The organism is Bradyrhizobium sp. 137, from assembly GCF_023074095.1.
Classification (GTDB): Bacteria; Pseudomonadota; Alphaproteobacteria; order Rhizobiales; family Xanthobacteraceae; genus Bradyrhizobium.
In genome coordinates this window covers 57,672-173,014 of sequence record NZ_JADPKU010000127.1, presented here as the reverse complement: position 1 = coordinate 173,014, position 115,343 = coordinate 57,672, and the positions used below count along the sequence as shown (strand labels likewise).

The window sequence follows — 115,343 nt, the reverse complement described above, 5'->3', positions numbered from 1 at the left end:
ATTCTCGGCGCCGCCGTGATCTCCGGCGTGCTGCTCGCGCTCGCGGTGCACATGCTGGGCGCGCGCTACGGGCTCGACCTCGGCGGTCTCTGGCGCGCCGACACGCATGAGTTCATCCCGGCCGGCGCGGCGATCGCCTGGTGGCTGATCGCCACCGTCGGCTTTTCCGGCGGCTATTTCACGGCATCATTGATGCAGAGCGCCGTCTCCGGCCAGATCCCGCAACGGATGCGCCAATTCCTGATCGCAGTCGGCGTGCTACTGCTCGCGGGCGCGGGCCAGGCGGCCTCGGCACCGAGCCCGATCCCAACGGTCTCGGGCGTCCTGGCCGGGCTCGCTGCGCTGTGCCTCGGCGCTGTGATGGCATTTTGCGGCGCGCATTTTGCGGTGCGCCGCGGCTAGGCCATCACGCCGACGCGAGTAGCCGCGGCCGGTCCAGCATGATCGCGATATCGGAAGCAGGCCGCGGCTTGCTGAACAAATAGCCTTGCGCCTGGGTACAGCCTTCACGCCGGAGCAGCTCGAGCTGCGCGTCGTTCTCGACGCCTTCCGCCGTGGTGACGATACCGAGGCTGCGGCCGAGGCCGGTCACAGCGCGGATGATCGCCATGGAATCCTCGCGCGTCGCCAGCTCCGATACGAACGAGCGATCGATCTTGATCTTGTCGAACGGGAAGCTGCGCAAATAGCTCAGCGACGAATAACCGGTGCCGAAATCGTCGAGCGAGATCCGCACGCCCATCGCGCGCAGCTCGTGCAGGGTCGTCAGCGTCGCCTCGCTGTTCTGGAGCAGCACCGATTCGGTGATCTCGAGCTCGAGGCGGCGCGCATCAAGTCCCGAGATGGCCAGCGCCTCGGTCACCGATGCGATCAGGTTCGGGCTCTTGAACTGCACCGGCGACAGGTTGACGGCGACGTCGACATCGTCGGGCCAGGTCGCCGCGTCGGTGCAGGCGGAGCGCAGCACGAACTCGCCGAGCTGAACGATGAGCCCGGTCTCCTCGGCCAGCGGTATGAAGCTGATCGGTGCGATCAGCCCGCGCTGCGGGTGGTTCCAGCGCAGCAGCGCCTCGAAGGCGACGACGCGGCCGCTCGCGACGTCACGGATCGGCTGATAATACGCTACGAACTCGTCACGTTGCAGCGCCGCGCGCAGATCCATTTCCAGGAGGCGCCGCGCCTGCGCGCGCGCATCCATGCCGGTCTCGAAGAAGCGATAGGTGCCGCGGCCGTCCGCCTTGGCGCGGTAGAGCGCGAGGTCTGCGTTCTTCAGGAGCTCGTCCGGATGGCTGCCATCCTGCGGCGACAGCGAGATGCCGATCGAGACGCCGATCACGATCTGATGGTCGTCGATCTCGTAAGGCGCCGAGATCACCTCGACCAGGCGCCCGGCAAGCGATCTCGCAGCGGTTTCCTCGGAACGTCCGATCTGGACCACCGCAAACTCGTCGCCGCCGAGCCGCGCCACGGTGTCGTGCTCGCCGACGGTGGACTTCAGCCTGCGGCCGACTTCCTTTAGCAGCGCATCGCCGATGGGGTGGCCGAGCGAGTCGTTGATGTCCTTGAAGTGATCGAGATCAAGACAAAGCACCGCGAGCTGGTCGCCCGACGTGGTCCGGCGCAGCCCATGCTCGAGTTGTTCGTGGAACAGCACGCGGTTCGGCAGGCTGGTCAGCGCATCATGGCGCGCCATGTGCGAGATCTTGGCCTGCGCCTCCAGCCATTCGGTGATGTCCTCGAAAGTGGCGACCCAGCCGCCGCCCTGCATCGGCTGGTTGACCACCCGGATGGAGCGGCCGAACCGGTTGACGACGTCGGTCGTGGTGCGTCCCTCCCGCGCGTCGGCGACGAGGCGGGCGAAGAATTGATCCGCGTCGCCCTGCCACTGGCCGTTCGCCTGCTCTTCCCTAAGCACGTCGACCAAAAGGCGGCCGGTGAGCAGGATGTCGGTGCGACGGAGCATCGCGGCATAGCGCTCGTTGAACAGGATGATCTTGCCGTTCGCGTCAAACATGCACAGTCCTTGCGACATGTTCTCGAGGGCGCTGTCCAGCACGATCTGCTGGCGCCCCAGTTCGCCCTTGGCGCGGCGGTCGAGCAGCGCGGCCACGAGCGCAATCGCGATGATCGCGACCGCAGCGCTGGCGGTGAGGAAGGACAGCGAGGCCGGCGGGATGGAGAGCCCGCTGATCGCGCGGGTCGGGTCCGGCGTCAGCAGCACCGCTCCCATCGCGGTGAAATGATGCGCGACGATGGCAAGCGTCAGCAGCGCAGTCGCGCTCAGCGTATGGGAGAGGTCGTCGCGCCGCGCGGCGATGAACAATGCGAAGGCCGCAAAGACGATTCCGAACAGCACCGAGGCGGCAACCGTGCTTCCGATCCAGGCCACCCGCGCCGGAATCTCCAGCGCCGCCATGCCGGTGTAGTGCATCGCCGCAACACCAGAGCCGACAATCGCGCCGCCGAGGGCGATCCACACCTGGCGCGAGGACGATACCGCGATGCTCAGCCCCACGAAGGTCACGGAGATCGCAAGGATCAAGGAGAGGAGCGTTACCGGGATGTTGTAGGCGCCGGCACCGCCCGGCCCGTAGGCGAGCATCGCGATGAAATGCGTCGCCCAGATGCCGCATCCGCTGACGGCGGCATCCAGAGCGATCCAGACCAGACGCCCGGGCCCCTGCGTCGCGCGTGCGCGTTGAAACAGGCTGATTGCCGCCGCGCTGGCGAGCAGACACACCGCAGCGCCAAGCGCGACCAGTCGCCAATCGTGCTCGTCGGTGAGACAGAAGAGAACTTGATACATCGCCGGCCCCTATCGACCGGCACTTGAGCCGACAGAGATGGACGATTGGTAACTGGCTACAAACCTGCTCCGGGAATGGTGAATGGGAGATGTGTGCGTTCGCTCAATTGTTCATCCTCGCGCCGGCGCACCGACGCCGATGACGGCGGCGGCAATCAGCAAGACCGCCGCCGAGATGACCAGCGACAGATGCAGCCCTGTCATGAACGCACGGTCAGACGCCACCAGCGAACCGAACAGAGCAACGCCGAGCACACTGCCGGTCTGCCGCGTCGCGTTCAGGACGCCGGCCGCGATGCCGGAACGCGCCTTCTCGACGCTGCCGAGCAGCGTTGACGTCAGCGGCGGCACCAGTAGGCCGAGCCCTCCGCTGATCGCGATCGTCTGCGCGCAGATCGCCCAGTAGCTGGTCCCGGCTTCGATCCAGAGCAGGCCGAGACAGCCGATTGCCGAGATGCAGGCGCCGAGGATGATGGTCGGGCACGAGCCGATGCGCTCGGCCAGGCGCGGCGCCAGCAGATTGACCGGCAGAACCGCCGCCATCATCGGCACGAAGGCAAGCCCGGTCCACCATGCCGACAGCCCGTTGATCCTCTGGAAATACAGGCTGAGCACGAAGATCAGGCCGTAGATCGCGATGTTCACCAGCAGTCCCACGAGCGAGGTCAGCGTGAACAGCCGCTGGCCGAACAATGACAGCGGCAGCATCGGCTGCGCCGCCCGGCTCTCACGCCAGACAAAGAGCACGGCGAGAATGGCGGCGCCGACAAAGGCTGCGATCACGGCCGGATGGTCCCAGCCGAGCGCCCCGCCTTCGATGATTGCTCCGGCAAGCGCGCCCAGCGCACCGATCGCAGCCAGCTGGCCAGGCAGATCGATCTCGCGCGAGCGCGCGCGCGTGGTCTCGCTGGCATAGCGCCAGCTCAGCCACAGGCCCGCGAGCCCGATCGGCAGATTGACCAGGAAGATCGCGCGCCAGCTGACCAGCGTGATCAACGCGCCGCCGACAAAGGGGCCGGCGGTGAGTGCAAGGCTTGCTCCGGCGGCCCAGACCGCGACGGCGCGGCCGCGCTCGCGGTCGTCCGCATAGGCATGATTGAGCAGGGCAAGAGAATTCGGCACCAGGATCGCCGCCGCCAGGCCCTGAACTAGCCGTGCTGCGATCAGCACGACCGCATTGGGCGACAGCGCACAGGCGAGCGAGGCCGCGGTGAAGATGGCGAACCCCGCCATGAAGACGCGCTTGGCGCCGATCCGGTCACCCAGCGCACCGGCCGTGAGGATGAAGGCTGCAAACGCGATGGTGTAGGCGCTGACCACCCATTGCAGCTCGGCGACCCCGCCGCCGAGCGCCCTGCCCATTGCATCGAGCGCGGTGTTGACGATGGTGACGTCGAGCTGCACCACGCCATAGCCGAGGCTCATGGCGGCAAGCGTGAGGGAGGTTGCAAGATGCGAGCGGGCCCGCGGCGCAGCACTCGCCTTGTCTAAGGTTCGGTGTTTGATGGTGCTTGCTCGCATGCTGCCACCTCGCTTGCAGCCCCATGCGAAATATACCCCTCCGGCGGGCCGTCATGTTTCGACAATGGTCGAATAATGGATGTGGCTGCGCCCGGCCGCCACCCATAAAGTGCATCGCCCGTCTTGTGCGCAGTGGCGCACTGGGATGCGCCGGAAATAAGACGCCGCGCGACCATCGCGCGGCGTCGTCGTCTTGGCTCCGTCTTGCCTCAGCTCGCCGCGCGCAGATTCACCTTGCTCTCGGCGAGCGTCGTCAGCTTCTTGTCGGTCGCCTTCTCCTCCTCAAGCGTCTTGGCAAGCACCGCCGCGCAATCATTGCGGCCGAGCTGCTTGGCCCAGGCGATCAGGCTGCCGTAGCGGGCGATCTCGTAATGCTCAGCGGCTTGGGCCGCATTGATCAGCGCCGCGTCGAGCACGGCCTTGTCGGCAACTTCGCCCGCCGTCTCGTCGGCTTCCTCGATGATGCCGTCGATCGCCGGGCAGTCGATCGCCTTCACGGCGACGCCGTGCATCTTCAACACTTCCTCGAGACGCGCCACGTGCTGCTTGGTTTCTTCAAGGTGCGTCAAAAAGCCCTGTTTCAGCTGCGGGTCGGTGGCCTTGCTGGCCATTTTCGGCAGCGCCTTGGTGAGCTGCTGCTCGGCGTAATAGATATCCTGGAGCTGGTGCACGAACAGGTCGTTCATGGTTTTGATGTCTTTTGTGAACAGTCCCATCGTTCCGGTCCTCTCGGTTCGGGAACACGACGGCATGGGCCTGCACGAAAGGCCGCCTGTTCCGCCATGTCCGGTTGCTGATGGGGCCTAACGAGCACGCGGCACCGACGTTCCAAGACACCCTTCGCTTGCGCTGGAACAATGCCGACGGCGCCAGGATTTGAAACCATCCTCCTTAAACACGAATGCGCTTTCCGAACCGCACGTCGCGACTCATATGCTTAACGCGCGTCGGATGTGAACCACATATGACAAAAGTGGCTGGTCCAACGCAGAACCTATTGTTGTCAAGGGCTGCACAAGCCGCTGTTTTTGCCTTAAATGAGCTGGATCATGCCAAGCGATCGACGCCTGCCCTTTGGCCGTCATCGTACCCGCACTGGCCAATGCCTGGCCGGATCGGTCTTGCCCCCCGCCGGGAGGATGAATGCACGGACTGCTGCCCGCGCTGAAACGCGGCTTCAATAGATGGATTGGCTGGCGACGGCTCGGCATTGCCGCGAGCGTCTTCATCATTGCCTTCGCAATCACCACGCTGGTGCGGACCCTCAAGGGCATCGATACCGGAGTTATCTTGACGGCGTTGACCGAGATTCCTCGCGGGAATATCGGTCTGGCGGCGATCTGCGTCTTCTTCGCGTTCTGCACGCTGACATTCTACGACTTTTTCGCACTGCGAACGATCGGCAAGAAGCACGTGCCTTATCGCATCGCGGCGCTCTCCAGCTTCACGTCCTATTCGATCGGCCACAACATCGGCGCTACCGTCTTCACCGGCGGAGCGATCCGCTTCCGGATATATTCGGATTATGGGCTGAACGCGATCGACGTCGCCAAAATCTGCTTCCTGTCCGGCCTGACCTTCTGGCTCGGTAACATCTTCGTGCTCTCGATCGGCATGGCCATCCATCCGGGTGCGGCGTCGTCGATGGATCAGCTGCCGTCGTCGATCAACCGGTTGATCGCGCTCGGCGGCCTCGCCTCGATCGGCGCTTATCTGGTCTGGCTCTGCATGGGTGAGAAACGGCGCGAGCTCGGCCAGAAGGGCTGGAAGGTGGTGCTGCCCTCGGCGCCCCTGACGCTGGTGCAGATCCTGATCGGCGTGATCGATCTCGGCTTCTGCGCCACGGCGATGTACCTGCTGATGCCGGCCAATCCACCGATCGACTTCATGTCGCTCGCCGTTGTGTTCATCCTGGCAACGCTGCTCGGCTTTGCCAGCCATGCGCCGGGCTCGATCGGCGTATTCGATGCCGCCATGCTGGTGGCGCTTCCCGAATTCGGCCGCGAGGAGCTTCTGGCGACGCTGCTGGTGTTCCGCATCCTCTATTTCGTGATCCCGTTCGGCCTCGCCATCTCCATCATGGGCACGCGCGAGCTCTGGATGAACGTGGTCGCGCCGTGGCAGGAGCGGCGGCGGCTGGCGGAGGCCTGCACCCAGGCCAACCTGCCCAAGCAGGTGGCCGCGATGGAGCGCGAGCGTGCGCTGCGGCAGGCCGGCAAGCGGTAGGCCACTCAGACATAGGTTGCGGGCGGGGCAGCTATCCCCTCTTATTTCCGCCTCAACTTTGCCGTTGAACACGCGGGCCATGATCCCTCCCTCCTTTCGCACCTTCTCCGCAGGCGCCCTCCTGCTTGCCGGGATTCTGACCGCTTTGCCGCTCGAGCGCGCTGCCGCTCAGGACGCCGGCGCCATGCAGATCAGCTGGGAGGTGCGCAACCGCTTCCGCCTGTTCCGCGAAGAGCGCGATTTCCTGCTCCATGTCGAGAATGCGCGCAACCGCAGCATCCTGGCCGCCGAGCAGTCGCTGGAGCTCCAGAGCGAGGGCCGCGGCTGGGCCCGCAACATGGTCAACCGGCTCTGCATCGACCTCCAGGGCCGGGTCAACCAGCCCTGCACCCGCGACAACGTCAAGGAGAACTACATCACCCCGATCGATCATCCCGTCACTGTGCGCCTCCTCGGCGCAGTGCCGGTCGGCGCCACCTGCGCCTGGTCGTTCGATGACGGCGACGGGCCGCAAGCGTCGACCTTCGATTGCGCCGAGCCGGTCAATTTGCGCGTCCGTTACGGCAAGCAGACGGTCGCGACCGTCGACGTCTCCTCCGGCTCCGATCCGACCCAGCGGGTCCAGGCTGAGATCCAGGTTCGCGACATTTTCGTTGCCGGCCTCGGGGACAGTATCGCCTCCGGCGAAGGCAATCCGGACCGGCCGCTGGCGCTGTCGGACGAAGGTTTCTGCTTCCGCTCCTATCTCGGCACCGCCGGCGCGCAGTACTATCGGCCGAGCCGCGCCGGCTTCAAAGGCGGCCGCGCCTGCGAGGCGCCGGACACGCTCGCCAACTGGCAACGCTACAGTGCGCTCTGGTTCAACGCGCCCTGTCACCGCTCGCTCTACAGCTATCAGGCCCGCACCGCGCTGGCGCTCGCGGTGCGCTACACCCACATCGCCGTGACCTTCCTGCCGCTCGCCTGCACCGGCGCCGGCATCGGCGACGGACTGCTCGGCTCGCAGCGCGCCCGCGAATGCCCGCCCGGCAAGACCGGCGTCTGCAACACCAGCGTGAACGCGCAGGTCGCCGAGCTGCGCGAAGCGCTCACCGCGGCGAAGAAACGCCAGCCCGACCGCACGCTCGATCTCGTGCTGCTCTCGGTGGGCGCCAACGACGTCTATTTTTCCGGCCTCGTCGCCGACGTCATCGTCGACACCGCGACCGAGCGCGCACTGTTCCGCCGCTCCGGCGTGATGGCGAGCGTCGACGATTCCCGCGATGCGCTGGCGCGCGAGCTGCCGCAGAATTTCGTCAAGCTGCGCGAGGCGCTGAAGCCGCTGGTCGGCGGCGACCTCTCACATGTGGTCTATGTCTCCTACGCCAACCCGGCGCTCGCCGACGGCGGCGTGCCCTGCCGCGGCGGCCGTGGCGGCTTCGACATCCATCCATCTTTCAATGCCGATCCGCAGCGCCTCGCCCGGGTCTCCACCTTCGTCGACACCGAATTCCTGCCGCAGCTGAAGGGGCTCGCCACCTGTACCCGCGGCGCGCTCTGCCGCGATACCGAAGCCGACCGCATGACCTTCGTCGATGCGCACCAGGCCGCGTTCGCCGATCACGGCTTCTGCGCCCATTCCGGCAACGATCCCGAATTCGACCGCACCTGCTTTGCCGAGAACGGCCAGAGCTTCAATCCCGACATCGTGACGGCGGCGAGTCAGCCGATGCTGTGCGGTCGCGGCGCCTCGGAATATCGCGCCTACCTGCCCCGTGCCCGCTGGATCCGCGACGCCAACGATAGCTATTTTGCTGCGATGACCTATCCGCAAGGATTGCCGGCCGCGAGCCAGCCGACCGACATCCACGACGCCACCTGGGGCGTGCTCTCCGCCGTCTATGGCGGCGCCGTGCATCCAAGCGCCGAAGGCCACGCCGCGATGGCCGATGCCGCACTGCCTGCCGCGAGCGCCGTGCTCGGGCTGGATGCAGTGCCGCCAAGCGTGACGCGCGGATTTCTGCCGCAGCTACTTCCGAGCGCGCGGCAGTAGGACGACGACGAGCTCTCTCCTCCCTGTCATTGCGGGCGCAGCGAAGCACTCCAGAGTCCCTCCTCGGCAAGATTCTGGATTGCTTCGCGGAGCCTGTCATCGGGCCGCGCTTCGCGCGGACCCGTTGGCTCGCAATGACGAGCTTGGCCCACACTCTCGGTGTCGTCGCCCGCGCGGGCAGGCGATCCAGTACTCCGAGGCGGTTGTGATTGAACCGAGAAGCCGCGGCGTACTGGATTTCCGCCTTCGCGGGGAATGACGGCGGGTTGGCTCGTGTAGTGCGCCGTAGCCAAACTGCGCTCGCGCATTCTCGTCACGTCGCATCGTTCCCCTTGTCTGCCGTTCCATCAATCCAAAAACGGCATCGATCGATACCCCCTTGAACTTGGACACTTTGCCGCGCGCGCCTCTAGGAGTCGCCTTGAGGAAATGTTCGAGTTCTAAGGAGGCGCGTGATGAGCGCAGTGGTGTCCGCAGCGGACGTGAGGCGGTCTCGCGTCAGGCTGTTCATCGTGACCATGTTGTTCCTGGTCACCACCGTCAATTACGCCGACCGCGCCACGCTGTCGATCGCAGGCCCCGCACTCTCCAAGGAGCTGCATCTCGATCCGGTCGCGATGGGCTACATCTTCTCGGCGTTCGGCTGGTCCTATGTGATCGCGCAGGTGCCGGGCGGCTGGTTGCTCGACCGCTACGGCTCGCGCCTCGTCTATGCCTTCAGCATCATCGTCTGGTCGATCTTCACGATGATGCAGGGCTGGGTCGGCTTTTTCAGCACCGGCACCGCGATCGTCGTGCTGTTCGCGTTACGCTTCCTGGTCGGCATCGCCGAAGCGCCCTCCTTCCCGCCAATGCGCGCATCGTCGCGGCCTGGTTTCCGGGCAACGAGCGCGGCACCGCGTCGGCGTTCTTCAATTCGGGGCAGTATTTCGCGACCGTGATCTTCGCGCCGCTGATGGGCTGGATCGCGCACGCCTACGGCTGGCGCTTCGTGTTCTTCGTGATGGGCGCGCTCGGCGTCGTCATGGGCCTCATCTGGATCAAGACCATCTACGGCCCGGAGGAGCATCCTTCGATCAGTGATGCCGAGTTCGACTACATCAAGGAGGGCGGCGCGCTGGTCGATCTCGACGCGTCCAAGGACGATCTGAAGCAGGAGCGCGCGCCTCAATCCGGCTCCGGGTGGGACCACATCCGCCAGTTGCTCTCCAACCGCATGATGCTCGGCGTCTATCTCGGCCAGTATTGCATCAACACGCTGACCTATTTCTTCCTGACCTGGTTTCCGGTCTACCTCGTCAAGGAGCGTGGGCTGTCGATCCTGCAAGCCGGCTTCGTCGCGACGCTCCCGGCGCTGTGCGGCTTCATCGGCGGCGTGCTTGGCGGCATCATCTCCGACGCCATCCTGCGCAAGACGGGCTCGCTGACCCTGGCGCGCAAGATCCCGATTGTCGGCGGCATGCTGCTATCGATGTCGATCATCGCCTGCAATTATGTCGACGGACAGGCGTTCGTGGTCGGCTTCATGGCGCTCGCCTTCTTCGGCAAGGGCATCGGCGCGCTCGGCTGGGCGGTCGTCTCCGACACCTCGCCGAAGGAAGCCAGCGGCGTCTCCGGCGGCCTGTTCAACACGTTCGGCAATCTCTCCTCGATCACCACCCCGATCGTGATCGGCTACATCCTGGCCGCAACCGGTTCGTTCAACGGCGCGCTGGTGTTCGTTGGTCTCAACGCGCTGGTGGCGGCGTTCGCCTATGTTGTGATCGTCGGCAAGATCGAGCGGGTGATGCTCAAACGTTCCTCCTGAGAGCTCCGAGCAATCGGAGCGGACCAGGCAACTCAACGGCGGCTTAATCAGCCGCCGTCTTTGTTTTGGGGGTGATCGATGCTAGAAGTGTCGGGGAAACGCCTTATCCATCTAAGGCATGTATCGATGTTCGACCTCAACCAGCTCCGCTGTTTCGTCACGGTGGCGGAGGAATTGCATTTCGGCCGCGCCGCCGCGCGGCTGAACATGACCCAGCCGCCTTTGTCGCGGCAGATCCAGGTGCTCGAGCACATCATCGATGCGCCGCTTCTGGAGCGTACCAGCCGCTCGGTGCGCCTGACGCCCGCGGGGCGAAGCTTCCTGCCGGAGGCGCGGCGCATCCTCAAGCTTGCGGAAAGCGCCTCGCAGGTCGCCCGCCGCATCGCGCTCGGCAAGACCGGCTCGCTGAAGATCGGCTTCACGGCCGCCGCGGCCTACGGCTTCCTGCCTGAGCTCGTCGCCGCCTGCCGCGCAAAGCTGCCCGAAGTGGATTTCTCGCTGAAGGAGATGGTGTCCGGCGACCAGTTCGAGGCGCTGACCTCGGGCCAGATCGACGCCGGCCTGCTGAGGCCGCCGATCGCGCGTCCAGAGCTCGCCAGCCGCCGCGTCGTCGCGGAGCCCCTGCTCGCCGCGATCCCGAAGAAGCATCCGCTGGCGAACGCCGACAGCGTCACCATCAAGGATTTCGACGACCAGCCCTTCGTGATGTATTCGCCTTACGAGAGCCGCTACTTTCACGACCTGCTGGTGGCGCTGTTCACGCGCGCCGACGTGCTGCCGCGCTATGTCCAGCATCTCAGCCAGATCCATTCGATCCTCGCCATGGTGCGCGCCGGCCTCGGCCTCGCCATCGTGCCGGCGGCGGCGGCGAGTCTGAAGATCTCCGACGTGCGGCTGCGGCCGCTGAAGCTGCGCACCCGCCTTCCGGTCGAGCTCTTCATGGTCTGGCGCCGTGACGACGAGAATCCGTTGCTCTCGGCCCTCGTCAAAATCGCCGGTGAATTGTCCTCCGCGGAGGTGACAGAGGATTGATGCTCAATCTGCATCAGTCGATATAGGCTTTGGCTTGGACGCGCATCGAACGGTCTCCTAAACACCGGCCCATGGACGCGCAGGCTTGCGTCCTTCACAACACGCAAGAAGGGAGCCGCGCCCATGAGCAAGATGACCCCGCCGGAGATGGCCCAGAAGATCGGATCTGGCCTCCTGTCCTTCCCCGTCACGCCGTTCAGGGCTGACTACTCCTTCGACGAGGCGACCTACCGCGCCAACATGGACTGGCTGTGCGGCTATGACGTCGCCGGCCTGTTCGCCGCCGGCGGCACCGGTGAGTTCTTCTCGCTAACGCCGACCGAGGTTCCGCAAATCGTCAAGATCGCCGTCGAGGAGACCAAGGGCCGCGTGCCCGTGCTCGCCGGCACCGGCTACGGCACCGCGATCGCGCGCGAAATCGCCATTGGTGCCGAGAAGGCCGGCGCCGACGGCTTGCTGCTGCTGCCGCCCTATCTCACGCATGCCGAGCAAGAGGGTCTCGCCGCCCATGTCGAGGCAGTCTGCGCCGCCGTGAAGATCGGCGTCATCGTCTACAACCGCGACAACGCCATTCTCCAGCCCGACACGCTGGCTCGCCTTGCCGAGCGCTGCCCGAACCTCGTCGGCTACAAGGACGGCATTGGCGACATCGAGCTGATGACCCGCGTCTACACCAAGCTCGGCGACCGCCTGACCTATATCGGCGGCCTGCCGACCGCGGAGACCTTCGCGCTGCCCTATCTCGACATGGGCGTGACGACCTATTCCTCGGCCGTGTTCAACTTCGTGCCGGAATTCGCCACCAACTTCTACGCGGCCGTGCGCAAGCGCGACCACCAGACGATCCACGCCGGCCTGAAGAACTTCATCCTGCCGCTGATCGCGATCCGCAACCGCAAGAAGGGCTATGCAGTCTCGATCATCAAGGCCGGCATGAAGGTGATCGGCCGCGACTCCGGCCCGGTCCGTCCGCCGCTGACCGATCTCGCCGAGCAGGAGGTGGCGGAACTGACCGCGCTAGTAAAGAATCTGCCCGCCATCCGATCGACACAACAGGCAGCAGAATAACGAACGATAATAGAGAGGAGCGTGCGATGGTCCAGACGGAGATCTCTGGCGCACCGGTCGTCACGGCGATGCAGGTGATCCCGGTCGCGGGCCGCGACAGCATGCTCCTCAATTTAAGCGGCGCACATGCGCCGTTCTTCACCCGCAACATCGTCATCCTCACCGACAATTCCGGTCATACCGGCGTCGGTGAGGTGCCCGGCGGGCAGAAGATCTGGCAAACGCTCCAGGACGCCCGCGATCTCGTGATCGGCAAGACCGTCGGCGCCATGAACAACATCCTCGCCGACGTCCGCACCGCTTTCGCCGACCGCGACGCCGGCGGCCGCGGCAAGCAGACGTTCGACCTGCGCATCATGATCCACGCGGTCACGGCGATCGAATCCGCGCTGCTCGATTTGCTCGGCCAGCATCTGGGCCTGCCCGTCGCGGCGCTGCTCGGCGAGGGCCAGCAGCGCAAGAGCGTCGAGACGCTCGGCTACCTCTTCTTCGTCGGCGACCGGCGCAAATCCCGGCTGCCCTATATGGAAGGCGAGACCGGCAAGGCGGAATGGTTCAACCTCCGTCACCAGGAGGCGATGACGCCGGAGACCGTGGTGCGGCTCGCCGAGGCCACCCACGACCATTACGGCTTCGCCGATTTCAAGCTCAAAGGCGGCGTGCTCCGCGGCGAGCAGGAGATCGAGGCGGTCACCGCCATCGCAAAACGCTTCCCGAACGCGCGCGTCACGCTCGATCCCAACGGCGCCTGGTCGCTAGATCAGGCTGTCCGGCTTTGCAAGGACATGCACGGCATCCTCGCTTACGCCGAGGACCCCTGCGGCGCCGAGGCCGGCTTTTCCGGCCGCGAGATCATGGCCGAGTTCCGCCGCGCCACGGGCTTGCCGACCGCGACCAATATGATCGCGACCGATTGGCGGCAGCTTTCCCATGCGCTGCGTCTCGGCGCGGTGGACATTCCGCTGGCCGATCCCCATTTCTGGACCATGCAAGGCTCGGTGCGCGTCGCCCAGACCTGCCGCGACAATGGTCTGACATGGGGCTCGCACTCCAACAACCATTTCGACATTTCGCTCGCCATGTTCACCCATGTCGGCGCCGCCGCACCCGGCAAGGTCACCGCGATCGACACCCACTGGATCTGGCAGGACGGCCAGGCGCTCACCAAGGAGCCGCTCCAGATCAAGGGCGGCAAGATTGCCGTCCCCGAGAGACCTGGTCTGGGTATCGAAATCGACAGGGCCGCCATCGACGCCGCGCATGACCTCTACAAGCAGCATGGACTTGGCGCCCGGGATGACGCTATTGCCATGCAGGACCTGATCCCCGGCTGGACCTTCGACGACAAGCGTCCCTGCCTCGTTCGCTAAGAAACCCAGGCATGATCCCGGAAAAGTGGGTACCGGTTTTCCGAGAGGGATCATGCCGCTAAATGACTTGGAGGAATACATGACTGCGATCCTGAAGAACTTCATCGGCGGCGAATGGGTCGATGGCTCCGGCGTCACCAGGAATATCAACCCCTCCAACACCAATGACCTCGTCGGCGAATATGCCAAGGCCGACAAGGCGCAGACCGAAAAGGCGATCGCCGCCGCCAAGGCCGCCTTTCCCGCCTGGGCGCGTTCGACCCCGCAGGAGCGCTATGACGCGCTGAACAAGATCTCTCTGGAAATCCTGGCCCGCAAGGAAGAGCTCGGCCGCCTGCTCGCGCGCGAGGAAGGCAAGACGCTGCCGGAAGGCATCGGCGAAGTCGCCCGCGCCGGCCAGATTTTTGCGTTCTTCGCCGGCGAAGCGCTGCGCCTGATCGGCGAGAAGGGCGCCTCCGTGCGTCCCGGCCTCGACGTCGAGCTCACCCGCGAGCCGATGGGCGTCGTCGGCATGATCACGCCCTGGAATTTCCCGATAGCGATCCCCGCCTGGAAGATCGCGCCCGCGCTCTGCTACGGCAACACGGTGGTGTTCAAGCCGGCCGAGCTGGTGCCGGGCTCGGCGCACGCGCTGTCCGAGATCATCACCCGCTCCGGCATTCCCGCGGGCGTGTTCAACCTTGTCGTCGGCTCCGGCTCCGTGGTCGGCCAGACCCTGCTCGAACACCCGGACGTCGCCGCGATTTCCTTCACCGGTTCGGTTCAGACCGGCCGCAAGATCGCGCAGGCCTGCGTGCTGTCGAATCCAATGAAGAAGTTCCAGCTCGAGATGGGCGGCAAGAACCCGCTGGTCGTGCTCGACGATGCCGACCTCAAGACTGCCGTCGAGGTCGCCGTCAACGGCGCCTATTTCTCGACCGGCCAGCGCTGCACCGCTTCCTCCCGTCTGATCGTCACCGAAGGCATCCACGACCGCTTCGTCGCCGCGATGGCCGAGCGCCTGAAGGGCCTGTCGGTGGACGACGCGCTCAAGGCCGGCGTGCATATCGGCCCCGTCGTCGACCAGAGCCAACTCGATCAGGACCTGCGCTACATCAAGATCGGCCAGGACGAGGGCGCCAAGCTTGCGTGGGGCGGCGAGCTGCTCAAGCGCGAGACGCCCGGCCACTACCTCCAGCCGGCGCTGTTCACTGAAGCCAACAACAATATGCGCATCGCGCGCGAGGAAATCTTCGGACCCGTCGCCGCCGTGATCCGCGCCAAGAACTACGAAGAGGCGCTGGCGATCTCCAACGACACCGAGTTCGGCCTCGCTTCGGGCATCTGCACCACCAGCCTGAAATACGCCTCGCACTACAAGCGCAACAGCGAGTCCGGGATGGTGATGGTCAATCTGCCGACCGCCGGCGTCGACTATCACGTGCCGTTCGGCGGGCGGAAGGGCTCGAGCTACGGCGCCCGCGAGCAGGGCTCGTACGCGCGCGAGTTCTACACCACGGTGAAGACGGCTTATACCTTCCCTGGCTGATAGGCCGGGATTGCGTCGCAAGCGTAGGTGCCCACCTCTCCCTGCGGGGAGAGGTGAGCGAAAGCACGGCTTCTCCCGTTCTTTAGGAAAGCGTATGGACCAGTCAGTCGCAGCGAAAGAGCAACCCCGCTACATCAAGCTCAACGAGCGCGACAATGTTGCGATCGTCGTCAATGATTTTGGGCTTCCCGCCGGCTCCCGCTTTGCCTGCGGGCTGACGCTGCGCGCTTTCGTGCCGCAGGGGCACAAGACCGCGCTGGTCGACATCGCACTGGACGCACCGATCATCCGCTACGGCGAGGTGATCGGCTACGCCCTGTCGCCGATCCTGGCCGGCGAATGGGTGGATGAGGCCCGCATTCGCATGCCGGAAGCCCCTGCCCTCGACAAGCTCGAAATTTCGACCGCCGTGCCCGCGCCGTTGCCGCCGCTCGAAGGTTTCACCTTTGAGGGCTTTCGCAATCCCGACGGCTCGGTCGGCACCAAGAACATCCTCGGCATCTCCTCCTCCGTGCAATGCGTCAAGGGCACGATGGAATACGCGGTGAAACGCATCCGCGCCGAGCTGTTGCCGAAGTACCCGAACGTCGACGACGTCGTCCCCCTCACCCACGCCTATGGCTGTGGCGTCGCCATCACCGCGCCCGACGCGGTGGTGCCGATCCGCACGCTGCAGAACATCGCGCTCAATCCGAATTTCGGCGGCGAGATTCTGGTCGTCGGGCTTGGCTGCGAGAAGCTCGCGCCGGAGCGGCTGGTGCCGGAAGGCGTCAGCGATGCGATCGTGCGCATGCAGGACGAGGCCTTCGACGGCTTTGGCGCGATCGTCGATGCGATCATGACCCAGGCCGAGGCACGGCTGAAGGTGCTCAACACCCGCAAGCGCGAGACCTGCCCGGCCTCCGACCTCGTGATCGGCCTGCAATGCGGCGGCAGCGACGCGTTCTCCGGCGTCACCGCCAATCCCGCCGTCGGCTTCGCCGCGGACCTGTTGGTGCGTGCCGGTGCCACCGTGATGTTCTCGGAAGTCACCGAAGTGCGCGACGCCATCCAGCTGCTCACGCGACGCGCCATCAACGAGGACGTCGGCCGCGCGCTGGTGCGCGAGATGGCCTGGTACGATTCTTATCTTGCCCGCGGCGGCGCCGATCGCAGCGCCAACACCACGCCTGGCAACAAGAAGGGCGGCCTTGCCAATATCGTCGAGAAGTCGCTGGGCTCGATCGTCAAGTCCGGGTCGTCCGCCATCACCGGCGTGCTTTCGCCCGGCGAGAAGGCGACTCAGAAAGGCATGCTATTCGCGGCTACCCCCGCCTCCGACTTCATCTGCGGCACGCTCCAGCTCGCCTCCGGCATGACGCTGCAGGTGTTCACCACCGGCCGCGGCACGCCCTACGGCCTTGCGGCCGCCCCCGTCATCAAGGTCGCAACCCGCAGCGAACTCGCGCGGCGCTGGAAGGACCTGATCGACTTCGATGCCGGCCGCATCGCCACCGGCGAGAAAACCATCGAGGAAACCGGCTGGGACCTGTTCCGCCTGATCCTCGATGTCGCCAGCGGCCGGACAAAACCGTGGTCGGATCGTTGGGGCATCCACAACGATCTCACGCTGTTCAATCCGGCGCCGGTGACCTGAAGAAAGCGATCCACGAAACGATCTTGAAACTGAACCCTGAAGCGTTTCGTCTTCCTTTTACCGCCGCTACACATCGAAGACTTACCGCGTTCACGTCATGCTGCCCGGCATGAAGCAGCGCACGCGCGGATGGCCGTCGATATAGTGCTTCCACACCATGGTGCGGCCGATCTTGTTCGGCACGGTGATCACCGCGCCGTCGGGCACCACGACCCATTCGTTGTCGATGCGCACGCGGTAGTGGCCGCGATCGGACTCCCAATCGACGTCGGCGATGACGTAGCCGTCAGCGTCGGTGCAGCATTGTCCGAACTCGCTGTGCAGGCTTTCGAACCACGGTTTTAGCGGCGAGTTGGCGTAGCGCCCGTCGTCGCGCGCCAGCGCCGATGCGGCCAGCAGCGTCATCAGACCCAGCAGCGGGGCCGCACGCGATATTGCAGATCTCATGTCGTCTCCGCGGATCGAAATCATCGCCGCGAGGGACAACGCCCGCCGTCCGCCGTCCGCGGCTCGGCGAAAGGCGTGAAGGACAGCGACTCACCCCCAACAGCTTTGCGGAGGCTATGCAATTCCAGCGCCAGCACGCATTCCGGGGAACTACTGGCGGAGGGCGGAAGGATCGACGCCTTGCGGCGGATACGCACCATCATCGGGCTCGCCGAAGGCGAGACCCGGTGGCGGGCCGACGACGCCAGTGAATGGGAAAGCAGCTGGGATGATACCCAGCGTGAAGCGCCCTTACTGCTTGGGCGCCGGCGCCATCATCGCGCCGCCCTTCTTCGCCGCAGGGGCCGCCGGCTTCGCGGCGGCGGCCTGCGCAGGGAGATATTTTGCCACGATGGCAGGATCGATCTGCGCGATGTTGGCATCCGGCAGCCGCGTCCAGGTCTCGTCCTTGCCGAGCAGCGCGATGCCAAGATAGCCGCGCAGCGTCAGGGTCTGGCCGTCTGGACTGATCTTCATGTTGGCCTTCCAAATCTGGCCGTCGCGCGGATTGAGCACGTTGCCGCCTTCGTACTTCAAGCCTTCGCGCTTCATGTTGCGGACGAAGGAGATGCCGAGCACCGGCGCGTTCTTGCGGTCGTCCGTGCACTTGGAGCAGACCTCGTTCGGATCGTCGCCGGGCCGCGGGAAGGTCTTCGCGATCACGCCTTCGAAGACGCCGTTGCGGTCAATGAAGAGAAACCATCCGACCGTCTTGCCGTCTTCGATCTTCTGCCAGAGCCCCGCCGCCGTAGGCTCGGCGGTCTGTGCCGCAGACGGTGTCACCGCAAGAAGCGACAACGCGAGCGCGAGGAAGGGGAGCAGCCGAGAGCTGGAAAGAAGATTCTGCATTAGATCACCTTGCTATGCCAATCACTTGCTAGCCAGGACTGGATGGCCACAGACTACGGCGATTTCGCGAACGGCTCCAGCACCAGAAATATGGGGCATGGCCTTCCGGCCCCAACCGCTCAGTTGACCCCGAGCTTCTTTTGCAGACTGGAGGACGAGGTCGTGTACTGGAACACCAGCCGCTTCTCCGGATAGACGTAGCGATGGGCTTTTTGCGACATCAGCGCGCCCTCATGGAAGCCGCACAGGATCAGCTTGATCTTGCCGGGATAGGTGTTGATGTCGCCGATTGCGAAGATGCCTGATACGTTGGTCTCGAACGCCGATGTCTCGACCGGCACCAGATTGTTCTCCAGCGCAATGCCCCAGTTCGCGACCGGGCCGAGCTTCATGGTCAGGCCGAAGAAGGGCAGCATGGTGTCGCAGGCAATTTCAGTCATGGTGTTGTCGTTGCCCTTGATGGTGGCACCGGAGAGCTTGCCATCAATGCCGGAGAGCGCCGTGACCTGGCCGAGCCGCAGATCCATCTTGCCCCCTGCGACCAGCGCGCGCATCTGCTCGACGCTGTGGGGCGCGGCGCGAAACTCATCGCGCCGGTGCAGCAGCGTGATGCGCTTGGCAAGTGGATGCAGATTGAGTGTCCAGTCCAGCGCGGAATCGCCGCCGCCGACGATCAGCACGCTCTTGTCACGAAACGTCTCCATCTTGCGCACGGCGTAGTGCACTGAAGTGCCTTCATAGGCCTCGATCCCCGGGACCGGCGGGCGCTTGGGCTGGAACGAGCCGCCGCCGGCCGCGATCACCACCACCTTGCATTCGAACACCTTGCCGGCATCGGTGGTGCAGCGGAATGCAGGATCGCCGATCTTCTCCACGGTCTCGACCATCTCGCCGAGATGGAAGGTCGGATGGAACGGCTTGATCTGCTGCATCAGCGCCTCGGTCAGCCCCTGGCCCGAGACCTGGGGAATGCCGGGAATGTCGTAAATCGGCTTTTCCGGATAGAGCTCGGCGCATTGGCCGCCGACCTTGTCCAGAATGTCGACGAAATGCGCCTTCATGTCGAGAAGGCCAAGCTCGAAGGCGGCGAACAGACCGCACGGGCCGGCGCCAATAATCAGCACATCGGTTTTGATCACGTCGCTCATGTCGTCTCTTTTATCGGTCGTTACCGGTTGGACGGCGTCCCTTGGGCCGAGGGTGACCCTGCCTGTCTAGCCAACGGGGATGGATCAGGGAAGGCATAAAAGCGGGAGCGCCCCGCAGCCGCACCCACTTGCCGGGTCAAACTAACTGGGCTGTAACGAGCAAGGATATGACGGAGATCAATCGGTGAACGCACCAAGCCACCTCGATACGACGCCGCGCCTGGAAGACTACCCATATCGCCTCAGCGACAACGTGCGCTTCGGCGATCTCGATCCCAACCAGCACGTCAACAACGCCGTCTACGCCACCTATTTCGAGACCGGCCGTGTCACGCTGATGAAGCTCCCGGAATATGGGCTGACGCCGCCGGGTCTTGCCTGGATCATGGTGCGGCTCGACATCCATTTCCGCGCCGAGCTGCACTGGCCGAACACCATCGAGCTGGGCCTTGGCGTGGTGAAGCTCGGACGAACGTCGGTGACCTTCGAGCAAGTCGTATTCTCGCAAGGAAAGTGCATCGCGTCGGCGAATTCGGTCGGCGTGATGATCGACGAAGCGTCGCGGCGGCCGACGCCGCTCACAGCGGAAGTGATCGCAAAGCTGAGACCCTGGCACAAGCGCGGCATCGAGGTCGCCGGCGAGGACATAGTTACCTAATCGAGTGGATCAGGCCTGGCGTTCCGGCGTCGCGACGACGAGCCCGTCGAGTTCGTCGGAGACCTTGATCTGGCAGGACAGGCGCGAGTTCGGGCGCACGTCGAAGCCGAAGTCGAGCATGTCCTCTTCCATCGGCGTCGGGTTGCCGACCTTCTCGCGCCAGGCTTCGTCGACATAGACATGGCAGGTCGCGCAGGCACAAGCGCCGCCGCATTCGGCCTCGATGCCCGGAATGCTGTTGCGGATGGCGGCTTCCATCACGGTTGCGCCGTTCTCGATTTCCACCGTGCGGGTTTCGCCCTTGTGGTCGACAAAGTGAATCTTGGCCATGTGTGCTCGTGCTGCCGCGGTGCTTGGAATGAAGGAGGGGTCCCGGCCTGTCCTATAACGGGTCGGTCAGCCCGGCGCCATAGCGTTTTCGGCGCGAGGCGAATCCCGCTTCGCGGGAAGAAAACGCGTCAAAACAAATGAGTAGAACCTGGTTCTGGCAGTCCGCGCCTTAAGGCTTCAGCATCGCCTCGATCGCGGCGCGAGCCTCGGTGACCGCCTCTTTCAAGGCAGCAAGGGCGTGGGGCCGTCCATGGCCGGTCCGGATCGCAGTCTCCAGGCTGCCTGCGGCATCAGCCACGGCAAAGGCGCCAATCCCGCGTGCCGAGCCCTTGAGTTTGTGGGCCAGTGCGCCCGCCTCGGCCGGCAGCGCCGTCATCGCCGCAACTAGGCGGACCGCCTGCTCGGCGAACATCGCCAGCACTTCCCGTTCCAGCTCGGCATCGCCGAGCGTCATGCGGGCGAGGTGATCGAGGTCGAGCGGACTGTCGATGGGTGCAAGCGGGGGCGAGGGCATCCAGTCAATCCGTTGCAGTTCAGGCGTCATGACCCAGGCCCCGGCAGCGCGCGATCGTCCCGCCGGTCCGGCGGTCAAGTTCCTCTCACCCAAGCATGAAAATGGTTAACGAAATGCTTGGGCCGTTTTACGCAATTCCGCCGATTTGTTGACGAGAAGTTGCCGCAATTGGCGAAGTTCGGTGGAGAATTGCATTTGGTGCTAAGGCGTTACGGCGCGATCCTGTTAACGATGATTAACATTGTCTTAATCGCAGGCATTTCATTCGCGACGCTCTGCCAATAGGATGTTGCAGAAATTGGCGGACAAGCCGTCCGGGTGGGGACGGCTCGGAGATCCGCGCAAGCGGCATGATCCGGTCTGTGGGCTTGCGTATCGCGCAGGGCTCGCGGGGGGACGCGTACAAGTAACGAGGGCTCGGACTGAACATGGCGAACACTCCGAAAAAGGCCAAAGACCCCACAGAAGTTGCGCTTTCTGCGATCCAGGAAGCCCTGAACATCAGTGACACCGCTGCGGATACCAGCCGCAACGCGGCGATGCGCAACGAGACGGTGCCTCCGGTGGGGCCGCCCGCGCCTCCGAACTTCGACGAGCCGAGCTTCGAGCCGCGCCCCGCCGCCAACGAACGAGCAACTGCGTTCGACCCGATCGAGGAGCCGCGCACCTCGCGCCGCGCAGCCAATGACGACCGTGAGACCATCGGCCAGTTGCTCCAGGCGCTTCAGAGGGGCCGCCCTGCCCGCAGCGTCTACACCTTCGCCACCATCTTCGCCGGCGTCTGGCTCGCCGCCTGCGCCGCGCTGACATTCGGCTTCCTGCCCTCGATCCAGGCCGCCATGGGCCAGAGCGGTGGCGTGCTCGTCATTGCCGGCCTGATCGCGATGTTCTTCGCGCCGATCATGCTGTTCTACTTCCTGGCGAGCCTCGTTTGGCGCGGCCAGGAAATGCGCATGATCGCGCAGGCGATGGCGCAGGTCGCGATCCGCTTCTCCGAGCCGGAAGGCTCGGCCTCCGATTCCATGGTCACCGTCGGCCAGGCCATCCGCCGTGAGGTCGCAGCGATGGGCGACGGCATCGAGCGCGCCATTGCGCGCGCCGGCGAGCTTGAGACGCTGGTCGCCAACGAGGTCGCGGCGCTCGAGCGGGCCTATTCCGACAACGAGGTGCGCATCCGCGCCCTGCTCCAGGACATCGCGCATCAGCGCGACAACCTGGTCGGCCAGGCCGAGCAGGTCCGCAGCGCCATCTCCGGGGTGCAGATCGACCTGCGCCACGACATCGCACTGATCTCGGACGCGATCGCCTCGCGCGTCGACGAGGTCGCCAAGTCCATCACCGGCGCGCTGGAAGAGCGCGGCGCCCACATCACCCAGGCGCTGAGCAATGCCGGCGACAACATGATCCTGGCGCTCGGTGAGCGCGGCGGCGACCTGCTCGATCGCCTCGAGGAGGCCAGCAACGAGACCACGCGCGCCGTGCTCGACGCCAGCGAGCGGCTGACCACCAGCCTCAACTTCAAGACCGGCCACGTCCACGACGAATTCGTCGATCTCGCCGACCGCGTCCACGAGATGCTGAACGAGCGCATCGACCGTATCACCGGCGAGTTCGAGCAGCGCTCCGCCGCGATCGTCGACGGCATCTCCGCGCGCACCGAGCAGGTGCATGATTCCCTGAAGAATTCGTCGGACTCGCTGCTGCTCGAGCTCGAGCTGCGTTCCAACGACATCTCTGCCAAGATCGACGACGCCGGCAACCGGCTCGCCGGCCAGATCATGACGAGCGGCGACAAGGCGAGCGAGGCGCTGGACGCCACCGTCAACAGCCTGGTCGCCAAGGTCGTCAGCCAGACCGAGACTGCGCACGACTCGCTGTCGCTCCAGATGAGCGCCTTCGACGAGCTCGTCAGGAACCAGGGCACCGAGCTGGTCGAGAAGTTCGCCCGCGACTCCGGCACGCTCGGCGCGCTGATCACGCGCCACATCTCCGAGTTCGACCGCACCGTGAAGACCTTCGGCGGAGAGATCGTCGAGCGCATGGGCCAGCGCACGCAGGACATCGCCGAGACGTTGAAGACCTATGTCGACAATTTCGACACCCGCTTCACGTCTAACGGCGGCCAGATCACGGCCGTGCTTGACCAGCGGCTGGTGCAATTCGAGACCACGGTCGGGGAACGCGTCAGCAACCTCGACGCCTCGCTCGACGGCAAGATCGCCAGCCTCGACGGCACGATCGAAGGCCACATCAGGACCTTCGACCAGCAGCTCGTCGGCCGCGTCGCCGCGCTCGAACAGTCGTTCGACACCCGCGCCAGGTCCATGACCGAAACCATCGACGGACGCATCAATACGCTGGCAACGTCGCTGAGCGAGGGCGCCGCGCAGGCGATCCAGTCAATCGATACCCGCCTCACCTACCTCACGACGTCGCTGACCGGCGGCGCATCGGAGGCCATCGAAACCATTGACGCGCGCCTTAACCACCTCACCACCTCTCTGACCGACGGCGCATCGCAGACCATCCAGTTGATCGACACGAGGCTAACGCATCTCACGACGACGCTGACGGGCGGCGCGTCGCAGGCGCTCGAATCCATCGACTCCCGCCTCACTTACCTGACCTCCGCGGTGACGAACGGCGCCTCGCAGGCCGTGCAGTCGATCGACACGCGCCTCACGCTGCTGACCTCGACCCTCACGGACGGCACCGCGCAGGCGATCGAGGCCGTCGACCGCCGCATCACCGGCGTCACCGAGGTCATCGACGGCCGCACCGCGCATCTGTCCGACACGGTCACGGCGCGCTTCCAGGAGATCCACCACGCCATCGAGACCAAGGTCGGCTCGGTCGCGAGCGACATCGACGTGCGCGTGGCGCAGTTCGAGGACCTGCTCGGCTCGCGCGTCGAGGCGGTCGCCGGCCGCATCGAGAGCAGCGGACGCCAGGCCAGCGAGGACATGATGTCCCGCGCCGAGATGATCTCGACCGCGATCCGCTCGCACGTCGAGGACGCCGAACGCTCGCTCACCAACCTCGTCGTCAACACCAGCGAGACCATCCAGACCGGCGCGCGCACCGCTCAGCAGTCGCTGCTGACGGTCTCCTCCGACGTCAACGCCCAGCTCAAGATGACCTCGTCCGAGGTCGAGCGCGCGCTGACCGCCGTCGGCACCGGTGCTGCGAACTCGATCCTGACCAGCGCCCGCGAGGCGCAGTCGACCCTGGTCGCCGCATCGGGCGATGCCTCCAACCAGATCAAGGGGCTCGCGGCCGACGTCGAACGCACGTTGTCCGCAGCGGGCTCGGCGACCGCGGCCTCGATCCTGGCCGGCGCCCGCGAGGTGCAGACCACGCTCGTCACCGCCTCTTCGGATGCGGCCAACCATGTCAAGACGCTCACCGCCGACGTGCAGCGTTCGCTGTCGCTGGCCGGCACCACCACAGCGGAGTCGATCGTCGCCGGCGCCCGCGATGCGCAGGGCGCGCTGATCGCGGCTTCGACCGAGACCGCCAACCAGATCAAGGCGCTGTCTTCCGATGTGCAGCGCTCGCTCTCGATGGCGGGCACCTCGACCGCCGAGACCATCATGAGCGGCGCCCGCGAGGCCCAGAGCACGCTGGTCACGGCGTCCTCGGATGCGGCGAGCCAGGTCAAGTCGCTCGCGGCCGAAGTGCATCGTTCGCTCTCGCAGGTCGGCCAGTCGACCGCCGAGACGATCACCACCAGCGCCCGCGACGCCCAGAGCACCCTGCTCACGGTCTCGGCCGAGCAGACCAGCCAGGTGCGTTCGCTCGCGGCCGAGATGCAGCGCGCGCTGGCAACCGCCGGCGGCGCCACCATCGAAGCGCTCACCAGCGGTATCCGCGAGGCCCAGGGCACGCTGATCTCCGCCTCGACCGACGCGGCGAGCCAGATCAAGTCGCTGACCACGGATATCGAGCGCACGCTGACCGCGGTCGGCGCCGACACCGCCTCGACGATCCTCAACAGCGCGCGTGAGGCGCAGACCTCGCTGACCTCGACCTCGGCGGATGCCGCGAGCCAGATCCGCACGATCTCGACCGAGATCGAGCGTACACTGAGCGCAGCCGCCGCGAACGCGACCAACGACATCCAGACCAGCGCGCTCAGCGCCCAGAACGCGCTGATATCCGCCTCTAACGAGGCCAGCTCGCGGGTCAAGTCGAGTTCGGCCGACGTCGAGCGCTCGGTGCTCGCCGCCAGCAGCAGCTTCGGCCAGGCCATGACCGGTAAGACCGACGAGATCGTCACCTATGTGCAGCAGCAGGCCGACCGTCTGTCGAACATGATCGACGCCAAGCGCGGCGCCCTGGTCGACGCGATCGGCTCCCAGACCAACCAGCTCACGCTCGACATTGACCGCGTCACCTCCGACGCGCTGAAGTCGATCGAGACGCGCGGCCAGGCATTCTCGCAGACTATGATGGGCAACGGCTCGGAAGTCGCCCGCGCCATCAATACGGCGAGCGAGATCGCCACCGGCGCGGTCGGCAAGTCGCTCAAGGACCTCGAGCAGGCCTCGCGCTCGGCGATCGACCAGTCGCGCCAGGTCTCGATCGCGGCCGTGACCGAGATGCAGGAGACCAGCAAGATCCTACGCACCGACACGGTGGCGCTGTTCGAGCGGCTGCGCGAAGGCAACATCCTGCTTCAGGAGGTGCTGACCGGTGCGCACGACAACCTCAACTCGCTCGAGCGGGCGCTGGTGACGCGCGTCGCCGACTTCGTCTCGGCGATGAACGACGTCACCTCGCGCAACGGCGCCGCGACGCAGAACCTGGAAGACCAGCTCAACGTCTTCAACAGCAAGACCACGAAGGCGCTCCAGGACCTCGGCGAGCTGTCGACCCAATTCGACAAGCATGGCAAGGCGCTTGTCGAGGCCGCGCAGGTCGTCGAGCAGAGTAACAAGAACACCACCGCCTCGCTCGCCGAGCGCAAGCAGGCGCTGGAATCGCTCGTCACCACAATCGACCTGCGTACGGCCGATCTCGACCAGCGCCTGTCGCGCTTCACCGGCCTGCTCGATGAATCGCTGGCCGCAGCCGAAGAGCGTGCCCGCGACATCGCCCGCGTCGTCGCCGAGACCGCCGGCGCAGGCTCTGCCGCAATCACCCGCCAGTTCGAGGCGGTGCGCGCGGCGTCCGAAGAGGAGCACCGCCAGACCATCGAAGCCATGCACGACATCTACCGCCAGACCACCGACGAGGCGGATGCGATGTTCAAGCAGTCGACCGAGCGCTTCAGCAATCTGGTCGCAAGCATGAAGCAGATGGCGCTCGAGATGCACAACGAGCTCGAATCCACCCGTAACGAGCTGCGCCGCGGCGTGCTCGAGATGCCGCAGGAGGCTGCCGAAAGCACCGCGCAAATGCGCAAGGTGATCGTCGACCAGATCGAGGCGCTCGCCGAGCTCAACCGCATCGTAGCCCAGCATGGCCGCGGCCTCGACGTCACCACGACGAGCCGCGGCAGCGTGCAGCGCCAGGAAGAGCCGGCGGTGCTGGCCGCAGTCGCAGGCCGCGCCACCGAGACCCGCATGCGCGACACCGGCAGCGCCTCGACGCTGCCGCCGCCGGATCTCGGCATGCCGGCTGCGCGCCGCACCGAAGCGCCGTCGGTCGCGCCTGCCGGCAACGACCAGGGCCGCGACGGCTGGCTGTCGGACCTGCTCAACCGCGCCGACACGGGTCCTGCCGCCTCGGCCGGCCGTGAGGCTCCCCGCGGCCGCGCGGCACCCGCTCCGCAGCCGCAGGCGCTGCAAGGTGGTGGCAATCCGCTGGAATCGTTGTCGCTCGACATCGGCCGGCTGATGGACCGCAACCTCGCCGCCGAGATGTGGGACCGCTACCAGCGCGGCGAGAACAAGGCCTTCACCAAGCGCCTCTACACGCCCGCCGGCCAGAAGGCCTTCGACGAGGTCGCCCGCAAGTATCGCGCCGACCGCAACTTCAAGGGCACGGTCGACCGCTACATCGCGGAGTTCGAGCGCCTGCTCGACGAAGTCGCCCGCGACGGCCGCGGCCCGCAGGAGCTGCGCAGCCACCTGACCTCGGAGACGGGGCTGGTCTACACGCTGCTGGCCCACGCGGCGGGACGGCTCGGGTGAGCGGCTCGTAGCGTTACCGATTAGCGGATGAAAACGGAGGCCTCACGGCCTCCGTTTTGGTTTTGGGCGGCATCCTCGCTGTCGTGCCCCGGACGCAGCGTAGCGCCCCTTCGGCGGTGCGCTGCAGAGCCGGGGCCAATGTCGCACATCACACCGTGTTGCCTTCTGGGTCCTGGCTCTGCGCAGCAACGCTAAGGGCGTTGCAGCGCGTCCGGGACACGAGACCTGGCGCTCACAATACGATGGTGAGCGACACGCGAACACCTCGCCAACTATCGTCTGCGCTCGCTCGCCGCCGGCTTTGGCGGCTCGGGCGGCGGGGCGGGTTGCGATGAGTTGCTGGCGCCGAACAGGACGCGGGTCGGGTTGCGGTCGAAATTGTTCACGGCGCGACTGATGTCGCCGAGAGTGCGGCGGCCATCGCTCATCAGCGCGCCGGAGCGCTTATCGAAATCCTCGGCCAGTTCGCGGATCGACTTCACCGCCTGGAACAGCTCGCCGCCGTCCTTGCCGCCGGCCAGCGTGTTGAGGCCGAGCATGAGATTGTCGGCCTTGAGCATCACGCCGTCGACCTTGGCCATCACGCCATCGATCTTCTCGGAGTTGCGAGCGAGCGAGTTGGTGAAGGTCTCCAAATTCTTCAGCGAGTTCTTCACCGATTCCTGATTGTCGGCGACGATCTTGTTGATGTTCTGGAGCGTGCCGCGGATCGCCTCGGTGACGTCCTGGAGCTTGTTGGGATCCGCCGTCAGCGTCGGGATGCCGTCCTGGTCGAGCGGCGGCGGGGCCGCGGCCTCGTCGCCGCCCTTGAGCGAGATTGCGGCGACGCCGGTGAGGCCCTGGAATTCGAGCCCGACCAGGGTGTCCTTGCGGATCGGGGCGTTGTTCTCGATCATGGCGAGTGCGACGACCCGCCGCGGGTTGTCCAGCTTCACCGAGACCACCTCACCCACCCGAATTCCGTTGAAATTGACGCTGCCGCCGTTGCGCAACCCCGCCGCGGGGCCCTCGAACACGACGCGCAGGGGGCTGCGCTGCTTGGTGGTGTGCAGCGACTGAAACCACAGCACGAAGCCGAACGCAGCGGCGATCACCGCCAGCGTGAACGACCCGATCAGCACGTAATTTGCGCGCGTTTCCATCAGCTACTCCGGCACCTCAGCCCATCACCGCGCGGGCGCGCTTGCCATGGAAATATTGTCTCAGCCAGGGATGCTGCGAGGCCTGCATGTCGGCGATCGACCCTGCTGCAATGATCTTACCGTTCCCTAAAACGGCGATGCGGTCACATGCTGTGTAAAGGCTATCGAGGTCGTGCGTTACCATGAAAACGGTCAGTCCCAAAGTGCGCTGGAGCGTCCTGACCAGCTCGTCGAAGTCGCCGGCGCCGATCGGATCGAGGCCCGAGGTCGGCTCGTCCAGGAAGACGAGATCCGGATCCAGCGACAGTGCACGGGCGAGTGCCACGCGCTTGATCATGCCGCCGGAGAGCTCGGACGGGAAGCGCTCGGCAACTTCCGGCCTGAGACCGACCATGGCCAGCTTGGCCATGGTGATCTCGTCCATCAGCCGCTGCGACACGCGCAAGTATTCGCGCATCGGAAACTGGATGTTCTGCCGCACCGTGAGCGAGGAGAACAGCGCGCCCTGCTGAAACAGCACGCCCCAGCGCCGCTCGACATTTCGCCGTTGCGACGTGCTGGAAGAATCGAGGTCGACGCCGAACACCTCGATGCAGCCTGCGACCTTCGGCACGAGGCCGATGATGGTGCGCGTCAGCACCGATTTGCCGGCGCCCGAGGGACCGACGAAGCCAAGGATCTCGCCGCGCTTGACGTCGAGGTTGAGGCCATCGAGCACGCGCGTTGCGCCGAACTGCACGGTGACATCGCGGACTCGGATGATGGGGTTCTGGATCTCGCCTGCCATCGTCACATCCCGATCGAGGCGAAGAAGATGGCGAAGATGCCGTCCATGACGATGACGAAGAAGATGCCCTTCACCACCGACGCGGTCGTGTGCTGTCCGAGCGATTCCGCGCTGCCCTGTACGGCGAGCCCTTCGACGCAGGCGACGATGCCGATCACCGCGGCCATCACGGGTGCCTTGACGATACCGACGATGAAATGATCGATCGAGATGGCGTCGCGCAGCCGCAACAAGAAGGCCTCCGGCTGGACACCGCCATAAAGCCAGGCGACGAGCCCGCCGCCATAGAGCGCGGCCATCGCGCCGAGGAAAGCGAGGATCGGCAGCGCAATCACGAGCGCCATCATGCGCGGCAGCACCAGCACCTCGATCGGGTCGAACCCCATGGTGCGCAGCGCGTCGATCTCCTCGCGCATCTTCATCGAGCCGAGCTCGGCGGTGTAGGCGCTGCCCGAGCGGCCGGCGACCATGATCGCGACCAGCAGCACGCCGATCTCGCGCAACACCAGCACGCCGAGCATGTCGACGACGAAGATATCGGCGCCGAACCTCCGGAAATGGAAGATGCCTTGTTGGGCGATGATGCAGCCGATCAGGAAGGTGATCAGCACGATGATCGGCACCGCGCGCCAGCAGACCTGCTCCATGTGGTGCACGGTCGAGGTCAGGCGGAACGAGCGCGGGTGGATCAGGACGCGAAAGCCCGCGGCGAGCACCGCGCCGAGCATGTCGACGAGGCCCGCCATCGTACCGGCAACGCCGGCGACCGCCCGGCCGATCTGCTCCAGCATGCCGATGATGGTGATCGTGCTGCCGTCGACCACGGGCGTCGCCCTGACCCGCCGCACCTCGTCCACCAGGCTCGAATAATTGGCGGAGAGCCCCGCGATCTGGGCCTCGACAGGTCCTTTCGTCAGGCTGCGGCGCAGCCGCTCGATCAGCCAGGCGCCGAACGTGTCGAGCTTGGCGACCTCGGAGACGTCGATGAAAATGCTTTGGGGGCTGCCGGCGAGCTGCTCGGCATCGGCCACCAGCCGCTCCAGGACCGGCGCGAAGCTCGCGGTCCAGGTCCCGGTGGCGCAGAGTGCAAGCGCATTGCCCTTGGCAACCCGTTCCAGCTTCGGATCGCCGCTCAAGATGTCCGCTCCCCTGCCGGGACGGAGGAAAACAGAAGGTTGCGCACGCGCCCTTACCTAGAGAAGGTATCCCCAACTGGCCACTATTAGTTGCTAGAGGTAACCAGCAGGTTCAGATTTCGCCAGAGTTCAAAATGACTTCCAGCAAACTTGTCTCCCTGGCGGCACGAATCGAACGCTTTCCGATTGCCGGCAGCTTTACCATCAGCCGGGGGGCCAAGACCGAGGCCGTGACCGTCGTGGCGGAGGTCAGTCAGGACGGGCTGACCGGCCGCGGCGAGTGCGTGCCCTACCCCCGCTACGGCGAGACTCCGGAGGCGACGCTCGGCGCCATTCAGGCCATGCAGCAGGCCGTGGCGCGCGGGCTGACGCGGCAGGCCCTCCAGGCGGCAATGCCGCCTGGAGCGGCTCGTAACGCGCTAGATTGCGCCCTGATTGACCTCGAGGCCAAGATGGCCGGCCTGCGCGCCTGGAACCTGCTGGGCCGCCCGGAGCCCGGCGAGCGTACGACCGCCTACACCATCTCCCTCGGCACGCCCGAGAGCATGGCCGCGGCAACCGCCAAGGCCGCACACCGGCCGCTGCTCAAGATCAAGCTGGGCGGCGAAGACGATCCGGCGCGGATCGCGGCGGTACGCAAGGCCGCACCCGAATCCGAGCTGATCGTCGACGCCAACGAGGCCTGGAGCGAGGCCAATCTGGAGCACAATCTTGCCGCCTGCGCCGACGTCGGCGTCACGCTCGTGGAGCAGCCGCTGCCCGCTGGCAAGGACGAGGCGCTGGCACGGATCAAGCGTCCGGTCGCGGTCTGCGCCGACGAGAGCGTGCACGACCGCTCGTCGCTCGAGTCCCTCCGTGCGCGCTACGACGCCGTGAACATCAAGCTCGACAAGACCGGCGGCCTCACCGAGGCGCTCGCCATGGCTGATGCCGCGCGGTCGCTCGGCTTCGAGATCATGATCGGCTGCATGGTCGCGACCTCGCTGTCGATGGCGCCTGCGATGCTGGTGACGCCGCAGGCGCGCTTCGTCGATCTCGACGGCCCGCTGCTGCTGGCGCGCGATCGCGATCACGGCCTGCGTTATGACGACAGCCTGGTTTACCCGCCGGGCGCTTCGCTCTGGGGATAAGGCTTGAGCCGGTGCCGCGCCGACCAGATCACCAGCGCACCGGCAGCGGCCATCGCGGCCATGACGTAATACAGGCCGTCGCCGATGCGGGCGTAGATCGCGCCTGACGCGATCGAGGTCGTTGCGCCCAATAGACCGTTGCATGCGGCGTAGTAGCCCTGTCCCCGCGCGATCTGGTGCGGCGGCACGCGCTGCACCAGGAGATTCATGGTGCCGACGATGGTCATGCCGAAGGTGAGACCGTGGCCGAGTTGCACGATCGCGAGCAGCATCAGCGGCGGCTCGTTGGCGGTAACGATCCAGCGCACCACGGCGCTGAGCCCCCCGATCGCCATCATCGTGGACGGATGCAGCGAGAAGCGCGGCGAAAGGGCGAACACGACGATCTCCGCGATCACACCCAGCGTCCACAGGGCCGCGATCGTCAGCCCGCCGAGACCCTGGAGCTGCCAGTTGATGGCCGAGAAGGTGTAATAGGCGACGTGGCTGCCCTGGATCAGCGCCGCCGAGGCGATGATCGCCCAAAAGCCGCCATCGCGCAGCAAGGCCTTGCCGGCATGCGTCTCGGCGGTCCTGCGCCTGACCTCGTCGAGCGGCTGAAGCAGCACGCTGGCGAGAACCGCCACGACGGCCCATGCGACGATGACCCAGATCAGATCACGTGGCGCGATGCTGTCGATCAGATAGCCGCAGGCGAGCGAGCCTGCGGCGAACGCCGCCGAGCCCCACAGCCGCAACGGCCCGTAATCGAGCCCGTAACGCGCGACACCGCGCAGCGCGTAGGCATCGGTCAGCGGCATCGTCGGCGTCCACATCATGCACGTTAGCGCATAGATCAGGAACAGGGCCAGCGGCTGCTGCTGCAAGCCGACCGCGGTAAAGCCGATCGCCGTCGCCAGCACCGACACTATCATGGCGGCGCGAATAGCCTGCCGCTTTTCGGCAAAGGCGGTCACTTGCGGCAGCGTGGTGAAGCGCGTGATCGCCGGCAGCGCGTTGATGAGGCCGATCCAGGCCGCGTCGACGCCGATTGCCTTCAGCCATACCGGGAAGAACGGCAGATGCGTGCCCGAGACCGCGAAGACGGCCGAATAGAACAGGGCGAGGCTCACGGCGAATCGCCGCTTCTTGGCTTCCGCCATGGGGATTTGTGATTCGCCTGCCATCAAACCAATTGCGATTCGGTCGATATCGTGGTGATCGTTACAGTAACGCGCGGTGATTTGCGCGACGAGATTGTCATGGCCAACGAAGCATTCGCCCTTTCGCCCATGTCTGCCCGCGCGGCCGAGCCGAACGAGCAGGATTACGACGCGATCCGCGAAGCCTTCATGGAGACCGCGCGCGGCCGCTGGTTCCTCGGCGAATATGCCAAGCGCAACCGCAATGCCGACACCCGCATGGTGCTCGATGCGGTTGCGAAGATCGAAGAAACCCTTGCGGCACAGCGACAACCCGTCGTCGAGGACCGCCTGCCCGAGGCGCTGGTCGAGATCCGCCGCGCCATCCGCGAGGCCGAGACGATTGCGATCGCGGCGTTCGATCCCGCCGCGATCGAGGCGAGCCTCGCGCCGATCCCGCGCGGGGTGCGTATCATCAAGGAGATCTCCTGGCGCTGGCGCGAGATCGGCGCCGACGGGCGAATCTGCGACCTCATTGATTCGCAGCTCGCCTCAATCGAGGCGGCCTGCGGACAGATTTCGACCATCGACCCCCGCGTCGAGCTCCAGGCTGCCTTCGATCTGCTGAGGGATCGGGTCGAGCAGCTCGACGGCGGCGCTACGCCGCAAGCGGCGCCTTACGAGCCGGCTCCCAGGCAGGAGGCGCCGTCGTCCGCGGCAGACCTGCCGCCTGCCGAAGTCGCACCTGGCGCGATGGCGAGCGAAGCCCCCGTGGCTTCTACGGAGGCGCCGCAGGACATCGCAGCCGCCCCTGAGGTCGAAGCAACAGGCATCACTGAGACGTCTGCCGTTGCCGAGCGGGCCATGGACGCCGCAGTCGCGCCGGAGATCGTCCCCGAAGGCCAGATCGCTGCCGAAAACGCTGCGCTCGACAATGTTGTGCCTGATGATGCCGAGCTTGAAGGCGCCTCGTTTGAAGAACCGACCACTGAACCGGCCGCTTTGAGGAAAGCAACCGACGCGTTCGCGCTCGATGCCGCCGCGGAAGCCGAGGACGAAGCCATCCTCGAGGCCATCGCGCTGGAAATGGCCGCGCCCGACTCCGATTTCGACGAGATCATCGAGCCGGTGGAGAATGAAGCGGTCGCTCCGGAGCCGGCAGCTGCCGAGGTCGCAGCTCCCGTTATGGCGGAGTTGCCGGAGCCGATCCCGCCAGAGCCGGTCGTCGCAGCGGTCGAGGAAGAGCCCGCAGACGCGCCGATCGCGATGGACTCGCTCGCGCGCCTCACCGACGCCATCGCGGAAGCTGCCGCCGAAGTGATGGAGCAGCAGGCCCCGGCGATGGCGGCCACGGCAACATTCGCGGCAGCGCCAACCGCGCCGCTGCCGATGCCCTCGCCCCTGTCCGCGTCCTTGCCGGAGCCCTCGCTCGGCGCCACCATCCTCGCCAGCGGCATCTTGCAGAAGCCTCGCGCGCCGGCGAACGACCCGCTCGCGCCCATCCGCCGCATGACCCAGGCCGAGAAGATCGCGTTCTTCTCGTAAACCTCAGCACCCCACTCCGTGTCCCGGATTAGCAGCAACGCCCTTTGCATTGATACGCAGAACCGGGACCCAGAAGCCACGTTCCCCGCTGCTACATGGGCGCCGACTTCGCGATTTTGTACGATGTCGTCTGCCGATTGCGCGCAAGCGTCGCGTCACGGCCGTACTTGGAACAAGCCGCAATCAACGCGTCCACATCGGTCGACGCGTAGGTAGCTCCGCGACAACCGTTTCGCTGTTGATGCTGTCTCGGCTTGCGAAGTCAGTGCACATCTTGGCGGCAGCGCACTACCATCTCGTGGTGCGAGGAGATTAAGCTTGTGACTATCCAGATCGTGAGTGCGTTTGCGGCGTAGGACAGCAATTCGCAGACACATTCGATAAGTTGATCTGTTCCATGTCGAGCGAAACTGGGATTGCTAAATGCGCAACAGTAAACGAAGCATGTGGAACTCTGGGATTCCGTCTGGCCGTAGGGTTTTACCCATGCGCATTTTGCAATTGCATTGCTGCCCGCGGTGCACTTGCATCGAAATCGTGGAGTTGCGCGGTTGAGCGTTGAGATTGTTGTTGAGAGCGAAGGCGTCTGGAAAATGAATTGGATATCAGTGCGTGTAGAGAAAGCAGACTTAAACAAATGTTGAGATCGCTGTTCGGCGCCGCTTCGAATGGAGGAAGCGGTGCAAGCGTTACCGCGGCTTCGCTGTGGTAATGGCTCCCGGCGGATTTGGTAACCGCCTTCTTGCAACACTTCCGCGATCAGACTTCGATCTGCTGGCGCCCGAGCTGGAGACGGTCGTCCTCGATCACAACGCGGTGCTCTCGCGAGCGGGCGAGCAGGTCGATTACGTCTTCTTTCCTCATGCCGGCGCCATCTCGCTGATGGTCGACATGGCGGATGGCCGGACGGTTGCAACCGCAGTGATCGGGCGTGATGGGGTCGTAGGCAGTCTTTCGGTGCTGGGGCCGTCGCCTTCGGCCATTACCGCCATCGTTCGGGTGGCGGGCACCGCCTCTCGGATTTCCGCGTCGCGATTTCACGCCGCTTTTGCCCGGAGCCCTGCGATCCGCCACGCAATCCAGAGCCACGTTAGAGCGATGCTCATACAGTTTCAGCTCGGCTCGGCCTGCCATGCGCTGCATCCGGTCGAAGCCCGCATGTCGCGTTGGCTGCTTCAGTTGCGCGACTGCGTCGACCAAGACGTCCTTCCGCTCACCCAGCAGGAGCTGTCGCAAATACTCGGTGTCCGACGAACGACGGTGACGCTCTTGATGCGCAATCTGCGCGCGTCCGCTGCAATCATCTCTGATCGAAGAGGCCAGATCGAAATCGACCGGTCCCGACTGGCGGCGGCCGCCTGCGAGTGCCACGACACCATGCGGCGCGAAATCGAGGAGGTGTTCTCGATGGGGATGGGCCGATCACGCGAAACGGCCTTTTCGCGAGATCGGCGAATCCTGACCAGCGAACCCGGCGGCGCAGGGTAAGCTGCTTTCAATTGGGTCGAGACACGCCGCAACCTTGCACGATTGCCCTCCTCCTTCCGGGGAAGTCAGGAGGGCGCTGGTGAACTAAAAGCCAGTTGCCGGAGAGAGAAGGACGGAGCGTCGAACCTGATCACGTTCTCTCGGGTCGATCACTGTCTCCTGCAGATTTGCATTGCGCCTCGATTTTCGCAAGCTCGCGCAGCACCGCCGCCACCTCGCGCAGTTCGTTGCGCGCGGGGCCCGGCTTCAGTCGTCGTGCTTCGTCAAGAAATTCTCTGGCCTGCATCAGGAAGACGGAGCGTGCATTGGTTGTTTGCGCCCGCGCCATCGTGTCCCTCCAGATTACGATCCACGAGCTGTGGGGACGGTCAGGCCGTGTGCCACGGCTGCGGCGCTGCGCGAGCGCTCGGCTCATCCACCCAGCCTTCCTGTGCAAACCAGGCGTGATCGGCCTGACAGATCGGACAATGGGTGCGCCTGAAAAACACAATGCTGCGCAAAAAACTCTCGCGATCGGCCTTGATGCCGGTGGGGATAGCGCGGCCGCTTCGCGGGCATTTGATCATGACCATTCCCATGTGACCTCCCTTTGCACGTCAGCTTGCATTCCGAAACAAAGGCCGGCCCGTCATTGCGCCTCTTATTGGTGCGGCTACTTGGGGGGCATCGCGCACCCGGCCATTATCGGTCGAGCATGTGGGGGCATGTTCGTGGCGAGGCTTGTTCCGACGGGCCGGTTTCCCTCCTGAAGGACTCCTGGACGAGAGCTTTTTAGCTGGGCGGATGCAGGACCTTGGCGAAGTACTTCTTGATCGGCTCGCCGGCTTCTTTCGCAAGCTTCTCCCCAAGCCCCCACAATTCCTTGTTCTGGGCGGACGCGGTGTCGAAGGTCTTGCGCGCTTGCGCAACGGACAAGGTGAAAACATCCGGGACTGACTTGCTACCCAGGGCCTGCGCGAAGAAGTCGATCGCGGACACCGTATTGGCGTTCGACATTTCGATCAGCTTGGCCGCGTAGTCGGTTGCGCCCTTGGCATTGCTCGAATACGTCTCACACAGCGCTTCCGCCATCTCCGCCGACGCGACCTTGATTTTCTCGCAGCCTTGCTGTGCGCTGGCGACCCCCTGCTCGGCGAAACCGCCGATCGCGCTAGGCAACGGGATATTCGGGAACCCGAACAACGGAATTGCGTAACCATTCGTCCCGTTCAGTCCAACTTTCACTTCGCTTTCACTCACGGCACCATCCTCGTTCTCAAGCGGCATCATTTCCCGAGAGGTTGACTTGCCTCATGGGACTGGAGGCGAGGACATGTCCCCGCTTCCGTGTTCGATCAGATTCAAAGGAGCTCTTAACCCCGGCCCTGAGATGCCATCATGCGCGAAGCAAGCGGACGCTGTCGGTTCGATGTGCGACTCTCGGTGAAATTTTTCTCTCAGATGTCAAGACACGCAGTCGTCATATCTACAGGAATTGTGCTGTGCGGTGGGAGCCTCGTCAGGGGTGTGAGGCACTCCGCGCGAGCGCGCTCTGAATCGTTCCTGCGTCGGTGGCGGGGCGCCGCGCCATTTCGGAGTATGCTATCGCCGCCAAAACCGGCCAGCTCTCCGACCCAGTCCAGTTGAAGCACTGTCGCCGTAATGCAAATCGCCGTGGCGAAGGAACTAGCGGCGCGCCATTCTACCCTCGAGCACGCGTCTCGCTACGACGCGACCCAGCCTTGGCGCGAGCCGACCTTGTCGTTATGCGCAGGCCATCGGGGTGCGGCTCTGAGATTCGGGTCCAACTGCTCTCGCCGCCAAAGGCAAGCGGCCATCGACACGCAGCCGACTGTGACCAGTAGTCCATGCGCCGCGCGGAGGGGCTGCGCGCCAAGGAATTGCGGAATGTATAAAGGACATCCCGATGGCAACGGGGACGCCGCTTGCCTTTGGATAGCGACAGGAGCGCCAATGCGCCGTTGCGGTCCCACCTGCATCGGCCCGCGGTGCCCCGGCTCTGCAGCGCACCGCCGAAGGAGCGCTGCGCTGCGTCCGGGGCGCGAGAGCGCCGCGCGAGCAATTACCCGCAATTCCAGATCGGGCCAATCGGCGTTCGCGTCCAGCATGGCCCGAAACTGCCGCCATTGTAGCGGCCGCCGCCGAAGCCGGGGCGGCCGAAATAGTGCCACTCGCCATCCCAACGGTAATACTGAGGTACCGGGTCGATGTACCAGTGGCGCCGGTCTGCGCGCGACAGACGACGCATTGCGTCCTTCTGCTTGTAGAGCGGGATGCTGTTGCTGAGCGGCTGTCGATAGCCCGGCAGGAAGCCGTAGCCTTGCCAGACCGGCTTGGGCCGCTTTTGAATCGACGCAGCCGGCGCGACGGCAGGGAGCAGCGACAGGATGACAGCAACAGATAGACACACAAGGCGAGACATGAATCGACCATAGTCGGTCAGTTGCGCGGAGGCCATTCAAATTCGGGTGCAGAGTTCTGCGCGACGTTGCGCAGAATGATTCCTTAGCTGATCACGCCCTTGCGGATCAGGAAGCAGCCATAAGCTCGGCTGTCGCCCACCTGCACGACGCCGAAGCCCGCCGCCGCCGCGCGATAGAAATGCGTGCGTGAGAGTTTGCCGGGAGCAACGGGGCCGCCGGCCGCGCGTTCGATCTCCGCCAACACGGCGCGCTGCACGTCCGGGACTCGATCGGAATCGTCCACCGGCATCATCACGCGCACCGGATCGGGATCGAAATCGTCGAGCGGATAGAGCGTCATGATTGCGCGGACGGCCGTCTCCATGCGCATGCCAGGCAACTGGATCAGGCGCTGCGACGAGGTCGCCGCGGCAATGCGGGTTGCGGGATGGTTCGCGTCGACGACCACGAGATCGTCGCCGTGGCCCATCGAGGCGAGCAGCCGGAGCAGGTCGGGTGTCAGGATCGGATCGATCGATTTCAGCATGTGACGGACTGTCCTCCCAAGCGATGGCTAACCATAGCAGGTTCCAAACGTGATTCAGATCACGGAGCCTACCATCGTGATCGTGATCACGGACGTCAAACTCGAACGCGGTCAGGCTTCTTCGCAACCAATCTCGCATCGAGATGAGTGCCAAAGGAGCACGCCATGTTCCGCCTAAAGCATTTCCTGATGACTGCGGGTCTTCTGGGAAGCCTGTTCGGCTTCGCCTGCGGACCCGTTTCCGCGCAAGTCGCCCCGGTTGCACCGGCTCCCACTGTGCTGCAAGGCCCGGAGCAGCGGGTCGCGCTGGTGATCGGTAATGCGAACTACCAGAACGCGCCGCACCTTGCGAACCCCGACGATGACGCGCAATCGATGGCGCAGTTCTTGAACTCGGCCGGCTTCGAAGTGGTCGCCGCGACCGACTTGACCCAGAACGACATGCTGCGCGTCGTCCAGGACTTTTCCGCCAAGGTCGCTTCGCGCGGTCCGAACACGGTGGCGATGGTCTACTACGCCGGTCACGGCGTGCAGCTCGCCGGCGAAAACTATCTCGTTCCCGTCGACGCCAAGGTCTCGAGCCCGACCGAGCTCGTCAACAATTCGGTGCGCCTGGTCGACGTGATGTCGACGCTGGAGACGATCCCGAGCCGCATGCGCATCGTCATCCTGGATGCCTGCCGCAACAACCCCTTCCCCCAGATCAACGACGCCGGCCGCGGCCTTGCCATTGTCGATGCGCCGAACGGCTCGATCGTCGGCTACTCGACCGCACCGGGGGCCGAAGCGCTCGACGGCACCAACGGCCACAGCCCCTACACGCAGGCCTTCCTGAACGTCGCGCGCGAGCCCAACGTGCCGATCGAGCAGCTGTTCAAGCGCGTGCGCCTGCAAGTGAACCAGACCACCAGCGGTGCGCAAATCCCATGGGAAAGCTCGTCGCTGACCTCTGATTTCACCTTCTTCGGCGACACCGCCGTTGCCGCCAACCGCGCGCCGGTGAAAGCGCCAGTGGTGCAAATGGCCTCCAACCTGCCGAGCCGCTCGACCCGCCAGGCCTATGACTACGTCGTGTCCGAGGGCCGGCCGGAATATTATCAGGAGTTCATCCAGATGTACCCGCACGACCCGCTTTGCGACCACGTCCGCTGGCTGCTCAACAATCTCCTGATCTCGCAGGCCTGGCACAAGGCTGTGCTCGCGAATTCGCCTGTTGCCTACAAGAGCTTCCATGACAGCTTCAGCAACAGCCCCTATGCGCATGTCGCGCTGAAGCTGCAGGCGCAGCCGAAGGAGATCCCGTTGATGCAGGCGACCAAATTCCTGGCGCCGCAGAACATCGCCCCGACGCTTAAGATCGGCAATCTCGGTCAGCCCAAATACATGCCGCTGATGCAGCAGGACAATGGCGGCGCGCATGTAAACGGCAATTTGCCAGTCGTGCAGAAGCCGCTCGATGGCAACCTGATCGGCAAGCTCGGCAATGGCGGCCACATCGTCAACCTGCCGGCGGGCAACAACCAGCCGAACCAGCAGAACGGCACTTCGTCGCAGACCCCGGGCAAGATCGTCACCCTGCCTGCGCCGACCAACACCATGCCGAATGGCGGCAACGCCAACGGCAAACCCGGCAAGATCGTGAGCATGCCGGTCAATGTCGGCAAGGGCGGCCCGAACGTCGAGGCGAAGCCCGTTCAGAACCAGAACCACCCGATCCGCATCAACAATGGCAACACCGGTATCGTGAAGCTCAACACCAATGCGGCGAACAAGGTGCAGGTCCAGAATAACGTAGCGAACAATCGTCCGCAGCTCAACTCGATGCCGACCCGCATGGTCAACAGCGGCAACAACTTTCGCCAGTCGATGAACCAGGCGCCGAGCATGGGCGGCAACAATCGCCGGAGCTTCATGCACTGATCGCGCGGAGAAGGTGCGCGCCCTCCCCCGCTTGCCGGGGAGGGTTGGGGGAGGGTGCTTCCACAGTCGAGGACCCCCGAGAGGAAAGAGCCCCCACCCGGCGCTTCGCGCCGACCTCCCCCGCAAAGCGGGAGAGGTTGCACCGAGCAAGGGGCGAGCTGAATCCGCCAAGCACAATGCGAAAGGGGTAGAGCGGCAACGCTCTGCCCCTTTCTGGTCATTCCAGATTGTGCCATGAGGCGCAGGCCGCGCTCATGCGCGCCCCGGAATGATGCTAGCTAAGCCACCAGCTCGGCGAACAGATCCGCATCGACATTACCGCCGGAGAGCACGATGACGACGTTCTTGCCGGCGACGTCGAGACGTCCCGCCAGCAGAGCGGCAAGGCCCACGGCGCCGCCCGGCTCCACCACGAGCTTGAGCTCGCGATAGGCAAACGCCACGGCAGCACCGACTTCGGCATCCGACGCGGTGACACCGCGCGCGAGCAGCTTGCTGTTGATCGCAAACGTCATCTCGCCGGGCATCAGGGCCATCAGCGCATCGCAGATGGTGCGGCCTGCCGGCGGATGCGGCTCGCGATGACCCGCGGTCAGCGAAATGCCGTGATCGTCGAACGCCTCCGGCTCCGCGACTACGATTTCGGCCAGCGGATAGCGCGCCTTCACGGCCGTCGCGACGCCCGCGATCAGGCCGCCGCCGGAAGCCGGCGCCACCACGATGTCGGGGGCAAGGCCGAGGCCCGCCATGTCCTCGGCGATCTCGCGGCCGGCGGTGCCCTGCCCCGCAATCACGAAAGGATCGTCATACGGCTTGACCAGCGTCGCACCGCGCTTCTCGGCAATGCCGCGCGAGATCGCCTCGCGGTCGTCGCGGTCGCGATCGTACAGCACGACCTCGGCGCCGTAGGATTTGGTGCGCTCGCGCTTGGACAGCGGCGCATCCGCAGGCATCACGATGGTCGCCTGCATGTCGAGGATCTTCGCCGCGGCCGCCACGCCCTGGGCGTGGTTGCCGGAGGAGAACGCGACGACGCCGCCGGCGCGCTTGTCCTGCGGAATCGAGAATACCTTGTTGAAGGCACCGCGGAACTTGAACGAGCCGGTGCGCTGGAGCATCTCCGGCTTCAGGAAGACCTTCGCGCCGACGCGCTCGTTGAGCACGGGGAAAGACAACAGCGGGGTGCGGATGGCGTAAGGCGCGATCACGCGCGCTGCGGCGTCGATGTCGGCGGGGCCGACCGGGAGGAGCTGTTCGGTCATATCAGACCTTATCGCGGCCTGGGAGCCGCGAGCAAGACACCTCCCCGCGAGGATTTTTGGTCGATTAGGCCACGAAGCGCGGCTGTTCCGCCCCGTTCCGGCAGGGCAGCACCGCGCCCAGTCCCTCGATGCTGGCGACGAAAGCCCGGGCCGAAGCCTCCCAGGTGTAATTGGCGGCGAACGCGACGCAGTCCTGCCTGGAGATGTCGAGCGCGGCGAAGCAGGCGTTGCGCAGATCGTGATCGAGCGCGCCGACCGGCGCATTGCCGATCACGTCGCGGGGCCCCTTCACCGGAAAGGCCGCCACCGGCAAGCCGCTTGCGAGCGCTTCCAGCAGGACCAGGCCGAACGTGTCGGTCTTGCTCGGGAACACGAAGACGTCGGCCGCAGCATAGATTTCCGCCAGCGCCTCGCCGTGCTTCTCGCCGAGGAAGATCGCGTCGGGATAGGCCTCTTCGAGCGAGGCCCGCGCCGGACCGTCACCAACGATCACCTTGGTGCCGGGCAGGTCGAGGTCGAGAAAGGCCTCAAGGTTCTTCTCCACCGCGACCCGGCCGACCGAGAGGAACACCGGCGCCGGCAGACAGAGGTCGATCGCGCGGGGATGGAACAAATGGGTATCGACGCCGCGCGGCCACAGCACGACGTTGTCGAAGCCGCGCTCGGCGAGCTCGCGCGCGAGCGCAGGCGTGGCCGCCATCACGGCGCGACTGGGCGCATGGAAGCGGCGCAGCGCGCGCCAGATCAGCGAGCCCGGCACCGGCACGCGAGCACGGACATATTCTGGAAAGCGGGTATGGAAGCTGGTCGTGAACGGCAGCTTGCGCTGGCGGCAATAGCGGCGGACCATCAGGCCGATCGGCCCCTCCGTCGCGATGTGGATGCTGTCCGGGCGTGCTTCTTCGATCAGCTTTGCAATTCGCGCCGGGCGCGGCATGGCGAGGCGCACGTCGCGATAGCTCGGCATCGCAAAGGTGCGGAACGATTGCGGCGTCAGGAACGTGAACGCGACGCCGAGCCCCTCTGCCGCGTCGGCCAGCTTGGTCAGCGTCCGAACCACACCGTTGACTTGCGGGTGCCAGGCGTCGGTCGCGACCAAGATGCGCATCAGGCAGCTCTTGCCGCGACCTGCGGGACGGTTGCCGGCTTCTGCAAATGATCCGCCCAGGTGATGATCTCGAAACGGCCGTCGTCGTGCTCGACCAGCGCGGTGCAGCTCTCGACCCAGTCGCCGCAATTCATGTAGCGAATGCCGGCCTCGTCGCGGATCACGGCGTAATGGATGTGGCCGCAGATCACGCCGTGCGCGTCGTGACGTCGCGCTTCGGCGGCGAGCGCCTGTTCGAACGCGCCGATATAGTTCACGGCGTTCTTGACCTTCTGTTTGGCCCATTGCGACAGCGACCAATAGGGCACGCCGAACAAGCGGCGGAAGAAGTTGACGAGGCGGTTCATCTGGATCGCGAAATCGTAGGCCTTGTCACCGAGATGAGCGAGCCAGCGCGCGTTCTGCACCACGAGGTCGAAGATGTCGCCGTGAATGACGAGATAGCGCTTGCCGTCGACGCCGGTATGAACGGTGTTCTCGACCACGTCGATGCCGCCGAAATGCGTGCCGTAATAGTTGCGCAGGAACTCGTCGTGATTGCCGGGAATGTAGATGACCTTGGCGCCCTTGCGCGCCTTGCGCAGCAGCTTCTGGACGAGGTCGTTATGGGATTGCGGCCAGTGCCAGCTCGATTTCAGCGCCCAGCCGTCGACGATGTCTCCGACGAGATAGATGGTGTCCGCATCGTGGTAGCGCAGGAAGTCCAGCAGAAGATCGGCTTGAGAACCGCGGGCTCCGAGATGGACGTCGGAGATGAACAACGTGCGAAAGCGCCGCTCCGGGCTCTCGTCACTCACATCGTAACTTCCCATGCGCCAGCCTGTAACAATGTCCCGTGACAGGGGGATGACCGATTGAACTTTTGAGGCACCTTCCGATACGAATCACGCCTTGCCTCGCCTGCCCTGCGAATATCAGTCGCATGCGACAATCAGGCGACATGGCGCGCAGAGCCAGATCAGGTTCGCACTGGAAGCCCGGAGGGCAGGCCGCTCCCTCTCCCGCTTGAGCGAACGGTCGTCAGTAGAACTTGTGGAAATGATGGATCGGCCCGTGGCCGTGGCCGACGCTGAAGCGGTCGGCGGCGCCAATCGCAGCGCTGATCCAGGCCTTGGCGTTGCGGACCGCCTGCTCGAGCGCCTCGCCTCTGGCGAGACCCGCCGCGACGGCCGAGGACAGCGAGCAGCCGGTACCATGGGTGTTCTTGGTGGCAAGGCGGGGCGCCGCGAGCGCGATGACGTTGTCGGCATCCAACAGATAGTCGACGCTCTCCGCGCCCTCGCCGTGTCCGCCCTTGATCAGGACCGCGCGGCAGCCGAGCGCCAGCAGGCGGCGCCCCTGGCTTTCGATCTCGGCCTCGTTGGCCGCGACCGGTGCATCGAGCAGCGCAGCGGCCTCGGGCAGGTTCGGCGTGATCACCGAGGCCAGCGGTATCAGTCTCGTGCGCAACGCCTTGACGGCGTCGGAGGCCAGCAGCCGGTCGCCGGATGTTGCCACCATCACGGGATCGAGCACCACGTGCCGGGGCGCCCAGCGCGACAGCGCGGCCGCGATCGCGTCAATGCTGGCGGCCTGGGCCACCATGCCGATTTTCACAGCGCCGACATCAAGATCGGAAAACACCGCATCGATCTGCGCGGTGACGAACTCGGCCGGCACTGCGTGAATACCCGTGACGCCGCGCGTGTTCTGCGCCGTCAACGCCGTGATGGCGGAGGCGCCATAGACGCCGAGCGCGGCAAAAGTCTTCAGGTCCGCCTGGATGCCGGCGCCCCCGCTCGAATCGGAGCCGGCGATGGTGAGCGCCACGGGCGTCCTCATCGCGGGAGACATCTGCTTGATCCGGACACCGCCATGGCCTGTCCTAGCGCGATCGTGGAACACCAGCAAGCGCGACCAGCTGCAAGCGACGCTGATTCGCGACACCGCCGTGCTCCAGCGAAGCAAGCGGACGCGGCCGCAATCGTTCAGGCTTTGCAAAATGCAACCTCACCCTTCTCTTGGTGTGGTCTTGCCCCTCAGCGTGCTTCGCCGATGCGTGAGACGTCAAGTGGTGGACTGTCCGCCGCCGCCAGTTGAGGGCCGCCCGGACCCGAAAGTCCATTTGGCGCGGGAGCCTTGCGCGAAAATGTCGAGATCAGGACGAGCTCGGGCTCCGGCATGATCATGGCCTTCGGATCGCGCCCAGCTTGAATCCGGGCCGCGCGCATGCGCAAGCGATCGTGCTGACCGAGCCGTATCGCAAGGTCGAGCTCGCGCAGCGGCTCAGGGATGCATTCGCCGCGGCGGCCGTCACCTGCTGAGCGCCGGACCGACATCTGGCGGCAGGCAAGTTCGCTTGCTAAATCCGGCCGATTTTGGCCTATTAGCCGGCTAGATGTGCTTTCGGAGTGACCGCGATGGTTCCCTTTTTCGTCCAGATCAAATGCAAGCTCGGCCAGTCCTATGTGGTCGCCAATGCGCTCGCCGAAGCCGAGATCGCCTCCGAGATCTACTCCACGGCCGGTCAATACGACCTCCTCGTGAAGTTCTACGTCGACAAGGACACAGACATCGGCCATTTCGTCAACGAGAAGGTGCAAGTGCTGCCAGGCATCCAGGACACCCTCACCATCATCACCTTCAAGGCGTTCGGCACCGGCTAACGGGCGTCATCGATGCGGGATGAGTTTGGTTATATCGATGCGAGCCAACGGTTCACCTCTCCCGAAGGGAGAGGTCGGATCGCATCGATAGATGCGATCCGGGTGAGGGGTTACAGTCTGACGAGCTAGCCTTCATCACGCACTAGCTGCCCTGCTTGCGCTTGGGCGGGGTCGGGCCGTCCACCGGCGGCAGCGATTTGACGTAGTCCGCCATGGCCGCGAGATCCGCGTCCGGCAGTTGCGAGGTGTTCTTGATCACGCGCGTCATCGCGCCGCCGACGCTGTCGCCATCGGGCAGTTCGCCAGTCTTGAGGAAATAGGCGATGTCCTTCGCGCTCCACTCGCCAAGGCGCTTCTGGGTGATGTTGGGGACCCAGCCCTCGCCTTCCGGATTGGGCCCGCCGGCAAACCGCTCGCTCGCGATGATGCCGCCAAGCGCGTTGCGCGGGCTGTGGCATTCGGCGCAATGGCCCAAACTGTTCACGAGATAGGCGCCGCGATTCCATGCCGGCGACTTCGCGCCGTCGGCGACGAACGGCTTGCCGTCCAGAAACAAGAATTTCCAGATGCCGACATTGCGCCGGATGTTGAAGGGAAAACTGACGTCATGGTCGCGCACCTTTCCCGCAACAGGCGGTAGCGTTTTCAGATAGGCAAAGAGGTCGAGCACATCCTCACGCTTGGCGTGCCGATAGGACGTATACGGAAACGCCGGAAAATAGTGCTGCCCGGCCGGCGAGACCCCGTGCATCACCGCGTTAACGAAATCGGCGTCGGTCCATTTGCCGACGCCGTCATTGGGATCGGGCGAAATGTTCGGCGCGTGAAACGTTCCGAACGGCGACTTGATCGCGACGCCGCCACCGAGCCTGAGACGATCAGGCTGATTGGGAACGGCATGGCAGGACGCGCAGCCGCCGGCGTTGAACATCACCTCGCCATTGGCAAGATCAGGCGCGTGCGGCGGCGTGGTGCCCGCGGCTGCCACTACGGGCGCGCTGAGCCACCAATAGACGCCACCTGCGGCAAGCGCGGCAAGCAGCGCCACGAGAATTGTTCGTTGCAACATGCACGTCCATTCGTTCTTGCGGCGAACCTACGACCGATCTCCGCGCGGCTCCAGCCACGAAGAATTTAGCCCCGCCCCCGCCGGAGACGGGAATAAACTGAAACGTCGGCTGTTGGAAGTTTAGCAGCCCAAACGGGTTCAGCAGGGAGAATGTCATGAACAAGACCGTCATCGCCATGTCAGTGCTCGCGGCCGCTGCTTTTGCAGGGCCGGCCAGCGCCGAAAAGCTGAAAGCAACGCTCGACGCCAAGTCCGAGGTGCCGGCAACGACCAGCAGCGGCACCGGAACGGCCGATCTGGACTACGATGCGGCCAGCAAGAAATTGTCCTGGACTGTCACCTATTCCGGGCTCTCTGGCCCTGCCACAGCCGCTCATTTTCATGGCCCGGCCGAAGCGGGCAAGAACGCCGGCGTTGCGGTCGCGATCCCGAATGCGACATCGAGCCCGGTCAAAGGCGAAGCGACGCTCACCGAGGCGCAGGCCGCCGATCTGCTCGGCGGCAAGTACTACATCAACATCCACACGGCGGCGAACCCCGGCGGCGAGATCCGCGGCCAAGTGACGAAGTAAGCGCAAACGCTGCGTCGTCGCGGAAGGGCCGGGCGCAGGAGGGGCGCCCGGCCTGTTCGATTCTCGCCACGCTCAAGCCGCGTTCAGTGCCTGCGTGAGATCTGCGATCAGGTCCGACGGATGTTCGATGCCGATCGACAGCCGGATCGTGGAATCGAGGACACCGATTTTCCGGCGGATGTCGGCGGGAACGCCGGAATGGGTCATCGTCGCGGGGAGGCTGGCAAGCGATTCCGTTCCGCCGAGGCTCACCGCGAGCTTGAAGATCTGGAGCGCGTCGAGAAATTTGACCGCCGCGTCCTTGCCGCCGACGATGTCGAACGAGAACGTGGAGCCGGCCCCCGAGCATTGCTGTGCGAACACGCGTCCGGCCGGCGACGTATCCTCGTGGTGACCGAGATAATGGACCTTCGCCACCTTGGCGTGACCGCGCAAAAAGTCGGCCACGAGGCGCGCATTCGCATCGGCCTTCTCCATGCGCAGGCTCAGCGTCTCCAGCGACCGGTTGATCATCCAGCAGGAATGCGGATCGAGCTGGGTACCGATAGCGCCGCGCAGCGCCTTGATGCCCTTCATGATTGCTTTGGAGCCGAGCGCGGCGCCGGCGATCAGGTCGGAATGACCGCCGACATATTTCGTGAGCGAGTACAAGGAAATGTCCGCGCCATGCTCGATCGGCCGCTGAAACACCGGTCCGAGCAGCGTATTGTCGCAGGCGATGATCGGTGTGTGCCCCTGGCTCTTCCCGATCGTCTCGGCGACACGGCGCATCATCGCAATGTCGACCAGCCCGTTGGTCGGGTTGGCGGGAGTTTCGATCAGAATCATCGACACCCGGCCCTTGCGCATGGCCTCCTCCGAGGCCTGGCGGACCGCAGCTTCGTCAACGCCATCGGCGAAGCCGACGGCGCCGATCGACAGACGCGCAAGCGTGTTCGTCAGCAGGGTTTCCGTCCCGCCATAGAGCGGCTGGGAGTGCAGAATGACATCGCCTGGGCGGACGAAGGCAAGGATCGTCGTCGCAATGGCCGCCATGCCGGATGAGAACAGGGCGCAGCTCTCGGTGCGTTCGTAGATCGAGAGCCGGTCCTCGACGATCTCGCTGTTGGGGTGATTGAAGCGCGAATAGACCAGGCCCGCACCCATCCCTTCCGGCGGCTCGCGCCGGCCGGCGACGAAATCGAAGAAGTCCTGGCCGTCATCGGCCGTCTTGAAGACGAAGGTCGAGGTCAGGAACACCGGCGGCTTGATGGCGCCTTCCGATAGTTGCGGATCATAGCCATAGGTCAGCATCAAGGTTTCCGGATGCAGCATATGGTTGCCGATGTGCGTCTTCGACGGGAACGGTTTTGCCATGGCCTGTCTCGCTGTTGCTTCAGTTCCTCGCCGGGCGTTGGAACCCTGATGTCATGAGGCAGTCAGGCGCGAGATGCGCCAGCATGCAACAGCTCACATCAATGCCGCCGCGGCTGGAGCAAAGATAACCGCTCTCACGGCGATCCGTCAGGCCTTGCGGACCGATTTCCCCCTGGGCCGTGCGCCAACGCAAAAAGGCGGCTGCTTGGCAACCGCCTTTCTCGATTTCCCGTACCCCGGATGATGTTGGCGTCAGCCGTTCTTCACGCGGTAGGTCTCGTGGCAGCCGCCGCATTCCTTGCCGATTGCAGGCATCGTCGCCTTAAGCGAGTCGAGATCCTTGATCTTGGCCTTGGCCTCGCCGACGAGCTTGGCAAAGCTCGCGACCCTCGCGTCGAAGCCGGCCTTGTCCTCCCAGACCTTCGGCGAGATGCTGTAGTCGCCGTCGAGCTTCACACCCTTGGCGCTGGCCGGAAACAGGTGCGGCAGCTTCTTGGCGGTATCCTCGAACTGCGCCAGCGCGCTGTTCACCGTAGCCTGATCATAGGGCTTCTCGCCCTTGACCATCGCCGAAATCGCGCCGGCGTTCTTGCCGTTGCCCTTCATGAGGGTTTGAACTTCCTTGGCAGAGTCCTGCTGCGCCCAAACCGCGCCCATACCGAACAGGAACGCGCCCCCGACAACCAACGCTCGCTTCATTCGCAAAGTCCTTTTTCCATGATGCAGGATCGTGCCGACCCTCCTGAGGCCAACACCGGTCGGCAGGGTTCATTCCATCGCGTGAATCACAGGCTATGGCGCCGGTGGTGCTCGTTGATCGCGATCCACACCCGCTCGGCCGTTGCCGGCATGTCGATATGGTCGATCTTGTATTCGCGCCAGAGCGCATCGACGATGGCGTTGACGACGGCCGGACAGGAGCCGATCGCGCCGGCCTCGCCGGCCCCCTTGACGCCCAGCGGGTTGGTCTTGCAGGGGACGTTGTTGGTCTCGAACACGAAGGCCGGCCCGTCCGCCGCGCGCGGCACCGCGTAGTCCATGAAGGTCGCGGTGATGAGCTGGCCGTCGCCCGCGCCATAGACCACCTGCTCCATCAAGGCCTGGCCGATGCCCTGCATGGCGCCGCCATGCACCTGCCCCGCCAAGAGCAGCGGATTGAGTGTCTTGCCGAAATCATCGACGATCACATAGTTGACGATTCTGATGATGCCGGTGGCCGGATCGATCTCGACCTCCGCCAGATGCGTGCCGTTGGGATAGGTGCCGTCCGCGCTGGCGAAGGTCGCGCTGCCGTTCAGCTTCGACGGATCGGCGCCGGGCCGCTTGGCGAGGTCGGCGAAGGAGATCGAGCGGTCGGTGCCGGCGATCCGGATCACGCCGTCGGTAATTTCGAGATCGCCCGCGCTCGCTTCCAGCGCCTGCGCTGCGAACTCCTTCAGCTTCTTGCCCAGCTCGCCAGCAGCACGCTCCACGCAAACGCCGCCGGTGGGTATCGAGGCTGAACCGCCGGTGCCGAGACCTGTCACGATCTCGTCGGTGTCGCCCTGGCGGATGTGCACACGCTCCGGCGGCAGGCCGAACTGTTCGGCGACGATCTGCGCATAGGCCGTCTGATGGCCCTGCCCGCTCGATTGCGTGCCGATCAGGACGGTGACGTCGCCATTGGGATCGAGACGGACATTGGCGGTCTCCTCGCCCATCACGCCACAGATCTCGACATAGCTGGCAAGCCCGATGCCGCGGATCAGCCCTTGCTTCTTGGCCGCCTTGGCGCGCTTTCCGAACTCCTTCCATTCCGCGATCTCCATCGCGCGCTTGAGATGCGCGGCGAAGTCGCCGGAATCGTAGATCTTGCCGGTCGCGGTCTTGTAGGGCAGCGCTTTCGGCGGGATGAAATTCTTGCGGCGGATGGCGTCCGGCGTCATGTCAAGCTTTCGCGCGCAGGCGTCGACGAGACGTTCGATGACATAGGCCGCCTCCGGCCGCCCGGCGCCGCGATAGGCATCGACCGGTACACTGTGGGTGAAGATGGTGCGCACCCGGCAGTGGAAGGCCTGGATGTCGTAGAGGCCAGGCAGCATGCCGGCCCCGCCATGCGGGATGTAGGGCCCGAAGGTCGACAGATACGCGCCCATGTCGCCCATCAGGTCGCAATCCATCGCGAGGAACTTGCCGTCCTCGGCTAGCGCCATCTTCGCGGTGGTGACGTTGTCGCGGCCCTGCGCGTCGCCCATGAAATGCTCGGTGCGGTCGGCCGCCCACTTCACCGCCTTCTTCAGCTGTCGCGCGGCGACTGCCATCAAGGCGTATTCCCGATAGGGAAACAGTTTTGTGCCGAAGCCGCCGCCGACGTCGGGGCAGATCACCCGCATCTTGTCGGTGGGGATATTGAGCACGTTCTGGCAGAGGATGTCGCGCAGGCGATGGCTGCCCTGGCTGCCGACGGTGAGCGTCAGATGGTCGCGCTTGGCGTCGTATTCGCACACGGCCGCGCGCGTCTCCATGAAGCTCGCGACCACGCGCGGATTGACGATGGAGATTTCGGCGACTGCATGCGCCTTGGCGAAGGCGGCTTCGGTCGCTTTCTTGTCGCCGATCGAGACGTCGAACAGCACGTTGCCGGGCTTGTCCGGCCAAACCTGCGGGGCCCCGGGCTTCACGGCGTTCACGACACCGGTCACCGCCGGCAGCGGGCTCCATTTGACCTCGATCGCCTCGATCGCGTCGCGGGCCTGGTCGATGGTCTCGGCGACGACGAAGGCGACGGCATCGCCGACATGGCGCACCTCATCCTTGGCCAGGATCGGGTAAGGCGGGCCGGTGAAGGGATCCGTCTCGAGGTTGAATAGGCAGGGCAGATTGCCGAGATCCGCAACGTCATCTGCGGTCAGGATCAGCGCGACGCCCGGCAAGCCGCGGGCGCGGCTCACGTCGATCGTGTATTTGGCATGCGCGTGCGGCGAGCGCAGCATCAAGCAGCGGAGCGCGGCCTGCGGCGCGTAATCGTCGGTGTAGCGGCCCTTGCCGCGGATGAGTGCGTCATCCTCTTTGCGCAGCACGCTTTGGCCAACGCCGAACTTGATGGGAGCCGCCATTTTCTTTCCCGTTCTCATGGTTGTTTTGCCGGCATATTGCCGTGGAAAAACCGGCAAGGCAAACGGGTTTGGGCATGCAGGGTCCGCCAAACTCGTTCGCCGCCCTCACCTGTCAGAGCGGGATGGGCGCAAAGGTCGCAGCCCGGTCATTTTCCTGCGAAGATCGGTCCGGTTATTGGCATGATAGTTGCCGAACCAACCCCGCGGCGCACTCCTATGAACAAGCAGCCGTGCTGACCGCCGCTTGCTCGCAAATCGCATGTCTGCTTCTGACGCCGGTCAGTCACATCACACCACGGCTCCATAGATGCGTCGTGCTATCTCTCAGCCTATCGATAGCTCGTTGAGATGTGATGTAGTCGATCTCGCCACGCGTCAAGCCGATATCCATCAGCTCCCTATCACTCAGGTTCTGCAATTTGACTCGCGAGCCCTGGCGCCAGCGACGCTCCTGAAACGCACGCCAATATCGCTTGAGCAAGCCCGGGACGATTCGCGTCGATGCGGTCGTCGGTCCAGCAGCATACTGACCCGACAAAGCGTCGTCCGGCGCTGCAATGGACGCGTTGAAGTGCGCTGCCGCCAAAGCCTCGTCCATTGCCTCCTTCGCTAACACGATAGGCAAGTCGAGGCGGAGCGCCGCGCCATCGCGCTCAGTCCCGCATGGAATGTTCGTCAGTTGGGGTGGCATCGGATGCTCCTGCTGTTGAGCCGGCAGGGAGCGTGGCCAAACAAAAAGGCCCCGTCCGATGCCGGCGGGGCCTGGTGGAAATACGTCGTGGTCGATTCCTAGCGCACGACTCCTTCCACGGCCCGGCCGAAGCGGGTCATGTGGTTGAAGGTGACTTTGCGCGACGATTTGATCATGAGGTCCCAATAGCACGACAATCGTGCAAAATCAAGAGATGTGCGGAAGTTGATTGCAGCCTGAGGGCGAGCACAGCTCTAGCCATGCACGTCGGCCGCAGGCCGCGAAAAGCACCGGTCGCCCATGACGGCAGAATCGCCCCAGGCAGCGCCGGGCCTGCGGCATCACCGACGCCCTATGTCCGCTCGATAAGGTCCCAACGATTGCCGTAAAGGTCCTCAAACACCGCGACCATTCCATAAGGCTCACGGCGCGGCTCTTCGAGAAACTTCACGCCTCGCACTCGAAATGCTGCGTAATCGCGATCAAAATCGTCGGTCGCCAGGAACAGCAAGACGCGGCCGCCGCTCTGGTTGCCGATGGCCTGTGCCTGGGCCGGGTTCGCGGCCTTTGCCAGCAGAATGCCGCTCTCGGTGCTGCCAGGCGGCGCGACGACGACCCAGCGCTTCTCTTCGTCGAGACGCGTGTCTTCCCGAAGCTCAAATCCGAGCTTGTCGACAAAGAATGCAATCGCCTCGTTATAGTCTCGTACGACCACCGCGGTAAGGCTCAGATGTAGTCGCATGCAGAGCTACCAATTTGTTTCCACCTACGAACAACTGGTCGGAGCCACTATAGCTGGTTCAATCCTCAGTTGAGAACAGGGCCCTAACCGCGCACCAGCGAGACCAGCCAGCTGCGGCCGAACAGGACCAGGATCGCGAGCGCGTAGACGATGGTGCCGCCGACCGCGAGCAGGAGCAGCATCGCCTCGTCCCGGAAGTGCATCGCGCCCAGCCAAGAGCCGCTGAAGCGCGCAATCAGCCAGAAGGCGGCGGCAAGGATGATCCCGATTAGCAGGAATTTGATGACCGACAATAGCCAGGCGCGGTCCAGCACGAGAAAGCCTCGCCGCACGGCGAAGAACAGCACCAGCAGCAAATTGGTCCAGACACCGACGGCTGTTGCGAGCGCAAGACCAATCTGGGCGAGCGATCCCATCAGGGCAACCTTCAGGGCGACATTGACCGCAATCCCGGTCAGGGAGGCCCGGACCGGCGTTGCCGTATCCTTGCGCGCATAGAAGGTCGCGACCGCGCTGCGGATCAGCACGAAGGGGATCAGGCCGATCGCGTAGGCGGCGAGCGTTGCACCTGCGGTGGCCGCATCGGCCTTCGAGAACGCCCCGCGGGCGAACAGCGCGCGCATGATCGCGTCAGGCACAGTGATGAAGGCTGCGACGAACGGCACTGAGAACAGCAGCGTGAAGTCGAACGCACGGCGTTGCGCCTTCATCGCACCGTCGTGGTCGTTGGCCGTGATCCGCCGCGACATCTCTGGCAACAGCACCGTGCCGATGGCGATGCCGATCACACCGATCGGCAGCTGGTTGAGGCGGTCGGCGTAATAGAGCGCCGACAGCGCGCCTGCGGGCAGGAACGTCGCGATAATGGTATCGGCGAACAGCGCGACTTGTGTGCCCATCGAGCCCAGAGTCGCTGGTCCCAGCGCTTTGAAGAAGCCACGGACGTCCTCATCGAGCCTGAGCGGTGCGAAGCGCGGCAGGCCGCCGTGGCGAGCCAGATCGCCGGCGAGCAGGACATATTGCAGGAAGCCAGAGATCAGCACGCCCCACGCCGCCGCGTGCCCTGCGGTCGGAAACCAGGCGGCGACCGCCAACGTCATCATCATCGAGATGTTGAGAAAGATCGACGCCGCTGCGGCGCTGGCAAAGCGCTGCATCACGTTGAGCATGCCGCCATAGAGCGTCACCAGCGTGATCAGCAGGAGATAGGGAAACGTGACCCGGGTCAGCTCGATCGCGAGCTTGCGCTGCTCGGCATCGTCGGAAAAGCCCGGTGCAAGTATGCTCATGGCTTGCGGCATGAACAGCCAGGCGACGATCAGCAGCACGATTTGCGAAGCCAGCAGCAGCGTGAAAATGCGGTCGGCAAACAGTCGCGCTGCCCCCTCCCCGCATTCGCCGTGAACATGGGCATAAGCCGGCACCCAGGCCGCATTGAAGGCGCCCTCGGCGAAGATCGCGCGGAAATGATTGGGCAGCCGCAGCGCCACGAAGAAGGCGTCGGCCACGGGGCCGGCGCCCAGAATCGCCGCGAGCATGATGTCGCGGGCAAATCCCGTCACCCGCGAGAGCAGCGTGTAACCGCCAACCGTGAAGATGCGTCCGAGCATGCGGACTGTTTTAGAGCATGGCGAGATCAGGTCTAGGTGCAAACCGCAGCGAAGGTGTGCTCCCTCCCCCGCTTGCGGGGGAGGGTTGGGGAGAGGGTGGATCGACGACGAAGACTCCCCCAGAGGAGAGAACCCTCACCCGCGCCTTCGGCGCGACCTCTCCCGCAAGCGGGAGAGGTGAAAAGCTCAGCCCGCCAGCGCACCGCGCACGGCGGCGATGACCCGCTCCTGGTCCGCTTCAGTCAAATAAGCGTGCATCGGCAGGCTGATGACGTCCTGCGACAGGCTCTCGCAGCCGGGCAGGCCGCCTTCTGCAACCGGATAGTGCCTGTAGGCGGTCTGCTGATGCATCGACTTGCCGTAATAGATCGCGGTCGGCACGCCCTGGGCCTTCAGCGCGGCGGCAAAACCGTCGCGGTCGGTGCCTTCAGGCAGGCGGACGGTGTACTGCGCCCAGACCGATGTGCTGCCCGGCGCCAGGCGCGGCACGGTGACGACATTGGACAGGCCACGCGCGTAACGTTCCGCGACCCTGTTGCGGGCGGCGATCTCGTCGTCGAAAATCTTCAGCTTCTCGATCAGGATCGCGGCTTGCATGGTGTCGAGCCGGCCGGTCAGGCCGAGGCGGACGTTGTCGTATTTGTCGACGCCCTGCCCGTGCACGCGGATGCTGCGCAGCGTCGCGGCAAGCTCGTCGTCATCGGTGAAGATCGCGCCGCCGTCGCCGAAACAGCCGAGCGGTTTGGCCGGAAAGAAGCTGGTCGCGGTGGCGAGCGCGAGCGTGCCGAGCTTGCGGCCTTTGTAGCTCGCGCCGAACGCTTGCGCGGCGTCGTCAAGCACGAACAGCCCTTCGGCCCTGGCGATTTCGGCGATGGAATCGTGATCGGCAGGCTGGCCGAACAGATCGACCGGAATGACCGCGACGGGCTTCAGCCCCGCCTTGCGGGCGGTCACGATGCCGCGCTTCAGCGATTCCGGGCTCATGTTGAAGGTCGCCTCGTCCACGTCGACATAAACCGGCGTCGCGCCGGTCCGCGCCACCGGCGACGCTGTCGCGATGAAGGTGAAGGACGGACACAGCACGGCATCGCCGGGCCCGACATTCTTCGCCATCATCACCATCAGGATCGCGTCGGTCCCGCTGGCGCAGCCGATCACGTGCTTGGCGCCGCAATAAGCCGCAAGCTGCTTCTCGAGCTCGAAGACCTCAGGGCCGTTGACGAACTGGCAATGGTCGAGAACCCGCTTCACGGCGGCATCGAGCGAGGCGCCGAGCCGGCGGCGCTGCGCGCCGACATCGATGAAGGGAATGGGATCGGAACGCAGATGCTGGTTCATGGCGCTTTGCTGGTTTCTCGCGAAGTTGAGAGGTCGACATGGATAAAGAATTAGCCGGCGACGCGGCGCGGGGCCTTGCGGGCAGGCGCCGTGGCCGCGGGCCGCGATGGCGTCTCCAGGCACCGCGTCGCGATCTCGAGGCTGGCGACGCCTTCGTCGCCGGTCACCGCCGGCGTCTCGCCGTTAGCCACTGCCTTCAAGAACGCGATCAACTCGGCGCGGAGCGGCTCGTCATGGCCGACCGGCAGATGCCGCATCGAATAGCTGCCGTCAGGCTTGAAGCCGAAGCATTCGGTGACCTGGCGCGTCAACAGATCGCCCATCACGTATTTGCCGCGCGTCGCAACCGTGACGCTGCGCGCCTTGAACGGCGTCAGCCAGTTGGTGTTGATGTGGGCGAGCACGCCGCTCTCGGTGCGGAATTGCAACAGCGCAATGTCCTCGCGCTCAGCGACCGCGCTCGACAGCTGCGGCTGCACCTCAACGATGTCGGACTCGGTGAACCAGCGAATCAAATCGATATCGTGCACGGCAAGGTCGATGACGACGCCGACATTGGACATGCGCGGCGGGAACGGGCCGACGCGGGTAATCGCGATCGACAGGATGTCCTCACCCGCGATCGCCTGCTTGACCGCGGCAACCGCCGGATTGAAGCGCTCGACATGACCGATCATCAGCGTGACGCCGGCCTTTTGCGCGGCGGCGACGATCTCACGGCCCTCTTCGACCGTCGATGCGATCGGCTTCTCGACAAGCACGTGGATGTTCTTGGCGATGCAGGCGAGCGCGATCTCGTGATGCAGATGGGTCGGCGCCGCGATGGTGACGGCATCGGCGCCTTCGGCGAGGAGCTGGTCGAGCGTCTCGAAGCCCGGGCAGCTCGCAAGCTCGGTGGTGCGCGTCCGGTGCACTGGTGAAGGATCGACGATGCCGACCAGGCTGACGCCGGGGAGGCCGCTAAGCACGCGCGCGTGGTTGCTGCCCATCACGCCTGCGCCAATGACGCCGACACGCAGGCCGGCCTTTGCCGGTGCAGACCCTTTGGAACTCATCTGATAGAACCCCGATTCAACCCAAATCCCCGGCGCCGCTTCTAGCACGGGCGCCACATTTGTGGCGAACGCCGCGCTAGCCAGCCGGACACGATTTGATTCAAACAATTACACGTTCCCCGGGTCTTGAGCCGGAGCAGATGCCGCTCTTTCGACCTGGCCGCGTGATTCGGAGCTTGCTGGTTACGACCTTTGATAGTCGTCTTCAATCCGGATGATGTCGTCTTCCCCGAGATAGCTTCCAGTCTGGACCTCGATCAGTTCCAGCATGATTTTACCGGGGTTCTCCATCCGGTGAACGGCGCCCATCGGAATGTAGATCGACTCGTTCTCGTGCACCGCTTTCACGGTATCGTTGACCGTCACCTGTGCCGTGCCCCGCACCACGATCCAGTGCTCGGCACGATGGTGATGCTTCTGCAGCGACAGGCGGCCGCCCGGCTTCACCACGATGCGCTTGACCTGGTGGCGCGCGCCGTTGTCGACCGACTGGTAGCTGCCCCAGGGCCGGTGCACCTTGAGATGCTCCTCGGTGACCTTCGGCGCGACCGCCTTCAGCTTGGCCACCAGACGCTTCAAGCCGTTGGCGTCCTTCTGGCGCGAGACCAGCACCGCGTCCGCAGTCGCGACCACCACGAGATCGTCGACGCCTTCGAGCGCGACCAGCGCGGAATCCGTCGTGACGTTGCAGTTGCGGGAATCTTCGAACACCGCGGTGCCGTGCGCGGCGTTGCCTTGCGCGTCCTTCTCCGACAATTCCCACACCGCGAGCCAGGAGCCGACATCGGACCAGCCGCAGGACACCGGCACGACTGCTGCACGCGAGGTCTTTTCCATCACCGCATAGTCGATAGAGATCGCCTTCGCCGCGCCGAAGGCCTCGGGCTCCAGCGTCACGAAGCCGAGATCGCGGCCGGCATTGGTGACGGCGCTCGTAACCGCCTCGATGCTCGCCGCATCGACCATGCGATATTCGTCGAGCAGCACGCCGGCCGGGAACATGAAGTTGCCGCTGTTCCAGAGATAGCCGGAATTGACGTAGTCCGATGCCTTCACCGCATCCGGCTTCTCGACGAAGCGCGCGACCGCATGCACCTCGCCCGATATCACCTCGCCCGGGTTGATATAGCCGTATTCGGTCGCCGGCCGCTCCGGCTTGACGCCGAACGTGACGATGCGCCCGGCATTCGCTGCCGCAAGGCCTTCGCGGCAGGCGGCGACGAAGGCGGCATTGTCCCGCACCACGTGGTCGGCGGCGAGAGCGAGCACGATTGCCTCGTTAGCGCGTTTCTGCGCGAACACCGCACCCGCAGCGATCGCAGGCCCGGAATCGCGCCGCATCGGCTCGAGGATCACGTCGGCCTCGATCCCGATCTCGGTGAGCTGCTCCAGCACCATGAAGCGATAGGCCGCATTGGTCATGACGATCGGCCGGTCGAACAGCGAAGGATCCGAGACCCGCAGCAGCGTGTCCTGGAAGGTCGAGCGGGCGCCGAACAGCGGCAGGAATTGCTTGGGCCGCACCTCGCGCGAAGCCGGCCACAGCCGCGTGCCGGCACCGCCGCACATGATCAGGGGGATTATGCGTTTGTCCATCGTCATCTCAAACCTTGAAATAGTCCCGATACCAGGTGACAAAGTTACGGACCCCATGCTCGATCGGCGTTGACGGCGCAAAGCCGCTGTCGCGCATCAGATCCTCGACATCCGCGAACGTTTCCAGCACATCTCCCGGCTGCATCGGCAGCAATTCTTTGATCGCCGTCCGGCCCAGCTCCCGCTCCAGAAGACCGACGACGTGCATCAGTTCCTCCGGATGGTGATTGCCGACATTGTAGAGCTTTGACGGCGCATTTGCGGCAGCCGGATCGTCCGCAGGCACGAGATCGATCAGCCTGGATACTACACGCGTCACATCATCAATATAGGTGAAGTCGCGGCGCATCCTGCCATGGTTAAAAAGCCGGATCGGCCTGCCCGCCATAATGGCATCTACAAAGAGAAACATGGCCATGTCGGGCCGTCCCCACGGCCCGTAGATGGTAAAGAAGCGCAGGCCGGTGACCGGCAGCCGGTAGAGATGGCTGTAGGACTGCGCCATCACTTCGTTGGCCTTCTTGGTCGCGGCGTAGAAGCTCACGGGGTGGTCAGTGCGGTCCTGCACGGCGAATGGCATTTTTGTGTTGGCGCCATAAACGGAGGATGACGATGCGTAGACGAGGTGACGACAGCCATTGTTGCGGCAGCCTTCGAGCACGTTGAGAAAGCCCTGCAGATTGGAATCGGCGTAGGCATGCGGCTGCTCGATCGAGTAGCGCACGCCGGCCTGGGCCGCGAGATGCACCACCTTGGCAAATTGATGTCGCGCAAACAGCGCCGCGATCGTGTCACGATCGGCGAGGTCGGCCTCGACGAAGGAGAAACCGGGCTCCTTCTTGAGCAGTGCAAGGCGCGCTCGCTTCAGCGCCGGATCGTAATAGCTGTTGAGGTTGTCGAGCCCGACGACGGACCGGCCTTCGGCCAAGAGCTGGCGGGCAACGTGAAAGCCGATGAAGCCGGCAGCGCCCGTGACCAAAATCGCCTGATCCGTCATTCTGTTCCCCAGGGATCCCTTGCCCACAGAGCCTGTTTAGCCGCCACTTCGTGGAGGTCGCAATAGGCCTGCCGCTCCTCATGCAGGCCTTCAAACGCCGCTGCACAGCGTCTTACATCGGCTATTGCAAGATCGGCGCCAAAACCATACCAAAGCGGCCGAATTCGGCGCCTCGCGTCGGGTTGCCTCCAATCTTCGCAAACCTGTTCATGCGGGCGAGATGCGCCGAATCCTGTTTTCTGCGGCCAAGATCCTGATTTCCGCGGCGCTGCTCTATCTGGCGCTGCGCAAGGTGGACCTGTCCGAACTGTTCTCGCGCTTCACGGTGTCCAGCCTGTTCTGGATCGGCGTGGCGATCGCGGTCGCGTTCCTGCAAATCTTCGTCGGCGTGCTGCGCTGGCGCGAGATCAGCGCCGCGTGCGGCGCGCCGCTCGAGCTCGGCCGTGCCATGCGTTACAACGTGATCGGTGCCTTCTTCAACCAGACCCTGCCGTCGGCGATCGGCGGCGATGCGGTCCGGCTGTGGCTGGTTGCGCGCGCCGGCGCCGGCTGGCGCGCGGCGACCTACTCGATCTTCGTCGATCGCGCGATCGGCTTGATCGCGCTCGCGGTGCTCATCGTCGCGAGCCTGCCCTGGAGTTATACCCTCATCACCGATCCGCACGGGCGCTCGGCGCTGCTGCTCATCGATTTCGCGGCACTGGCGGGCGGCCTCGGCTTCCTGATCTTCGGCGCGTTGAAATGGCGCTGGCTGAAGACCTGGTGGGCGACGCATCACATCCACGCCTGTGCCGTGATCGCCAATCGCGTGATCTTCAGCCGCAGCCGCGGACCGATCATCGCGGTCCTGTCGGTCCTCGTTCACGTGCTCGCCGTCGTCGTCGCCTGGTGCGTCGTGCAGGCGATCGCCGCGCCAATCAGCTTCGGCCAGATATTCCTGCTGGTCCCGCCGGTGATGCTGATCACCATGATGCCGATCTCGATCGCGGGCTGGGGCGTGCGTGAAGCCACCATGAGCCTCGCGTTCGGCTTCGCCGGACTCGCCGCAAACGAAGGTGTCAACGTCTCGCTGCTGTTTGGCGCCGTGTTCTTCATCGTCGGCGCGATCGGCGGGTTGGTCTGGATCCTCAGCGCGGAGAAGGCCGCGCAAGGGTCGGTCCCGATCGGAGTGCCCGAGTGAGCTCGGCCGCAGACGCCCTCGCCGCCGTGCCGTCGCTGCTTGCCGTCGCAATCGCCGCGCTGGTGTCGGCGCTCATCACCTGGAGCAGCCGTCCCCTGCTCCAGCGCTACGCGCTGGCACGGCCGAACGCGCGCTCCTCGCATCGCATTCCGACCCCGCAGGGTGCGGGCATCGCCGTGATCGCGGCGACGCTCATCGTCGCCTCGCTCTTTGCGAGTGTCGCGAACGTCGCGATCCCGCCCGCACTGCTCGGTGCGACGGTCTTGATCGCGCTGGTCGGATTTGCCGACGACATCGTATCGCTGCCGGTGCTGGTGCGGCTGGTGCTGCAGGCCGCGGCCGTCGGCGCCGTGGTGTTCACCGCGCCCGAGACTGCGCGCATCGTTCCGGCGCTGCCGCTTGCGCTGGAGCGCGGCCTCATCCTGCTCGCAGGGGTCTGGTTCGTGAACCTCGTCAACTTCATGGACGGGCTCGATCTGATGACGGCCGCGGAAGTGGTGCCGGTCACCGCGGCGCTGCTGCTGCTGGGATGGCTGGGCGAGCTGCCATGGCCGGCCGCGCTGGTCGCGGCGACGCTGTGCGGCGGCATGCTCGGCTTTGCGCCGTTCAACCGTCCGGTGGCAAGAGTCTTCCTGGGCGATGTCGGCAGCCTGCCGATCGGCCTTTTGCTTGGCTGGTGCCTGCTCGAGCTCGCCTTTCGCGGGCAGACGGCCGCGGCACTGCTGCTGCCGGCCTATTATCTCGCCGATTCCACCATCACGCTGTTTCGACGGATCGCGCGGCGCGAGCCGTTCTGGTCGGCGCACCGTACGCATTTCTACCAGCGCGCCACTGACAACGGTTTCACGGTCCCGCGGGTGATCGGCGAGGTCTTCCTGCTCAACCTCGTGCTCGCCGGGCTCGCCATCCTCACCATCCGTGCCGCCGCGCCGGCGGTCACCACGAGCGCACTTGTGGCCGGCGCGCTCGCGGTCGGATGCGTGCTGCACCGCTTCTCGCGGTCTCAGGGCTCCTGATCCGACACCGCCAGACGCAAGCCCTCCTCGAGGGTGAGCTGCGGCTGCCAGCCGGTTGCGATCGCCTTCGAGATGTCGAGCTCGAGCGAGCCGATCAGGCCGTCATGCATATCCTGACGCCCGGTCACGCGCAGGGCCGCGCTGAGCAGGTTTGGCGGTATGCCGAACAGCCGCGGGCGCTTGCCGGAGGCTCTCGCGAGGCACGCGATGAATTCGGGCGTCGAGACCCTTTCCCTGTCGGCCAGCAGGAAGATCTCGAAATTGCTCGTGGGGTCGGGATGGCCGAGCCGGTGCAGGATGAACGACGACAGGTTTTGCACGCATAGAAAGTTGCGGCGATTGCGGATCGCCGCAAAGGGCAGCGGCAGCCCCAGCCTGACCGCGCGCGCCAGCAGCGGGAAATTGCCCTTGGCGTGTGCGCCGTAGATCAGCGGCGGCCTGATCACCGAGATTTTCATGTCGCTGTCCCGCGCCAGCGTCCTCAAGCCCGCCTCGGCCTCGGCCTTGGACGCGCCGTAGAGGCCACGCGGCGTCGGGACATCGCGCTCGCTGAACGGGGCACGGCCCTCGTTGCTGCGGCCGTGCACCAGAACAGTGCTGATGAAGATGAAATGGCGTACGCCGGCCGTCGCTGCGCAGCGCGCCAAGCGCAGTGTGCCCTCGACATTGACCTTGCGGTAGAGCTCGACCGCGCGCTCGTCGTTCTTGTAATGCACGCGCGCGGCGAGATGGATGACGGCGTCGACGCCTTCAAGCGCGGCCCGCCAGTCGGTTTCGGGGCCGATCGATGCGATCACGACCTCGTCGCCGGCCCCTTCCGGGCTGCGCACCGCGCACCGGACCGACCAGCCCTCACGCGTCAATGCGCGCACGACATGACGGCCGATGAAGCCACTCGCTCCCGTCACCAGCGCGACCGGCTTTATCTCGCTCATCATTGCTCCGACAGAACAGCGTTGCGCAACAATCCGTCGACCGGCACGATCAGGCCGCGGTCGACCCGAATTCGGGAACCGCATCCTTCAGGATGGTCCTGATGGTGGCGCGATCGTCGCGCGCGATCGCCTGCTCCAGCGCCGCAATCCATTTGCGCAGCGTCTGCATCGGCGGCTCGTTCGGCTGCGCCGCCATGATGCCGGCAACGCCGATTTCGCGGGTCGGCTCCTCGGAGGCGAATAGGATCTCGTACAGCCGCTCGCCCGGCCGCATGCCCGTGAACACGATGTCGATGTCGTAGCCGGGCTCAAGGCCCGAGAGGCGGATCATACGCTCAGCGAGATCGACGATCTTCACCGGCTGTCCCATGTTGAGGACGTAGACCGAGACATCGGGCCGCGTCTGTCCGAGTGCGTGCGTTGCCGCCGTGATGACGAGATCGCAGGCTTCCCGGATGGTCATGAAGTAGCGGACCATGTCGGGATGGGTGACGGTGACGGGGCCGCCGGCCTCGATCTGGGCTTTGAACTTCGGCACCACCGAGCCGTTCGAAGCCAGCACATTGCCGAACCGCACCGAGATCAGCCGCATCGGCGGCCTGGCGCCGCCGCTCGCTACTGCGAGATCATGGTCGAGCGCCTGGCAATACATCTCGGCGAAGCGCTTGGTCAGGCCGAGCATCGATACCGGCTCGATCGCCTTGTCCGTCGAGATCATCACCATGGCTTCGGCGCCTGCGGCAAGCGCCGCATCGGCGACGTTGATCGAGCCGAAGATGTTGGTCTTGACTCCCTCGCTCCAATCGCGCTCGAGGATCGGCACGTGCTTGAGGGCCGCGGCGTGAAACACGATGTCGGGCTTGAACTCCGCCATCAGGCGTATGATGCGCTCGCGGTCGCGGATGTCGGCAATCCGCCCTTCGATCGCAGCGCCGGAGCCGTGCGCGGCGAGCGTCTCCGTGACGGCGTAGAGTGCCGGCTCGGAATTCTCCAGAATCAGCACGCGTGCAGCACCGAAGGTGACCACGCGCTCGCATATCTCGGACCCGATCGAGCCGCCGCCGCCGGTGACGATCACCGCCTTGCCCTTGATCAGCGCTTCCAGGCGCGCATAGTCGATCTTCTCGCTCGGCCGCAACAAGAGGTCCTCGACCGCGACCGCCGTGAGCCGTGGCGCCTCGCCGCTCTCCAGCGAGGGCATGCGGCTCACGATCACGCCTAACTTGCGTGCCCGCATCAGGACCGATTCGGGATGGGCTTCCGGCTCGAACGCCGACGACGTCATCACGATGCGGGCGATCGGCTTGTCGCGCTTGGAAAAGTCCCCGATGACGTCCTCGAAATCGTCGATGCCGCCCAGCACCGGCACGTTGCGGATGAGCTGGCCCAGATCGGCGCGCGAGGGCGACAATATGCCGACCGGCCAGATCCGCTTGATCGCCCCGCTCTCGATGCCGCGCAACAGCACCTCGGCATCCGCAGTCCGGCCGATCAGCAGCGTCGGCGCGGCGTCCTCGGTGCGCGCATGACGCCGCACCCGCGTATAGCGGAAGTAGCGGTAGGTCATGCGCAGCGCGCTGAGGAAGCCGATCTCGAGAAACCAGTAGAGGACGATGGTCACCTTGCCGACGAAGAAGCTGCCGCGGACGTTGGGCGCGACGAAGATGTAGTCCAGCACCAGCAGCGCGAGCGTCAGCACGGTTGCAGCGCGGATGATGTTCAGCGCATCCGGCAGCGAGATGAAGCGCCACTTCGTCGTGGTCAGGTTGAAGAGGAAGAACACGACCACGGCCAAGCCGAGGAAGTAGGGTAGGATCTGGAACAGGAGCGGCAGGCGCGCGAAGAAGCCGTCACCGCCCTCGAATCGCAGATAGAAGGCGGCAAAAAGTGCCGCAGTGGTCGCAAGCACGTCGTGCAGCGCGATCAGGAAATTGCGCGAGGTGAGATGCGAAAGACGCGTCATCCGCCGGCCGATGAAACCCAGTTAGGTGCAACCTGACGGCGCTGATAGCCCATCTCGGCAAGACATGCCAGTCAGAGCGTAGCAACCGCGCGCCGGCCGTTCAGGAACCGCAGTCCCCCGCCTTCACCTCCACCTGTCGTGCCCGGATCACCATGCCGCCGGCAACGCCGACGCCGATGACGTACATCCAGCCCTCGTGGAAGTCGAACAGATGGGAGTTGAACAACGAAGTGAAGACGTTCTGCACCACCACCAGCAGCCCGATCCAGTCGGCAAGCCCCTCGCCACGAAACAACAGCAGATGCAGGATCCAGATCGCATAGAGAGCGGCGATGCCGATAGCGCCCCATTGCACGGCGACGTTCAGCGTCTGGTTATGGGGATTGCCGATCACTTCGGCGGATGCCTGGTACTGACCGCGGGGCGTTGCGACCCGCTCGAACAATCCCCGCGTCGAGCCTGTGCCGTGGCCGAAGATCGGCGCCTCCGCGAAGAAGCCGAGCGATTTCCGCCAGAACTCGAGCCGCATGCCCATCGAGGTCGGCTCGCCCCTTTCCACATAGCCGGTGTAATCCCTGGCGAACCTCTCGGCGGTCTGCCGCAAATGCGGCGAAGCCTGCCAAGCCAGAACGGCGCCGGCGAGCAGAACGGCGGCAACGATCGCTATGCTGCGGCCTTTGAGGTGAAGCAGCGCGAACACGCCGAACAGAATCGGAATGGTGACGAGCGCCGTGCGCGACACCACCACGAAGGCCATGTTGACGAAGAAGCTGAGTGCCAGCACAGTGAGCAGCCCGGCCAGCCAGTAACGCTTCTCACGCAGCAGCGTCACGACCGGATAGGCGAGCGCGACCGCGCAGAGCGCGAATTCCTGGCTCTGGTCGATATAGTTCTTGACGAAGATGCCGCGTTCGGGCGGGTCGGTCTTGAGCGCAAGGTTGGGATAGAAGGCGACCAGCCACGACATCACCGACAACAGCGCGCAGGACACCAGGAACGCGACGATCACCCAATGCCCGCGCCGCGAGCGCTCGAAATGGTAGAGCAGGACGGGCAGCACGAGCAGCTTGACGGTTGGGTTGACCGCATATAGGCGCGCGCCCCAGGACGCGTCCGACCACAGCGTCCCCGCCAGCGCGAGAACGACCAGCGCAATCGGCGCAACGCAGATCGGACGCTTCAGCGACTGCAGGAATGCGCGGACGTCGAGAAACGGCACCATGCACAGCAGCATGAGGGCATTGAATATCCCCGCGAGCGACGTCGACCAGGGCAGCGAAGCCGCGGTCAGCACCGCAAAAATGTCCACCGTCTCGCGCCAGGCCGCCGGGCTGCGCAGGCGCCGCAAGAGCATATGGCCCGTCGTCTCGCGGGCGAGCGCCGTCACTTGCTCCCTCCCCGCGCGCGATGCACCAGCGCGGTGGTGCTGAAGCCCTGGAGGATGTCGACCAGCACGACCGTCCCGCCCGTGGCCTCGACGACCTCGTGGCCGACCACCTGCTCGCGGGTATAGTCGCCGCCCTTCACCAGCACAGCCGGCTTGATCTTGGTGATCAGCTCGATCGGCGTGTCCTCCTCGAAGATGACGACGAGATCGACGGCCTCGAGCGCGGCCAGCACCTCGGCACGCGCGCGCTCGTCCTGGACCGGACGATCGGCGCCCTTCAGCCGCCGCACCGACGCGTCGCTGTTGAGACCCACGATCAGGCGGTCACAGGCGGCGCGCGCCGCGGTCAGCACCTTGACGTGGCCGGGGTGGAGGATGTCGAAACAGCCATTGGTGAAGCCGACGCGCTGGCCCTGCCTCGTCCATTCGGCGAGTTGCGCGTCCAGCGCGTCCGGCTCGAGCACGATCTTCACCTCGGCGGCGAGATAGGCGTGGGGCAGGATCTTTCGCCGCAGCTCGGCCGCGCTCACGGTGGCGGTGCCCTGCTTGCCGACGGCGACGGCGGCGGCGGCATTGGCCATGCGCAGCGCCGTGTCCCAGTCCGCGCCCGCTGCGAGCGAGACCGCAAGCGCGGCGGCAACCGTGTCGCCGGCGCCGGAGACGTCGCGCACCTTCACCGGGAACGCCGGAACATGGACCGCCTCGCCGCTGCGCGGCACCAGCGTCATGCCGTGCTCGCCCAACGTGACCAGGATCGCCTCGCAATCGGCGAGCCGCATCACGTCCTCGCCGGCATCAACGATGCTCTGCGTGCTGTCGGCGCGGCTCCGCGTCGCCTCCGAAAACTCCTTGCGGTTGGGCGTGAGCAGCGTGGCGCCACGATAGATCGCCCAGTTCAGGCTCTTGGGGTCGACGATGACGGGCTTGCCGAGCTTTCGCGCGGCGTCGATGGTGTGGCGGATCACGCGTGCGGTCAGCACGCCCTTGGCGTAGTCGGACAGCAGCACGATGTCGGCGCGCGCGATCTGCGGCAGGATCGCCTCGATCAGCTTCGTCTCGGTCGCATCGGAGGCAGGCCCCGCCTGCTCCCAATCCGCACGCAACATATGCGTGGAAAAATGCTCGGAAACGAAGCGGACTTTTCGCGTGGTCGGGCGCGAGACGTCGCTCACCAGAACGCTGTCGATGCCGGCGTACTCCGCCAGCGCCGAGGCAAGCCGCCTGCCCGCATCGTCCTCGCCGATGAGCCCGACGAAGATGCAGCGCGCGCCGAGGGAGGCGACGTTGCGCGCGACGTTGCCGGCGCCGCCGATATGGATCTCGCTGCGCTGTGCCGAGATCACCGGCGCGGGCGCTTCCGGCGAGATTCGCGACACCTCGCCATAGACAAACTCGTCCAGCATGATGTCGCCGATGCACAGCACCGTGCGGCCGCTGATGGCCTGTGCGAGGGCATCGAAATCGAGGATGGGTGTCGGCATGATCTTTGGGCCTCAGGTCCTTGGGGCCTCAGCGGAAGCGGTCGGGCCGGTCGAGGTAATCCCCGACATAGGCCTTGACCGCGTTCTCAAGCGTCGTGAAGCCACCGTTATAGCCGGCGCGGTGGAGACGATCGACCTTGCTCTGGGTGAAGTATTGATAGCTGCCCCGGATCGCCTCGGGCATGTCGATGTATTCGATGTTGGGGCTTTTGCCGAGGGCTGCATAGGCTGCCAGCATCAGGTCCTTGAAACTGCGCGCCTTGCCGGTCCCGACGTTGAAGAGGCCGGAGACCGACGGCGTCGCCAGCAGCCACATGAGGACGCGCACGACGTCGTCGACATAGATGAAATCGCGGCGCTGGTCGCCGTCAGCAATACCTTCGCGATGCGACTTGAACAATTGCACGACGCGGCCCGCTTTCACGTCATCGAAGCGGCGCGCCAGCACGCTGATCATCGAGCCCTTGTGGTATTCGTTGGGGCCGAACACGTTGAAGAATTTCAGGCCCGCCCATTGCGGCGGGAGCCGGTCGCCCCTCGCTACGCGCTCGGCAACAGCGAGGTCGAACAGGTGCTTGCTCCAGCCGTACAGATTCATCGGCCGCAGCTTTTTCAGCGCCGGCAGCGAGAAATCGTCGTCGAAGCCATCCGCGCCATCGCCATAGGTCGCGGCCGATGAGGCATAGATGAACGGCACCGCATTCGCCGTGCACCAGTCCAACAGGCGCATCGAGAGGCGGAAATTGGTCTCGATCACGAGATCGCCGTCGGTCGCGGTGGTCTCGGAAATCGCACCAAGATGGATCATTGCGTCGAGCTTGCGGCCCTTCAGCCAGCCCTCCAGTTCGGCCGGCGGGACGATATCCACAAGCTGCCGCTTGGCGAGGTTGCGCCATTTGCCGTCAGAGCCGAGGAGATCGCAGACCACGACGTCGCTGCGGCCGGCCTGATTCAGCGCGGCGACGACGTTCGATCCGATAAAACCGGCCCCGCCGGTCACCAGCAACATTCCACCTACCTGCCCGATTTTCTGAAGGCCCGGTCCTGCCGTAGCGCATGATCTGCCAAAGTGTAAGCGGTTTTGGCATCGTTCCTCAGCCGGCTTTACCTGTTGGCTGGGAGCGGCTAACCGAGCGCCCATATCAGCTCGCCCGATCGTATTAACAATGAATCAAAATTCGAAACTTGGTGAACATGCAGACCGGGACGACACGCGCCCGATCCTGATCATTCCCTACATGTGGATCGGCGATTTCGTCCGGAATCACACCGTCGTGCGGGTGCTAAATCAGCGATGGCCAAACCGGCCGGTCGATCTCCTGACCACCTCGCTGTGCGCCCCGCTGGTCGATTACATGCCCGGCGTGCGCGCTGGCGTCGTTTGGGACCTGCCGCGCGGCCGGCTCGCAATTGGCCGCCAGCTCAGCCTGGCAAAACGCCTGCGCGAGCGGAACTACGGCACCGCCCTGGTGCTGCCCCGGACCTGGAAGGCGGCCATCGCGCCCGCGCTAGCGGGCATTCCCGAACGGGTCGGCTTCGTCGGCGAGTTCCGGTTCGGCCTGCTCAACCGCTGGCGCTGGGGCGAGAAGAAGCTGCCCCGCTTCATCGACAAGAACGCCGCCCTTGCCCAGCCCGACGGCGCGCCGCTGCCTGCGGAATGGCCGGTGCCGCAATTGCGGGTCCCGGCCGAGGAGATCGCCCGCTGGCGGCAGGCCAATGGCCTCAGCGCCGGCGCAGCCGTAGCGCTGGCGCCCGGCTCCGTCGGGGCGTCCAAACGCTGGACCTACTATCCCGAGGCTGCCCGGTTGCTGGTCGAGCGCGGCCTGGAGGTCTGGGTGGTCGGCGGCCCCGCCGAGAAAGGCCTCGCCCGGGAGATCGTCGCAGCCGGCGGCGCGGGGGTGCGAGACCTCACCGGCAACGACCTGCGCAATGGCGTGCTGGCCATGGCCGCGGCCGGCGTCGCGATTTCCAACGATTCCGGCCTGATGCACATCGCAGCCGCCCTGGGCACGCCCACCATGGGCATCTTCGGGCCAACCGACCCCTATCTCTGGGCCCCACTCAACGGCCTTGCCGCCACCGTGGTCCAGAACAAGAGCGTGCTGTCCTGCCAGCCGTGCCAGAGCACGATCTGCAAGATGAACGACCACCGCTGCATGCGCGACATCGCGGCGAGCGAGGTGGTCGCGATTGCGCAGCGGGTGTTGAGTGAAGCGGAAGCGCGGACGACGACGTGAGGCGATCCGGCCATTGCCGATGATGACATCCTGCCAGTGTTTTGCCCGACAAGTCAAACACGATTCGAAAAATCCGCAAAAGATCGTGCCAGCGGTCAACCCATTGATTTTGCTAGCACCGGCTACGGTGCATGGGGTTGTTTTCGCGCTTTTTGTTTGGCGTCGTGAAAAAAACCGGTTCAGAGCAGCGGCCGATAGATCTCGCCGATCCGCGCCGCCTCCGCATCCAGGCTGAACTTTGCGAGCACCCGCGCCCGCCCGCGCGCGCCCATCGCGGTCGCGGCGTCCACATCTCGCATCAACGGCTCCAGCGCGGCGACCAGCGCATCGACATCGCCCGGCGGCACCAGCACGCCGGTCACGCCATCCTCGACCACGAGTTCGGCCGCGCCGGCGCGTGCGGCGACGAGGGCGCTGCCGGTCGCCATCGCTTCGATCAACGTCAGGCCGAAACCTTCGTTGCGCGAGGTGAAGGCGTAGATCGTCAATCGCTGATACCAGCGCTGCACCGCTTCGATCGGCAATTCGCCGGTCATGACGATGCGCGATTGCAGGCCGGCCGTCTCGATGCGCTGCTTCAGGTCGTTGGCAAAGCGCGTCTGCTCGGGCGTGACCTGGCCGACGATCACAGCGGAGAAATCCGAATGTCGCGGCAGCAGCCGGCACATCGCATCGACGAATACGTCGGTGCCCTTCTGGGCGCGCACGCGGCCGAAGCAGCCGATTGCGTAGCGGCCGGGCAGCGCGGCTTCGGCGAAGGCCGCGGCGCGATCTGTCGGCGGTGCGTAGACGTCGGTGTCGACACCATGCGGGATCACGGTTGCCTTCACTTTCAGGAAGGATGCCGAGATGTCGCTCGTTGCGATGATCGCATCCATGCGCCGGATCAGCCAGCGCGTGATCCAGCTGTGATGCCGCTGCGCCGCCGAAGTGAACACGAGCTTCAGGGGCCAGCCGAGCGCGCGCAACGCGACGCCGGCGATCATCTCGTTGTTGCGCCGCGCATGCCAGATCAGCGGCGCCTTGCGCCGCCATAGCTTCAGAAAATCCGCAGCGCTCAGGCGGCCGATCCCCGCCGGCGCATCGGAGCCGAACCAGGCCGCGCGAAACAGCCTTGCGAGCCGCGGCGCCACCATCCGATTGGTCGCGGTGACCCCGGAATAGCGCCTGTGCAGATTTGGCACGATCACTTCGAGATCGCCGGGGAAATTCGCCACGTCATGCTCCGTTTCGAAAGATCCCTATACGCAACATTAAGCATAGTGACCAGTTCAGCCGCGCCGATACCCCCTCTTCACCACGCGGGCGGTAGTTTTAGGCGTTGATCGAAGACGGGTGAGATCATGACTGTGCTAGTCACCGGCGGCGCCGGCTATATCGGAAGTCACACGGTCCTGGCGCTGGCGGAAGCCGGCGAGGACGTCGTCGTGATCGACGATCTCTCCACGGGTTTCTCCACCTATCTGCCGGAAGGCGTGCCGCTGTTCATCGGCGATGCCGGCGACGAGAACCTGCTCGAAGGCGTGATCGCGCAGCACGACATCGAGAGCATCATCCATTTCGCGGGCTCGGTCGTCGTGCCGGATTCGATGCGCGATCCGCTCGGCTATTATCGCAACAACTTCATGACCGCGCGCAATCTGCTCAACGTCGCGGTCAAGCGCGGCATCAGCCGCTTCATCTTCTCCTCGACCGCCGCCGTCTACGGCGATCCTGACCAGGTGCCGGTGCCCGAGCATGCGCCGACGCGACCGCTGTCGCCTTACGGCTCGTCGAAGCTGATGACCGAAATCATGCTGCATGACGTCGCCGCCGCCTACGGCATGCAATATGTGACCTTGCGCTACTTCAACGTCGCCGGCGCCGATCCGCAGGCGCGCATCGGCCTTGCCACCGCCGGTGCCACGCATCTGCTCAAGATCGCAGTTGAAGCCGCCACCGGCCAGCGCGCCAAGATCGACGTGTTCGGCACGGACTATCCAACCCCGGACGGCAGCTGCATCCGCGATTTCATCCACGTCACCGACCTCTCGCAGGCGCATCGCTCGGCGCTGGCCTATTTGCGCAATGGCGGCGCCTCGACGACGCTCAATTGCGGCTATGGCCGTGGCTATTCGGTGCTGGAGACCATCGACGCGGTGCGGCGGGTTTCGGGCCGCAGCTTCGCCGTGCAATACGCCGCGCGCCGGCCTGGCGACATCATGACCATGGTCGCCGACACCAGCCGCATCCGCGGCCTGCTCGACTGGCACCCACAGTATGATGACCTCGAGACCATCGCCGCGCACGCCCTGGCCTGGGAGGACAAGCTGTTCCGCGAGCGCCATGGCGAGCTCCGCCACGCCGTCTCGGCCTAGAATCAACCCGAGCGCAAGCCCTTAATTGGGCTTGAAAAACTGTAGCCGAGCGGGCACAGAGGCCCATCGATCCCTGACGCACGGGCAGGCTTTGTCCCGCGCCGTCAATGGACACCGGATGGCCCAGTTCCCAAAGAAAATCACTGACGACCCCTATGCAGCAGCGGTGTTGATTCGCCGCCTGGTCTTGGAACAAGGGGTCGTTTACTGGAGGCGCTACCTCGTCGCCTTCGCGCTGATGGCGCTCGCCGCCGGCGCGACCGCAGGCGCGACCTACGTGCTCGGCCAGGTCATCAATCAGGCCTATGTCGACAAGAACATTCCAGGCATCGCGATGTTTTCGGCCATCACGGTGGTGCTGCTGTTCATCAAGGGCGTCGCGACCTACGGCCACATGGTGATCTTGACCAAGATCTCCAACGCCATCCTCGCTACCAACCAGCGTCAGCTCTTCGCCAAGCTGATGCGCGAAAGCGTCGGCTTCTTCTCCGAGCGGCATTCGTCCGAATTTCTGGCGCGGCTGACCGCCGGCGCCAAGTCCATCACCGACGTGCTCAACATGCTGGTCAACGCCGTCGGGCGTGACCTATTGATGCTGCTTGCTATGATCGGCGTGATGGTATGGCAGGACCCGATGATGTCGTTCATCGGCCTCGTCGCGGTGCCACCTGCGATGCTGGTGCTGCGCAACCTGGTCAAGCGCATCAAGGGTCTCGCGCATAACCAGTTCACCGGCACCGCCGATATCATGGAAACCATGCAGGAATCGCTGCAGGGCATCCGCACCGTGAAGGCGTTCACGCTCGAAGACACCATGCAGAAGCGCATCGACGAGAACATCGCGATCGTCGAGCGCAATGCCAACAAGATGGCCCGCGTCGCCAACCGCTCCAATCCGCTGATGGAGATGCTAGGCGGATTCGCCGTTGCCGGCTGCCTGCTCTATGGCGGCTACAGCGTGGTCGCGCTCAATGCGACGCCCGGCGCGTTCTTCTCTTTCATGACGGCATTCCTGATGGCGACCGAGCCGGCCAAGCGGCTGGCGCGGCTCAACATCGACCTGAACAGCCAGTTGGTCGGCGCGCGCATGCTGCTCGAGGTCGTCGACAGTCCGGCGAGCGAGCAGTCCGATGACGACAAGCCGGCGCTGAAGCTGTCAGATGCCCGCATCGAGCTGCGCGACGTGAGCTTCTCCTATCGCTCAGGCGAGAGCGTGCTCAACCGCATGAGCTTCGTCGCCGAGCCGGGCAAGGTCACCGCGCTGGTCGGCCCGTCCGGCGGCGGCAAGTCGACCGTGCTGGCGCTGCTCTTGCGCTTCCACGAGGTGACGCAAGGCGAGATCGTGATCGACGGGCAGTCGATCTCGTCAGTGTCGCGAAAATCACTCCGAGCGCAGACCGCCTATGTCGGCCAGGACGTCTATCTGTTCCGCGACACCATCCGCAGCAATATCGCCTTCGGAAGGCCGGGCGCGAGCGAACAGGAAATCATCGAGGCCGCAAAAGCGGCCTGCGCACATGATTTCATCATGGGTTTCCCGCTCGGCTACGACACGCCCGTCGGCGAGCACGGCACGCAGCTGTCGGGCGGCCAGCGCCAGCGCATCGCGGTGGCGCGCGCGTTGATCAAGAACGCGCCGATCATCCTCTTGGACGAAGCCACCGCCGCGCTCGATTCGGAGTCCGAGCGGCAAGTGCAGGAGGCGATCGAGCATCTCTGCCAGAACCGCACCACCATCGTGATCGCGCACCGCCTGCACACCATCATGCACGCAGACCGCATCCTGGTGGTCGAGGGCGGCGAGATCGTCGAGCACGGCCGGCACGACGATCTGCTGCGCCGCGGCGGGCGCTATGCGTCGTTCTTCCGCCTGCAGCATCACCATTCCGGCGCTCTGGCGCCGATCAGCGCAACCGCATAGAGTTCCTTGTCAACCTCAAGAGCCGCGAGACCCGCTCCATGAACGCCGCCTCCTACGTGATTCCGCTTCCGCCCCAGGCTTCGCTTCCCGTCGTCGGTGAGAGCGGCCGCTATCCGGTGCGCCGCATCTGGTGTGTCGGTCGCAATTATCTCGAGCACATCCGCGAGATGGGCAATGACGAGCGCGCCCCGCCGTTCTTCTTCGCCAAGCACGCCGACATGCTGGTGCCTGATGGCGCCACCATTGCCTATCCGCCCCTGACCAAGGATCTGCATCACGAGGTCGAGCTGGTCGTCGCGATGAAGAGCGGTGGGCTGAACATCCCTGCCGACAAGGCGCTCGACCACGTCTACGGCTACGCAGTCGGCATCGACCTCACCCGCCGCGACCTCCAGATCGCCTCGCGCAAGAAGGAGCGGCCGTGGGAGATCGGCAAGTCGTTCGACGGCTCCGCCCCGTGCTCCGCGATTCAGCCGGCATCGAAGATCGGCCACCCCGCCAAGGGCAAGATCTGGCTCACGGTCAACGGCAAGGAAGCGCAGAAGGGCGACCTCACCGAGTTGATCTGGAACGTGCCCGAAATCATCTGGCAGCTCTCGCAGCAGGTGAAGCTCGCCGCCGGCGACATCATCATGACGGGCACGCCGGCCGGCGTGTCGCAGCTCCAGGTAGGCGACAAGCTCGAATGCGGCGTCGACGGCATCGGCACGTTGAAGGTCGCGATCGGCCAGCCAGAATAGGCTGAGCTCAAATCAAGGAAAACGCAAAGCCCCGGACGTCGCGTCCGGGGCTTTTACGCGCTCAAGTTCGCCGCTCATGCGCGCCGGCCACGTTGATGTCCTTCCCGGTGTAATCGGTCATCATCGCGGTCGCGGCCAGCGTCACGACAGCGCAAATCGCGATGTAGATTGCGATCGCGGTCGCCGAGTGGAACGTGCCGAACAGCCAGGTTGCGATCAGCGGCGCCGGACCGCCGGCGATCACGGAAGCGAGTTGATAGCCGAGCGAGGAGCCGCTGTAGCGCAGGCGTCCGGTAAAGCTCTCGGCGATCAAGGCGGCTTGCGGGCCGTACTGCATGTCATGCGGAATCAGCGACAGGATGATCGCGACGAAGATGATGGTTGGCGATCCGGTGTCGAGCATCGCGAAATAGACGAAGCCGAATATGCCCGTCACGGCAGCGCCGATCATGTACATGTTCTTGCGGCCGATCTGATCGGAGATATGTCCGCACAGCGGAATCGAGACGAACGACAGCACCGAGGCCGAGAGCACCGCGGTCAGCAGGAAGTCGCGCGAGACATGCAAGGTGCCGATGCCATAGGAAAAGACGAAGGCTGTGAAGATGTAGAACGGCGCCTGCTCCGACATGCGCGCAAAGGCGGACAGCAGAATCTCCTTCGGATACTCCCGGATCACGGTCAGCATCGGCGTGCGGTCCACCTGACGTTCGGCCACGAGCTTTGAGAACACCGGCGTTTCGAGGATGCCGAGCCGGATATAAAGGCCGACGCCGACCAGGATGATGCTGAGCGCGAATGGAATGCGCCAGCCCCACGCCAGGAACTGATCGCCCGCCATCTGGCTGAACGCCAGCACGGCGAGATTAGCGAGGAACAGACCGCAGGGCACGCCGAATTGCGGCCATGACGCGATCAATCCTCGGGATCGGTCGCTGCGGGCCCATTCCATCGACATCAGCACCGAGCCGCCCCACTCGCCGCCAACGCCGACGCCCTGAATGAATCGCAGCACGGTCAGGATCACGGCGCCCCAGATGCCGATGCTCGCATAGGTCGGCACCACGGCCACCGCGGCGGTCGCCAGTCCCATCAAGAGCAGCGTCGCGATCAGCGTCGACTTGCGGCCGATGCGGTCGCCATAGTGACCAAAGATTGCCGCGCCGATCGGGCGCGCGATGAAGCCGACTGCGTAGATCGCAAACGCCTCCAGCGTGCCAACCCAGGGGTCGGACTGCGGAAAGAACAGCTTTGCGAAAACCAGACCGGTGACGGTGCTGTAGAGAAAGAAATCATACCATTCGATCGCGGTCCCTACCGTGGACGCGATCACCGCGCGACGAAGCTGGCGCTGATGCTCGGATGGAGTAAGTCGGGTGGCGTCAAGGCCGAGTGTTGCCATGGGAGCGTTTCCTCCGGACAGCCCCCCGGTTGCGTATTTTTCGCCGGTTGTTCCTTGAGGAACAAACGAGATCAGGTTCCAAGGGTTCCGGCCGAGGTGGAACGAGAGTGTAAAACTTTAGTCGGCCAATAAAGCCGCGGCGCACGCTGCCGGATGGCTTGGCGCTACCAAGCCTTCACGGGCCGATTGGCGTGGCTTGCCTGCGGCACACCGCGATTGAGCGACATGTGGGAATGCACGCACAGCCACGTTTTGCCATTCCTGGCAAACACCATCGTGGCCCGGCCGGGGCGTGGAAACGGGCTGCCATCGGGATGATAGCCCGTGCTTGCCCATGGCGCGATCACAGTCGCCATCGTGCCATCGGCGGATGCCAGGATCGAGGTCTGATCGAGCACGAAATGAAAATCGGTCGTCTTGGGCCAGACGTTATTCCATTGCGTCGAGACCCACTGATCAAGACCAGGGATGACGTCGTTATGCGTGCCGAAGGCAAGCACGTCCGGATGGAAGAGCGGCCGCGCCGAAGCGTAATCAACCTCCCGGACATAGCCGGCAAAACTTTCCAGCCAGTGGCGGAAGAACTGCACGATGTCCGTATTCGCGACCGGCAAGGGGCTCATCGCGACGCCCTGATCACCGCAGAGCCGACAGCACGATGAGGCCGAGGATCAGCGCCGTCAGCGAATATTTCAGCGCGTAGTAGACGTTGCGGTTCCATTCCTTGACCTTGCGGCTGGCGAGATGGATCTCGTAGAGCTTGCCGAACACCTTGTTGAGCACGCCGACATTCTCGCCGTCGACGTTCTGGGTCGCCGACGCCTTGACGATGTGGTGGCTGACCCAGCGGTTGATGGCGGTCATGAAGCCGAACTTCATCGGCCGCTCGACGTCGCAGAACAGGATAATGCGGTTGACGTCGGTCGCATTCTCCGCGCTGTGGATGAAGGTCTCGTCGAACATGAAGGCTTCGCCGTCGCGCCAGACGCATTCGACACCGTCGACCAGGATGCGGCACTTGTTCGAGTTCGGCGTGACGAGGCCGAGGTGATAGCGCAGCGAGCCCGCGAACGGATCGCGATGGGCGCCGAGCTTGCCGCCCGGCGGCAGCATCGCGAACATCGCGCCGTGCACGCTCGGGATCGAGTTGAGCAGCTCCACCGTCTTCGGGCAGAGCGTGCGCGCCGACGGCAGGAAATCGTCGTACCATTTCAGGTAGAACCGCTTCCAGCCGCTCTTGAAGAAAGAGTAGAAGCCCCAGTCGTTGTTGTTGGCGGCCGCGCGAATAAAACCTTCGTCGAACAGGCGCACCGCCTCGTCGCGGATGATCTCCCAGTTCTCGCTCAGCAGCTTCAGCTCGGGAAACTGATCGACCGAGATCACCGGCTTGTTGGGTACGGCCGAGCCGACATACATCAACACATTGTAGGGCGCGAGATAGGTCGAGTGGTCGCCGAGCTGGCGCGCGAAGCGCAGCCGCTGCTTGCCGCGGAAGTGGACGTAAATCGTCGAGACGACCAGCACATAAAGGATAACAAGTTGCGGCGCAAAAAGCTGTTTCAGCATATCCCCGTTCCCAGTGACCCAGCCGGCGACGTCATCTATCCCGACTCGACCGGGGCGGCAAGATATTCACCGCTGGGTTGCACTCACACTGGCGCGAGCGGGAGCATGGAACCTGACGGAGACGCAGTCACGCCCGCGATAGCGCCTGGAGCCCTTTGAAGGTCAGGCGTTTGGGGTCGGTGACGCCGGCGAGATAGAGACGGCGGATGAAGGCGATGACGGCGTCGCGGTCGCAATCGGTCAGCGCGACGACGGCGTCGACCGCAATTCTCTGGGCTTCCATTGGGCTCACCTCGGCCTTGCGAGTAACCCCGGCCGAGACAGGCTAGGACTCAATCGGTTAAGCCGGCGTTAACCGTGCGGTCTGCGCCAGGCTCAACCCGGCGGCGATCGCGCCACCGCGCTCACCTCGAAAGGGACACCCGCCGCAGCAGCGGCAGGGTCAGGAATATCGCATCACGCCGTCGTCGATCCGCCCGAAGCGCAGCGAGACGATGTCGAGTGCGTAGTTCTGATACAGCCGCCACGGCCGCTTCGAGCCTTGCTTCGGCATCCTGGCGATCGAGCGCTGCACATAACCCGAACTGAAGTCGAGCGACGGCTGGGCGCTGATCGTGGCATCGTCATTGTGCGGCATGCACTGACGGAAATTGTGCCGGTCCATGTAGTTGATGAGCCGGCAGACATATTCGCAGGTGAGATCGCATTTCAGCGTCCACGACGCGTTAGTGTAACCGAACGCCGAGGCCATGTTCGGCACGTCGGCATACATCATGCCCCTGTAAGTCAGCGTGTTGGCGAAATCGACGGCGCGGCCGTCGACGCTGATCTCGAGCCCGCCGACGACCTGGAGCACCAAGCCAGTCGCCGTCACGATGATGTCGGCTGCAAGTTCGCGGCCGTCCTTCAGGCGGATGCCATCGCGCGTGAAGGTATCGATCTCATTGGTGACGACCGAGGCGCGCTGCTCGCGGATCGCCTTGAACAAGTCGCCGTCCGGCACGAGGCACAGCCGCTGGTCCCAGGGATTGTAGCGCGGCGTGAAATGGGTCGCGACATCGTAGTCGGGCCCCAGCGCGTTTCTGACGCCCTTGAGGATGAGGTCCTTCACTTTCGCCGGCCGGCGCCGGCTGAGCTGGAAGAAAAACGTCCCCCACATCACATTGCGCCAGCGGATCAGGTGATAAGCGAGCCGCGCCGGCAAATTACGACGCAGCTTGTTGGCGAAGGCATCGTGCGCGGGACGCGACACCACATAGGTCGGCGAGCGCTGCAGCATGGTGACCTGCGCCGCCCTCTTGGCGAGCTCCGGCACCAGCGTCACCGCCGTCGCGCCCGAGCCTATCACGACGACGCGCTTGCCCGAATAGTCGATGTCCTCAGTCCATTTCTGCGGATGCACGATGCGGCCCTGAAAATCCGCCGTGCCATTGAACTCCGGGGTGTAGCCCGCTTCGTATTTGTAATAGCCCGAGCACATGAACAGGAAATTGCAGGTGAAGCGCACGAACTTGGTTGCGCCCTCGCCTGTTGTGCGCTCGGCCTCGACGGTCCAGCGCGCCTCCGGCGTCGACCACGATGCGCGCTTGACGCGATGACGGAAGCGGATGTGCTTCTCGATGCCGTTCTCGGCGGCCGTCTCGCGCACATAGTTCAGGATTTGCGGCCCGTCGGCGATCGCCTTGGGATCGGTCCACGGCTTGAACGAATAGCCGAGCGTGAACATGTCGCTGTCGGATCGGATGCCGGGATAGCGGAACAGGTCCCAGGTGCCGCCGATGCAGTCGCGTCCCTCCAGGATGACGTAGCTCTTCGTCGGGCACTTGGTCTGCAAATGATAGCCCGCGCCAATGCCGGACAGGCCGGCACCGACGATCAGCACGTCGAAATGTTCTTTGGCTTCGGCCACGGCGGTTTCTCCCCGTTCAGAGGATGGCAGCGCCGCGGCAAATTGCAACCGTCAGGCCGCAGCAGCGGCCACGCAGGCGGTATCGAAGAACTCGTGGTACTCGACCGCCTTGCCGTCCTTGAAGCGCCAGAAATCGACCTTCGGCGTCTGCGCGACCTTTCCGGTCTTCTTGTTCGTCCATGCGCATTCGCCGCGCGCAACGACGGCATCGCCCTGCGCAACGTATTCGTTCATCGTGTAGTACTGCATGCTCCAGTCAGCAAGCAGGCCGTCGAAATAGCCGCGCAGCTCGGTCCGGTCGTCATAACGCCTGGCGAAAGGTACCGGCTCGGCTCCCCGGGGAATCGAATCGAACTTGATCTGCGGGCCGATGACGTTGTCGAACCAATAGTCGACGCTTTGGCCCTTGCTGTCGTTCCACTGGCGATAGGCTTCCTTCAAGAGCTGAACGTTGGCTTCGCTGGACATCGCATTTCCTCCATATGCATTTTGACAATGAACATCGGAAAAAAGGCCGCCCGCTGCAAAAAGTGGCGGACTTGTTGCGGCTCTACCTGCGAGCGTATCACAGAGGCGACCACAAAAAATAGGCCCCGGATCGCTCCGGGGCCCTGGTGTCGCAATCACGTCAGATCAGTACCGGTAGTGGTCCGACTTGTACGGTCCTTCCGGCTTCACGCCGATGTAGTCGGCCTGGTCCTTGCGCAGCTCGGTGAGCTTGACGCCGATCTTGGCGAGGTGCAGGCGCGCGACCTTCTCGTCGAGCGTCTTGGGCAGCACGTAGACCTTCTTCTCGTACTTGCCGTCCTTGTTGTTGGCGAACAGCTCGATCTGCGCCAGCGTCTGGTTGGTGAACGACGCCGACATCACGAAGGACGGATGGCCCATCGCATTGCCGAGGTTCACGAGGCGGCCCTCCGACAGCAGGATGATGCGGTGCTTGTCGGGGAATTCGATCTCGTCGACCTGCGGCTTGATGTTGGTCCATTTCAGGTTACGCAGCGACGCGATCTGGATCTCGTTGTCGAAGTGGCCGATGTTGCAGACGATGGCGCGATCCTTCATCGCGCGCATATGCTCGATGGTGATGATGTCCTTGTTGCCGGTGGCGGTGACGAAGATGTCGGCGCGGGGCGCGGCGTCTTCCATGGTCACGACCTCGTAGCCTTCCATCGCGGCCTGCAGCGCGCAGATCGGATCGACTTCGGAAACCATCACGCGGCAGCCGGCCTGGCGGAGCGAAGCGGCCGAGCCCTTGCCGACGTCGCCGAAGCCCGCAACCATGGCGACCTTGCCCGACAGCATCACGTCGGTGCCGCGACGGATGCCGTCGACCAGTGATTCACGGCAGCCATACAGGTTGTCGAACTTCGACTTGGTGACGCTGTCGTTGACGTTGATCGCCGGGAACAGCAGCGTGCCCTTGTTGGCCATCTCGTAGAGGCGATGCACGCCCGTCGTCGTCTCTTCCGAGACGCCCTTGATATTCTTGGCGATCTCGCCAAAGTAGCCCTTGGGCTTTTCCTTCAGCAGGCGCTTGACCAGCGCATAGAAGATCTCCTCTTCCTCCGAAGCAGGCTTGTCGAGGAAGGCGGTGTCGCCGTTCTCGGCGCGGACGCCAGCATGCACCAGCATGGTGGCGTCGCCGCCGTCATCGAGGATCATGTTGGGCGTGCCGCCGCCATGCCAGTCGAACAATTTTGCGGTGTAGTCCCAGTACTCGGTCAGCGTCTCGCCCTTGACGGCGAAGACGGGAATGCCGGCGGCCGCGATCGCGGCGGCGGCGTGGTCCTGGGTCGAATAGATGTTGCAGGAGACCCAGCGGATGTCGGCGCCGAGCGCGGCCAGCGTCTCGATCAGCACCGCGGTCTGGATCGTCATGTGCAAGGAGCCTGCGATGCGCGCGCCCTTGAGCGGCTGCTTCGGGCCGTACTCCTCGCGGGTGGCCATCAGGCCGGGCATCTCGGTCTCGGCGAGCGAGATTTCCTTGCGGCCGAAATCGGCCAGCGAAATGTCCTTGACGATGTAATCGGTGAAGCCGGGCTTCGCGTTCATTGCGGGTGTCCTGTTTGTTGAACTCGTCCTTCCGGGTCGCCCAAAGAGGCGGACCCGGCATCTCGATGTGATGGATAAGGTTCCCGGCTTCGCTCGCGTTGCGGGCGCGCCCAGGATGAGGCGTAAAACTAGAGCGCGCGCTTGAGCGGCTCGACGAGGTCGGTCTTCTCCCAGGAGAAGCCGCCCTCATTGTCGGGCGTGCGGCCGAAATGGCCGTAGGCCGAGGTGCGCGCGTAGATCGGGCGGTTGAGGTCGAGATGGCTGCGGATGCCGCGCGGCGTGAGATCCATCGCTTTAGCGACGGCCTTCTCGAGCTGGTCCTCCGACACCTTACCGGTGCCGTGGGTGTCGATGTAGATCGACAGCGGACGTGCCACGCCGATGGCATAGGCGAGCTGCAGCGTGCAGCGGTCGGCAAGACCGGCGGCAACGACGTTCTTGGCGACATAGCGCGCGGCATAGGCCGCGGAGCGGTCGACCTTGGTCGGATCCTTGCCGGAGAACGCGCCGCCGCCATGCGGGGCCGCGCCGCCATAGGTGTCGACGATGATCTTGCGGCCGGTCAGGCCGGAGTCGCCGTCGGGGCCGCCGATGTAGAACTTGCCGGTCGGGTTGATGTGCCAGATCGTCTTCGGCGTGATCCAGTCCTTCGGCAGCGCCTCGCGCACATAGGGCTCGACGATGTCGCGCACCTGCTTGGAGGTGAGATCCTCGACCAGATGCTGGTGCGACACCACGATCTCGCGCACGCCGACCGGCTTGCCGTTCTCGTATTGCACGGTGACCTGGCTCTTGGAATCCGGGCCCAGCACCTTCTCGCGGCCGGAGTGGCGCGCTTCGGAGATGAGGCGGAGGATCTTGTGGGCGTAGAAGATCGGCGCCGGCATCAGGTCGGGCGTCTCGTTGGTGGCGTAGCCGAACATGATGCCCTGGTCGCCCGCGCCTTCTTCCTTGACCTCGCCCGGCTGCAGCGCGTCGACGCCCTGCGCGATGTCGGCCGATTGCGGATGCAAGAGGATCTCGATGTCGCAGGTCTTCCAGTGGAAGCCGTCCTGCTCGTAGCCGATGTCCTTGATCGCGCCGCGGACGACGCTCTCGATCTGCTCGTTTGTCACCGACTTCGGACCGCGGGTCTCGCCGGCGATCACCACCTTGTTGGTGGTGGCCAGCGTCTCGCAGGCGGCGCGAATCTGCCAGGGGTCGATGCCCGCCTTCGGCCCTTCACGATAGAACAGGTCGACAATCTCATCGGAGATCCGGTCGCAGACCTTGTCCGGATGACCCTCGGACACGGACTCACTGGTGAAGAGATAGGACGCGCGCATCAGTAACCCCTTGTTCCGCCATTAGCCGGCGGGCGTTTGCGATGTTTACTTTTGATGATGTCAATCACGCCGACGCGAGATGACGTAGGATTCGTCGAGAAACCAGAGCCCATTGTACTTTCGCAGCACGTCCCTGGCGGCATCCAGAGTGCGGCCGTTTTGAGTCATTTCAGTCAACCGGTCGTCCTCAATCTGAGCGACATACACCGCCGCATTCCACGCTGCAAAGGCCGTCGAGGTGCCGATGGTGCCGGTGACCTCGTTGGGCAGCGCTTCCATATCATACCTGAAGATCGAACGGTTATCCGCGTAGGCATTAAAATTTAAGTCGCGGCCCACCGATCCAAGTTCATACTTAACTGCACGCAGTAGCTCATGACGGCTGACTGAGAAAGGATTTTCTCCAGGCCAGATCGCCTGGATCATTTCCATGCCCGGATCCTGGCCGTGGGAGTGAATTCCGATCAGCCGGCCGCCAGGCCGGAGCGCCCGCGCCAGCGGTGCAATGATCCGCTTGGCCCTGAAATTGACCGAGGACAGGGCCCGGTAGGGCTGAGATGCGATGACGAGGTCGAAATTGGCCTCGGCCTGTCCCGGCCGCGGAATGGTCGAATCCAACAGGAACCTATGGTCCTCGCGATAGAGCACGAGGACGACGGGTCGCTCATAGAGCGGCATAGCCGTGCGCGGGCTAATCGCAGCGCGCCAATTCTGCTCCAAAAACGGCCTCAGCTCCGCGATCTGCTGCTCGAACTCGCCCGATGAAGCGCCGCGGAGCGGCACTTCGTGCCAGACGGTGGCCGCCGCCGCCGCAGGCGATGCCGGCGTGAGCCAGGGCGCCTCGGCGTAGAACATGTTGGTGAAGACGAACACCGACGCCGGATGCTCGAAAATGCGGTCCGGCACCTTCTCCAGCGTCAGGCGCAGGTCCTCGAGGCTGAGCTCCTTGCCCGCGACATAGAACGGCATGTGCGGAAAGCGCTGGTGCGTTGCGCGCAGCACCCGCGCCAGCACCGTGCCGTCGCCGACGCCGGCGTCGAACAGGCGCAGCGCCGGCGGGCGCGGGTGGATGGAGCTTAGCTCCAGGGCAACCCTGTCTGCGATCACCCGCTTCTCGCTGCAGGTGTGGACGAACAGCAGGTATTTCTGGCGGTTCTCGAAGAAACGGAAATTGCCGCGCGGGTCGCGTTTTTCCGGCGGCACCTGAAGTCCCCGCGGCGGCGGCACGCCGCCGGCCATCGATGCGGCCATATAGGCCTGGATCCGCTCCAGCGTGTCGATGGTGATGCGCTTGCCCTCGCGCAGGCGGTGCACCAGCTTCCCATCGTTCACCGCGCGGCGGCCGAAGGTCGATTCCGCCATATCCGCCTTGCGGCAGAACTCGGTGATTTGGCTCAGGATTTCGTCGTTTTTCATCAGTGGGAAAGCGTTGGGCAGACGGGATGGGTCACACGTCCTAGCAAATTCTGCCCACTCATGAAATAGCGGATCGAGCCGCCGCGGTTTGCCGGGTGCACCAGGGCGGAAGCCGTGAACCCCTGCGCCACGCCGGAAAACAAACCAGCGCTTCTCCTCTTACGAGATCATCGCCATGGGCCGCCTGCTCGTCGCGCTCTGCCTGGTCACACGTGCGCCGTGGTCCGCGCCCGCCTTCGGGCAGGCGCGCAATCAGCTCGGTCCACTCTGCACGACCGTGACGACGCCGGCAGACCAGATGGTCGACGCCCGCACCAGGATCATCGCGCTGAAAGTCTTCAGGGGCAAAACTTCTGGCGTGCGGCCGCGTGAACAAGAAGGGCGACTACGCCAAGTTCGTCGCCGACGCCACGGAAGCGATCGGCTCCAGCCGGCCAGGCGATCTACAGCTTGCGGATGGGCCTATTACGACAAAGGCGAGTACGAGGTCGCGATCACGGATTTCGGCCACGCGCTGAAGCTCGGCCCGCCCAACGGCATCATCTTCCAAATCGCGGCAGGCAATGCCTGGCGCGGCAAGCGTGACTATGCCAAGGCCATTGCCGTCAATCAGGGCCGACCCGAAGTCGGCGTTCTCGTTCGGGCCGAGGTGGTCTCGATCACGAAGAACAAGCAGGTGCCGTCGTCGAATTCCTCGTCTGCTGGTCGAGGTCGACCTGGCGGCGAAGTGACGACGCGCTATCGCCCAACTCAGCTGTCATCGCCCGGCCTTGACCGGGCGATCCAGTATTGCAGAGACAGCGAGAGATACGGAGAAGCCGCGGCGTACTGAATTCCCCGCCTTCGGGGAATGACAGTGGAGCTAATGGGGTTACTGGCCCCACACTTCCTTGGCGATCTCGACCGCAAGGCTGAGCTTGGCCCATTGCTCTTCCTCGGAGAGGATGTTGCCCTCCTCGGTCGAGGCGAAGCCGCATTGCGGCGACAGCGCGAGCTGCTCCAGCGGGGCGAACTTGGCGGCTTCTTCCAGGCGGCGCTTGATGTCGTCCTTCTTCTCGAGCTCGCCGAACTTCGAGGTGATGACACCGACCACGACGACCTTGTTGCCCTTGGGCAGGAAGCGCAGCGGCTCGAAGCCGCCGGCGCGGTCACTGTCGTATTCGAGGAAATAGCCGTCGTAATTGGTACCAGCGAGCATGGTCTCGGCAACCGGCTCGTAGCCGCCCGAAGAGATCCAGGTCGAGCGGAAATTGCCGCGGCAGACATGCGTCGTCACCACCATGTCGGCGGGCTTCTCGGCCAGCGCGTAGTTGATGATGCGAGCATAGATCTGCTGGAGGCCGTCCGGATTGTCGCCGCGCTCGCGCGCCTTCTGCAACTCGTCCTGCGAGCAGAGATAGGCCCAGACGGTATCGTCGAACTGGAGATAGCGGCAGCCGGCGTCGTAGAACGCCTTCACCGCCTTGCGGTAGGTCTTGCCGAGGTCCTCGTAGAAGGCGTCGAGATCCGGATAGACCTCCTTGGAGATCGACTTGCGGCCGCCGCGGAAATGCAGCACCGCCGGCGACGGGATCGTCATCTTGGCGGTGACGTGGGCCTGGTCGGCATACTTCTTCAGGAAGCGGAAATGATCCAGCATCGGGTGGTTGTCGGGGAAGTCGAGCCTGCCGACCACACGAACCGCATCATGGCGCGTCTCCACGCCCGCAAACTGGATGCCGGTGTCGGGGTGGAACAGTTCGCAGCCGGTGAGCTTGGCCAGGAAGTCGAAATGCCACCAGGAGCGGCGGAATTCGCCGTCGGTCGCGAGCTTGAGCCCGATCGAAGCCTGCTTGTGCACGACCTTCTCGATCTCCATGTCCTCGATCTTGCGCAGATCGTCGGCCGAGATCTCGCCCTTCTCGAGACGGCTGCGCGCTTCCTTGATCTTGGCCGGACGCAGAAGGCTGCCGACCTCGTCGGCGCGGAAGGGGGCTTTGGTTCGCTGCATTTGTTACTCCCGGGATATTTTCTATCGCGTTTTCAAGCGAAGTGGCTACCGGTTCACGTTAAGAAAACGCGTCGGACAAGTTAGTGGGCCGCCGCCCCGGCGACGCCGAGGTGACGCTCCAGGACCGAGGGGTCGGCCTTCAGCGCGGCGCTCGGGGCGTCGTGGACGATCGTTCCGCGCTCCAATATCACAACGCGGTCGGCCAGCCCCAGAATCTTTTGCGCATTCTGCTCGACGATGATCGAGCAGATGCCACCCGCCCGGGTAATGGTCCCGATTGCTTTCAGGAGCTCCTCAACGATGATGGGGGCAAGCCCCTCAGTCGGCTCGTCCAGCAGCAGGACCTTCGGGTTGAGGGTGAGCGCGCGGCCGATCGCGAGCATCTGCTGCTCGCCGCCGGAGAGCTGGTTGCCAAAATTGCTGCGCCGCTCCTTCAGCCGCGGGAACATCTCGTAGACCTTCTCGACCGTCCATGGGCCGGGCTGCGCCACCGCGGTCATGTTCTCCTCGACCGTGAGCGAGCGGAAGATGTTGCGCTCCTGCGGCACCCAGCCAATGCCGGCGCGCGCGCGCTGGTCCGGCCGCATGGCCGTGACGTCGACCCCGGCGAGCGCGATGGAGCCGGAGAAGCGGCGGGTGACGCCGACGATGGAATTGATCAGCGTGGTCTTGCCGGTGCCGTTGCGGCCGAGCAGCGCCAGCACCTGCCCCTCGGCGAGGCGCAAGGACATGTTGGGCAGCACCACGGCTTCGCCATAGCCGGCGCGAAGCGAGTCGATCGCGAGCAGGTCAGACATTGACCGCCTCCTCGCCGAGATAGACTGCCTTGACCTGCGGATCGCGCGCGACCTGTTCGGGCGGCCCCTCCGTGAGCAGCGCGCCCGAGACCAGCACCGAGATACGGTCGGCAAAGGAGAACACGAGGTCCATGTCGTGCTCGATCAGCAGCACGGTGACGTCGCGCGGCAGCGCGCCGACGACCGTCAGAATGTCGTGGCGCTCGCTCTCGGGCACGCCGGCGGCAGGCTCGTCCAGCAGCAGCACGCGCGGCTTGGCCGCGATTGCGACTGCAATCTCGAGCAGGCGCTGCTTGCCGTAAGGCAGTGTCACGGTCTGCTCGTTCATGACGTCGAGCAGATGGAAGCGCGTGAGCAGATCGGCAATCTCGCCATTGACGTCGCTGCGAGTGCCCATCCGCCGCCACCAGTCGCCGCCATGGCCAAGGCGCTCGGAGACGGCAAGGCCGATGGTTTCGAGCGGGGTCAGGTCGGGATAGAGCTGATTGATCTGGAAGGTGCGCGACAGGCCGCGCAGCACGCGCTTGTGCACGGGCAGATCCGTGATGTCCTGGCCTTCGAGCACGATGCGGCCCGAGTTCGGCTTGAGCACGCCGGTGAGCTGGTTGATGACGGTGGTCTTGCCCGCGCCATTGGGGCCGATCAGCGCGTGACGGGCGCCCTGCTCGACCTTGAGCGACAGGTCGCGGGTGACTCGCAGACCGCCGAACTGCTTTTCGAGATTCTTCGTTTCGAGCGCGATAGTCATGCGTCGCTCTCCGGCACAGCAACAACGGCCTTGCGCCCGGCCACCTGCTTGATGATCAGGTTCGGCACATAAAGTACCCAGCCGTGCAGGCGCTGGCGGCCGATCAGCACGATCACGACCAGCACGAGGCCGATCCAGAACTGCCAATATTGCGGGGTGATGGTCGAGAACAATTCCTGGAGCATGCGGAACACGACCGCGCCGATCAGCCCGCCATAGAGATAGCCGGTGCCGCCGATCACGAGCACCAGCATCAGATCGGCGGAGCGCTCGAACGCAAACACGTCGAGCGAGGCGATCGCGGTGGTCTGGGTGAACAGTGCGCCTGCGATGCCGGCATAGAACGCCGCCAGCGTGTAGATCGCGATCAGGCGGCGGTTGACCGGAATGCCGATCGCGGCGGCCCGCAGCGGATTGTTCTTGATCGCACGTAGCGACAGGCCGAACGGCGAATGCACGACGCGGCGCGCGAACAGGAACAGGAGGAACAACACAGCCAGTGAGTAGAAGAAGCCGGCTTTCCCGAACATGTCGAACGGGATCTCGCCGAAGATCGGCTGCATCTCGATGCCTTGCAGGCCGTCGGTGCCACCGGTGATATTGGAGAAGCGCTCGGCCAGTGCTTCCAGCAGCAGGGCGATGCCGAGCGTCACCATCAGTCGGGTCAGGTCGACGCCGCGGATCACCAGGAAACTGGTGGCAAAGCCGAGCACCATCGCGGCAAGGCCGGAGGCGACGAGCGCCAGCACGGGCTCTTTGATGATGCCGTGCAGCGCGAGGAGCCCCGCCGCATAGGCGCCGACGCCGAAGAATGCGGCATGGCCGAGCGAGACGATGCCGGCATAGCCGAGGATAAGATCGAGCGACATCGTGAACAGCGCCAGCCGCAGGATGTCGGTCATGATCAGATAGCGCGCGGGGAAGGCGAAGCCGCAGGCCAGCAAGATGAGCCAGAAGGCGATTTCGCCAAAGTGCCAGCGCGCCTGGCGCTGGGCGTGATAACCGACGTCGGAGGAGGCGCTCATCGGCAAACTCAGCGCGCGGCCGTGCGGCCGAACAAGCCGTTCGGGCGCCAGATCAGGATCACGATCATCATGGTGTAGATCACGAAGGGGCCCATCTTTGGCACGTAGTACTTGCCGGCGACGTCGCCGATGCCGAGCAGGAGCGAGGCCAAAAACGGCCCTGTGATCGAGGACGACCCGCCGACGGTGACCACGATCAGGAAGTAGATCATGAACTTCAGGGGAAAGTACGGATCGAGGCCGAGGATCTCGGCGCTCAGCGCGCCGCCGAGGCCGGCGAGCCCGCAACCAAAGGCAAAGGTGAACGCGAACACCTGCGGCACGTTGATGCCGAGCCCGCTGGCAGCGCGCGGATCGTCAACGGCGGCGCGCAGACGGCTGCCGAAGCGGGTCTTGGCCAGCACCATCTGCAAAGCGATGGTGAGCAAGCCGCAGATCACAATGATCATCAGCCGGTAGCGGCCGATGCCGACGCCGAACACGTCGAACTGGCCCTGGAGCGCGGCCGGCAAATTGATGAAGACGCGCGAGGATCCCTGGATGTAGTCGACGGCCGCGACGGACATGAAGGTCAGGCCGATGGTGAACAGAACCTGGTCGAGATGGCTGCGCGCATAGAGGTGGCGGTAGAGCGTGCGTTCGAGCGCAATGCCGATCGCGGCCGCGGAGACGAAGGCGAGCGGCAGGGCGGCGAAGAACGGCCAGCCCATCCGGTTGACCAGCACCATGCAGATATAGCCCCCGGCCATCGCGAAGGCGCCATGGGCAAGATTGACGAAGTTCATCAGGCCGAGCGTGACTGCAAGCCCGCAAGCGAGCACGAACAGCAGCATGCCGTAGGCAACGCCATCGAACAGGTTGGTGAGGATTGCGGTCATCGGGAGCAGATCGTTGTCGAAAAAGTATCAGGTCTAGCGGAGTAGGCTGCTCTGCTCCTCTCCCGCTTGCGGGAGAGGGCTGGGGTGAGGGTATCTCGGCAACGGGACAATCCCCGACTTGAAAAGAGCCCTCACCCTGCACTTCGCGATAGCCGAGGCTTCGCCTCGGCGACTCTTAAAGGACGGCCACCAAAGGTGGCCTACGCTCTCCCGCAAGCGGGAGAGGTTTAGAAGAGCGCATCACTTCTTGGTCTTGCCGAGATCCTTGACGGCCTCGAAGGTCGCGAACTCGACATTGTAGAGCTCGCCGTCGACCTTCTCGACTTTACGGATGTATATGTTCTGCACGATGTCGCGGGTCTCGGGATCGATCGAGATCGGGCCGCGCGGGCTCTCCCACTTCTGTCCCTTCATGGCTTCGATCAGCTTGTCGCCGTTGGTGTCTCCGCCCGTCTTCTTGAGCGCTTCGTAGATCAGGTGGATGCCGTCATAGCCGCTCACCGCCATGAAGCCCGGACGGTTGCCGAAGGCTTTCTTGTAAGCGGCAACAAAATCCTTGTTCATCTGCGAGGGATGCGCCGCGGAGTAGAGATGCGCGGTGACCGTGCCGAGCACGGCGTCGCCCATGTTGTTGAGCAGGTCGTCGTCAGTGACATCGCCCGGTCCGATTACTTTGATGCCGGCCTTGTCGAGACCACGCTCGGCATACTGCTTCATGAAGTTGCCGCCCTGGCCGGCCGGCACGAACACGAAGATCGCGTCAGGCTTGGCGTCTTTCATGCGCTGGAGGAACGGCGCGAAGTCGGGGTTTTGCAGCGGCACCTTGACCTCTTCGACCACCTCGCCGCCACCGGCGGTGAAATTCTGCTTGAAGAAGTTCAGCGCGTCATTACCCGGCGCGTAGTCCGAGGTCAGCGTTGCCACCTTCTTGATGCCGTTCTTGACCGCCCAATCGCCGATGATGGTCGAGGACTGCGCAAGCGTGAAGCTGGTTCGCACGATGTAGGGCGAACGCTCGGTGATGATGGAGGTGCCGGCCGCCATGACGACTTCCGGAATCTTGGCCTGCGTTGCGAGCGGCGCCGCCGCGAGCGCGGCGGGCGTCACGCCGAAGCCGGCGATGAAATTGACCTTGTCGTTGACGATCAGTTCCTGCGCGGCGGTCTTCGTCTTGTCGGGAATCGCGGCGTCATCCTTGACGATGATCTCGATCTTCTTGCCGGCGACGGTGTCGCCCTTCTGCTGCATGTAGAGCTTGATCGCGTTCTCGATCTGCTTGCCGGTCGAGGCCTGGCCGCCGGTCATCGGCAGAATCAGACCGATCTTCACGGCGTCCTGCGCCTTCGCAGGCGCGATGGCGGCGAGGCCCGCGATGGCGGCCGCTGCTGCCGTCCGTGAAAACGTTTTGAGCTCGAACATCAGATGTCCCTCCCCTTCATTCCTGACCTCTTGTGCATCGAACCGAGTGCCCGGTCCTTGCCTTTACCGTAGCGCGCACGCGCCATGTCGCCGCGCCACATGGCGTCTTTCGCGCCCTTATTGTCAATCGGACGTTTGGCGACCATTCGGCGCAAGCCGCGCGCTCCGATTGTCGACGGCGGCAAGCGGCATCGGGATTACGCCGTCGAGCCGAGCGTCCAGATTGAGGCCGCCGCCATTTGTACGATTGTACAAATAAAATGGACCTGTCAACGAAAACTCGTTGCCCTCGGTCACGCCACTTTGTCGCGAGCCTCGGCCCGCAGTCCAGAAGCGCGACGGACTGCGTGGATGGAGGATTCGTCATTCTTTTGCAGAATGTGTACCTCAGCGAGGCCTTGATCGACGCGCCTCGGTAATAAAATACCCACCTCGAATAAGTCTATTTTGCCGTGTTGAAGGCTATTCTCCTCGCGCCGGCCCGGTCCGGCGTCCAACGACCGAACGCGCGCGCACCGATACAATGCCCAAGATTCTTCGTTCCGTCCTCGTCCTCGCTGCCCTCGCAGCGGGGCTGGCCGGCTGCGGCACCGTCAACGAAAGACTCTCTGCTGGCATGGGCGACTACGTCCCGCAATGGGCCGGCGGCCTGCCGGCGGATGCCCCGCCCCGGCCGGGCACTCCGCAATACGACGCCTACATGAAGGAGCGCGAACGCAAGCGGCTGATGCCTGCAGCCGATCGCGAAAAGGAAGAGCAGGCGCAGAAGGGCGCGACGGGATCTTCGTCAGGCAGCGCGCTGCGGTAGGCGGTCATTCCGGGGCGATGCGTCAGCATCGGACTATGGCGCGCAGTTGCGCATCTGAGAATCTCGAGATTCCGGGTTCGCCTCTTTGAGGCGCCCCGGAATGACAGCGCATCAATCCACAAACACCACCGTCTTGCGGCCATTGAGGATGACCCGGTCGTCGAGGTGATAGCGGATCGCGCGGGCCAGCACACGGCGCTCGATGTCGCGGCCCTTGCGGACCAGGTTTTCGGGCGTATCGCGATGGCTGATGCGCTCGACGTCCTGGTCGATGATCGGACCCTCGTCGAGATCACGCGTGACGTAATGCGCGGTCGCGCCGATCAGCTTGACGCCGCGCTCGTGGGCCTGGTGATAGGGCTTTGCGCCCTTGAAGCCCGGCAGGAATGAGTGGTGAATGTTGATACAGCGCCCCGACAGTTTTGCCGAGAGATCGTCCGACAGGATCTGCATGTAGCGGGCGAGCACGACGAGATCGGTGCCTGTGCGGGCGACGAGGTCGAGGATCTGCGCCTCCTGCTCGCGCTTGGTCTCCTTGGTCACCGGCAGATGGTGGAACGGAATGCCGCCGAAATCGAGCCCGGCATAGACCTCGCGCGGATGGTTGGAGACGATCGCGGTGGGAATCATTGGCAATTCGCCGGTGCGCCAGCGGTAGAGGATGTCGACCAGGCAGTGGTCCGACTTCGACACCAGCAGCATAACCTTGCGGTGCGCGGCGCGGTCGCGCATCTGCCATTCCATGCTGAAACGTTCGGCGATTGCCGCAAAGCCGGTCTGGAGCGCCGACAACTCCACGGCGAGATCGGCCGCGGTGAAGACCACGCGCATGAAAAACTTTTTGGTCTCGACATCGTCGAACTGCTGGGCGTCGAGAATGTTCTGTCCATTGTGGGCGAGGAACGTCGACACAGCCGACACGATGCCCGGGCGATCCGGACAGGACAGGGTCAGGACATATTGATGATCGGGCATGTCTCTTGATGAAGGTTTGGGCAAAGGCCCGCGGAACTAGCTGCGATTTGCGGCCTCCTCTAGCACCGACGCCGCCCTTGCGCCAATCCCAAGCGCGGAGTCAGGATGAACGTACCATTGCGATTTGACTGACCGGAGCACGCCTATGGCCGATCGCTTGAACGGCACCCGCATTCTCATCCTGGAGACGCGCGAGGAGGCGCAGTTTTCGAGGCTTCTCGCCGAGCAAGGCGCCGAGGTCGTGCAGTGCCCGATGTTCACCATTCACGATGCGCCGGACCCCGCACCCGTCGAGGCCTGGGTCCGCCGCGCCATCGACAGGCCGTTCGACGACCTCGTGTTGATGACCGGCGAAGGCCTGCGCCGGATCATGAAGCTCGCCGTCGCTCGTGGGCTCGATCGGGCTCTCGTGGCAGCGCTTGCCAAATCGCGAAAATTCACCCGCGGCCCAAAGCCCGGCAAGGCGCTGCGCGAGATCGGCCTCGAGGCGCAGCAGACCACGGAGAAGCCGACCACCGAGGGCGTCATCGAGATGCTGGGCAGGCTCGACTTGAAGGGCCGGCGGCTTGGCCTTCAGCTCTATCCGGACAAGGACCACAGCGCGCTGACCGGCGCGCTCGTCGCGCAAGGCGCCGAGGTCGATACCGTGCTGCCGTATGTTTACGATTCCAAGGCGGCGGATGCCAACATCGTCACGGCCATCGACGACATGGCCGAGGGGCGGATCGATTGCATCGCGCTGACCAATCTCGGCCAGGTCCGCCGCCTGATCGAGGCCGCGAAAGCGCATGGCATCGAGGCGAAGTTGCGCGCAGGCCTCGAACGGACGCTGATCGCCTCGGTAGGTCCGGCGGTCTCCGGCGAACTCGCCGCGCACGGCCTGCGTACAGACATCTCACCGCCAGAGGACGCCTTCTTCATGCGTCCGCTGATCTCGGCGATGGCCGCGGCGCTGGCAGAACGGAAGCCAGTGGCGACGCGTTGATCCGCGGGGCCAGGTCTCCGCAATCCGGTCGCGCGCTTGCGGTGGGCCGGCGCGCTGAAACGGCGGCGCATGGCGGCATGCGGCAGCTTCGATTGACACCGGCGTCACCAACGCTACCTTCTCGCGCAGAAGAAGAAACAAAGTAAAGGAATCGCCGTGACACGCGTCATCGCGTCGTGAGCGCAGCCGCGCGACGATCGGCGCTCGCGCCATTCCGCATCCGCAATTATCGCTTCCAGTGGCCGTCCGACCTGCTTACCTCCTGGGCATTCGAGGTCGAGACGCTGGTGCTCGGCTGGTACATCCTGGTCGAGACCGGCTCAGTGCTGCTGCTCACCGTGCTTGCATCGCTCCAGTTCGTCGGGACGCTGGTCGCGCCGGTATTCGGCATGATCGGCGACCGCATGGGTCATCGCGACCTGCTGGTCGCGATGCGCCTCGCCTATACGGTGCTCTCGTCGACCATCATGGCTCTGGCGTTGACCGGTCATTTGTCGCCGCTCAGTGTCATGGTCATCGTCGCGATCATGGGCCTGATTCGGCCCTCGGATCTCGGCGTCCGGGGCGCGCTGCTTGCCGAGATCATGCCGGCCGAGCAACTGGTCGGCGCCATCAGTGTTGCGCGTACCACCCAGGACAGCGCCCGCATCGCCGGAGCATTGACGGGCGCCGGATTGTTCGCCGTTCTTGGCATTGGCCTCGTCTATGTGGCGATCGCATGCCTCTATCTCGTGGCCGCGCTGCTCATGCTCTGCCTGTCCCGGCCGAAAAGGACCGTCACCACGAGCGATCTCCCGGCGAACAGTCACGCGATGTCCCGATTATTTGCCGACCTCAAGGAGGGGATCGTCTACGCCTGGAATGGCCCGGGAATGCGCGCGGCGCTGTGCGTCGCGTTCCTGGCCAATCTCACCGCATTTCCTTTCACTGGCGGACTGCTGCCCTACATCGCGCGGGAAATCTTTCAGACCGACCAGACCGGCCTCGGCTATCTCTCGGCGAGCTTCGCCGTCGGCTCGCTGATCGGCTCCATCACGCTGAGCTTGGTGAACGGACTGCGCATTGCCCGGCTCCTGATCGGCGCGACGCTGGCCTGGTACGCCATGCTGCTGGTATTCGTCGAGATCAGGACCCTGCCGGTGGCGATGGCCTGCCTCGTCCTCGCCGGTATTGCGCAGAGCATGTCGATGATCTCGGCAGCCGTGATCCTGATGCGGACGGCGAGCGCACATCTGCGCGGCCGCGTCATGGGCGTCCGCATGATGGTGATCTACGGCCTGCCGCTCGGACTACTCGCGGCCGGCAGCCTGATCGATATCATCGGCTATTCCGCCACGGGTTCGCTCTATGCCGCCTCAGGGATCATCGCGATGCTGGCAATCGCGATCCGCTGGCGCGCCGACCTCTGGCCGGTGCACGCCCCCGCCAATGCGCGTTAGTCCCCGTACCCGCGCAGCCGCTCGATATCGAGGATCGTGACGCCGCCATATTCGAGCCGGAGCAGCCCCTCTTTCTCCAGCCGGTTCAACGCGCGGTTGGCGATCTGGCGGGACATGCCGGAGAGCGCGCCGATCTCCTCCTGGGTGATCTCAAGATGCGCAGTCGATTCGGGATAGAGGATCGGGTTGAACAGCGAGGCAATGCTGCGCGCGAGGCGCGCGGTGGCATCAAGCGTGCGGTTGACCTCGAGCATGCCGATGAACTGGCCGAGCCGCTCGTTGAGCTGGCGGACCAGGAAGCGGTTGAAGCCGACACTGTTTTCAAACAGCCACATGAAGGCGCTGCGTTCCATCAGTGCGACCCGGCTGTCGCGCAGCGCGACCACGTCGTAGCGTCGCGGCTCGTTCTTGAGCACGCTGCCTTCGCCGAACCAGGCCCCTGCCGTCAGCCCGGCAAGACTCGTCTCCTTGCCGTCGCGCGACACCCCGCCCATCCGGGCAAGGCCAAAGACCATGCCGGCCCAGTAGCCAAAGGTGTCGCCGCGCATGAACACGGTCTCGCCGGTGCCGTAGGACCGCTCGGTGATTCCGGCGCGTGCGACCTCGATCTCGGCCTCCGTGAGCTCGCGCGACCAGGCGGCGATGCGCTTCAGTTGATCCTCTGAAATCATGATCTCGAAGCCAGCCGCACCGTTTCGTCACTCCGCCCTTCTGCTGCACTGCAACATGATCACCTCGGCCGCCATCCAACCAAAGATGGACGCCGCGCCCGCCCGAAAAACTTTGTCACCGAATTGTCAGGCCGAAGACATTTCAAAATAGCGCTTTCCCGTATTGAGAGCCACCTTGGGCGATGCGGCCTTTGAGCCCTGATGGGAACGAAGGTCGCGCGGCTCCGGTCGAGACCAATGGCTGCATGGCCTCACCAGGACGACCGTACTAGGATCGCCCGAAAACAACGGATGAAGAGCGCAACTGAATGCGCCATCACCGGGAGGGATTTGTTGGTGGGTACTAGTCTAGAAGTGCGCGGCGTGTCCTTGCGATTCGGTGGCGTGCGTGCGCTGACCGATGTGGGCTTCGCCATCAGGCAAGGCGAGCTGTTCTCGATCATCGGGCCCAACGGCGCCGGCAAGACCTCGATCGTGAACTGTATTTCCGGTCGCTACAGGCCGACCGAAGGCCAGCTCCTCTACCAGGGCCGCGACATCACCGGATTGACGCCGAACGCCCGCGCCTCGCTCGGCATCGGCCGTACCTTCCAGAATCTAGCGCTGTTCCACCACATGAGCGTGCTCGACAACATCATGGTCGGGCGCCATCACCTCCTGAAGAACAATTTCCTCACGGGCTCGCTGTACTGGCTCACCGGCGCGCGCAAAGAAGAGCTCGAGCACCGCCGCAAGGTCGAGGAGATCATTGACTTCCTCGATCTCCAATCGGTGCGAAAAGCCACCGCCGGCACCCTCTCCTACGGCTTGCGCAAGCGCGTCGAGCTCGCCCGCGCCATGGCGCTGGAGCCGCGCCTCATCCTCCTCGACGAGCCGATGGCCGGCATGAACTTCGAGGAGAAGGAGGACATGGCGCGCTACATCGTCGATCTCAACGAGGAGTTCGGGATGACGGTGGTGATGATCGAGCACGACATGGGCGTGGTGATGGACATCTCCCATCGCGTCATGGTGCTGGACTTCGGCAAGAAGATCGCCGAGGGCGATCCCGCGGCGGTCCTTGCCGACCCTCACGTCAAGCGTGCCTATCTTGGTGAGGAAGACGAGGTGCTGGTCGATCCGGACGATGCCCCGCCGGCGCAGGAGAGCGCGGCATGATGGATTACGCAGGACGCGTTGCGCAGGCCGACACCTATCCCAAGATGCTCCGGCTCAATGCGAGGGAGCATGGCAACGAGATCGCGCTGCGCGAGAAGAATCTCGGGCTCTGGCGCATCTTCACCTGGAACGACTACCAGACGCGGGTGCGCGACTTCGCGCTCGGGCTCGTCGAGCTCGGCCTCGGCCGCGGCGACGTCGTCGGCATCATCGGCGACAACCGGCCGGACTGGGTCGCGGCGGAAGTCGCGACCCATGCCGTTGGCGGGTTGAGCCTCGGGCTCTATCGCGACGTGCTGGACGAGGAAGCCGCCTATCTCCTGACGTATGGCGAAGCGCAGCTCGTCTTCGCGGAGGACGAGGAGCAGGTCGACAAGCTGCTCACCCTCGCCGAGCGCGTGCCGAAGCTGAAGCACATCATCTATTCCGATCCGCGCGGCATGCGGAAATATGACGATCCCAGGCTGATGTCGGCCGAGAAATTCGCCGAGCTCGGCCGCGCGCGGGCCGTTCGGGATCCGAAGCTTTACGATCGGCTCGTGGATGCGACCAAGGGTGAGGACGTCGCGATCCTCTGCACGACGTCTGGTACCACCTCGCATCCAAAATTGGCGATGCTCGCGGCCGGCCGCGTGCTCGGCCATTGCGCGACTTATCTCGCCTTCGATCCGAAGGGACCTGATGACGAATACGTCTCGGTGCTGCCGCTGCCCTGGATCATGGAGCAGGTCTACGTGCTCGGCAAAGGCCTCTTGTGCCGGATGAAGATCAACTTCGTCGAAGAGCCCGATACGATGATGAACGATCTGCGCGAGATCGCGCCGACCTTCGTATTGTTCGCGCCGCGCGTCTGGGAATCGATCGCAGCCGATGTCCGCGCCAAGGTGATGGACGCCACGCCGTTGAAGCAGCGCCTGTTCGATGTCGGCATGAAATCGGGTCTGGCCGCACTCGCGCAGCGTAAGCGCTCGGGTTTTGCCGACGCGATCTTGTTCCGCGCACTGCGCGACCGGCTCGGTTTCACCCGTCTGCGCTCGGCCGCGACCGGCGGCGCGGCGCTCGGTCCTGAAACGTTCAAGTTCTTCCAGGCGATGGGTGTGCCGCTGCGCACGCTCTATGGCCAGACCGAGCTGTTGGGCGCCTACACGCTGCATCCCGAGGGTAAGGTCGATCCCGACACGACAGGCGTACCAATGGCCGACAATGTCGAGATCCGGATCGACAACGCCGACGTCCACGGCGTCGGCGAGATCGTGGTGCGGCATCCCAACATGTTCCTCGGCTATTACAAGAACCCGGAGGCGAGCGTCGCTGACCTCAAGGACGGGTGGCTCTGCTCGGGCGATGCTGGCTATTTCAACGCTCAGGGGCAACTGGTCGTTATCGACCGTATCAAGGATCTGGCCGAGACATCGCGCGGCGAGCGCTTCTCGCCGCAATTCATCGAGAACAAGCTGAAGTTCTCGCCCTATATCGCCGAGGCGGTGGTGCTGGGCGCCGGCCGCGAGACGCTCGCTGCCATGATCTGCATCCGCTACTCCATCATCTCGAAATGGGCGGAGAAGAACCGGCTCTCGTTCACGACTTACAGCGACCTCGCCTCGCGCGCCGAGGTCTATACGTTGCTGCGCAAGGAGGTGGAGACCGTCAACGCGACGCTGCCGCCGGCCCAGCGCATCTCGCGCTTCCTGCTGCTCTACAAGGAGCTCGACGCCGACGACGGCGAACTCACCCGCACCCGCAAAGTGCGCCGCAGCGTCATCAACGAGAAGTACGCAGGGATCATCGATGCGATCTACCGCGGCGATTCAGACATTCCCGTCGACACCGTGATCCGCTTCCAGGACGGCACCACGCAACGCGTCCGCACGACCCTGCGCGTCGTGGATCTGGGTGGGCACCGGCACATGGCGGAGGCCGCGGAGTGACACGCATGATCGTCATGCGCAGGCTTGACCCGCGCATCCATCCTCTTCCGAGCAAGCTTCCGTCCACATCGATGGATTGCCGGGTCGGGCCCGGCAATGACGAACTGGGGCGACCGACATGAACACCGCCTTCCTCTTTCAGCTCCTTGTCAACGGCCTCGTGGTCGGCACGCTCTACGGCGTGGTCGCGATGTCGTTCGTGCTGATCTACAAGGCGACGCAGGTCGTCAATTTCGCGCAAGGCGAGCTGCTGCTGGTCGGCGCCTGGGTGTGCTGGGCCCTGCTGGCGAAATACCAGGTGCCGTTCTGGATCGGCATGCCGATGACGCTGGTGTTCATGTTCGTTTTCGGCATCGCGGTCCAGGTCCTGATCCTGCGGCCGATGATCGGCGAGCCCATCATCTCGGTGATCATGGTGACGATCGGCCTCTCCACCGTGCTCCAGGCGACGCTGAAATGGATGTTCGGCGTCAATCCGCAGCCGTTCCCGAGCGTGTTCGAGAGCCAGTCGGTCAGCCTGTTCGGCCTTCAGATCCAGACCGTCTATGTCATGAGCCTCGTGGTGTCGGTGGCGATGATGATCGGCATGGCCTGGTTCTTCCGCGCTTCCAAGTATGGTCTTGCGATGCGCGCCACCGCATTCAACCAGCAAGTTGCGCAGTCGCTCGGCATTTCCGTGAAAAGCGTGTTCGCGATGGCCTGGGCGATCTCGGCGACGGTGTCGGCCGTCGCCGGCGTCGTCGTTGCAATCGTGAACGGTGTGTCCTCTGGCCTTGCGGCCTACGGCATCAAAGTGTTTCCGGCGGCGATCCTCGGCGGACTCGATTCGGTCGGCGGCGCCGTGCTCGGCGGCATCATCATTGGGCTACTGGAGAACGTCGCGCAATATGTTGACAGCGAATATCTGCACTGGGGCAATCTCTACGAGATCGCGCCCTTCTACGTCCTCATCATCGTGCTGATGATCAAGCCTTACGGCCTGTTCGGCACCCACGACATCGAGCGGATCTGACCCATGGCCCGCCCTGCCCTCATCCCCGCTGGTGATTTCCGCACCACTTATGCCGCGGACACCACGATCTTCCCGACCACGACCAGCCGCAATTTTGCGATCGCCGGCGTGCTGCTGCTGTGTCTCGCGCCACAATTCTTCAGCGGCTACTGGCTCAGCATCTTAATCCACATCGGCATCTTCTCGATTGCGGCCCTCGGGCTGAACATTCTCGTCGGCTTCACCGGCCAGATCTCGATCGGCCACGCCGCGTTCTTCCTGCTCGGCGCCTTCACCTCGGCCTACATCTCCAACAACGCGCCGATCCCGGTGTTCTTCGCAATTCCGCTCGCCGGGATCGTCACTGCGCTGGTCGGGCTGATCTTCGGCATCCCTGCGGCGCGGCTGAAGGGCCTCTATCTCGTCATCGCGACGCTGGCCGCGCAATACATCCTGCTCGACTTCTTCTCCCGCGCCGAATGGTTCTCGGGCGGATCGGTGCCTGCGAGCGCCGAGCCGTTCTCGATTCTGGGCTACACGCTGCGCGGCGATAGGCAGTATTTCTACGTCGTGCTGGCCTATGTGCTGGCGAGCTACATCCTCGTCACCAATCTGATGCGCACGCGCGACGGTCGCGCGCTGGTGGCGATCCGCGACCATTATCTCTCAGCGGAGATCATGGGCATCAATCTCACCAAGTACCGCACGTTGTCGTTCGGCCTCGCCGCCTTCTTCGCCGGGATTGCCGGTGCGCTCTATGCGCATTACCAGCTCGTGGTCTCCCAGGAAGGTTTCGGCATAGAGCGCTCGATCCTGTTCCTGGCCATGATCATCATCGGCGGCACCGGCTCGATCATGGGCACGCTGATGGGCACCGCCTTTGTGGTGCTGCTGCCTGAATCGATGGAATTCCTCAGCCTGCACTTGAAGGGAGGCGCAATCGACAAGGCGCTCTCGCTCAACAACAACATCACCTTCCTGCGCGAGATCGCGATCGGGGTGATCATCATCGCGTTCCTGATGTTCGAGCCTGATGGCCTCGCGCATCGCTGGCGGCAGATCAAGGCTTACTGGAAACTCTACCCGTTCTCGCATTGAGCGCGGAAGCTTCACTTAAACAATAACAGGAGGAACCGACCCATGACGATGAAGTCCCTTTTGAGCACCGCATCGCTCGCGCTTGCGATCGCCGCATTCTCGGCAAGCGCGCAGGCACAGATCGCGATCGGACATCTCGCCGATTATTCCGGCGGCACCTCCGACGTGGGCACGCCCTATGGACAGGCCGTCGCCGACACCTTCGCCTGGGTCAACAAAAACGGCGGCGTCGGCGGCAAGCAGCTCAACGTCGACACCAACGATTATGGCTACCAGGTGCCGCGTGCGATCGCGCTCTACAAGAAGTGGTCGGCGCCGGACTCGAAGGTCGCTGCGATCATGGGCTGGGGCACCGCGGACACCGAGGCGCTGACCGGCTTCCTCGCACAGGACAAGATTCCAGACATGTCCGGCTCCTATGCCGCCGCGCTGACCGATCCCGAAGGCGTCAGCGGCAAGGCCAAGCCTGCTCCCTACAATTTCTTCTACGGCCCGAGCTATTCCGACGCGCTACGCGCGATGCTGATGTGGGCGGCCGAGGACTGGAAGACCAAGGGCAAGTCCGGCAAGCCGAAATTCGTCCACATGGGCGCCAACCATCCCTATCCGAACGCGCCGAAGGCCGCCGGCGAAGCCATGGCACAGGAGCTCGGCTTCGAGGTGCTGCCGCCGCTGGTGTTCGCGCTCGCACCCGGTGACTACAGCGCGCAGTGCCTCAGCCTGAAATCTTCGGGCGCCAACTACGCTTATCTCGGCAACACCGCGGCCTCCAACATCTCAGTGATGAAGGCCTGCAAGACCGCGGGCGTCGAGATCCAGTTCCTCGGCAACGTCTGGGGCATGGACGAGAACGCCGCCAAGACTGCAGGCGATGCCGCCAATGGCGTGATCTTCCCCTTGCGCACCGCGGTGAGCTGGGGCGGCGATGCGCCCGGCATGAAGACCCTGATGGAGATCTCCAAGATGTCCGATCCGACCGGCAAGGTCTATCGCCCCGTACACTACGTCGCCGCCGTCTGCTCAGCGCTGTACATGAAGGAAGCGCTCGACTGGGCTGCCAAGAACGGCGGCGCCACGGGCGAGAACGTTGCCAAAGGCTTCTACCAGAAGAAGGACTGGGTTCCGGCCGGGATGGAAGGCGTCTGTAATCCCTCGACCTGGACCGACAAAGACCACCGCGGCACGTTGAAGGTCGATCTGTATCGCACCAAGGTCTCAGGTCCGACCGATGGCGACCTCAACGACCTCATGGCCAAGGGCACGATCAAGCTCGAGAAGGTCAAGACCGTCGAACTGCCGCGTAAGCCGGAATTGCTGGGGTGGTGAGCCCCCCGCTCTCGCCCCCCACACAACTGTCATCCCCCGCGAAGGCGGGGGATCCAGTGCGCCGCGACCTCTCGGGAACGTTGGGCGTCTCTGGAATACTGAGTCACCCGCCTTCGCGGGTGACGGAGAAGACTGCATGACCCAGACTGCCGAAGCAACGCGCCCCAACCCCAGCATCGTGCCTGCGTCCGCCCTCCTCAGCGTGCGCAACATCGAGGTCGTCTATGACGACGTCATCCTGGTGCTGCGTGGCCTCAGCCTCGATGTGCCCAAGGGCGCGATCGTGGCGCTGCTAGGGGCCAACGGCGCCGGCAAGTCGACGACGCTGAAGGCGATCTCGGGACTACTCAAGACCGAGGACGGCGAGGTCACGCGTGGCGATATCCTGTTCGAGGGCGACCGCATTAACGGCATCGATCCCGACAAGATCGTGCGCCGCGGCATCTTCCAGGTGATGGAGGGCCGGCGCATCGTCGCCGACATGACCTCGCTGGAGAACCTCAGGCTCGGCGCCTTCACCCGCAGGGATCGCGAGGTCGATGCCGACCTCGACATGGTCTTCAACTACTTCCCGCGCCTGAAGGAACGCACCGGACTTGCCGGTTATCTCTCAGGCGGCGAGCAGCAGATGCTTGCGATCGGCCGCGCGCTGATGGCGCGCCCAAAAATGATCTTGATGGACGAGCCGTCCATGGGATTGTCGCCGCTGCTGGTGAAGGAGGTGTTCTCGATCATCCAGAAGATCAACCGCGACCTCGGCGTCACCATTCTGCTGGTCGAGCAGAACGCGCGCGCCGCACTCTCGGTGGCGAGCCACGGCTACATCATGGAGCAAGGCAAGGTCGTGCTCGACGGCACCGCGGACGAACTGCGCGACAACGAGGACGTCAAGGAATTCTACCTCGGCGGCGCCGGCGACCAGCGCAAGAGCTTCAAGAACCTCAAGAGCTTCAAGCGGCGCAAGCGCTGGCTTTAACTTTCCAGCACCTGTTCCGCTTCCGTGACTGCGCAGAGAACATGATAGAACGAAGACGCAGGAATGGTGTCGATCAGCGATTTGCCGTCGCGGTCGAACTGATCGTACCAGCCGCCCTTCACAGGATGGCTGAGATAATGCCGTTCGAGCCGCAACAGCGCTGCGCGCGCTTCATCCGCCGCGCCCGCCTCGCCGGACTCGGCCTGCGCGATCCAGGCCTTCGCGATCTCGGTCTGGGGCCACAGCCGACGCGTGCTGCGGCGGATGTTGCCAGCGTCGTCGCCCTCGTCGATCAGGCAGCCCGTGGCCTCGTCGCGGTAGCGCAGCGAGGTCGCCAACAGTTCGGCGCGCCGCTGCCCGGTCGGGCATCCCGTGATGCGTTCGAAACCCTTCAGGAGCCAGACCCATTCCGCCTGGTGACCCGGCTCGACGCTGATCGGCTCGATCTTCGACCAGTCCTCCTCGAAATACTCGCCGAGCACGCACTTCCGCTTGTCATAGAGGTTGGCGAGGAACAGCGCAAAGAACTCACCGGCGCGGTTCTGGAACGACAGATCGTGGGTCGCCTCGAAGCAGGCGATCATCGCCTCGAACAGATGCATGTGCGGGTTCTGCCGGCGCGGCAGCGAGACCGGAAGGCCTTCGTGGACGCCACCATGCGGCGAGCGCAGATGGCCGTCGAGGAAGCCGAGCAGCGCATCCATCTCGGCGCGCACCTGTGCATCCCGGTCGAAGGCGTAGACCGTCGCGAGCGCAAACAGGATGAAGGCGTGGTCATAGGCATCGCGCCGGGCATCCAGCACCGCCCCTTCCGGCGTCAGCCGGTGCACATAGCCGGGCCGGCCGTCTGGCGCCTTCGCTCTGTCCAACAGATGCTCCAGCCCCTTCAGCGCGATCGCTCGCCCCTCGGGATACCAGCCCATCTGCGCGGCCTTGGCGTAGCAATAGATCTGGCGCGCCTGCACGAACACGCGGCGCGGCGCGGCCGCGTCCGCCGTACCGTTCGGGTGCAGCCGGTCGATGAAACCGCCCGTGGCGTGATCCCAGCCGACGGTCGACCACAGCGGCAGCGCCTCGTCGATCATGCGGCGCTTCAGGCGCGCGACGACGTCCACCGCCTCGTCCGCCGCAATACTTCCTTCGTCCGCCATCGGGTCCTCTTCAAGCCTCGCCGATGGCCGTCTGATACCGATGCCGGCGGCGGCGTGCAACGGACCATGCCAACCCGGAAAGATCAGCCATGACCGCTCATTACGACGCCCTCGAAACGCGCGACCAGGGCGCGCGCGAGGCCGAGCTGTTTTCCCGGCTCCCGGAGGTCCTGCGCGGCGCGATGGCCGCTCCAGCCTATGCCGAGCGGCTGAGGGGCCTCGACCCCGCCTCAGTGAGGTCTAGAGAGGCGCTGGCGGGCCTGCCGGTGCTGCGCAAGTCGGAACTACCGGCCCTGCACAAGGCTTCTAGGCCGTTCGGCGGCCTTGTGGCGGCCGCGCCGGGGTCGTTCGCCCGTCTTTTCACCTCCCCTGGGCCCATTTTCGAGCCGGAGGGGCGCCAAGCCGACCCCTGGCGCGGCGCACGGGCGCTGTTCGCAGCCGGGTTCCGCCCGGACGACATCGTGCTCAACACCTTCAGCTATCACCTCACCCCGGGCGGCTTTATCTTCGACGCATCGGCACGCGCGCTTGGTTGCGCGGTGATTCCGGCGGGTCCCGGCAATGCCGAACAGCAGTTCGAACTGATCGAGGCTTACCGGCCGGTCGGCTACAGCGGCACGCCGGATTTCCTGAAAATCCTGCTCGATACCGCAGCAAGCGGCGGCCGCGACGTCTCCTCGATCAAGCGCGCTCTGGTCTCGGGCGCGGCGTTTCCGCCCTCGCTCCAGGCCGAGTTCAAGGCGCGCGGCATCGACGCCTATCAGGCCTTCGGCACCGCCGATCTCGGCCTCATTGCCTTCGAGACCGAGGCCCGCGAAGGCATGATCGTGAACGAGGACCTGATCCTGGAAATCGTCAAACCCGGCACGGGGGATCCGGTTGCGCCGGGCGACGTCGGCGAGATCGTCGTCACCTCGCTCGACCCGCACCATCCCTGGATCCGGCTCGCGCTCGGCGACCTCACCGCGACTCTGCCGGGCGTCAGCCCGTGCGGGCGCACCAACATGCGCATCAAGGGATGGATGGGCCGCGCCGACCAGACCACCAAGGTGAAGGGCATGTTCGTCCGCCCCGAGCAGATCGCCGAAATCGGCAACCGCCATTCCGCGCTCGGACGACTACGCCTCGTCGTCTCGCGCCAGGGCGAGACCGACGCAATGACGCTGAAAGCGGAAACGACAGCCGCGAGCGACGCGTTGCGCGAGCAGATCGCCAGCACCTTGCGTGCCGTGACGAAGCTCGGTGGCAACGTCGAGCTGGTCAGCCCCGGCGTGCTGCCGAACGACGGCAAGGTGATCGCGGACGAACGCTGACTTCAGCGACTTCGACAGCGAGGTCGCGTTCGCGAACTCACCGATCAGCCGACTGTAGAGAGGGTTGCCGTCCGCATGGACACCTTGGATGCGCGAAGCGCGTTCCCTCGCGGCAGCGATTAACTCGCCATCGCGCAGCAGCACCGCGCACCATCGTGATACCGCACTTGATCCCCGAGCTGATTCCAATCGGCGTCCATTTCGTGTGGACCCGTTACGGATGCTTCTATGAAAGCCGCGCCCAATGTAAATCGGCCACTACGCGGCCGAAGCGCTTGATGCGTGCCCTTTTTGGCGTAATGCGCCCGGGCGCAGGAACCTTGCATCGTCCCAGCCGCTCCCGTATTACCACCCCTGTAACGATATGGCCTGGAATTTGGCCTTTCCTGGATCCCAAAACGTGCTTGAACGAACCCTCGTCACGATCGCCGAAACAGAGACCATTGAGGAAGCTTTCCGGCGCCTGAATGCGAACATGCTCGGTATCCTGTTCGCGCAGGACGCGAGCGGGCGAATCGTCGGTGCGGTGACGGACGGTGACATCCGCAGGCGCATGCTGACGGGCACCACAATCCAGGACCGGGTTGCAACCTGCATCAATCGCAACTTCGTCTGGGCGCGCACCGGCGGACCGCGAGAGCAGATCCTCAAGCTGCTCGACCAACGCGTGCACGTGGTGCCGATCCTCGATGGCGAGGGACGGCTGGTCGACGTGTTCAGCCGCGAGCTGTTCAACCTGTCGGAAGAGAGCGAGGTGTTCGCGCGCGCCCGCTCGCCGGTGCGGATCAGCTTCTCGGGCGGCGGCACCGATCTGACGCACTATTTCGTCGCAAATGACGGTGGCGCGGTCATCAACGCCACGATCAAGATGTACGCTCATGCGACGCTGCGGCGCCGGAACGATCCCAGCATCCGGATCTACTCGCACGACTTCCGTCGCACCGTGGAGGCTAACAATCTCGCCGAACTCGGCACTGACGGAGATCTCGCGCTGATCAAGTCGGTCGTGCGCCTGATCAAGCCGACCTACGGATTCGAGCTCGAAGTCTCGGCCGACTTCCCGGTCGGCTCCGGTCTCGGCGGCTCGGCGGTGGTCTCGTCCGCGATCATCGGCTGCTTCAACGAATTCCGCGGGGATCAGTGGGACCGCCACGAGATCGCGGAGATGGCGTTCCAGGCCGAGCGGCTCATGCTCAACATCCCCGGCGGCTGGCAGGATCAGTACGCAACCGTGTTCGGCGGCTTCAATCACATGGAGTTCTTCTCCGATCAGAACACCATCGTGCCGCTTCGGCTCGACCCCAACATTATCGCCGAGCTCGAAGAGAGCCTGGTGCTCTGCTACACCGGCTCGGGTCGCGATTCCGGGGCCATTCATCGCGACCAGAAGGCGCAGCACGAGACCAGCGACGCAGTCGCTGCGGCCGCCAAGCAGAAGGAAGTGACGCGCGACATCCGGCGGCATCTGCTGCGCGGCCAGCTCCTGGAATGCGGCCGGCTAATCGACGAGGCCTGGCACGCCAAGCGCAAGCTGAGCTCGAAGATCTCGTCGGGCGCGATCGACGCGATCTACGATTTCGCCAAACAGCACGGCGCGGTCGGCGGCAAGCTGCTGGGTGCCGGCGGCGGCGGTTACTTCATGTTCTTCGTACGTCCGTTCGAGCGCTACCAGCTCATCGCCGCGCTGGAACAGGGGGGACACCGCTGTTCGCGCATCATGTTCGAGGAGAACGGGCTGCGGACGTGGAAGTCGCGCTTTCCCGCGCGGCTCGCCTGACGCATATGAGACGAGAATGTTGATGACATCGCCCAAACCACCTGCTCCGGTCCGCATCGGCAACCGTCTTCTGAGCGATGGCCAACCCTGCTACGTCATCGCCGAGATCGGCAACAACCACAATGGCGACTTCGACCGCGCCATCGCGCTGGTCGATGCCGCGGTCGCGGCCGGCGCCGATTGCGCCAAATTCCAGATGCGCAAGCTCGAGGAGGTCTATCGCGCCTCGAGTCTGTCCGGAAAGGACGACGACCTCGCGGTCGAATATACGCTCGATCTCCTCCGCCGCTTCGAACTGCCGACCGCGCAGCAGAAGAAGATCGCCGAGTACTGCGCAGCGAAGGGGATCCAATATCTCTGCACGCCCTGGGACGCAAAGAGCGTCGCCGTGCTCGAAAGTTTCGGCGTGCAGGCCTACAAGGTCGCCTCGGCCGATCTCACCAACCTGCCGCTGCTCGCGTGCCTCGCCGCCACCGGCAAGACACTGATCGTCTCGACCGGCATGAGCACGACGGACGAGATCAAGACCGCGGCGAAATTCCTGGACGACCGCAATGCGAGCTATGTGCTGCTGCATTGCCAGAGCACTTATCCTGCGGCGCTCCACAACATCCATCTGCGTTTCATGGAGACGCTGCGCGAGATCCACCCGGTCGTCGGCTATTCCGGCCACGAGCGGGGCATCGCCGTCTCGACCGCCGCGGTGGCGCTCGGCGCCGTCGTCATCGAACGCCACATCACGCTCGACCGCGAGATGGAAGGCCCCGATCACGCCGCGAGCCTCGAGCCCGAGGAATTCAAGGCACTCGTCTCCGGCATCCGCGAGGTGGAGGCGGCGCGCGGCGAGAAGCTCGCAGAACGCGCGCTAAGTCAGGGCGAGCTGATCAACCGGGAAAATCTCGCGAAGAGTCTGGTGGCCGCGCGCGACCTTCCGGCCGGTACGATCATCTCCGAGAGCGACATTGCGGTGAAGAGCCCGGGACAGGGCCTGTCGCCGCTGAAGATGCCGGCGCTGCTCGGCCGCAAGCTGACGCGAACGATATCGTCCGACGGCTATTTCTTCCAGAGCGACCTCGATGAAGGCGCCGCAAGAGCTCGCCGCTACCGCTTCGACCGCCCGTGGGGCGTGCCGGTGCGCTATCACGACACCGAGCGCTTCCTGGAAATCTGTCAGCCCGACATCATCGAGTTCCATCTGAGCTATAGCGACATGGAGCGCGATCCGGCGGCCTATCTCTCCGGCACCTATGATCTCGGTTTCGTCGTGCACGCCCCGGAGCTGTTTGCCGGCTCCAAGCTGATGGACCTCGCGACGCCCGATGAGGCGTTGCGGCGCTATTCGCTGGAGCAAACGCAGGCGGTGATCGACATCACCCGCGGCCTGAAGAAGTTCTTCCCGAAGACCAAGCGCCCCCCGATCGTCGCCAATATCGGCGGGTTCACCATGGACGAGCCGCTGCCGCCGGAGCAGAAGGCCGAGCGTTACCGCATCTTTGCCCAGAGCCTGACGGAGCTCGACATGGCCGGTGTCGAGCTGACGCCGCAAACCATGGCGCCATTCCCCTGGCATTTCGGCGGCCAGCGCCACCAGAACATCTTCATCTTCCCGGAGGAGTCGGCTGCGTTCTGCGCCAAGCATGGCCTGCGGATGTGCGTCGACATTTCCCATACCAAGCTCGCTGCGAATCATTTCGGCTTCGACTTCGCGCAAGGCCTCGCCCAGCTCGGACCGCACACCGCGCATCTGCATTTCGGCGACGCCAAGGGCCTCGACGGCGAAGGCCTCCAGATCGGCGAAGGCGAGATCGACTTCGACGAAATCGGCCAGGTGCTGCGCAAGCATGCACCGACCGCGTCGTTCATTCCCGAGATATGGCAGGGCCACAAGAACATGGGCGAAGGTTTCTGGACCGCGCTCGAGCGTCTCGAGGGGCACATCTGATGGCGCGCAAGACGCTGGCCGTGATCGCCGCACGCGGCGGCTCGAAGGGCATTCCGCACAAGAACCTGCTCGATCTCTGCGGCAAGCCGCTGATCGCCTGGACCGTCGAGCAGGCGCGCGCAGCGCGCGGCGTCGACGTGGTCGCGGTCTCCTCGGACAGCGAGCAGATTCTCGCCGCGGCCGAAGCGGCCGGCGCCGTCGGCGTGCGCCGGCCCGACGACATCTCCGGCGATCTCGCCTCCTCCGAATCCGCCTGGCTGCACGCGCTTGAGGCCATCGACGCGCGCCACGGGCGCTTCGAGCGCGTCGTCGCGCTCCAGGCGACCTCGCCGATCCGCGAATCCGCCGACATCGAACGGGCCCTGGAGACCTTCGACCGCGAGCACCTTGATAGCTTGCTCTCAGTTTGCGAGGTCGAGGATTACTTCAACTGGCGGATCGGTGCCAACGGCCCGGAACCGATCAACTACGATTTCCGCAACCGCCGCATGCGGCAGCAGATCGAAAAGCGCTACCTGGAGAACGGCTCGTTCTACGTTCTCATCCCCTCACTCCTGCGCGAGCAGAGCAATCGTCTCGGCGGCAAGATCGGATTTCACGTGATGGAGCGTCACAAGATGTTCCAGATCGACCGTCCCGAAGACGTCAAGCTGTGCGCCGCCATCATGCGCAGTTACGGCTATGCCTGATCTCAGCGCCTTCTCCCTCGCAGGCAAGGTCGCGGTCGTCACCGGCGCTTCGCGCGGCATCGGTGCGGCGATTGCGAGCGGCCTGCAAGATGCGGGGGCCACAGTGTTCGGGCTCAGCCGGTCCGGGACCGCGCCACACGGCGTCGGGGCCATTGCCTGCGATCTCTCCGATGATGCGGCGATCGAAGGTGCGTTCCGCATCATTGCGGCAAGAGGCGAACGCATCGACGCACTCGTGAATGCCGCGGGCATCAGCCTTCCCGCCCAAAGTGCGGAAAGCGAGCTCACACGGTTCCGTGCGACGGTCGCAACGGACCTGACCGGCGTGTATGCCACCATCCTTGCCGCCCATCCGCTGCTGAAGAACGCGGGCTCGGCTGCGATCGTCAACGTCACCAGCATCAATTCAGTCCGCGGCTTTCCCGGCAATCCCGGCTATGTAGCCGCGAAGGCCGGTCTTGCTGGGCTGACGCGCGCGCTTGCCGCCGATTATGCGCCCGACGGCATCCGCGTCAACGCGCTCGCGCCGGGTTATGTCGTGACCGAGATGACCGCGAAGAGTTTCGCCGATCCTGTCATGCACGAGGATCGGCGCCGCCACACCATGCTCGGCCGCTGGGGGCAGCCCGCCGATATGGTGGGAGCTGCCGTTTTCCTCGCATCGGAAGCCTCCGCCTATATGACCGGCCAGGAGATCTTCATCGACGGCGGCTGGATCGCCAAAGGCCTCGCCATCAGTTCGGACAGCAAATCGTGACCGCAACGCTGCAACGCATCGGCTTCATGCAGGGACGTCTGTCGGCGCTCGTCGACGGCAAGATCCAGGCGTTTCCATGGAACGAATGGCGTGACGAATTCCCGCGCGCGAGGGCGCTCGGCCTGACGCGGATGGAGTGGACCATCGACCAGGAGCGGCTGCGCGACAATCCCCTGACGACCGAGCCAGGACAGCAGGAGATTCTGACGCTGTCGCGCGAGAACGGCGTCCGCATCCCGAGCCTGACCGGCGACTGCTTCATGCAGGTGCCGTTCTGGAAGGTTGATGCCGTCGTGCGCGATGCGCTCGTCGCCGACCTCGACCTCTTGATCGCCGCCTGTAGCCGCATCGGAATCGAATTCGTGGTGATCCCGCTGGTCGACAACGGCAAGATCGAGCGCGAGAGCGAGAGCGACACGTTGAAGCGCGTGCTGCTCGCGCGCTCGGAGACGCTTGCAAGACGGAACGTCAAGATCGTCTTCGAGTCCGATCTGCCCCCGCGCGAGCTCGCCCGGTTCATGGAGGCGTTTCCGGCCGACATGTTCGGCATCAACTACGACAGCGGCAACAGCGCCTCGCTCGGCTATGACAGCGACGAGGAGATCGGGGCCTATGCGCCGCGCATCTTCAATGTTCACGTCAAGGACCGCGTCCGTGGCGGCACCACCGTGCCGCTCGGCACCGGCAATGCGGATCTCGCCAAAACGATCCGGCTGATCGAGCGATCGGGCTACAAGGGGCAGTACATCCTGCAGACCGCGCGCGCTGTCGACGGCGACCATGCCGGCGCGCTGGCCAGATATCGCGACATGACGGTTGGCTGGATCGAGGACGCCGCGCGATGAAACTCGAGCTGAACGATCGCGTCGCGCTCGTCACCGGCGCCAGCCGCGGGATCGGGCTCGCAATCGCCGCGACGCTTGCCGCGGAGGGTGCAAAGGTCGCGCTCGCTGCGCGCGGCGCCGATGCGCTTGATGCCGCGCGGGCAGCGGTCGGCGGCAACGCCTCGATGCATGTCGCCGACGTCACGGATCCGGTCGCCGCGAAGGTGCTGGTCGAGAGCATCGGGAAACAATGGGGCCGGCTCGATATCCTGATCTGCAATGTCGGCACCGGCGCCTCCGTGCCGCCGGGCAAGGAAACCGCGGCGGAATGGTCGCGGATGATCGATCTCAATCTGTTCGCCGCGACCAACATGATCGAGGCGGCCCGGCCGCTGATGGCGCGCGGTAGCGGCGACCGGGCTATCGTCTGCATCTCGTCAATTGCGGGCATGGCGGCGCTTGGCGCGCCCGTTACCTACTACGGTGCGAAGGCGGCCCTGAACGCGACCGTGCGCGGACTGGCGCGCCCGCTGGCGCTGGAGGGTATCCGCATCAACGCGGTCGCGCCCGGGAACATCTTGAGCCCGGACGGCACCTGGGCGCGCAAGATCGCCGAAAACAAGCCGGCGGTCGACGACATGCTCCAGCGCGAGGTGGCGCTGCGCCGGCTTGGCACTCCCGAGGAGATCGCCGACGTCGTTGCCTTCCTTGCTTCGCCACGAGCCGCCTTTATCACCGGCAGCGTCGTGGTGGCCGACGGCGGCCAGCTCAGAAGCTGAACAGGAGCCTTCGATGGCAAATCCCTTCTCCCGCTACGACCTGACCGGACGCACCGCGCTCGTCACGGGCGCCGGCGGACTGCTGGGCAAACAGCATGTCGCGGCGCTCACGGAAGCCGGCGCGCGCGTAGTCGTCACCGATGTCCGCCTGACGCAGGCTGAAGCCGCCGCGGCGGCGCTGAAGCAGGTCGCACCTTCGGCCGATCTGATCCCGCTCGAGATCAACGTCGCTTCGCTCGACTCGGTGCGCGCTGCAAACGAGCAGCTTGCAGGCCGCGGCGTCACCGTCGACATCCTCGTCAACAACGCAGCGATCGACCCCAAGGTAACCTCCGCGCCCGGCGTCACGCACTCCTCGCGCTTCGAGGCGTTCCCGGTACCGCAGTGGCAGACCGAAATTTCGGTCGGCCTGACCGGCGCGATGCTGTGCGCGCAAGTGTTCGGCGGCGAGATGGCCAAACGTGGCCGCGGGGTGATCCTGAACATCGCCTCCGATCTCGGGGTGATCGCGCCGGACCAGCGACTCTATCGCCAGCCGCATGTGACACGCGAAGAGGAACAGCCGGTAAAGCCGGTGACTTACTCGGTGATCAAGCACGGTCTCATCGGATTGACGAAATATCTTGCAACCTACTGGGCCGATCACGGCGTGCGCGTCAACGCGATCTCGCCGGGCGGCGTCTTCAACAACCAGGATCCTGCCTTCGTCGAACGGCTGACACGCCTGATCCCGATGGGCAGAATGGCCGACGTCGACGAATATCGCGCCGCCGTCCAGTTCCTCTGCTCGGATGCATCGAGCTACATGACCGGACAGAATCTCGTCATGGACGGCGGCAGGAGCGTATGGTAGCCGCGGCACCGCCGCTCATGACGACGGCGAGACACCACTGCCCTGCGCTCGATTTCCCTAATGCTGCAAGATGCCGGCTAGGTTCATGTGCGCAGGGCGCGAGTGCTCGATGCCCAGCAGCGTCCGCCGGTTGTCGTTCGTACGCTGCAAGTGCAGACTCGCGAGCGTAACCCCGGTGCAGGTGGTGACCGTTGTGCCGCGGCCGCCGAACGGCTTGAGGAAATCGAACACGCGACTGCCGAACATGTCCACGACCGACATCTCGCGCGCCCCGAGCGGCGGAATCTCACCGAAATCGCCCTCGATCTGCTCGCCATCCTCGCGGATCAGCTTCGACGTCGGTCGCGCCGCATGAGCATATTCGGGATCGGAGGAGTGATTGATCAGCATCAGGCTGCTGACGATGTCGCTGGTTGCGATGATCTTCGGATTGATTCCGGTGAACCCAACATGCGCCTTGAGCCTGCCCTCGTTCAAGGGCCGGGCAAAAGCGCCGGTGCGATAGATCGCGACATTGTCCTGATCGACATAGGTCATCGAATAGCTGGCAGGCGAGGACCGAAAGCCGTCCATGCGTCCGCGCGACATCACAGCGATGACGAGATAGTCGTCCTGCGGCAGCCTGAGCGAGGCGAACAGGCGCGACAGTTCGACCTCGACGGAAGCACCCGGCGAATAGTTTTCCGGAAATTCATAGGTCGCTCGGTAATCGCCGTCGCGCGACAGGATGTGCAGCTTGAACCTGAGCTTCTTGCTGAAGCCCGAAGCGACCAGGCTAGCGAGCTCGGGAACGAGATCCTTGACCGTCTCGCGAAAGTTCTTGCGCAGGCTGCCGGCAATGAGACTGCGGAGATACCTGATGTCGACTGGACGATACCAGGCAGGAATCGAGAAACCCATGCGCGATTCGATACCCGCAAAGGTCGGGAACATGAATCGAGGCTCGTGGGGCTTCCAAGGACTGGATGGGAAACGTGTCACGGTAGGCTCTAAAAATGATGAAGGCTGAATTTGCCGTTGGCAAACTCATAATAGCTGAACGGGCTGGCGATGTTGGTGCCCTTGAACTCCAGGGCGAATCCCTCGCTCGCGCCGATCAATCTTTCAGCCTCGGGGAAAAGATCCAGCGTGCTGATGCGGACGGCGCCCATCGGCGCGATTTCCGGAAGCGCACGCTCGCCCAATGCGGTGCCATTCAGGGCCATGAGGCGGGCCGTTCCCACCGATGACCCTTCTGACGCCATGCACGAGTTCACCAGCACCACACCGGACTCTTTCAAGAAGCGCGTGAGATAGGATTGCATCCAGGCGGAGGTCGGGAACGGCGTCGCCGCGACGGGTTCGCGTTCGTGCGACAATGTCACCGCGCCATGCTGCGAGAAATACTGTGTGTAATAGCCGGTGGTCACCTTCCGTCCGGGACGAAGCTTGGTCTCGTGTTTCGGTATCAGCGCCATCGCCACCGTTCCCGAAGCGCGCGGACACAGCCTAGAAGTCTGCAACTGCAACTGTCCGTTGACGCCGAGCTCCCTGTGGAAATAGCCGGCCGGCTTGCCCGCTCCGTCGAAGAGCCAGACATGAGCATCCACGTCCGGATGATCCTTCAGGAAGACTGAGAAGTAGTTGAATGCGCAGACTTCCGTCGTGACGATCT

Annotated in this window: 96 protein-coding genes and 2 pseudogenes (2 of these 98 cut by a window edge); 41 read left to right on the top strand and 57 right to left on the bottom strand. The window is 64.5% G+C overall.

Annotated features, from left to right (window positions below; translation table 11 throughout):
* A protein-coding gene (locus IVA78_RS31920; RefSeq protein WP_247421907.1) for a hypothetical protein crosses the window boundary here: on the top strand, positions 1–402 show its 3' portion. Its footprint begins 33 nt before the window's first position; only the last 402 of its 435 coding nucleotides appear in the window; its start codon lies off the left edge, out of view; it ends in the stop codon at positions 400–402.
* A 4-nt stretch (positions 403–406) separates the two neighbouring features.
* On the opposite strand, the gene IVA78_RS31915 is transcribed toward IVA78_RS31920, so the two are convergent.
* The 3 genes from IVA78_RS31915 to IVA78_RS31905 form a co-directional block, all read right to left on the bottom strand.
* Entirely contained in the window at positions 407–2,806 is a 2,400-nt protein-coding gene (locus tag IVA78_RS31915) for an EAL domain-containing protein (protein WP_247469406.1), read from the bottom strand.
* Positions 2,807–2,917: 111 nt separating this feature from the next.
* Complete coding sequence (locus IVA78_RS31910; RefSeq protein WP_247421912.1) at positions 2,918–4,327, bottom strand: MFS transporter; 1,410 nt, start codon at positions 4,325–4,327, stop codon at positions 2,918–2,920.
* A 209-nt stretch (positions 4,328–4,536) separates the two neighbouring features.
* Positions 4,537–5,043 carry a ferritin-like domain-containing protein gene (locus IVA78_RS31905; protein ID WP_247421914.1) on the bottom strand — a complete coding sequence of 169 codons (507 nt, stop codon included), beginning with the start codon at positions 5,041–5,043 and terminating at the stop codon, positions 4,537–4,539.
* 427 nt (positions 5,044–5,470) lie between these two features.
* Here IVA78_RS31905 and IVA78_RS31900 point away from each other — a divergent pair, with 427 nt between their 5' ends.
* From IVA78_RS31900 to garD, 8 genes and pseudogenes are all read left to right on the top strand, one after another.
* The gene (locus tag IVA78_RS31900) at positions 5,471–6,553 is read left to right on the top strand and encodes a YbhN family protein (protein WP_247421917.1); all 1,083 of its coding nucleotides are present in this window, start codon (positions 5,471–5,473) and stop codon (positions 6,551–6,553) included.
* Between the two features lie 79 nt (positions 6,554–6,632).
* Complete coding sequence (locus IVA78_RS31895) at positions 6,633–8,585, top strand: hypothetical protein (RefSeq protein WP_247421921.1); 1,953 nt, start codon at positions 6,633–6,635, stop codon at positions 8,583–8,585.
* Positions 8,586–9,040: 455 nt separating this feature from the next.
* Positions 9,041–10,392 (top strand): annotated as a pseudogene (locus IVA78_RS31890) (MFS transporter).
* 126 nt (positions 10,393–10,518) lie between these two features.
* The gene (locus tag IVA78_RS31885; protein ID WP_247421924.1) at positions 10,519–11,424 is read left to right on the top strand and encodes a LysR substrate-binding domain-containing protein; all 906 of its coding nucleotides are present in this window, start codon (positions 10,519–10,521) and stop codon (positions 11,422–11,424) included.
* Positions 11,425–11,547: 123 nt separating this feature from the next.
* Positions 11,548–12,492, top strand: coding sequence for a 5-dehydro-4-deoxyglucarate dehydratase (gene kdgD, locus IVA78_RS31880; protein ID WP_247421925.1), 945 nt, complete (start codon positions 11,548–11,550; stop codon positions 12,490–12,492).
* 26 nt (positions 12,493–12,518) lie between these two features.
* The gene (gudD, locus tag IVA78_RS31875) at positions 12,519–13,862 is read left to right on the top strand and encodes a glucarate dehydratase (RefSeq protein WP_247421927.1); all 1,344 of its coding nucleotides are present in this window, start codon (positions 12,519–12,521) and stop codon (positions 13,860–13,862) included.
* 79 nt (positions 13,863–13,941) lie between these two features.
* Positions 13,942–15,390 carry an aldehyde dehydrogenase family protein gene (locus IVA78_RS31870; RefSeq protein WP_247300152.1) on the top strand — a complete coding sequence of 483 codons (1,449 nt, stop codon included), beginning with the start codon at positions 13,942–13,944 and terminating at the stop codon, positions 15,388–15,390.
* A gap of 94 nt (positions 15,391–15,484) precedes the next feature.
* On the top strand, positions 15,485–17,026 hold the full coding sequence (gene garD / locus IVA78_RS31865) for a galactarate dehydratase (protein WP_247421928.1): 1,542 nt from the start codon (positions 15,485–15,487) through the stop codon (positions 17,024–17,026).
* Positions 17,027–17,116: 90 nt separating this feature from the next.
* Here the strand turns inward: garD and IVA78_RS31860 are convergent, their stop codons facing one another.
* From IVA78_RS31860 to IVA78_RS31850, 3 genes are all read right to left on the bottom strand, one after another.
* Positions 17,117–17,473: a hypothetical protein gene (locus IVA78_RS31860; RefSeq protein ID WP_247421930.1), complete on the bottom strand. Its 357-nt coding sequence runs from the start codon at positions 17,471–17,473 to the stop codon at positions 17,117–17,119.
* Positions 17,474–17,764: 291 nt separating this feature from the next.
* Entirely contained in the window at positions 17,765–18,361 is a 597-nt protein-coding gene (locus IVA78_RS31855; RefSeq protein WP_247421932.1) for a DUF2147 domain-containing protein, read from the bottom strand.
* A 119-nt stretch (positions 18,362–18,480) separates the two neighbouring features.
* Positions 18,481–19,509: an NAD(P)/FAD-dependent oxidoreductase gene (locus IVA78_RS31850; protein WP_247421934.1), complete on the bottom strand. Its 1,029-nt coding sequence runs from the start codon at positions 19,507–19,509 to the stop codon at positions 18,481–18,483.
* 184 nt (positions 19,510–19,693) lie between these two features.
* Between IVA78_RS31850 and IVA78_RS31845 the strand changes: the two genes are divergently transcribed.
* Positions 19,694–20,167 (top strand): thioesterase family protein, encoded by a 474-nt coding sequence (locus tag IVA78_RS31845; protein ID WP_247469403.1) that lies wholly within the window; start codon positions 19,694–19,696, stop codon positions 20,165–20,167.
* Positions 20,168–20,176: 9 nt separating this feature from the next.
* Here IVA78_RS31845 and IVA78_RS31840 read toward each other — a convergent pair whose 3' ends face one another.
* Positions 20,177–20,497, bottom strand: a complete 321-nt coding sequence (locus IVA78_RS31840; RefSeq protein WP_247278705.1) for a 2Fe-2S iron-sulfur cluster-binding protein — start codon at positions 20,495–20,497, stop codon at positions 20,177–20,179.
* 169 nt (positions 20,498–20,666) lie between these two features.
* Positions 20,667–21,041: an Hpt domain-containing protein gene (locus IVA78_RS31835; RefSeq protein ID WP_247449130.1), complete on the bottom strand. Its 375-nt coding sequence runs from the start codon at positions 21,039–21,041 to the stop codon at positions 20,667–20,669.
* A gap of 398 nt (positions 21,042–21,439) precedes the next feature.
* Here IVA78_RS31835 and IVA78_RS31830 point away from each other — a divergent pair, with 398 nt between their 5' ends.
* Positions 21,440–27,148, top strand: a complete 5,709-nt coding sequence (locus tag IVA78_RS31830) for an apolipoprotein A1/A4/E family protein (protein ID WP_247469401.1) — start codon at positions 21,440–21,442, stop codon at positions 27,146–27,148.
* 272 nt (positions 27,149–27,420) lie between these two features.
* On the opposite strand, the gene IVA78_RS31825 is transcribed toward IVA78_RS31830, so the two are convergent.
* From IVA78_RS31825 to IVA78_RS31815, 3 genes are read right to left on the bottom strand one after another with little or no spacing between them, the layout of a single operon-like run.
* Positions 27,421–28,290, bottom strand: a complete 870-nt coding sequence (locus tag IVA78_RS31825) for an MlaD family protein (protein ID WP_247421946.1) — start codon at positions 28,288–28,290, stop codon at positions 27,421–27,423.
* 16 nt (positions 28,291–28,306) lie between these two features.
* Positions 28,307–29,077, bottom strand: coding sequence for an ABC transporter ATP-binding protein (locus IVA78_RS31820; protein WP_247469399.1), 771 nt, complete (start codon positions 29,075–29,077; stop codon positions 28,307–28,309).
* Positions 29,078–29,079: 2 nt separating this feature from the next.
* Positions 29,080–30,213 (bottom strand): ABC transporter permease, encoded by a 1,134-nt coding sequence (locus tag IVA78_RS31815; protein WP_247449134.1) that lies wholly within the window; start codon positions 30,211–30,213, stop codon positions 29,080–29,082.
* A gap of 134 nt (positions 30,214–30,347) precedes the next feature.
* Between IVA78_RS31815 and dgcA the strand changes: the two genes are divergently transcribed.
* The gene (dgcA, locus tag IVA78_RS31810; RefSeq protein ID WP_247469397.1) at positions 30,348–31,343 is read left to right on the top strand and encodes an N-acetyl-D-Glu racemase DgcA; all 996 of its coding nucleotides are present in this window, start codon (positions 30,348–30,350) and stop codon (positions 31,341–31,343) included.
* Here the strand turns inward: dgcA and IVA78_RS31805 are convergent.
* On the bottom strand, positions 31,313–32,509 hold the full coding sequence (locus tag IVA78_RS31805; RefSeq protein ID WP_247469395.1) for a major facilitator superfamily domain-containing protein 6: 1,197 nt from the start codon (positions 32,507–32,509) through the stop codon (positions 31,313–31,315). The genes dgcA and IVA78_RS31805 overlap by 31 nt on opposite strands.
* A gap of 75 nt (positions 32,510–32,584) precedes the next feature.
* Between IVA78_RS31805 and IVA78_RS31800 the strand changes: the two genes are divergently transcribed.
* Entirely contained in the window at positions 32,585–34,009 is a 1,425-nt protein-coding gene (locus tag IVA78_RS31800; RefSeq protein WP_247469393.1) for a hypothetical protein, read from the top strand.
* Positions 34,010–34,720: 711 nt separating this feature from the next.
* The gene (locus IVA78_RS31795; protein ID WP_247469391.1) at positions 34,721–35,497 is read left to right on the top strand and encodes a Crp/Fnr family transcriptional regulator; all 777 of its coding nucleotides are present in this window, start codon (positions 34,721–34,723) and stop codon (positions 35,495–35,497) included.
* A gap of 130 nt (positions 35,498–35,627) precedes the next feature.
* On the opposite strand, the gene IVA78_RS31790 is transcribed toward IVA78_RS31795, so the two are convergent.
* The 4 genes from IVA78_RS31790 to IVA78_RS31770 all read right to left on the bottom strand — a co-directional run bounded on the left by IVA78_RS31790 (position 35,628) and on the right by IVA78_RS31770 (position 38,446).
* The gene (locus tag IVA78_RS31790; RefSeq protein WP_247278715.1) at positions 35,628–35,825 is read right to left on the bottom strand and encodes a hypothetical protein; all 198 of its coding nucleotides are present in this window, start codon (positions 35,823–35,825) and stop codon (positions 35,628–35,630) included.
* Positions 35,826–36,268: 443 nt separating this feature from the next.
* Positions 36,269–36,736 (bottom strand): phasin family protein, encoded by a 468-nt coding sequence (locus tag IVA78_RS31780; RefSeq protein ID WP_247469389.1) that lies wholly within the window; start codon positions 36,734–36,736, stop codon positions 36,269–36,271.
* 823 nt (positions 36,737–37,559) lie between these two features.
* Positions 37,560–37,955 carry a hypothetical protein gene (locus IVA78_RS31775; RefSeq protein WP_247421971.1) on the bottom strand — a complete coding sequence of 132 codons (396 nt, stop codon included), beginning with the start codon at positions 37,953–37,955 and terminating at the stop codon, positions 37,560–37,562.
* A gap of 47 nt (positions 37,956–38,002) precedes the next feature.
* Complete coding sequence (locus tag IVA78_RS31770; protein WP_247421974.1) at positions 38,003–38,446, bottom strand: RbsD/FucU domain-containing protein; 444 nt, start codon at positions 38,444–38,446, stop codon at positions 38,003–38,005.
* A 165-nt stretch (positions 38,447–38,611) separates the two neighbouring features.
* Here IVA78_RS31770 and IVA78_RS31765 point away from each other — a divergent pair, with 165 nt between their 5' ends.
* Complete coding sequence (locus IVA78_RS31765) at positions 38,612–40,366, top strand: caspase family protein (RefSeq protein WP_247469387.1); 1,755 nt, start codon at positions 38,612–38,614, stop codon at positions 40,364–40,366.
* Between the two features lie 278 nt (positions 40,367–40,644).
* Here IVA78_RS31765 and IVA78_RS31760 read toward each other — a convergent pair whose 3' ends face one another.
* From IVA78_RS31760 to thiD, 4 genes are all read right to left on the bottom strand, one after another.
* Positions 40,645–41,628: a threonine/serine dehydratase gene (locus tag IVA78_RS31760; protein ID WP_091892002.1), complete on the bottom strand. Its 984-nt coding sequence runs from the start codon at positions 41,626–41,628 to the stop codon at positions 40,645–40,647.
* Between the two features lie 64 nt (positions 41,629–41,692).
* Entirely contained in the window at positions 41,693–42,736 is a 1,044-nt protein-coding gene (locus IVA78_RS31755) for a glycosyltransferase family 1 protein (RefSeq protein WP_247421978.1), read from the bottom strand.
* The gene (locus IVA78_RS31750) at positions 42,736–43,548 is read right to left on the bottom strand and encodes a UDP-2,3-diacylglucosamine diphosphatase (RefSeq protein ID WP_247278723.1); all 813 of its coding nucleotides are present in this window, start codon (positions 43,546–43,548) and stop codon (positions 42,736–42,738) included. The genes IVA78_RS31755 and IVA78_RS31750 overlap by 1 nt, the downstream gene beginning before the upstream one ends.
* 208 nt (positions 43,549–43,756) lie before the next feature.
* On the bottom strand, positions 43,757–44,557 hold the full coding sequence (gene thiD / locus IVA78_RS31745) for a bifunctional hydroxymethylpyrimidine kinase/phosphomethylpyrimidine kinase (RefSeq protein ID WP_247469418.1): 801 nt from the start codon (positions 44,555–44,557) through the stop codon (positions 43,757–43,759).
* A 578-nt stretch (positions 44,558–45,135) separates the two neighbouring features.
* On the opposite strand from thiD, the gene IVA78_RS31740 reads away from it, so the two are divergent.
* The gene (locus IVA78_RS31740) at positions 45,136–45,381 is read left to right on the top strand and encodes an Lrp/AsnC family transcriptional regulator (RefSeq protein WP_061878884.1); all 246 of its coding nucleotides are present in this window, start codon (positions 45,136–45,138) and stop codon (positions 45,379–45,381) included.
* A 142-nt stretch (positions 45,382–45,523) separates the two neighbouring features.
* Here the strand turns inward: IVA78_RS31740 and IVA78_RS31735 are convergent, their stop codons facing one another.
* Positions 45,524–46,450, bottom strand: a complete 927-nt coding sequence (locus IVA78_RS31735; protein ID WP_247469385.1) for a cytochrome c — start codon at positions 46,448–46,450, stop codon at positions 45,524–45,526.
* Positions 46,451–46,605: 155 nt separating this feature from the next.
* Between IVA78_RS31735 and IVA78_RS31730 the strand changes: the two genes are divergently transcribed.
* Entirely contained in the window at positions 46,606–47,022 is a 417-nt protein-coding gene (locus IVA78_RS31730) for a CHRD domain-containing protein (protein WP_247334382.1), read from the top strand.
* A 72-nt stretch (positions 47,023–47,094) separates the two neighbouring features.
* Here the strand turns inward: IVA78_RS31730 and IVA78_RS31725 are convergent, their stop codons facing one another.
* From IVA78_RS31725 to IVA78_RS31680, 10 genes are all read right to left on the bottom strand, one after another.
* A complete protein-coding gene (locus IVA78_RS31725; protein WP_247469384.1) occupies positions 47,095–48,378 on the bottom strand; it encodes a cystathionine gamma-synthase family protein in 1,284 nt (427 codons plus the stop codon).
* Positions 48,379–48,630: 252 nt separating this feature from the next.
* On the bottom strand, positions 48,631–49,077 hold the full coding sequence (locus tag IVA78_RS31720) for a cytochrome c (protein ID WP_247421985.1): 447 nt from the start codon (positions 49,075–49,077) through the stop codon (positions 48,631–48,633).
* Positions 49,078–49,163: 86 nt separating this feature from the next.
* On the bottom strand, positions 49,164–51,473 hold the full coding sequence (locus IVA78_RS31715; protein WP_247421989.1) for a xanthine dehydrogenase family protein molybdopterin-binding subunit: 2,310 nt from the start codon (positions 51,471–51,473) through the stop codon (positions 49,164–49,166).
* 283 nt (positions 51,474–51,756) lie between these two features.
* Entirely contained in the window at positions 51,757–52,164 is a 408-nt protein-coding gene (locus IVA78_RS31710; RefSeq protein ID WP_247300206.1) for a DUF1127 domain-containing protein, read from the bottom strand.
* 352 nt (positions 52,165–52,516) lie between these two features.
* Positions 52,517–52,906, bottom strand: a complete 390-nt coding sequence (locus tag IVA78_RS31705; RefSeq protein WP_247421995.1) for a VOC family protein — start codon at positions 52,904–52,906, stop codon at positions 52,517–52,519.
* Positions 52,907–52,989: 83 nt separating this feature from the next.
* Positions 52,990–54,516, bottom strand: a complete 1,527-nt coding sequence (murJ, locus tag IVA78_RS31700) for a murein biosynthesis integral membrane protein MurJ (RefSeq protein ID WP_247421997.1) — start codon at positions 54,514–54,516, stop codon at positions 52,990–52,992.
* A 186-nt stretch (positions 54,517–54,702) separates the two neighbouring features.
* Entirely contained in the window at positions 54,703–55,854 is a 1,152-nt protein-coding gene (locus IVA78_RS31695; RefSeq protein WP_247421999.1) for a DegT/DnrJ/EryC1/StrS family aminotransferase, read from the bottom strand.
* A 50-nt stretch (positions 55,855–55,904) separates the two neighbouring features.
* Positions 55,905–56,909 carry a Gfo/Idh/MocA family oxidoreductase gene (locus tag IVA78_RS31690; protein ID WP_247422000.1) on the bottom strand — a complete coding sequence of 335 codons (1,005 nt, stop codon included), beginning with the start codon at positions 56,907–56,909 and terminating at the stop codon, positions 55,905–55,907.
* A 183-nt stretch (positions 56,910–57,092) separates the two neighbouring features.
* A complete protein-coding gene (locus IVA78_RS31685; protein ID WP_247422001.1) occupies positions 57,093–58,505 on the bottom strand; it encodes a mannose-1-phosphate guanylyltransferase/mannose-6-phosphate isomerase in 1,413 nt (470 codons plus the stop codon).
* A 7-nt stretch (positions 58,506–58,512) separates the two neighbouring features.
* Positions 58,513–59,502, bottom strand: coding sequence for an NAD-dependent epimerase (locus tag IVA78_RS31680; protein ID WP_247422002.1), 990 nt, complete (start codon positions 59,500–59,502; stop codon positions 58,513–58,515).
* A 220-nt stretch (positions 59,503–59,722) separates the two neighbouring features.
* On the opposite strand from IVA78_RS31680, the gene IVA78_RS31675 reads away from it, so the two are divergent.
* Positions 59,723–60,682, top strand: a complete 960-nt coding sequence (locus tag IVA78_RS31675) for a lysylphosphatidylglycerol synthase transmembrane domain-containing protein (protein WP_247301761.1) — start codon at positions 59,723–59,725, stop codon at positions 60,680–60,682.
* Complete coding sequence (locus IVA78_RS31670) at positions 60,679–61,698, top strand: glycosyltransferase family 4 protein (RefSeq protein ID WP_247422003.1); 1,020 nt, start codon at positions 60,679–60,681, stop codon at positions 61,696–61,698. The genes IVA78_RS31675 and IVA78_RS31670 overlap by 4 nt, the downstream gene beginning before the upstream one ends.
* Here the strand turns inward: IVA78_RS31670 and IVA78_RS31665 are convergent.
* The 5 genes from IVA78_RS31665 to rfaD form a co-directional block, all read right to left on the bottom strand.
* On the bottom strand, positions 61,686–62,633 hold the full coding sequence (locus IVA78_RS31665) for an NAD-dependent epimerase/dehydratase family protein (protein WP_247422388.1): 948 nt from the start codon (positions 62,631–62,633) through the stop codon (positions 61,686–61,688). The genes IVA78_RS31670 and IVA78_RS31665 overlap by 13 nt on opposite strands.
* Before the next feature lie 49 nt (positions 62,634–62,682).
* A complete protein-coding gene (locus IVA78_RS31660) occupies positions 62,683–64,596 on the bottom strand; it encodes an SDR family NAD(P)-dependent oxidoreductase (RefSeq protein ID WP_247422004.1) in 1,914 nt (637 codons plus the stop codon).
* 100 nt (positions 64,597–64,696) lie between these two features.
* A complete protein-coding gene (locus IVA78_RS31655) occupies positions 64,697–65,983 on the bottom strand; it encodes an O-antigen ligase family protein (protein WP_247422005.1) in 1,287 nt (428 codons plus the stop codon).
* Complete coding sequence (rfaE1, locus tag IVA78_RS31650) at positions 65,980–67,464, bottom strand: D-glycero-beta-D-manno-heptose-7-phosphate kinase (RefSeq protein ID WP_247422006.1); 1,485 nt, start codon at positions 67,462–67,464, stop codon at positions 65,980–65,982. Before rfaE1 ends, IVA78_RS31655 begins: the two co-directional genes overlap by 4 nt.
* 28 nt (positions 67,465–67,492) lie before the next feature.
* Complete coding sequence (rfaD, locus tag IVA78_RS31645) at positions 67,493–68,473, bottom strand: ADP-glyceromanno-heptose 6-epimerase (RefSeq protein ID WP_247422008.1); 981 nt, start codon at positions 68,471–68,473, stop codon at positions 67,493–67,495.
* 157 nt (positions 68,474–68,630) lie between these two features.
* On the opposite strand from rfaD, the gene waaF reads away from it, so the two are divergent.
* Positions 68,631–69,701, top strand: a complete 1,071-nt coding sequence (gene waaF, locus IVA78_RS31640; RefSeq protein WP_247422010.1) for a lipopolysaccharide heptosyltransferase II — start codon at positions 68,631–68,633, stop codon at positions 69,699–69,701.
* A 179-nt stretch (positions 69,702–69,880) separates the two neighbouring features.
* On the opposite strand, the gene IVA78_RS31635 is transcribed toward waaF, so the two are convergent.
* Positions 69,881–70,918, bottom strand: a complete 1,038-nt coding sequence (locus IVA78_RS31635) for a glycosyltransferase family 4 protein (RefSeq protein ID WP_247422012.1) — start codon at positions 70,916–70,918, stop codon at positions 69,881–69,883.
* Positions 70,919–71,044: 126 nt separating this feature from the next.
* On the opposite strand from IVA78_RS31635, the gene galE reads away from it, so the two are divergent.
* The 3 genes from galE to IVA78_RS31620 all read left to right on the top strand — a co-directional run bounded on the left by galE (position 71,045) and on the right by IVA78_RS31620 (position 74,719).
* Entirely contained in the window at positions 71,045–72,058 is a 1,014-nt protein-coding gene (galE, locus tag IVA78_RS31630) for a UDP-glucose 4-epimerase GalE (RefSeq protein ID WP_247422013.1), read from the top strand.
* A gap of 118 nt (positions 72,059–72,176) precedes the next feature.
* The gene (locus tag IVA78_RS31625; protein WP_247469383.1) at positions 72,177–73,979 is read left to right on the top strand and encodes an ABC transporter ATP-binding protein; all 1,803 of its coding nucleotides are present in this window, start codon (positions 72,177–72,179) and stop codon (positions 73,977–73,979) included.
* Positions 73,980–74,017: 38 nt separating this feature from the next.
* On the top strand, positions 74,018–74,719 hold the full coding sequence (locus IVA78_RS31620; RefSeq protein WP_247334352.1) for a fumarylacetoacetate hydrolase family protein: 702 nt from the start codon (positions 74,018–74,020) through the stop codon (positions 74,717–74,719).
* Between the two features lie 61 nt (positions 74,720–74,780).
* Here IVA78_RS31620 and IVA78_RS31615 read toward each other — a convergent pair whose 3' ends face one another.
* From IVA78_RS31615 to IVA78_RS31575, 9 genes are all read right to left on the bottom strand, one after another.
* Positions 74,781–76,121: an MFS transporter gene (locus tag IVA78_RS31615; protein ID WP_247278749.1), complete on the bottom strand. Its 1,341-nt coding sequence runs from the start codon at positions 76,119–76,121 to the stop codon at positions 74,781–74,783.
* Between the two features lie 164 nt (positions 76,122–76,285).
* Entirely contained in the window at positions 76,286–76,744 is a 459-nt protein-coding gene (locus tag IVA78_RS31610) for a nuclear transport factor 2 family protein (RefSeq protein ID WP_247422014.1), read from the bottom strand.
* Between the two features lie 13 nt (positions 76,745–76,757).
* Positions 76,758–77,687 (bottom strand): aspartyl/asparaginyl beta-hydroxylase domain-containing protein, encoded by a 930-nt coding sequence (locus IVA78_RS31605; RefSeq protein WP_247334349.1) that lies wholly within the window; start codon positions 77,685–77,687, stop codon positions 76,758–76,760.
* 127 nt (positions 77,688–77,814) lie between these two features.
* Positions 77,815–77,970, bottom strand: a complete 156-nt coding sequence (locus IVA78_RS31600; RefSeq protein ID WP_007612486.1) for a hypothetical protein — start codon at positions 77,968–77,970, stop codon at positions 77,815–77,817.
* Positions 77,971–78,129: 159 nt separating this feature from the next.
* Positions 78,130–79,596 carry an NAD(P)/FAD-dependent oxidoreductase gene (locus tag IVA78_RS31595; protein ID WP_247422015.1) on the bottom strand — a complete coding sequence of 489 codons (1,467 nt, stop codon included), beginning with the start codon at positions 79,594–79,596 and terminating at the stop codon, positions 78,130–78,132.
* Between the two features lie 51 nt (positions 79,597–79,647).
* Positions 79,648–80,064, bottom strand: a complete 417-nt coding sequence (locus tag IVA78_RS31590; RefSeq protein WP_247334348.1) for a nuclear transport factor 2 family protein — start codon at positions 80,062–80,064, stop codon at positions 79,648–79,650.
* A 165-nt stretch (positions 80,065–80,229) separates the two neighbouring features.
* Positions 80,230–81,651, bottom strand: coding sequence for an adenosylhomocysteinase (gene ahcY, locus IVA78_RS31585; RefSeq protein WP_247278753.1), 1,422 nt, complete (start codon positions 81,649–81,651; stop codon positions 80,230–80,232).
* A gap of 128 nt (positions 81,652–81,779) precedes the next feature.
* Positions 81,780–82,976, bottom strand: a complete 1,197-nt coding sequence (gene metK / locus IVA78_RS31580; protein WP_247278754.1) for a methionine adenosyltransferase — start codon at positions 82,974–82,976, stop codon at positions 81,780–81,782.
* A 60-nt stretch (positions 82,977–83,036) separates the two neighbouring features.
* Positions 83,037–84,392, bottom strand: a complete 1,356-nt coding sequence (locus IVA78_RS31575; RefSeq protein WP_247278755.1) for a hypothetical protein — start codon at positions 84,390–84,392, stop codon at positions 83,037–83,039.
* Between the two features lie 175 nt (positions 84,393–84,567).
* On the opposite strand from IVA78_RS31575, the pseudogene IVA78_RS31570 reads away from it, so the two are divergent.
* Positions 84,568–85,033 (top strand): annotated as a pseudogene (locus IVA78_RS31570) (peptidase C14, caspase catalytic subunit p20); the annotation flags it as partial.
* Positions 85,034–85,263: 230 nt separating this feature from the next.
* Here the strand turns inward: IVA78_RS31570 and IVA78_RS31565 are convergent.
* The 6 genes from IVA78_RS31565 to IVA78_RS31540 form a co-directional block, all read right to left on the bottom strand.
* A complete protein-coding gene (locus tag IVA78_RS31565) occupies positions 85,264–86,382 on the bottom strand; it encodes a cobalamin-independent methionine synthase II family protein (RefSeq protein WP_247334347.1) in 1,119 nt (372 codons plus the stop codon).
* A gap of 80 nt (positions 86,383–86,462) precedes the next feature.
* On the bottom strand, positions 86,463–87,179 hold the full coding sequence (locus IVA78_RS31560) for an ABC transporter ATP-binding protein (protein WP_247422016.1): 717 nt from the start codon (positions 87,177–87,179) through the stop codon (positions 86,463–86,465).
* Positions 87,172–87,927 carry an ABC transporter ATP-binding protein gene (locus IVA78_RS31555; RefSeq protein ID WP_247422017.1) on the bottom strand — a complete coding sequence of 252 codons (756 nt, stop codon included), beginning with the start codon at positions 87,925–87,927 and terminating at the stop codon, positions 87,172–87,174. The genes IVA78_RS31560 and IVA78_RS31555 overlap by 8 nt, the downstream gene beginning before the upstream one ends.
* Positions 87,924–88,952 (bottom strand): branched-chain amino acid ABC transporter permease, encoded by a 1,029-nt coding sequence (locus IVA78_RS31550; RefSeq protein ID WP_247422018.1) that lies wholly within the window; start codon positions 88,950–88,952, stop codon positions 87,924–87,926. The genes IVA78_RS31555 and IVA78_RS31550 overlap by 4 nt, the downstream gene beginning before the upstream one ends.
* Before the next feature lie 8 nt (positions 88,953–88,960).
* The gene (locus tag IVA78_RS31545) at positions 88,961–89,830 is read right to left on the bottom strand and encodes a branched-chain amino acid ABC transporter permease (RefSeq protein WP_247334343.1); all 870 of its coding nucleotides are present in this window, start codon (positions 89,828–89,830) and stop codon (positions 88,961–88,963) included.
* Positions 89,831–90,070: 240 nt separating this feature from the next.
* The gene (locus tag IVA78_RS31540; RefSeq protein WP_247302927.1) at positions 90,071–91,249 is read right to left on the bottom strand and encodes an ABC transporter substrate-binding protein; all 1,179 of its coding nucleotides are present in this window, start codon (positions 91,247–91,249) and stop codon (positions 90,071–90,073) included.
* Positions 91,250–91,772: 523 nt separating this feature from the next.
* Between IVA78_RS31540 and IVA78_RS31535 the strand changes: the two genes are divergently transcribed.
* Positions 91,773–92,057: a hypothetical protein gene (locus tag IVA78_RS31535; protein WP_247422020.1), complete on the top strand. Its 285-nt coding sequence runs from the start codon at positions 91,773–91,775 to the stop codon at positions 92,055–92,057.
* A 111-nt stretch (positions 92,058–92,168) separates the two neighbouring features.
* Here IVA78_RS31535 and purU read toward each other — a convergent pair whose 3' ends face one another.
* Complete coding sequence (gene purU / locus IVA78_RS31530) at positions 92,169–93,032, bottom strand: formyltetrahydrofolate deformylase (RefSeq protein WP_247422021.1); 864 nt, start codon at positions 93,030–93,032, stop codon at positions 92,169–92,171.
* Positions 93,033–93,177: 145 nt separating this feature from the next.
* Between purU and IVA78_RS31525 the strand changes: the two genes are divergently transcribed.
* Together IVA78_RS31525 and IVA78_RS31520 are read left to right on the top strand one after the other, a co-directional pair.
* Positions 93,178–94,017, top strand: a complete 840-nt coding sequence (locus tag IVA78_RS31525) for a uroporphyrinogen-III synthase (RefSeq protein ID WP_247422023.1) — start codon at positions 93,178–93,180, stop codon at positions 94,015–94,017.
* A 176-nt stretch (positions 94,018–94,193) separates the two neighbouring features.
* Positions 94,194–95,456 carry an MFS transporter gene (locus IVA78_RS31520; protein WP_247422025.1) on the top strand — a complete coding sequence of 421 codons (1,263 nt, stop codon included), beginning with the start codon at positions 94,194–94,196 and terminating at the stop codon, positions 95,454–95,456.
* Here the strand turns inward: IVA78_RS31520 and IVA78_RS31515 are convergent.
* A complete protein-coding gene (locus IVA78_RS31515; RefSeq protein ID WP_247334337.1) occupies positions 95,453–96,127 on the bottom strand; it encodes a Crp/Fnr family transcriptional regulator in 675 nt (224 codons plus the stop codon). The two genes, IVA78_RS31520 and IVA78_RS31515, sit on opposite strands and share 4 nt — an antisense overlap.
* Before the next feature lie 336 nt (positions 96,128–96,463).
* Between IVA78_RS31515 and IVA78_RS31510 the strand changes: the two genes are divergently transcribed.
* The 6 genes from IVA78_RS31510 to IVA78_RS31485 all read left to right on the top strand — a co-directional run bounded on the left by IVA78_RS31510 (position 96,464) and on the right by IVA78_RS31485 (position 103,604).
* Positions 96,464–97,285 (top strand): ABC transporter ATP-binding protein, encoded by an 822-nt coding sequence (locus tag IVA78_RS31510; RefSeq protein ID WP_247334335.1) that lies wholly within the window; start codon positions 96,464–96,466, stop codon positions 97,283–97,285.
* On the top strand, positions 97,282–99,213 hold the full coding sequence (locus tag IVA78_RS31505; RefSeq protein ID WP_247422027.1) for a long-chain fatty acid--CoA ligase: 1,932 nt from the start codon (positions 97,282–97,284) through the stop codon (positions 99,211–99,213). The genes IVA78_RS31510 and IVA78_RS31505 overlap by 4 nt, the downstream gene beginning before the upstream one ends.
* A 118-nt stretch (positions 99,214–99,331) precedes the next feature.
* Positions 99,332–100,225 (top strand): branched-chain amino acid ABC transporter permease, encoded by an 894-nt coding sequence (locus IVA78_RS31500; RefSeq protein WP_247469382.1) that lies wholly within the window; start codon positions 99,332–99,334, stop codon positions 100,223–100,225.
* A 3-nt stretch (positions 100,226–100,228) separates the two neighbouring features.
* On the top strand, positions 100,229–101,302 hold the full coding sequence (locus tag IVA78_RS31495; RefSeq protein WP_247422032.1) for a branched-chain amino acid ABC transporter permease: 1,074 nt from the start codon (positions 100,229–100,231) through the stop codon (positions 101,300–101,302).
* A gap of 42 nt (positions 101,303–101,344) precedes the next feature.
* Positions 101,345–102,628, top strand: a complete 1,284-nt coding sequence (locus IVA78_RS31490) for an ABC transporter substrate-binding protein (protein ID WP_247422034.1) — start codon at positions 101,345–101,347, stop codon at positions 102,626–102,628.
* Positions 102,629–102,764: 136 nt separating this feature from the next.
* Complete coding sequence (locus IVA78_RS31485) at positions 102,765–103,604, top strand: ABC transporter ATP-binding protein (protein WP_247422036.1); 840 nt, start codon at positions 102,765–102,767, stop codon at positions 103,602–103,604.
* On the opposite strand, the gene IVA78_RS31480 is transcribed toward IVA78_RS31485, so the two are convergent.
* Positions 103,601–104,755, bottom strand: a complete 1,155-nt coding sequence (locus IVA78_RS31480) for an AGE family epimerase/isomerase (protein ID WP_247422038.1) — start codon at positions 104,753–104,755, stop codon at positions 103,601–103,603. The two genes, IVA78_RS31485 and IVA78_RS31480, sit on opposite strands and share 4 nt — an antisense overlap.
* A gap of 89 nt (positions 104,756–104,844) precedes the next feature.
* Here IVA78_RS31480 and IVA78_RS31475 point away from each other — a divergent pair, with 89 nt between their 5' ends.
* The 8 genes from IVA78_RS31475 (at position 104,845) to IVA78_RS31440 (ending at position 113,689) form a co-directional block, all read left to right on the top strand.
* The gene (locus IVA78_RS31475; protein ID WP_247422040.1) at positions 104,845–106,068 is read left to right on the top strand and encodes an AMP-binding protein; all 1,224 of its coding nucleotides are present in this window, start codon (positions 104,845–104,847) and stop codon (positions 106,066–106,068) included.
* A 400-nt stretch (positions 106,069–106,468) separates the two neighbouring features.
* On the top strand, positions 106,469–107,845 hold the full coding sequence (locus IVA78_RS31470) for a CBS domain-containing protein (RefSeq protein WP_247422042.1): 1,377 nt from the start codon (positions 106,469–106,471) through the stop codon (positions 107,843–107,845).
* Positions 107,846–107,867: 22 nt separating this feature from the next.
* Entirely contained in the window at positions 107,868–109,787 is a 1,920-nt protein-coding gene (locus IVA78_RS31465) for an N-acetylneuraminate synthase family protein (protein ID WP_247422044.1), read from the top strand.
* The gene (locus IVA78_RS31460; protein ID WP_247334326.1) at positions 109,787–110,476 is read left to right on the top strand and encodes an acylneuraminate cytidylyltransferase family protein; all 690 of its coding nucleotides are present in this window, start codon (positions 109,787–109,789) and stop codon (positions 110,474–110,476) included. The genes IVA78_RS31465 and IVA78_RS31460 overlap by 1 nt, the downstream gene beginning before the upstream one ends.
* Entirely contained in the window at positions 110,469–111,233 is a 765-nt protein-coding gene (locus tag IVA78_RS31455; RefSeq protein ID WP_247422046.1) for an SDR family oxidoreductase, read from the top strand. Before IVA78_RS31460 ends, IVA78_RS31455 begins: the two co-directional genes overlap by 8 nt.
* A complete protein-coding gene (locus IVA78_RS31450) occupies positions 111,230–112,078 on the top strand; it encodes a sugar phosphate isomerase/epimerase family protein (RefSeq protein ID WP_247422049.1) in 849 nt (282 codons plus the stop codon). Before IVA78_RS31455 ends, IVA78_RS31450 begins: the two co-directional genes overlap by 4 nt.
* Positions 112,075–112,836, top strand: coding sequence for an SDR family NAD(P)-dependent oxidoreductase (locus IVA78_RS31445; protein ID WP_247334323.1), 762 nt, complete (start codon positions 112,075–112,077; stop codon positions 112,834–112,836). The genes IVA78_RS31450 and IVA78_RS31445 overlap by 4 nt, the downstream gene beginning before the upstream one ends.
* A gap of 13 nt (positions 112,837–112,849) precedes the next feature.
* Positions 112,850–113,689, top strand: coding sequence for an SDR family oxidoreductase (locus IVA78_RS31440; protein ID WP_247469381.1), 840 nt, complete (start codon positions 112,850–112,852; stop codon positions 113,687–113,689).
* Between the two features lie 57 nt (positions 113,690–113,746).
* Here the strand turns inward: IVA78_RS31440 and IVA78_RS31435 are convergent, their stop codons facing one another.
* Both IVA78_RS31435 and IVA78_RS31430 read right to left on the bottom strand, forming a co-directional pair.
* Positions 113,747–114,622: a hypothetical protein gene (locus IVA78_RS31435; RefSeq protein WP_247469380.1), complete on the bottom strand. Its 876-nt coding sequence runs from the start codon at positions 114,620–114,622 to the stop codon at positions 113,747–113,749.
* Positions 114,623–114,678: 56 nt separating this feature from the next.
* A protein-coding gene (locus IVA78_RS31430) for a hypothetical protein (protein WP_247469379.1) crosses the window boundary here: on the bottom strand, positions 114,679–115,343 show its 3' portion. The gene runs 112 nt beyond the window's last position; 665 of the gene's 777 nt are visible here — the last part of the coding sequence; its start codon lies beyond the right edge, outside the window; it ends in the stop codon at positions 114,679–114,681.

What these genes read in the sequence shown, in the direction of transcription:
- IVA78_RS31915 (WP_247469406.1), bottom strand. Translation starts at nt 2,806, where the DNA reads ATGTATCAAGTTCTCTTCTGTCTCACCGACGAGCACGATTGGCGACTG.
- IVA78_RS31910 (WP_247421912.1), bottom strand. Translation starts at nt 4,327, where the DNA reads ATGCGAGCAAGCACCATCAAACACCGAACCTTAGACAAGGCGAGTGCT.
- IVA78_RS31905 (WP_247421914.1), bottom strand. Translation starts at nt 5,043, where the DNA reads ATGGGACTGTTCACAAAAGACATCAAAACCATGAACGACCTGTTCGTG.
- IVA78_RS31900 (WP_247421917.1), top strand. Translation starts at nt 5,471, where the DNA reads ATGCACGGACTGCTGCCCGCGCTGAAACGCGGCTTCAATAGATGGATT.
- IVA78_RS31895 (WP_247421921.1), top strand. Translation starts at nt 6,633, where the DNA reads ATGATCCCTCCCTCCTTTCGCACCTTCTCCGCAGGCGCCCTCCTGCTT.
- IVA78_RS31885 (WP_247421924.1), top strand. Translation starts at nt 10,519, where the DNA reads ATGTTCGACCTCAACCAGCTCCGCTGTTTCGTCACGGTGGCGGAGGAA.
- kdgD (WP_247421925.1), top strand. Translation starts at nt 11,548, where the DNA reads ATGAGCAAGATGACCCCGCCGGAGATGGCCCAGAAGATCGGATCTGGC.
- gudD (WP_247421927.1), top strand. Translation starts at nt 12,519, where the DNA reads ATGGTCCAGACGGAGATCTCTGGCGCACCGGTCGTCACGGCGATGCAG.
- IVA78_RS31870 (WP_247300152.1), top strand. Translation starts at nt 13,942, where the DNA reads ATGACTGCGATCCTGAAGAACTTCATCGGCGGCGAATGGGTCGATGGC.
- garD (WP_247421928.1), top strand. Translation starts at nt 15,485, where the DNA reads ATGGACCAGTCAGTCGCAGCGAAAGAGCAACCCCGCTACATCAAGCTC.
- IVA78_RS31860 (WP_247421930.1), bottom strand. Translation starts at nt 17,473, where the DNA reads ATGAGATCTGCAATATCGCGTGCGGCCCCGCTGCTGGGTCTGATGACG.
- IVA78_RS31855 (WP_247421932.1), bottom strand. Translation starts at nt 18,361, where the DNA reads ATGCAGAATCTTCTTTCCAGCTCTCGGCTGCTCCCCTTCCTCGCGCTC.
- IVA78_RS31850 (WP_247421934.1), bottom strand. Translation starts at nt 19,509, where the DNA reads ATGAGCGACGTGATCAAAACCGATGTGCTGATTATTGGCGCCGGCCCG.
- IVA78_RS31840 (WP_247278705.1), bottom strand. Translation starts at nt 20,497, where the DNA reads ATGGCCAAGATTCACTTTGTCGACCACAAGGGCGAAACCCGCACGGTG.
- IVA78_RS31835 (WP_247449130.1), bottom strand. Translation starts at nt 21,041, where the DNA reads ATGACGCCTGAACTGCAACGGATTGACTGGATGCCCTCGCCCCCGCTT.
- IVA78_RS31830 (WP_247469401.1), top strand. Translation starts at nt 21,440, where the DNA reads ATGGCGAACACTCCGAAAAAGGCCAAAGACCCCACAGAAGTTGCGCTT.
- IVA78_RS31825 (WP_247421946.1), bottom strand. Translation starts at nt 28,290, where the DNA reads ATGGAAACGCGCGCAAATTACGTGCTGATCGGGTCGTTCACGCTGGCG.
- IVA78_RS31820 (WP_247469399.1), bottom strand. Translation starts at nt 29,077, where the DNA reads ATGGCAGGCGAGATCCAGAACCCCATCATCCGAGTCCGCGATGTCACC.
- dgcA (WP_247469397.1), top strand. Translation starts at nt 30,348, where the DNA reads ATGACTTCCAGCAAACTTGTCTCCCTGGCGGCACGAATCGAACGCTTT.
- IVA78_RS31805 (WP_247469395.1), bottom strand. Translation starts at nt 32,509, where the DNA reads ATGGCAGGCGAATCACAAATCCCCATGGCGGAAGCCAAGAAGCGGCGA.
- IVA78_RS31800 (WP_247469393.1), top strand. Translation starts at nt 32,585, where the DNA reads ATGGCCAACGAAGCATTCGCCCTTTCGCCCATGTCTGCCCGCGCGGCC.
- IVA78_RS31795 (WP_247469391.1), top strand. Translation starts at nt 34,721, where the DNA reads ATGGCTCCCGGCGGATTTGGTAACCGCCTTCTTGCAACACTTCCGCGA.
- IVA78_RS31790 (WP_247278715.1), bottom strand. Translation starts at nt 35,825, where the DNA reads ATGGCGCGGGCGCAAACAACCAATGCACGCTCCGTCTTCCTGATGCAG.
- IVA78_RS31775 (WP_247421971.1), bottom strand. Translation starts at nt 37,955, where the DNA reads ATGGCCTCCGCGCAACTGACCGACTATGGTCGATTCATGTCTCGCCTT.
- IVA78_RS31770 (WP_247421974.1), bottom strand. Translation starts at nt 38,446, where the DNA reads ATGCTGAAATCGATCGATCCGATCCTGACACCCGACCTGCTCCGGCTG.
- IVA78_RS31765 (WP_247469387.1), top strand. Translation starts at nt 38,612, where the DNA reads ATGTTCCGCCTAAAGCATTTCCTGATGACTGCGGGTCTTCTGGGAAGC.
- IVA78_RS31760 (WP_091892002.1), bottom strand. Translation starts at nt 41,628, where the DNA reads ATGACCGAACAGCTCCTCCCGGTCGGCCCCGCCGACATCGACGCCGCA.
- IVA78_RS31755 (WP_247421978.1), bottom strand. Translation starts at nt 42,736, where the DNA reads ATGCGCATCTTGGTCGCGACCGACGCCTGGCACCCGCAAGTCAACGGT.
- IVA78_RS31750 (WP_247278723.1), bottom strand. Translation starts at nt 43,548, where the DNA reads ATGGGAAGTTACGATGTGAGTGACGAGAGCCCGGAGCGGCGCTTTCGC.
- thiD (WP_247469418.1), bottom strand. Translation starts at nt 44,557, where the DNA reads ATGAGGACGCCCGTGGCGCTCACCATCGCCGGCTCCGATTCGAGCGGG.
- IVA78_RS31740 (WP_061878884.1), top strand. Translation starts at nt 45,136, where the DNA reads ATGGTTCCCTTTTTCGTCCAGATCAAATGCAAGCTCGGCCAGTCCTAT.
- IVA78_RS31735 (WP_247469385.1), bottom strand. Translation starts at nt 46,450, where the DNA reads ATGTTGCAACGAACAATTCTCGTGGCGCTGCTTGCCGCGCTTGCCGCA.
- IVA78_RS31730 (WP_247334382.1), top strand. Translation starts at nt 46,606, where the DNA reads ATGAACAAGACCGTCATCGCCATGTCAGTGCTCGCGGCCGCTGCTTTT.
- IVA78_RS31725 (WP_247469384.1), bottom strand. Translation starts at nt 48,378, where the DNA reads ATGGCAAAACCGTTCCCGTCGAAGACGCACATCGGCAACCATATGCTG.
- IVA78_RS31720 (WP_247421985.1), bottom strand. Translation starts at nt 49,077, where the DNA reads ATGAAGCGAGCGTTGGTTGTCGGGGGCGCGTTCCTGTTCGGTATGGGC.
- IVA78_RS31715 (WP_247421989.1), bottom strand. Translation starts at nt 51,473, where the DNA reads ATGGCGGCTCCCATCAAGTTCGGCGTTGGCCAAAGCGTGCTGCGCAAA.
- IVA78_RS31710 (WP_247300206.1), bottom strand. Translation starts at nt 52,164, where the DNA reads ATGCCACCCCAACTGACGAACATTCCATGCGGGACTGAGCGCGATGGC.
- IVA78_RS31705 (WP_247421995.1), bottom strand. Translation starts at nt 52,906, where the DNA reads ATGCGACTACATCTGAGCCTTACCGCGGTGGTCGTACGAGACTATAAC.
- murJ (WP_247421997.1), bottom strand. Translation starts at nt 54,516, where the DNA reads ATGCTCGGACGCATCTTCACGGTTGGCGGTTACACGCTGCTCTCGCGG.
- IVA78_RS31695 (WP_247421999.1), bottom strand. Translation starts at nt 55,854, where the DNA reads ATGAACCAGCATCTGCGTTCCGATCCCATTCCCTTCATCGATGTCGGC.
- IVA78_RS31690 (WP_247422000.1), bottom strand. Translation starts at nt 56,909, where the DNA reads ATGAGTTCCAAAGGGTCTGCACCGGCAAAGGCCGGCCTGCGTGTCGGC.
- IVA78_RS31685 (WP_247422001.1), bottom strand. Translation starts at nt 58,505, where the DNA reads ATGGACAAACGCATAATCCCCCTGATCATGTGCGGCGGTGCCGGCACG.
- IVA78_RS31680 (WP_247422002.1), bottom strand. Translation starts at nt 59,502, where the DNA reads ATGACGGATCAGGCGATTTTGGTCACGGGCGCTGCCGGCTTCATCGGC.
- IVA78_RS31675 (WP_247301761.1), top strand. Translation starts at nt 59,723, where the DNA reads ATGCGCCGAATCCTGTTTTCTGCGGCCAAGATCCTGATTTCCGCGGCG.
- IVA78_RS31665 (WP_247422388.1), bottom strand. Translation starts at nt 62,633, where the DNA reads ATGAGCGAGATAAAGCCGGTCGCGCTGGTGACGGGAGCGAGTGGCTTC.
- IVA78_RS31660 (WP_247422004.1), bottom strand. Translation starts at nt 64,596, where the DNA reads ATGACGCGTCTTTCGCATCTCACCTCGCGCAATTTCCTGATCGCGCTG.
- rfaE1 (WP_247422006.1), bottom strand. Translation starts at nt 67,464, where the DNA reads ATGCCGACACCCATCCTCGATTTCGATGCCCTCGCACAGGCCATCAGC.
- rfaD (WP_247422008.1), bottom strand. Translation starts at nt 68,473, where the DNA reads ATGTTGCTGGTGACCGGCGGGGCCGGTTTTATCGGATCGAACGTCGTC.
- waaF (WP_247422010.1), top strand. Translation starts at nt 68,631, where the DNA reads ATGAATCAAAATTCGAAACTTGGTGAACATGCAGACCGGGACGACACG.
- galE (WP_247422013.1), top strand. Translation starts at nt 71,045, where the DNA reads ATGACTGTGCTAGTCACCGGCGGCGCCGGCTATATCGGAAGTCACACG.
- IVA78_RS31625 (WP_247469383.1), top strand. Translation starts at nt 72,177, where the DNA reads ATGGCCCAGTTCCCAAAGAAAATCACTGACGACCCCTATGCAGCAGCG.
- IVA78_RS31620 (WP_247334352.1), top strand. Translation starts at nt 74,018, where the DNA reads ATGAACGCCGCCTCCTACGTGATTCCGCTTCCGCCCCAGGCTTCGCTT.
- IVA78_RS31615 (WP_247278749.1), bottom strand. Translation starts at nt 76,121, where the DNA reads ATGGCAACACTCGGCCTTGACGCCACCCGACTTACTCCATCCGAGCAT.
- IVA78_RS31610 (WP_247422014.1), bottom strand. Translation starts at nt 76,744, where the DNA reads ATGAGCCCCTTGCCGGTCGCGAATACGGACATCGTGCAGTTCTTCCGC.
- IVA78_RS31605 (WP_247334349.1), bottom strand. Translation starts at nt 77,687, where the DNA reads ATGCTGAAACAGCTTTTTGCGCCGCAACTTGTTATCCTTTATGTGCTG.
- IVA78_RS31600 (WP_007612486.1), bottom strand. Translation starts at nt 77,970, where the DNA reads ATGGAAGCCCAGAGAATTGCGGTCGACGCCGTCGTCGCGCTGACCGAT.
- IVA78_RS31590 (WP_247334348.1), bottom strand. Translation starts at nt 80,064, where the DNA reads ATGTCCAGCGAAGCCAACGTTCAGCTCTTGAAGGAAGCCTATCGCCAG.
- ahcY (WP_247278753.1), bottom strand. Translation starts at nt 81,651, where the DNA reads ATGAACGCGAAGCCCGGCTTCACCGATTACATCGTCAAGGACATTTCG.
- metK (WP_247278754.1), bottom strand. Translation starts at nt 82,976, where the DNA reads ATGCGCGCGTCCTATCTCTTCACCAGTGAGTCCGTGTCCGAGGGTCAT.
- IVA78_RS31575 (WP_247278755.1), bottom strand. Translation starts at nt 84,392, where the DNA reads ATGAAAAACGACGAAATCCTGAGCCAAATCACCGAGTTCTGCCGCAAG.
- IVA78_RS31565 (WP_247334347.1), bottom strand. Translation starts at nt 86,382, where the DNA reads ATGCAGCGAACCAAAGCCCCCTTCCGCGCCGACGAGGTCGGCAGCCTT.
- IVA78_RS31560 (WP_247422016.1), bottom strand. Translation starts at nt 87,179, where the DNA reads ATGTCTGACCTGCTCGCGATCGACTCGCTTCGCGCCGGCTATGGCGAA.
- IVA78_RS31555 (WP_247422017.1), bottom strand. Translation starts at nt 87,927, where the DNA reads ATGACTATCGCGCTCGAAACGAAGAATCTCGAAAAGCAGTTCGGCGGT.
- IVA78_RS31550 (WP_247422018.1), bottom strand. Translation starts at nt 88,952, where the DNA reads ATGAGCGCCTCCTCCGACGTCGGTTATCACGCCCAGCGCCAGGCGCGC.
- IVA78_RS31545 (WP_247334343.1), bottom strand. Translation starts at nt 89,830, where the DNA reads ATGACCGCAATCCTCACCAACCTGTTCGATGGCGTTGCCTACGGCATG.
- IVA78_RS31540 (WP_247302927.1), bottom strand. Translation starts at nt 91,249, where the DNA reads ATGTTCGAGCTCAAAACGTTTTCACGGACGGCAGCAGCGGCCGCCATC.
- IVA78_RS31535 (WP_247422020.1), top strand. Translation starts at nt 91,773, where the DNA reads ATGCCCAAGATTCTTCGTTCCGTCCTCGTCCTCGCTGCCCTCGCAGCG.
- purU (WP_247422021.1), bottom strand. Translation starts at nt 93,032, where the DNA reads ATGCCCGATCATCAATATGTCCTGACCCTGTCCTGTCCGGATCGCCCG.
- IVA78_RS31525 (WP_247422023.1), top strand. Translation starts at nt 93,178, where the DNA reads ATGGCCGATCGCTTGAACGGCACCCGCATTCTCATCCTGGAGACGCGC.
- IVA78_RS31515 (WP_247334337.1), bottom strand. Translation starts at nt 96,127, where the DNA reads ATGATTTCAGAGGATCAACTGAAGCGCATCGCCGCCTGGTCGCGCGAG.
- IVA78_RS31505 (WP_247422027.1), top strand. Translation starts at nt 97,282, where the DNA reads ATGATGGATTACGCAGGACGCGTTGCGCAGGCCGACACCTATCCCAAG.
- IVA78_RS31500 (WP_247469382.1), top strand. Translation starts at nt 99,332, where the DNA reads ATGAACACCGCCTTCCTCTTTCAGCTCCTTGTCAACGGCCTCGTGGTC.
- IVA78_RS31495 (WP_247422032.1), top strand. Translation starts at nt 100,229, where the DNA reads ATGGCCCGCCCTGCCCTCATCCCCGCTGGTGATTTCCGCACCACTTAT.
- IVA78_RS31490 (WP_247422034.1), top strand. Translation starts at nt 101,345, where the DNA reads ATGACGATGAAGTCCCTTTTGAGCACCGCATCGCTCGCGCTTGCGATC.
- IVA78_RS31485 (WP_247422036.1), top strand. Translation starts at nt 102,765, where the DNA reads ATGACCCAGACTGCCGAAGCAACGCGCCCCAACCCCAGCATCGTGCCT.
- IVA78_RS31480 (WP_247422038.1), bottom strand. Translation starts at nt 104,755, where the DNA reads ATGGCGGACGAAGGAAGTATTGCGGCGGACGAGGCGGTGGACGTCGTC.
- IVA78_RS31475 (WP_247422040.1), top strand. Translation starts at nt 104,845, where the DNA reads ATGACCGCTCATTACGACGCCCTCGAAACGCGCGACCAGGGCGCGCGC.
- IVA78_RS31465 (WP_247422044.1), top strand. Translation starts at nt 107,868, where the DNA reads ATGACATCGCCCAAACCACCTGCTCCGGTCCGCATCGGCAACCGTCTT.
- IVA78_RS31460 (WP_247334326.1), top strand. Translation starts at nt 109,787, where the DNA reads ATGGCGCGCAAGACGCTGGCCGTGATCGCCGCACGCGGCGGCTCGAAG.
- IVA78_RS31455 (WP_247422046.1), top strand. Translation starts at nt 110,469, where the DNA reads ATGCCTGATCTCAGCGCCTTCTCCCTCGCAGGCAAGGTCGCGGTCGTC.
- IVA78_RS31445 (WP_247334323.1), top strand. Translation starts at nt 112,075, where the DNA reads ATGAAACTCGAGCTGAACGATCGCGTCGCGCTCGTCACCGGCGCCAGC.
- IVA78_RS31440 (WP_247469381.1), top strand. Translation starts at nt 112,850, where the DNA reads ATGGCAAATCCCTTCTCCCGCTACGACCTGACCGGACGCACCGCGCTC.
- IVA78_RS31435 (WP_247469380.1), bottom strand. Translation starts at nt 114,622, where the DNA reads ATGTTCCCGACCTTTGCGGGTATCGAATCGCGCATGGGTTTCTCGATT.